The sequence below is a fragment of the Catenulispora sp. EB89 genome (assembly GCF_041261445.1).
Lineage (GTDB): Bacteria > Actinomycetota > Actinomycetes > Streptomycetales > Catenulisporaceae > Catenulispora.
Map to the genome: position 1 here is coordinate 1 of NZ_JBGCCU010000019.1, position 115,343 is coordinate 115,343.

The window sequence follows — 115,343 nt, forward strand, 5'->3', positions numbered from 1 at the left end:
CAACCCGTCGCTGTCTCGAAGAACAGGAACACGCGCTCAACCTGGTTCCGAAACAGCATCAGAGCCTTGATAGCCTTCTGGGGTTAAACGGCAAGTTCAGGAGCTGTTCGAGCAGGCGACGGCCGACGGCAAGGGCTTCGGGCACCGGCAGCACATCCACGTCACGTGGCTGGCGGTGCGTCAGCACGGCGTCGACGAGGCGATAGCCGTGGTGAGCGACGGGATTCAGGAGACGGCGCGGTACGCCGGGGTGCCGCAGAAGTACAACGCCACGGTCAGCCGTGCGTGGGTGCAGGCGGTCGGGTATCACGCCGCCGAGCATCCGGCGGACGACTTCGGGGCGTTCATCGAGGCCAACGATGCCTTGCTGGACAAGCGGCTGCTGATGCGGTTCTACTCCCCGACGGTGCTGGCCTCGGCTGCGGCTCGGAGCGGGTGGGTGGAACCGGATCGGGCGCCGTTTCCGTGGATGGCCGAGGCTTGAGTACGCGCTGGAACCGGTAGCTTTTGTTGCCGGAACACAGGGGTGGACGACACGGGGGAACACATGGGGGAACACATGCTGAAGGCTGACAACGCACGTCTTGCAAGCGCCGGATCAGCTGAGGTTGCCGCGCCCCTCGACGGCATCCTTTCCGATGCCCAGCTCGCGACCCTCGCCGCCGACCTGACCGCCGTCACCCTCGCCACCCCGCGCGCCTTCGGCCCGGCGCTGGCATTCCCGCCGCTGTCCGCGACCACGGCCGCCGCGACCGCCGTCGACTTCGCCGACCTGGCCGACTCCGCCGACTCCGCCGACTCGGCCGCCGCCCCAGCCAACCCCTACTGGCAGATCATCCGCAACCTCCCGACCGAAACCCGCGCCGCCATCACCGGCCCCACCACCATGTGGCTGTCCGCCCCGGCCGACGTCCGCGAGCGCGCCGTCGTCGCCGGCCTGGACCGCGGCGCCTTGAGCCGCCGCTACAGCTGGTCGATCCCCAGCCCCGGCGACATCGCGTGGATCCGCGCGACCGTCGGCGCGCGCGGCGTCGTCGAACCCGGCGCCGGCGGCGGCTACTGGGCCTGGCTGATGCGCGCCGCCGGCATCGACACCCTCGCCTACGACCCGTTCCCGGCCTCCACCGCCAACGGCTACGCCAAGCGCGCCTACACGGCCGTGGAGCCCGGCGACGACAGCGTCGCGGCCCTGCACGCCGACCGTGCGCTCTTCCTGTGCTGGCCCAACAACGACGACCCCTGGGCCGCCCGCGCCGTCACCGCCTACCGCGGCGACATGCTGATCTACGCCGGCCAGGAAGCCGGCGGCTCGACCGCCGACGAGCGCTTCTTCGAGCTCCTCGCCGATAAATGGCAGCACACCGGCACCAGCGCGGATCACGTCACCTACAGCGGAGTGCCTTGTCGGCTCGGCGTGTGGCGCCGGTGAACGCGGTCAATGCGGTGAACGCACTGAACGCGGCGAGGGCGGCCGCGTTCGCGCAAACCGCCGGCCGCCCCACAACCACCCAGATCTCCGAGACCTAGATGTACCCCAAGTTCTTCAGCGCCGTGTCGATCGCCGGACCCGAGTTCTGGATCCCGAACCCGCCGTTCAGCGTCAGCGCACCGAACGCGATGTCGTGCTTCTTGTCGAAGACGATCATCCAGCTGTCCGTCTTCCCGGTCTTGGGCGTGTCGTTCGACTCCGCCGAGCCGGTCTTGCCGGCCAGGCCGTCGCCGGCCGGGAAGTAGCCGTAGGCCGTGCCGGGCGAGTCGCTGATCACGTCCTGCATCAGCGTCGTGAGCTGGCTGTCGACGCCCGCCGGCAGCGGGGTGGCGCTGACCTGCGGGGTGCCCGGGACCAGGATCGGCTGCTTGAACTGCCCGTTGTTGCACACCGTGGCCGCGACCGAGGCCATGGTCAGCGGGGACATCTCGATGTCGCCCTGGCCGAAGGCGTCGCGGGCGTACGTGCCCAGGCCGTCGGCCGGCGGGACCTGCAGGTCGCCGGCGGTGCCGTAGGTGGCCGGGCCCATGCCCAGGTCCCACTTCTGGTTCATGCCGAAGTAGGTCTTGGCCTCGTTCGACAGCGCGTTGTAGTCGCTGCCGAGCTTGCCGTCCAGCGCCAGGTTGACGAACGCGGTGTTGCAGGACTGCTCGAAGGCGTCCTTGAGGTGGGCGTTCGCGATGCCGTTGGCCAGGCTCGGGTCGTTGGTGATCGGCTTGCCCTCGACCGTGGCGGAGGACGTGCACTTCACCGGCGTGCTCGCGGTCAGGCCCTGCTGGAGCGCCAGCGCGGTGGTGATCACCTTGAACGTGGAGCCCGGGGCGCGGGCTGCCTTGTAGGCCAGCGACGGGATGCCGGCGTCGTTGCTGGCCATGCCGAGGATGTCGCCGGTGGAGGGCTGGATGGCGACCATGCCGGCGTTCGCGTGCCCGTTCAGCGCGGCCTCTATCGCGGTCTGCACCTTCGGGTCGATCGTGGTCTTCACCGTGGTCGGCGCGCTGGTGGCCGCGCCGAGGTCCTTGATCGTCCCGGGCGCGACCGGGCTGCCGGTCTTGGGGTCCACGAACTCGACGGTGAGCTGGGTCGGCGTGAAGTTCGCCGGCACGTGCGTGGTCAGCGCGTTCACCGCCGCGGTCAGGCTCGGGTGCTTCGTCACGTCGACCGGGTTGCCGGTGGCGTCGACCACGCTCTGCTTCGGCGGCACGGCCTTGAGCAGCGCGGTCGGGCCGAGCTGGGGCTGGATGACCGCGGAGTTCCACTTCACGACCGGCGTGCCGGCCGGGCCCTGGACCAGGCTCAGCGCCGAGTCGTACGTCCAGACCAGGTTGTTGCCGAAGTCGGCGGAGACGTTGAAGGAGAACCGGGCCAGCGTGGCGGCCGAGGCCGAGGCCGAGGCCGACGACGATGACGCGGGCGCCGAGCCGGAGGCCGTCCCGGAAGCCGAGGTCGGCGGCGGGCTGGCGGTGTCCGCCCCGGCCGCGACGTTCTCCTGCGAACCGAGGGTCAGCGTCAGCTTCTGCGGGCTCAGCGAGCCCATGACGGCCTTCAGCCGGGCCGTGGCAGTGGTCGCGTCGTCGGTCAGCTTGCCGGCGCCGTCGAAATCGCCGCCGGACCACGCGGTCAGAAACGCCTGCGCCACGTTCTGTGGCGTGACCTGCGGTGAGGAGCTGGTACTGGCCGCCGCGCCGGAGTTCTTGGAATCGGACGAGGAGGACTTCGAGGAGCTGCCGAACAAGCCGCAGCCGCTGGTGGTCAGCAGGGCCGCGGCTACCATGCCGCAAGCCGTCATCCGTGCCGCCGTTATTCGCCGCCCCGTCATAGTCCCACTCCCCAGTTGCGTCATCACCTCCGCCGAAGGCGGTAGCGGCCAAATTACACTGTCGGGGCTTTCGCGGTGCCGTCAGGGCGTTTCTTTGTTCGATTTGTCAACATCCGAAGGGCCCGGCGGCGGCTGGGCCGTCCGCCGCCGGGCCGGTGAAGCTCAAGGCGTGCGGATGACGTCCATGAAGGCGCTCACCGAGAACTCGGCGTTCCCGGCGCCGGGACGGCCGTACCCGGGCGGGACCGGGAGGTTGTACTTCTCGAACGTCTCGCGCCAGGCCAGCAGCAGCTTCACGAAGTACTCCAGCGACGGGCCCTTCTGCCGGCCCAGGTTGCTGGTCGGCTCCGGGCACCAGGTGGTGAAGCGCGGCATCACGCCGTGGCTCATGAAGAAGTCCAGGCCCTCGGTCGTGGAGGCGATCGCCTTGTCGACGTCGGTGAAGCCGTGCGGCTCGGCCATCTCCACGCCGCCGACGAAGTTCGGGATGACGTTGGTCGCCCCGAAGATCTCGGCCGAGTCCAGGATCCGCTTGACCCACTGGTCACGGCCGACATAGCGGTCCTTGCCGGGGCAGATCCAGCTGAACATCTCGGCGTCCCACACCTCGTAGTTCGGGTGGTAGACGCGGTAGCCGGCGTCGAAGAGCATCTGGACCTCGTCCACCGGCAGCGCCTGCACCACGGCCTTGGGGATCCAGCGGCCGGCGTACCGGGACTCGATGGCCTCGGCGAAGCGCGCGTAGAACTCGCCCTCACGCATGCCGTCGAGCTTCTTGGTGATCGAGCCGCCGGTGACCGTGTAGGCCTTGGTGACGTCGTCGTACTTGTTGATCAGCGACATCGCCTCGACGATGTCCTCGATCTCCTTCACCGCCGTGTACTCCCGGCCGTTCGCCCGCTGCTGCCGGAAGTTCTCGTTGAGGTCGCAGAAACGGCACTCCTCGTCCCGGCCCCAGTACTGGCACAGCCGGTACACCGTGAGGTACACCAGGTAGCCCCACTCGATGGCCGGGGCGATCTCGCTGATCTTCTTGCCCGAGGACAGCGTGTGCTCGTAGTAGCCGGGGATCGGCGGGAACTCCAGGTCGCACAGGAACGCGCCCTCGCAGCTCAGTGTGAGCTTGCCGTCCCGCAGCTCCACCACGTACGGACTGTCCGGCGCGACCCGCGTGGAGACCACGGTCCGGCGCAGGTCATAGGGGCCGCCGGTCATCCGGATCTCCTCCGGGGCCCGGAACTGCGCGTGCTCGGCCATCTCCGCGACCGGCACCAGGTCGAAGGTGAAGATGAAGTAGTCCTTGGGTTTGTACCCGCTGGCCACCCGCAAGGCGTCGGGACTGAAGGCCAGGCCCTGCCGCAGTATGTCCTGCTTGATGACGGCCTCGACCGGCAGATCCGGGAACTCCGCCATCATGCGTTCCAGCTCGCGTGTCGTCGCCCCGTCCGCTGTGACAGCGACCATGTTGGACCTCGCTTCCGCCTATTCCGGATAAGGTCTTGAATATCTCATGGGTTACAAGTGGGCACTGAGAGTGGGGGTCTGGAGCTGGTTGGCGGCGCCGATGCGCGCAAAGGCCGCCCCGGATCGCGAAAGTCCTGGCGAGCCGGGGTTTCCAGGGATTGACGAGACATGAGCACCGTCGGCTTGCCCGCCACGGGGAACGACAGATGTGAGTATTCCGTGTCGATCGCAGACAGGGGCGTCTACCAGGCAGCCCGGATTTCCGGGCACGGCCGTTGGTTGAGCTAGCTCAACCACGATTGCGGGCGACGGCCTCGGCGACGGCGGCTCGTACCGAGCGCGGCGCCGTCCGCAGAAGCTGCGGCAGATCCGAGCGCGTGGCCTCGGCGCGACCGGCGATGACGTTCGAGTACAGCGACAGGGCATGCGTGATCTGATACGGCTCCAGGCTGCTCCCGGCCAGCGCCGCGCGGGTCTCGGTGAGCGATGCGGGACGGTACGCGATCGGGCGGCCGAGCTCCTCGGTGAGGATCTGCGCGATCTCCGCCCCGCCGAGCGCCGTATCGCCTTCGAGCTCGTATACCCGGTCGGCGTGCCGGCTCAGCTTTCCGGCGGCCAGATCCCGCTCCGACTCCGCGGCCACCCGGACTGCGACGTCGGCGAGGTCCTGCCGGACCACCACCGACAGCCGTCCCGCGCCGAACGGCGCCGCGAGTACGTCGTCCGCCGACGTCGCGGCCGTGGCCGTGGCCAGGGCGACCGGGAGGTCGGGGTAGAGCCCGTTGCGCAGAATGGTGGTCGTGAACGGCCCCGCCGCGAACCGTTCCTCGCTCCAGCGGTGCGGCAGCGCGATCGTCATCGACTCGCCGGAACTCGCCAGGCTCGTGTAGATCAGGTGCCTGACACCGGCCTGGGCCGCGGCGTCGGCCGCTGCCGCGTGCCGGGCGAACACGACGTCGTCCTCGGCGTATCCGGCGGACACCACCAGTAGGACGTCCACGTCCTCGAACGCCGCAGGCAGCGACCGCGGGTCGTCGAAGTCCACGCGCCGCGCGCTGACGCCGTCGCCGGTGCGCGTGCCGCCGGTGACCCGCACGTCGTCGAGCTCTGACAGCCCCTGGAACACCAGGCCGCCGAGGCCGCCGGAAATCCCCGTCACCAGAATCATCGCAACCTCCACAGAGAACCGATCGAGCCCGAAGCAGACGCTGTCGGGCGCTATCAAGACTCCGATGTACCGACGGACCTGCGTAAGGAGGCACATTCGAATCACCCGGGCACACCGAGGTAACCGTCCGGGTCGGGATGCCGCGCCCCGTCGCCGATGTGACCCAGGTCTCATCCGGAATAGCCCCGGGGTGCCGCGGCGTCGTCCCCGTCGTGACGCATGCGAACAGCTGGGCGCTGCCCGCGACCGACACCGACGAGCACGGCCCCTGCGACGACGACTGCGGGATCCGCGACGTCCAGGACCGCCTCGGCGACCGCTGGTCGGTCCTGGTGATCGTGGAGCTGGCCAAGGGCGTCCGCCGCTTCGGCGCCCTGAAGTCCGTGATCCCCGGCATCTCCCAGCGGATGCTGACCGTCACCACCAAGCGCCTCATCCGCGACGGCCTGGTCGAGCGCACGGTGTACCCCACGATCCCGCCGCAGACCGACTACCGGCTCACCCCGATGGGGGAGAGCTTCGCGCAGGCGGTCGCCGCGCTGGCCGACTGGTCGCGGCAGCACAAGGAGGCGGTCGCGGTGGCGCGGCTGCGCTTCGACCTGGACCATCCTGGCGAGCTGTAGCGGAGCCGTCGGCGCTGCCGGTGCTGCTGCGGGCGGCGTCGCCGGCGCTGGGGTGGGCGCTGCCGTCGGTGCTGCCGGAGGTGCTTCACCAGCGCACTCGCCGACAAGCCGGACACACGCATACCCGGCCATACTGGACCTGTGTCCACCAGCGACTGGGTGCTGCACGTCGACCTCGACCAGTTCATCGCCGCGGTCGAAGTCGCCCGGCGGCCGGAACTGCGCGGCCGGCCCGTCGTGGTCGGCGGCCAGGGCGATCCGACGCGCCGCGGCGTGGTGGCCACCGCCTCCTACGAGGCCCGCGAGTTCGGCGTCCACTCCGGGATGCCGATGCGCACCGCCGCGAAGAAGTGCCCCGACTGCGTCTTCCTGCCCGCCGACCGCGCCGCCTACGAGAAGGTCTCCGAGCGCGTGATGGCCACGCTGCGCGAGTTCCCGGTCGTGGTCGAGGTGATGGGCTGGGACGAGGCGTTCGTCGGCGCGCGCACCGACGACCCCGAGGCGCTGGCCGCCGACATCCGCGAGGCCGTGCTCGGCGAGACGGGCCTGTCCTGTTCCGTGGGCATCGGCGACAACAGGCTGCGCGCCAAGACCGCCACCGGCTTCGCCAAACCGGCCGGCGTCTACCGGCTGACTCGGGAGAACTGGGCCGCCGTCATGAGCGGACGCTCCACCGACGCGCTGTGGGGCATCGGCTCGCGCACCGCCAAGAAGCTCGCCGAGATGAGCCTGCACACCGTCGCCGACCTGGCCCGCGCCGACCGCGCCACGCTCGCCGACCACTTCGGGCCCAAGATGGGGCCCTACTTCTGGCTGCTGGCCCAGGGCGCCGGCGACACCGAAGTGACCGGCACGCCGCACGTCGCCAAGGGACGCAGCCGCGAGGTCACGTTCCAGCAGAACATCGCCGACGCCGGGGAGCTGGCCGCGCAGGTGCGGCAGCTGGCCCGGCACGTCGCCGAGGACGTCGTGGCCGAGGAGCGGCCGGCGGCGCGCGTCGGGCTGAAGATCCGGTACGCGCCGTTCGTCACCAAGACGCGGAGCATCACGCTGCCCGCGCCGACGGCTGACGCCGCGGAGATCGAGCGCGCCGCGCTGGAGGTGTTCGCGCTGCTGGAGCTGGACCGGCCGGTGCGGCTGCTCGGGGTGCGGGTGGAGTTCCCGGACGTCGAGCCGGAGTCAGAGCCCGAGTCAGAACCGGAGCTGATTCCGGAGTTAAGACCGGAGTTAAAGACAGAAGCTGAAACCGTTGATGGCGCTCAGATCTCTGAATCCTGAGGCGGTTATGGAGCGTCGGCGGGACCCGAATCCGGGCTCGAATCCGACTCTTACTCCGGTTCTGAATCCGGCTCTGCGTGCTTCGCCCGGCTCGGCGCGACTCTCGGCGGCTCGTTCGGCTGCTTCGGATAGACCGGCGGCCACGGCGCGTCCATCAGCCCGTTCGCCATGTCCTGCCGCGACATCTCCAGCAACGGCTCCAACGACTGCGGCCGCACGTTGTACTCGGCCCACGGATCGCCGCGCTCGGCGACCCGGGCCGGCACCGTGGCGATGGTCAGCTCGTCGGGGACGACCGTCATCAGCTCGTCCCAGAAGATCGGCGTCGACACCTGCGCACCGACGCGCGGCCGGACGCACCACGCGCCGAACACCGTCTTGTGCGGCGCGTTCTGATTGAAGTCCACAAACACCCGCGCACCCCGCTCCTCCTTCCACCACTGGGCCGTGATCTGCTCCGGATACCGGCGCTCCATCTCGCGGGCCAGGGCGACGGCGGCCGCGCGGACCTCGTAGCCGTCCCAGCGGTGCTGGAGGCTGACGTAGATGTGCAGGCCGCGCGAGCCGGAGGTCTTCACGTACGCCTCGATGCCCAGCTCGGCCAGCAGCTCCCGGGTCAGCACCGCGGCCTGCCGGACCTCCGGGTAGCCGACGCCGGGGGAGGGGTCCAGGTCGATGCGCAGCTCGTCGGTGACGTCGGGGTCCGAGGCGCGGATCGGCCAGACGTGGAAGCCCAGGCAGCCCAGGTTCACGCCCCAGACGATGTGCGCCATGTTCGCCGCGACCAGGGCGTCGCTGGTGGTGCCGTTGGGCGTGGAGACCTCCATGGTGGTCAGCCACGGCGGCGCCGTCTTCGGGACGCGCTTCTGGAACCACGACTTGCCGCCCGCGCCGTCCGGGTAGCGCTCCAGGAGCAGGGGGCGGTCCTTCAGGGTGTTCATGATCGGGCCGGCGACGGCGAGGTAGTACTGGACGAGGTCCATTTTGGTCTCGCCACGCTTGCTGAAGTAGAGCTTGTCCGGGTGCGAGACCGGGACCTCGGTGTCGTCGATGTCGAGGACGGTTTCCTTGGTCATGCCTTCGGGCCCTCTGTGTTCTTCTCGCTCTTCGCCGGGTTGCCGAACACTTCGGCCAGCTCGGCCGGCGCCACCTGTTCGAGCTGTGCGTACGTGCACGACTCCGGCGTGCGGTCCGGACGGAAGCGGACCAGGCGGCCGCCGTGCCGGAAGCGTCCGGACAGCAGGTGCTCGTAGCGGACCTCGGCGACCAGCTCCGGCCGCAGCGGCTCCCAGGCCAGGTCCTTGTCGGCGGACCAGCGGCTGCGGGCGCCGGGCATGCGGCTGCCGGACTGTTGCTCGGCCTCGGCCCAGCCGCGCCAGGGGTGGCCGTCCAGGGCGTGCTCCCGCAGCGGCGCCAGCTCGCCGACCAGCTCGCGGCGGCGGGCCGCGGTGAAGCTGCTGGCGACGCCGACGTGGTGCAGGACGCCTTCGTCGTCGAACAGGCCCAGGAGCAGCGAGCCGACGCCTTCGCCGTCCTTGTGCCAGCGGAAGCCCGCGACGACGCAGTCCGCGGTGCGCTCGTGCTTCACCTTGACCATGACGCGCTTGTTCTGCTCGTACGGCAGGTCCAGGGGCTTGACCATGACGCCGTCGAAACCGGCGCCTTCGAAGCGGGTGAACCAGTCCTGCGCGACGTCGGGGTCTTCGGTGAGCGGGGTCAGGATCACGCGACTGTTGCTCGGCTTTTCTCCTGTGCCCTTGTCTTCTGCGCTCGTGTAAGTCTCGAGCGCGTCGACCAACGCACGCCGGCGCTCGCTGAACGGCTCGCCGCTCAGATCACGGTCACCGATCGCCAGCAGATCGAACGCCACGAAGCTGGCCGGCGTCTCGGCCGCGAGCTTGCGGACCCGCGAGGCGGCGGGGTGCAGGCGGTTCTGCAGCGTGTCGAAGTCCAGGCCGTCATCAGTGACCACGACGATCTCGCCATCCACCACGCAACGCTCGGGCAACGCCGCGAGCAGCAGCTCGACCAGCTCCGGGAAGTACCTGGTCAGCGGCCGATCGTTGCGGGACCCCAGCTCCACCTCGGCACCGTCCCGGAACACGACGCACCGAAAGCCGTCCCACTTCGGCTCGTAAGCCAACCCCACCGCGCGCGGCACATCCCGCGCAGCGGTGGCGAGCATCGGCCGCACCGGCGGCATGACCGGGAGATCCACGTTCCGACCGTAAAGCGAAGATCCACCCCCGGCACCCCGACCGCGGCGAACGGGCGGCGCAGCTACGATCACCCGATGCACAGCGACGACCTGCGCGACTTCTACGCCGAAAGCGCCCACCGCTGGAAGGTCGCCAACCGCGAGTTCCAAAAACGCACCCACGGCTGGCACTTCACCCTCGCCCCCGCGGCCCACGAGTGGGCCCAAGCCCACGCCGCCAGCGACCGCTGGCACTCCAGCGGCACCACCCTGATCGAACTGGCCGACGCCGCAGGCATGATCCACAAACCGGAACCAGGCCGCATCGCCGCCGCCTACTCCCACCGCGACTCCAGAACCGAAATGACGACGGAGGAAGGCTTCGGCTTCTGGCCGACGGCCGCCGAGGCGCTGGTCGTCCACGCCGGCCACGCGATCCCCCTAGCCGCGCTCGAACCCCCAGCAACCCGAGGCGACGGCACGGCGCCCCTGGCGCTGCTGCGACTGGTGGTCGACTCGTTCGCGACGGTGAGCGTGTTCAGCGATCCGCCAGGCGCTCGGCGAGGATAACAGGCTCTATACTTCCGACGGCAGGACCGCGCTGATCTCGCTGCGCACCTGCCGGGCCTGCCACCTGCAGCGCCCCCGCGCCCCGGGCACGCTCCCTGCCGCCCGCGCCCCGCTCGCGGTGTGCTTGAGCGCCGGGCCTTAGCCGCCCACTCCATGCCGCACTGCTCGGCACTCGCACGCGTTGCCCGCCCCTGCCGCCCGCGCCCCGTTCGCGGCCGGCCCAGTTCACCGATTTCGCCCGTTGCCAGCGGCCAGGCTGCGTCGCCCGGGTAGCGCTCGCCTTGTGTTCGTTGCGCCACGCCGGCCCCGCGCCGTGCCTGCTCGCGCGCCCCGGCATCGCTGATCTAGCTCGCCGCGCACCTGCCTGGCCTCGCCACCGCACCGTTCTCGTCCCGTGCTCGCCGCACCACGCCAGCCCCGCGCCGGCCCGGGCCCTGGCGCCGCTGATCTCGCCGCTGCGCGCCGGCCCGCCTCCGTCACCTGCACCGCCCCGCGGCCGGCCCCCTCCCGCCCCACCCACCTCATTCGCTCGATTAGGCAAATGAGCAATGGTCCGATAACATTACTCCCGTCAAGAAGGCACCTCGTTAGGTGAGGCGTCTGCACCGGACACAAGCCACTGATCTCACGACGTCGAGAGACGCCCAAGGTCAGGACAGGTCTCCTCGGCTTAAGGGGTGACCCGAAGTGGCTACCGGCCAATGGTCGGGATACGCCGGGCAGTGCCAAAGCTCTTACGAGAGGGAGTGCCTCCGCCGCTTCGTTCGGGCACGTTTCGTGCCCGGAATCCGGTGTGCGCTCCCGCGGTGATCGCGGTCCGGGTGGATTCCTGGGACCCCGGCGGGTGGAGGTGAGTGGCGTGGATAGTCCGAGTAGTAGTAGCACCTACCGGCTGCCGGTTGTGGCTGGCCGACTGTGCTCCACGTTGCTCTTCGATCCGTCTGACGCGCAGCAGCTCTGACCTCTTCGTTACTTCACCGCCCACCCGCCGTGGGCTCCTGTCTGCTGCCGTCTCCTGCATGCCCGCCGAGCGGGCTGGGAGGGGTGAACCACATGACCACCGCACTGCTGGAGCGCTCGAACGCCGCAGCCGCCACCACCGCCGCCACCACCGCAGTCCTCGACGACGCCCACGTCGGCGACATCAAGGGTGCGTTCGGCACCATCAAGCTCGGCGACCACGGGGCCCGCCGCGGCCTGTCGACGAAGATGAAGACGCTGCTCGCGATCGTCGGTCCCGGCCTGATTGTGATGATCGGGGACAACGACGCCGGCGCCTTCGCCACGTACGGCCAGGCCGGTCACGACTACGGCACGAAGCTCCTGTGGACGCTGCTGCTCCTCGTCCCCGTTCTGTACGTCAACCAGGAGATGGTCCTGCGCCTCGGCGCCGTCACCGGCGTCGGCCACGCGCGCCTCATCTTCGAGCGCTTCGGCAAGTTCTGGGGCGCCTTCTCCGTCATCGACCTGTTCCTGCTCAATGCCCTGACTCTGGTCACCGAATTCATCGGCATCACCCTGGCCACCGGTTACCTCGGCCTGCCGAAGGTCCCGTCGGTGATCCTTGCCGCCCTGGTCATCGTCGCCGCCGCCTCCACCGGCTCCTTCCGCCGGTTCGAGCGCCTGGCGCTCGTCTTCTGCCTCGGTTCCCTGCTGCTGATCCCGATCTCGCTGATGGCGCACCCGGCTGTGGGCACCATGGCGCACGACTTCGTGCGGCCCTCCTTCCCCGGCGGTGCCGGCGGGGTGGCGCCGCTGATGCTGCTGATCATCGGCATCGTCGGGACGACGGTCGCGCCCTGGCAGCTCTTCTTCCAGCAGAGCTACGTCATCGACAAGCGCATCACCCCGCGCTTCATGAAGTACGAGAAGGCCGACCTGTGGATCGGCATCGTGGTCGTGGTGATCGGCGGGGCGGCGATCATGGGCCTGGGCGCCGTCGCCTTCGCAGCCAAGGGCTCGCCGGACTTCACCGACGCCGGCTCGCTGGCCACCGCGCTGCAGAACTACGGCGGCCGCGCGCTCGGTGACATGTTCGCCGTCGCGTTGCTGGACGCCTCCGTCATCGGCGCCTTCGCCGTCTCGCTGTCCACCGCCTACGCCATCGGCGACGTCTTCAAGATCAACCACTCGCTGCACCGCGGCGTGAAGCAGGCCAAGGGCTTCTACGCGGTCTACGCCGGCGTCATCGGTCTGGCCGCGACCATCGTCCTGACCGCCTCGGCGCACGTCCTCGGCGTGCTCACCACCGGCGTCCAGGCCCTGGCCGGCGTGCTGCTGCCCAGCGCGACCGTCTTCCTGCTTCTGCTGTGCGTCGACAAGGAAGTCCTCGGGCCCTGGGTCAACTCCAAGAAGACCACCCTGTTCACCTCGACCGTCATCGGCGTCCTGATCGCGCTGTCGATGGTCCTGACCGCCTCGGTCATCTGGCCGAACATCAGCGCCGGCCAGATCGACCAGATCCTCGTCGGCTGCGCGGCCGGCGGCCTGGCCGCCGCCACGTTCCTGGGCGTCAAGGCTCTGCGGGCTCGGCGCGCGCCGGACTTCGTCGCCGAGTTCGTCGACCGCTCCGGCCGCGACGAGTGGCGGACGCCGCCGCTGGACCAGCTCGGCCGGCTGACGTTCTCCAGGACCCGCCGCTACTCCATGGGCGCGCTGCGGCTGTACCTGCTGGTCTCGATGGTCATGTGCGTGTGGAAGCTCGTCGAGATGATGCTCGGCCACTGACCGGCCGACCGTTCCCAGCGCCACCATAAGGAGGCGAACATGCAGAACCTGACCACTTGGGAGTTCATCGCGCGGCTGGCGGTCGGGCTCGGATGCGGCGCCGCGATCGGCGTGGAGCGGCAACTGCGGGCCCGGATGGCCGGTCTGCGCACCAACGCGCTGGTGGCCGTGGGTGCGACCCTGTTCGTGCTGTACTCGGACATCAACGGCTCGGAGAACAGTACGCAGGTCGCCGCGTACGTGGTCTCCGGCATCGGCTTCCTCGGCGGCGGCGTGATCCTGCGCGACGGGTTCAACGTCCGCGGCCTGAACACCGCCGCGACACTGTGGTGCTCGGCCGCGGTCGGGGTCATGGCGGCCTCCGGCCACCTGGCCTTCGCGGCCATCGGCACGGCCACGGTCCTGCTGGTCCACCTGCTCGGCCGCCCGGCCGGCCGGCTGTTCGACCGGCACAACGCGGTCGAGGAGGACGAGGACCTGCAGCCCTTCCGCCTGCACCTGACCTGCAAGGCCAAGTCCGAGTCGCACATCAGGGCACTGCTGGTGGCGGACACCACCGGCGGCCACGTGATCCTGCGCGGCCTGGACACCACCCGGGACGACGGCGCCGACGCCACCCGGCTCACCGCGCACCTGCTGCTGGACGGCGACGCCGCCAGCCGGCTGGAGCAGCTGGTGGGGCGGCTGTCGCTGGAGCCGGGGATCCACGCGGTGCACTGGCACAAGGACGACGCCGACTTCGACGCGCTGACGCGGGGTCCGCGGCCGGATCCGGACGAGTGAGGACGTGTGAGGACGAGTGAGACCGCGTGAGGGGGCGGCGCCGACGCCGACCCACCGACGAGAAAGGCCCGCAGCACTGATCCACTGATCAGTGCTGCGGGCTTTCGTCTTCAGTGGAGCGATCAGCCCCCGAACCCGCCATCGGCCAGAATCGCGTCGATCCGAGCCCGATGCGCCCGCTCCCACTCGTCCAGCGTCTCGGCCTCGTCCTTGGCCAGCTTGGCCCGCGCCGCCGCGAACGCCTCGTCCCGCCGCCCGGCCGGCACTACGACCACGCCGTCCTCGTCGGCGACCACGATGTCCCCGGCGCCGACCGTCACACCCCCGCACCGCACCGCCACGTTGTGCTCCCCGACGACCGCTTTCGTCCCCGGGATCGGCACCACCCCGCGCCCGAACACCGGGAACGCCGCCTCGCGCGCCTCGCCGACATCGCGGATCACGCCGTCCACGACCAGCCCGGCCACCCCGTGGCGCTGCGCCACCGCCATCACGTTCCCGCCGGCCACCGCGTACTCCACGTCGCCGCCGGTGTCCACGACGATGACCGAGCCCGGCGCGGCGCGGTAGATGGCCGCGTGCACCATCAGGTTGTCCCCGGGCGGGCAGCGGACGGTGAAGGCCGGTCCGGCCAGGCGTCCGGACGTCCCGGTCAGCGACCGGATGCCGAGGTCCATGACGTGCTCGCGGCTCAGCACGTCGGCCAGGGTGGTGGTGGGTACGTCGGCGAAGGTGTCCATGATCCTGTGATCGTAAAGGATGCGACGGCGCAACGAGCCGCTCACCGCGGCGGCCGACGACGCCGGCTCCGGCCGCGCCGCCCGGCGACCACCGCGGAGCCGACGAGCGCGACAACGATCACCAGGTATATGACGGCGCCTACGGCAGGGTGCCCATCGGCGGTGTGGGGCAGTGCGGTGAACATCAGGGTCCTCTTCCTCGCTGGGCACGTACGCCGATAGCCGCTCCGGATCGGACTACGCGTCCGATCCGGACCGGCTGTGGTGCGGGATTCTCAACGGGCCGCGGCCCGTTTGGCCGCGGTCTTGGGAAGTGCCGGGCCCTCCAGCGCGGCCAGGACCGTGCTGTCCAGAACCGCGCTGTCCAGAACCGAGCGCGTCATCCGGCGCCGCATTCGCCCGATCTTGAAGAGCATCAGCACGTCAGCCCCCATGTCAGCCCCTGTGTCGGCCCCATATCAGCCCCCTCATGTCAGTTTCCCCCGTGGAACACCGCGTAGCACACGAGAACCACGGCGATCAGCAGATACGCGCGCAGCGTCAACAGCCCGGCCTTGCGCAGCGGCGAGAAGACCGGCCGTGCCAAGCTGTCCAGCTGCGGCGTCCGCCACTCGGCGCGATCGGCGTTCAGCAGCGCCTTGCGCTCGGTCCGCGACAGCGGCGTGTTGTCGATCGCGCTGACCTGCTCGGTGTCGATGCCGTCGAAGGCCTCGGCCGCCTGTGCCAGCGCCGCCTTGCGCGCGCTGCGCCTGGTCACCGCCGCGATGACCGCGCCGCCGACGACGCCGACCCCGGCGCCGACCGCGAACCCGGTCTCGTACTGCGCGGCCGTGATCGAGTGGAAGAACGTCGCGGCGGTCAGCGCCAGCGACAGCAGCACCAGCGACCAGACGATCGCCCCGGCCGCGATGTTCTGCCGGACCGTGTTCACCCACGGCCCGAGCACCGGCTTGTCGTTGCACAGCAGCACCAGGAACACCGTCGCCGAGGGCAGCAGCACGCCGGCCAGCGCCTGGACCCACTGCGTGATCAGGCCCTGGGTGTGCGCGTTCGAGGACAGCATGATGGTCGCCGAGATGCCGATCAGCACCGCGTAGCCGGCGTAGAACAACTTCGCCTCGGACACCTTCCAGTGCAGCGAGTGGCGCCGGTGGAAGGTGTCGCCGAGGGTGTAGGTGGTGGCCAGCGAGACCGCGTTCGCGCCGATCAGCGAGGCGTCCAGCAGGACGATGGCGAACAGTGCGCCCAGCGCGTGCGAGCCGTGCGTCTTCAGGCCCTCGGCCACGCCGCTGGCGTCGGAGAACTGGCCGGCCAGGTCCGTGTTCTTGAAGACGAACGCCGAGGTGGCCATGATCGCGACCGCGCCGATCATCACCACCGCGACGCCGATCCACAGGTCGGCCTTCTCGTACTTCATCCAGCGCGGCGTGATGCGCTTGTCGACGACGTTCGACTGCTGGAAGAACAGCTGCCACGGCGCGACCGTCGTCCCGACGATGGACACGATCAGCAACAGCAGCGTGGAGTCCAGGCCGCCGGGGAACTGCGGGATCAGGCCCTTGGCGGACTCCGCAGCGTTGGGGTGCGCCATCAGCGCCATCGGGACCATGACGATGTTGATCGCGATCAGCCCGAACAGGAAGCGTTCCCAGCGTCGGAAGGAGCCGCTGGCCACCACGGCGAACAGCAGCACGGCGGCCAGCGGGACCGACACCTTCTGCGGGACGCCGAAGTAGTTCAGCGCCAGCGCCACGCCGATGAACTCGGTGACGATGGTCAGGGAGTTCACCAGGAACAGGTCGCCGACGCTGAAGGCGCCCCAGAACCTGCCGAAGCGCTGGAAGATCAGGCGCGCGTGGCCGACGCCGGAGACCGCGCCGAGGCGGACGACCATCTCCTGGTTGACGTACAGGACCGGGATCAGCAGGGCCAGGGTCCAGACCAGCTTCATGCCGTAGTTCTGGCCGGCGTTGGAGTAGGTCGCCACGCCGCCGGCGTCGTTGTCGCCGACCATGACGATCAGGCCGGGGCCCATGATGACCAGGAGTGTGCGCAGCTTCTGCCACCAGGTTCTGCGGGCTTCGCAGTCGTCCTGGCGGATGCGGCCGAGGGCGCCGACGATGTCGCCGACGTGGGCGGAGTCCAGGGTGGCGCCGGAGTTGGTGTCGGAGTTGGTGCGAGAGTCGGTGTGGGAGTCAGTGCGGGAGTCGGCGCCCGAGTTGGCGCCGGGCGGACCCTCGGAGCGCGGGGTGTCGATGGACATGATTCCTCCAGTGCACGGGGTTACGAGGACGTGGTGGCATGGCGCCGGGGCGAGCCCCGGCGCCGGTCTCGGGGTGTGTCAGGGTGCGATGAAAGCCGAGTAGCGGCGTGCCGGATCGGGCTGCGGTGTGCGGTCGGCGGGGTGGCCGGCGGCGTGGTCCGGGATCACCGGCTTCGGCGTGCGCTTGCGCAGGTGTGCGGCGAGCCAGGCGGTGCTCTTCATGCCGCCGCCTCCTGCGTGCTCACGGCCTTCACCGCGATGGACACCAGCACCGGCACGACCGGCGCCAGGCCGGCCAGCTCGGCGGCGCCGATCAGCGCCGGGGCCAGCAGCGGACGCAGCGCGCGGGCCACGGCGGCCAGGTCGACGTCCGCGGCGACGGCCTCGGGGACGCCGGAGATGGTCAGGGTCAACGACATGGCGGTACCTCCGTCGGGGTGCCCGTATCAGGGCATGGATGACCGACCCGCGGAGGCGGCGGGGGGAGTGCTAGGCGCCGGTGCGCGGCGCGGCCGCCTCGGGGTGGGAGGGCGTGCGGGGACTGGGGTCGGGACTGTGACTGTGGCCATCGCCCATGCCACTCACCTCCCCGGGTCCGGCGCGACGCGGCGCATGTCGCACCCTCACCGACCGTGGGGTGCCGCTTCGAAGTAGACACCCGGGGCGCTCGAATAGTCAAGCGATTGCGCAAACGTTTGAGTGGATCTCCGGCCGTCGGGCACAATGGACGCTACCGATCCGGGCCCCGGCCCGGGATACAGCACAGATGCGAGGAGGTGACATGCGCCGCAGACAGGAGTCCCGCACCGAGGACGACGCCGTCCCCGACGACGGGGCGCCGAGTCCCAGGCTCCTTCAGGACGCGGCCGCCACCTTCGGCATGCTGGCCGCGACCACCCGGCTGCACATCGTGTGGCTGCTGGCCCGGGCCGAGCAGGACGTGACGGCGCTGGCCGAAGCGACCGGCAGCAACGTGGCCGCGGTGAGCCAGCACCTGGCCAAGCTGAAGCTGGCCGGCCTGGTCAGCGCGCGCCGCGAGGGCCGCCGCCAGGTCTACGTCGTGGACGACCCGCACGTCGTCGCGATCGTCCGGCAGATGCTGGACCACCACGCCGAACTGGCCGGCGAGTCGATCCCCGCCATCCGGAGGTCCGCCAGGCCGGCCTAGCCACCGCGCGCGGTTCCCCGCCGCACGACCGGAGAACGAACCGCCATGACGCTCCTGTCCCCGTTCCGCGGCCCCACCGCAGCCCCGGCGGCGGCCCTGACGGAACGCAGCGCCGAGCTGGCGGCATGCGGCGGACAGCCGGTCCTGCAAGTCCTGCGCGGCCTCGACAGCGGACTGCGCGGCCTGACAGAAGCCGAGGCCGCCGCACGCCTGGAACGCGACGGCGAGAACGACCTCAGCCGCCCCGAACGCACCACAGCACGGGGCCTGGCAGCAGCATTCCGCGCCCCGTTCCTCCTGGTCCTGACCGTCCTGGACGCGGTCTTCGCCCTCAGCGGCGACCTCGGCGGCGTCCTGGCCATCACGGCGATGATCGCCATAGCGGCACTGATGCGCTTCTGGCAGGAGCAACGCTCACGCCGCACAGTCGACGCACTGCGAGCGCTGGTCCTGACGACCGCCACCGTGGTCCGCCGCGCCGACGACACCAGCGAGCCGATCACGCGCGAGCTCCCCTTCGACCAACTGGTGGTCGGCGACGTGGTGCGCCTCAGCGCCGGCGACCTGATCCCGGCGGACCTGCGGCTGCTGCGCTCGAAGGACCTGTTCCTGGACCAGGGTCTGCTGTCCGGCGAGTCGATGCCGGTGGGGAAGCACGCGGAGTTGTCGGGGACGGCCGGCGCCGCGGGTGCGGCTGCCCGCGGTCATGCCTTCGGCCGCGCGACTCTGCGCCTGGTCGACGCCGCCGACTCGCCCGATGCCGCCCCGGCCGACTCCCGCGCCTCCGCCGGCAGCCCCGTTCGCGACCCGGTTGCCCCGTGCGAGCTTCCCGCGACCCCCGCCTCCGACCACCCCGCCCTCTGCCTCGCCGGCACACACGTCCTCTCCGGCACCGCCACGGCGGTCGTCATCGCCACCGGCGCCCGGACCTACCTCGCCGACCTCGGGCGCGAGTTGGAGCGCGAGCGGCCGGCCGGGGCCTTCGACCGGGGTGTCGCGTCGGTCAGCTGGATGCTGCTGCGCTTCATGCTCGTGCTGGCGCCGCTGGTCTTCGTGGTCAGCGGTGTGGCTTCCGGCAGCTGGCATCGGGCCTTCCTGTTCTCGGTCGCGGTCGCCGTCGGGATCACGCCCGAGATGCTGCCGGTCGTCGTGACCACCACGCTGGCGCGCGGCGCGGTCGCGATGGCGCGGCGCCGGGTCGTCGTCAAGCGGCTGCCGGCGATTCAGGACCTCGGCGCGATGGACGTGCTCTGCGTCGACAAGACCGGCACCCTCACCGAGGGCGCGCCCGCTCTCGACCGCTACACCGACGCCTGGGGCCGCGCCGATGTCGCCGTCCTCGACTACGCCGCCCTCAACAGCCTCTTCCAGGCCGGCTGGCGCAATCCCCTCGACGAGGCCGTCGTCGCGCACGCCGAAGCCCACCCCGAAGCCCTCGCGCTGCCCGACCCCGCCTGGGAAAAGGTCGACGAGATCCCCTTCGACTTCAGCCGCCGCCGCATGAGCGTGGTCGTCGCCGCGACGGACGGCGGCTTCGAACCCGACCACCTCATCGTCACCAAGGGCTCCGTCGAGGAAGTCGTCGACTGCTGTACCTCAGTCCTCGACGACGGCCGCGCCGTCCCCCTCGACCCCGACCTGCGCGCCCGCATCGACAAGGTCGCCGCCGCCGACCGCGACGCCGGCCTGCGGCTGCTCGCGGTCGCCGTCCGCACCGTCCCGACGAAAGGCGCGCGGCCGAGCCCCTACACCGTCGCCGACGAATCCGGCCTCACCCTCGTCGGCCTGCTCGGCTTCACCGACCCCGCCAAGGACTCGGCCGTCGCGGCCCTCAAAGAGCTCGCCGACCGCGGCGTCCAGGTCAAGGTCATCACCGGTGACGAGCCCTCTGCCGCGGCGCGCGTCTGCCGCGAGGTCGGCATAGCCCCCGGCGCCGTCGTCGACGGCCGCACGCTGGCCACCCTCGACGACGCCGCCCTGACCGCCCTCGCGGCCGGCACCACCGTCTTCGCCAAGACCGACCCTCTGGCCAAGGCCCGCATCGTCGAGGCCCTGCGCCGTGCCGGCCACACCGTCGGCTACCTCGGCGACGGCGTCAACGACGCCCCGGCCCTGCACGCCGCCGACGTCGGCCTCACCGCCCCGGACGCCACCGACCTGGCCCGCGAGACCGCCGACGTCATCCTCCTGGACAAGGACCTCACCGTCCTGGCCGCCGGCGTGGAGGAGGGCCGCCGCACCTTCGCCAACTCCCTGAAGTACATCCGCGCCGCTACCAGCTCCAACTTCGGCAACGTCCTGTCGGTGACGGCCGCCGCGGCCTTCCTGCCGTTCCTGCCGATGCTCCCGATCCAGCTCCTGGTCCAGAACCTGCTCTACGACCTGTCCCAGCTGGCGCTGCCCTGGGACGCCGTCGACGACGAGGAGATCACCGAGCCTCGCCGCTGGGACAGCAGGGCCCTGCGACGCTTCGTGGTCCGCGTCGGCCCGCTCAGCTCGCTGTTCGACCTCGCCACCTGGGCCGTCCTGTGGTGGGTGCTGGCCGCCGGCGACTCCCGCGTGTCCCTGTTCCAGACCGGCTGGTTCGTCGAGGGCCTGCTGTCCCAGGTGCTCGCGGTCCACATCATCAGGACCCGAAGACTCCCGTTCGTCTCCTCGCGCGCCAGCCGCCCGGTGCTCTACGCGACCGGCGCGGCGATGCTCGCCGGCCTCGTCCTGCCGTTCAGCATGCTGGCCGGCAGCATGGGGATGAGCACGCTGCCGGCCCTGTACTTCGCCTTCCTGACGCTGATCCTGCTCGGCTACTGCGCCCTGCTCCAGGCCGCGAAGCTCACGTTCAGCGGCGCTGAATAAGCCAATTGAACAGAAGTCCTAACTCTCAGCCTTTGACGGCTCCGCAGCCTTCGACGACTCCGAAGCCGCCAACGTCTCCGGCCCGACCGCCAACGGCCCGAACACCATCCGCAGATCAGTGTTCTGACCCTGCTCCCGACCGCTCAAATACGCCAGCGGCGCGTAGTGCCAAGCGGGCCCGTCCGGCGCCTCCAGCAACGGATTCCCCGTCGCGTCCGTCGGCCACAGCACGTCACCGGTCGCGATCCGCGCCGGCACCGTCCAGTAGTCCCCGGTCCGGTAGCTGCCGCCGGGCTGGAAGTACACCTGGACCCCGTTCTCCAGATCCAGCCACACCCCCTCCTTGATCTCGACCGCCCCGTGGACCAGCCGCGGCGCCCCGCGCCCGGCCGGCGCCGTCTGGTCCCAGCGCCGCAGGTACGGGTGCCGCGTCGGGTCGGAGCCGACGTTGTTCGCCGGCGCCCCCGACAGCAGCACCCGGCGCCCCGGGATGTCGATCTCGTCGACCTGCACCAACGGCAGCGGCTTGCCGTGCGCCAGGTAGGAGTCGTCGACGATCTCGACCCAGTCCCCGACGTCCAGCGCCAGCTTGTCGTCGCGCCCCAGCGAGTCCAGCGTCACCCACTGGTCGGCCAGCGCGGTGATGCCGAACACCACCGACCCGTTCTCCCGCGACCACACGAACGTCGGCGCCGACAACGCCGAGCGCATCGCCACGCTGCTGCCGGTGTTCGTCTCCGGCAGCTGCCCGCCGTCGTGGATCTCCACGCGGTACAGCTGGTTCTCCCGGCCCCGGTAGGCCGCGTCGGGGGAGGACAGGCACGGATCGTTCTCCACCCGCGCCGGCACCTTCGCCCGCGCCGCGAGCGCGTCCCCGGCAGTGGCCTGATTCTCCGCCCACGTGGTGAACGCCGCACGCACCGACTTCGCATCGGTCGCGTCCACGCCGACCTCCGCCGCCGAGGCCGCCAGCACCTGCCACGACACTTTCGCGCGCGCCGCGGTGTCCGGCATCGCGGCGCCCAGCGCGACCTCGCGCATCGACGGATCCTCCACCGCCGCGACCAGCCGCTCGTACATCTTCAGGTACACCACGAACGGGAAGTCCGGCAGCCGGTCGTCCGGGTTCTCCGGATCCCGGAAGGCATCCGGCTGGTCGTAGTAGCTCCACGTCGTAGGACCGCTGCCGGTCCGGACCGTGGTGTCGACCACGGCCGTGCCAGGGGCCGGCCGGTCCGCGTCGTTCCGGATCCCGTCGATGTAGTACTCCCCGGGCCCGATCGTCAGGTCCGGCAGGTGGTCGCTGTCGTCGATCTCGAACCCGATCTGGAACCCGAAGCGGTCCGTGGGTCCGCCGTTCTGGCCGATCAGCGCGGCGGCCAGCCGCCGCGCCGTGTCCAGGTCGATCTGCAGCTGCTCGTTGGCGTCCGAGTCCAGCTGGACCCGGCCCTGCTGGGCGTAGACCGCCGAGTAGTGCTTGTCCGCGTCGAACGTCAGACGCGAGAAATCTCCGTGCATGGTCACATCCCCCTGGAGGTCACGAAACGTAGATGATGCCGGCGTCGAAACCCGCCGGGGTCGACTCGGTGAGCCTCGCGGTCAGGTTGTCCTCGCGCTGGGGCTGGTAGAGGTCGTGGTACACGCCGAGCTCGGAGCCGTCCTCCGCGCCCCGGACGATCTCGCGCGCGCACCCGGACGACAGCTGCGCGTAGGCAGCCGTGCCATAACGCTGCGACGTGAACAGCGGACGCACCCGAAGCGGCTCGGTCCGCTGCAACCCCGCAGCCTGATCGGCGGTCAGCAGCCCGTCCGCCAACTGCTCGGCGACCGCCGCCAGCACCAGATCCGGCTGGCTGTCATAGCGGCGCGGCGTCCTCGAACCCGGAGGTGCGTAGCAGAACCGCACGCACCCCACGCCGCGCCGCGCGACGTTCACGTTCCCGCTCAGGATCGAGTTCTCAGCGATCTGAATCGCGTGCGTGTGCACCTCCCCGATCACCGTGGACCGGTACAGGTGCAGCTCCGCGAACGCGATACAGCAGTCCGGCCCGGACAGCGCCGGGAGGTCCCGCGCGGTCGCGTCGAGCACCGAGTCCGCGATGTGGATCGGCAGCGGATCGTGCCGGACCTCGTCGGTGATCACCAGGATCGAGCCGACGACGCTCTTGGAGATCTGCGTGCACGCCGACGTCGCCTCCAGCACCAGGCTCGGCTCCTCCGGGAACAGCGGCCCGCAGTGGTGCGCCAGCGTCCAGCCCGGGACCAGCGTGCTGTCGGTGATGGACAGCGTCCCGATGTCCCCGTTGACCTGCACGCCGCGTCCGGTGATCAGCAGCCCGTCCAGCACGACGTGCGGCGCGTCCGTGCCCCGGTTCGGGTCGGAGGCCTCCGGGGCGTCCAACCCCGGGCCCCGGATCACCAGCGCGTCGGGCCGGTTGCTGTACCAGTCCAGCAGCCGGATCACCGGCCGTGCGCCGTCGGCGGCCCGCAGGGTGAACCGCTCGCCGTATTCGAGCACGAACTCCAGCTGCTCCTGGAACGCGCTGCTCGCCGTCAGCTCGATGACGCCGTCCGATCCGGCGGTCCCGGCCGCCTGGTCGGCGCGCCACTGCTCGAAGGCGTCGGTGATGCGCTCGAAGCGCTCGCCGGGACCGACCCGGTACGGCGTCACGTCCTGCGGCGTCGTCACCTCCCGCGGATACTCCCCGCCGCCGAGCGCCTCGACGGCCGCGTAGTGGTACGTCACCCACACGCCCTGCCGCGGAGCGCTGCGCGCGTTGAACACCATGCGGCCGGTCTCCGGATCCACCACCACCTGCCCGCGCTTGGCCTTGTACGTCCACTGCGACAGGTCGGCGACCACGATGTTGGCCGGCGGGATCGGCTCGGTGTCGCCGTCGCGCCAGATGGCGAACGACTTGCCGGGCCCGTACAGGTCCGCCAGGCGCTCGGTGAGCAGCCGGCGGCTGATCCGGGTCGGTACGTTGTCGATCGCCGCGCTGTGCTCCGCCGACGGCTCGGCCACCGGGTTCACGACCAGCTGCGTGTCGTTGCCCAGGATCGAGAACGTGTACTCGTTGCGGGCCCGGTCGACGCAGTGCGCCGGGGCGTGCGTCAGGTGGAACGGCGCCAGGCGCCAGACGAACACACCGACCTCCGGCGGCGCGTACCGGCCCGCACCCGGCGCGCGCGAGGACGAATCCACGCGCCGCACCTCGCCCCGGTGCGCGATCGTGTCGAACGGCGAGTCCAGCAGATCCAGCGCCAAACCCTCGCGCAGGTCCACCAGCCGCCCCCGGCGTTCGCGCACCGCGACCGCCGACAACCCGCTCCCCGGCAACGCCGGCGCCGGTGTCGCAGGGTCCTCATACCAGCGGATCGGCGCCGTGGTCGCGGTGAGCCGTGCGAACTCCACGGCCTTGGCCGGCCAGTCCGCCACCGAGCCGGCCACCTCGGCCAGCAGCGCCAGCGTGCCCTTGCGCCGCCGGTCGTGCACGGTGTCGGCGACATCCCGGCGCGGCGCCAGCCGCCCGGCCAGCGCCTCGGCCACGCTCGCGCCGTCCCCGCCGGACAACGCCTCGGCGTACCCGGGCAGGATCTGGTAGCCGACCAGGTCGCCGAGGTACGGCACCACCCAGTCGTCGCAGGTCTCGATGAACCAGTTCGCGTACAGCTGCTCGATGTTCGTCCGGGTCAGGTCCACCTGCTCGGCGATCACCGCGAGCAGCGCCCGCAGCGGTTCGCCGACCTGCGCGTCGCGCAGCTTGTCCCAGCGCGGCAGCAGGTCGTACAGCTGGTCGGGGCTGCGGCTCATGACGTGATCTCCCTCAGGATCAGCGTGTCGGGCACGGAATCGGAGAGCACCACGAGCTGCGCCGGCCGGATGCCGCGGAACACCACGATCGAGTCGCCGACCGTGAGCACCACGTCGCGCAGGCCCGGGTTCAGCGCCAGCAGCGCGTCGACGGAGATCGCGTACGCGGCGGCGATCTGGCTCAGCGTCTCCACCACGCCGGTGTTCGGATCGGCGATCACCGTGTGCCGGGTCTCGTCGAAGGACGCCAGCGCCGAGGGCACCGACGTGGCCGGGTCGGCCAGGTTCGTGAACAGCGAGATCAGACCCAGCGGCGTCGTGCTGCCCGGAACCCCGGTGAACGCCTGCAGGTCCACGTAGTCCACGCCCGGCACCGCCTGCGCCGCCGCGATCACCTCCGAGGCGTACGCCGGCTGCCCCAGCTGCCGGTTCGACACCGACAACAGGTTCGTCAGGGTACTGCGCAACACCGGCTCGACCAGGTCCCACGCCGCGTCCGGGGTCAGCTTCACCGACAGCGCCACGATCAGCAGCACCAGCTCGCGCACCGCCACCTCCACCGGCAGCTGCGGGTCGCCGAACTCGCTCAGCGCCTCGTGCAGCGAGGCCAGCAGGCCGTTGTCCGGAAGCAGAGGACTGTCATCGACCCCTGCGACCGTCACGTGCACCACCTGCCGCGCTCCGTCCGACAGCCGCTGCGCGCTCGCCCGGCCGATGCCCGCGTAGGACCGCGCGAAGGCCTCGTAGTCCGGCACCGACACCAGCCGGTCCAACGCGGTCAGCGCCAACGGGATGTTGGACCGCGCCAGCTCCGGCGGATCCGGATCCGCGCCGCCGGTGCCGGCCACCGGGTTCGTCACCGCGCTGATCCCCAACGGCCGGGTCGTCAGCTGCGTCACCTGGCCGGCCGCCACATCGCCGGAACGGCCCAGGCCCACGCGATAGCGGGCCCTGACATTCTCGGTGCCGGTGGGCAGGCGCGCGCCGGTCACCCCGTCGCCGAAGGTCACGACCGTCTTGCCGTCACCGGCCGTGGAGGTGGTGTAGATCCGTTCGGCCGGGCCGTGTCCGGCGAAGCTGTCCACCTCCGTCCACAGCACCCCGTTCACCCGCACCTGGAGCGTGCTGGCCGCGCCGGAGGGCGTGGTGCCCGCCGGCAGCCAGGTCAGCGGCGCCTGCCAGAGCTTGAAGGTCTGGTTCGGGGTGCCGGCGTCGCCGCTGCCGATCGGGTCGTCGCGGCTGGCGCCCTGGGTCGCGGCGGCCACGTTGCCGTAGATCTGCACCGTGGCGCGCTTGTAGGTGAACGCCAGCGCGGAGGCCAGTGTCAGGGTCGTGCGAACGGTGTCGCCGGGCAGGCTCGGATCGACGGTCTGGTCGACGCCGGCCACCATGGCCAGCTCCGAGCCGGTGACGCCGGGGGTGTTGGGGATGTCGGTGCGCTCCCCGGAGACCGCGATCAGCCGGCCCGGCGTGATGCCGGTGTAGAGCTGCGCGAGCTCGATCTTGCCGCCCTGGACGTCGTCCGGCACCGGCTGGGTGGCCAGCGCCAGTGTCTCGCCCCGGGCGTAGATGGTGGTGTCACGGATCTGGGCCAGGCTGACGTCGGTGTCGTCCAGCCAGTCGTCGTCCAGGTCCAGTTGTGTCACCTTGCCGGCGATCCCGAAGTCGGCGCGGGCCTGCACCTGGACCGCCGTCACCCGGGTGATCACCCGGGCCAGCGAGGCGCCGGCCGGGTCCGGCCGCATCGCCGCCGCCGACAGCGCGGCCATCGCGCGGGACACCTGCCCGGTCGGGCCGGCCGCGCTCACCCGGCCGGCGGCCAGTGCCGCCGCGGTCTGCTTGCTCGGCCGGTCGATCACCACCCAGCTGCCGACCGCGATGCCGTCGTAGGTCGAGTCCAGCCAGATCCGGTTCTTCGACGGCGTCGAGGACGGCGTGGTCAGGGCGACGCTGACGGTCGGCGTGCTGGAACCGCTCGCGGCGCGCGAGACCGCGACCGAGATGCCGTCGAGCAGCGACGTGGCCGGCTTGTCGCCCTGCGCGAGCTGGAACTCCTTGGTGCCGCTGCTCTGGCCGCTGGAGACGAGGACGTGCACCTTGCCGTCGGCGGCCACGGTCGTGCCGTCGTCCTCGAGCGGCAGGCCGATGAACACCGTCCAGCCGTCGAACTGGTCCTGGTACGCGACCAGCAGGCCCGGCTCGTGCGCCGGCGCCGGCGCCGGGGCGGCGTCCGGGGTCTGGGCCGGGCCCTGGCCGGACGTCTGCGCGGCTGTGGTTTGCACGGTGGTCTGTGCGGGTGTGGGTGCCGGTGTGGGTGCTGGGGTCTGCGCCGGTGTCTGCTCCGCGGCAGCCTCGTGGTGTCCGGGCAGGTGCAAATGCCAGGCCCCTGATGGGTGCGCGGCCGCCGGTGTCGCGGGTGCTGCGGTTGCAGCCGGGGTCGCCGGGGTCGCCGGGGTCGGAATCGGTGTGGTTGGTGCGCTCGGTGCGCTTGGTGCGCTCGGCGTGTGCGGCGCCTGCGGCGGCGTCTGTCCCGGCGTCGGATAGCTGGTCACCGTGATCGACACCGGCCCCACCTGCCGGGTGGTGGTGGCGGTCGGCAGGTCGAGGGTGCCGGTGTTGGGCCCACCCTCCAGGTAGGTGAAGTCAGCCTGCTTCTGGACCGTGCCGGTGGCGGCGTCGTAGCTCAGCAGGAGACTGATCTCCTTGGTCCCGGCCAGCGGCCAGTCCGTGTAGCCGTTGACCTGCCCGGAGTGCGGGTCGATGTTCGCGACCAGCGGCGCGGTCGCCCCGAAGGGCGTCGCCACCACCCGCATCGCCTGCACCTGCTGCAACGCCGACGGCGCGCTCACCGACGTGTGCTGCCAGGCTTGGTAGAGCCCTGAGCTCACCTGCGGGTCCAGCGCGGCCAGCAGCTGCGGGCCGAGGTCGGAGCCGATCGCGTACAGCGACTTCGGGTCCAGCGGCAGGTCGCGGGCCGCTGGCGGCGGCGGGTTCGGCGTGGTGTGCAGCGCCGCGAAGATGTCGGCCAGACCCGCCAGCGCCGGGTCGCTGGAACCCGGCCCCGGAGTGCTGCTCGCGGGCTGCGGCGGCTCCAGCGCCAGACCCCGGTCGCGCAGACTGGCGAGTTCGTCGATCCATTTGCCGAGCCAGTCCGCGACCGTCTGGTACTGCTGGGCCAGGACCAGCGTCTCCACCGCACGCTGCCGGGCCTGCTCGCAGGCCGCCGCCAGCGCCGACGGCGAGGTGAAGCCGGCGGCCGGGTTCAACGTCGCCTGCAACACCTCGGTGTCGAAGCGGGCCGCCAGCGCGCTGTACTGCGGGACCGCCGGGACCGGAGCCTGACTCGTCGGGTCGCTCACCAACCCCAGGCAGTTCTGCAGCTCGTTTGTCAGATCATTGAGATTCGGCTGCGCCGGGCCGGGCAGCCCGACCACCGTGATCGCGTTCGCCTGGTCGATCGTGACGCCGGGTACCTGCAGCAGGATCCGTTGGTCCTGTGCGGCCTTGTCGGAGCTGAAGACGAACAGCAACTGGTCGCCGGCCTTGACGTTGTTGGCGGTGCCGGCCAGGTAGATCTGCGCGCGTGCCTTCGCCTCGGCGGCCGTGAGCTGGTACGGCAACCGGGTCAGGACGCTGAGTTGGTTCAGCGAGGACCGGGCCGTCAGATCGTCGCCGATCTCGAAGTACTGCGAGTCGTTCCCCGGGGTCGGCACGCTCTGCGCGCGCGTGCCGGACGGCAGCAAGGCAACCGTGTCGCCGCCCGGGGTCTGCGGCGGGTCGATGGTGAACGCCAGTGCCGTCCCGCCGGCCACCCCCGGCCGCGGCCGGTAGCCGACCAGCCCGCCGAGCATCTGGATCGAGGCGTCCTGTGTCGCGGTACGCAGATATCCCTCGTCCGCGATCCGCTCGGAGTAGAAGCTGAGCAGGTCCCCGAGCACGGCCCAGGAATCGAGCAGGGCGATGGCCGGGTCGTCGGTACTGCGGACGGTCAGCTTGGACAGCGCCGGATAAGCCGGACTGGACAGCCGGGCCCGCAGCGAGGACAGGAACTGCCCGTGCGTGCCGACCCGGTAGGTCAGCGCGCTCTGCCCCGGCGGGTTGAAGACCGCGGCCGGGGTTTCCAGTGCGGTTCCGGTGCGGCAGCCGGCGCAGCCGCAGTTCGTCGGACAACCGGACGACGACGTCATGGTGTCCCCCTCCTTCACTTTCCGCCGGTGAGCGTCAGCCGCAGCCGGCCGTTCTCGGGCCGGTCGGCGTCGTTGTCGCACTGCGCGATCTCCAGCGGCCCCATCGGCAGCACCCCCGTCGCCAGCGCGCCCTGATCGGGCTCGAACATCCGCTTGAGCAGCGTCACCTGCGCGCTGACCACTCCCGGCAGCCCGGCGACGACCGCCGTCAGACTGCTGACCCGCACCGGGTCGCCGAAGGCCAGCGCGGCGGAGCTGAAGAACGCCGGCGAGCCGTCGGGACGCGTGCCGGTGCCCAGTACCCGCCGGATCAGCGCCAGCAGGTGGCCCTTCTGGTAGCCCGTGGCCACGCAGACCGAGATCGCGAGGTCCAGCGGGACCAGGTCGGCGCCGCCGACGCTCAGGTCGTGGCCGATCCTGCGGTAGTCCCGCAACGTGCGCTCCACGGTGGCCAGCAGCCGCTGCGACGGCGTCTCGCCGACCGCCGGCTCGATCGCGACGTGCGCCTCCTGACCGGATCCGGTCCAGCGGATCTCGGCGGCGGCGCGCTCCACCCCCGGCACCGCGGCGGCCAGCTCGGCGTAGTCCGCGGCGGTGACCGCACGCAGGCGGACGTCGCGCGGGGCCAGCGGTGCCTGCTGGCGGACTTGGTCCAGCGGCTCGGGATCGGTGCCGCCGACCGCCGGCAGCGGGTTGCGCACCCCGAGCACGGCCGCCGGGTCCGGCTGGTTGCGCTTCGAGCGCGCCGAGCCGGTCTTGGCTGAATCAGGAGCCTGAGGCGGGCAGACGATCAGATGGTTGATCGCCTCGGCACCGACGTTGCCCTCGCGGCCGTTGCCCACGCGGTACGCGACGAGCAGCGTGTCTCCGGCCGGGGGCGGCGCGCCGTGCACACCGTCGCCGAAGCGCAGCGTGAGGCGTCCGTCGTCGCCGGTCTCGCCGACGTAGTCGCGGTCGGTGGGACCGGAGGAGAGCAGGTCCCGCTTGGGCAGCCACGGGGTGTCGCCGGCGGTCGCGGCGGTCGCCGAGGCCTCGGGGAGCGCGGCGCGCGGGTCCTGGACCGTGGCGGTCGAGGCCGGGCCGAACAGCCGCGGGTCGTGGACGTCGAGCCCTTCGGCGTAGACGCCGCCCCAGCTGTGGGTGATCTCGTATTCGACGTCCGGGCCCAGGACGGTTCCGCCGTCGGCGCGGTGCGTCAGGATCTCCAGGCGGCAGATCTTGTCGGCCAGCAGGTGCCGGCTGCGTGCGAGCAGTTCCTGCAGAGCCCGCGCGGGGTTGTGCTGGATGTGCAGCTTCTCGATCACCTCGGCGCCGAAGAGCACAATCAGCTCATTGATCTGGTCGCGGGTCGGGCCGTCTCCGGCGCGGGCGTTGAGCCACAGCTGCTGGATGGAGTCCTGGACCCGGCCCGGCAGCGCGGCCAGCAGCGCCGCCTGATTCTCGGCGATCGTGTCAGGGGTCGGATAGGCGACCGCTTGGGTCACCGGCGCGTACCGCAGCGTCGGGGTGAACTTCACCGCTATCGCCGGGTAGGTGACCTGCGCCAGCAGCGTCTCCAGTACGGCGGCCTGCGACGCCGCGTCCGGCGGCTCGACCTGCTCGGTCTTCAGGTCGGGAGCCAGGATGATGGTCAGCCCGGCGCGCAGGACCTCGTCCGGCCCGACCGCCACGCGCAGGTCGCGGACCTGGTCGGGGGAGAGCTGGACGCCCTTGCGCGCGGCGTCCAGCAGGTCGTGGATCGCCAGCACCGGCGCGTTGCCACCGCCTTCACAATCAACACAGCCCGGGTCCGCGCAGCCGAACGCAGGAGGCTGACATCCGGAGGCGACCGCCTGGTCCGGCGGGATCGCGAACTGCTCGGGGCCGCCGCCGCAGAACGTGATCGAGCGGCCGTGGTCGACCAGCATGACGTTGCCGCGCGCGACGCTGACGTCGGTCAGCAGCGCGCAGTCCGGGCCGCCGATCGCGGACAGGCACAGCGGGAAGGCCAGGGCGTCCTGGTCGTCCCAGGTCACTTCGACGACAGGCTGCTGATACAGCGGGTCGATCCCGGGCGTCACCGAGGTCAGCCGGACGGCCTGGCGGTGCGTCGGGTCGGCGTCGGCCGGGGACCCGGTCTGCGGGCCCAGCACCTCCTCCAGCAGCAGGATGTGGCCCGGCGTGAGGTTCAGCTCTCGCGGCCGGTTCTCCTCGCCGTCCTTGCCGCCGGCCCAGGTGTCGACCAGGGTCGCCGAGGTCGTACCGGTCGGCAGCGAGCACTGCTCCTCGCCCCAGGTCCAGAACGAGATGGTGTTGCGCGCCGGGTGCAGCGTCAAGTGGTGCGGCGCCAGCGGCTCGAAGACCTCGATGCCGACGTTCGGCGGCAGGGTATTGAGTTGGTCGTCGTCGAGCACCACCGGCAGATCGGGCCGGTCCTGGACCTGCAGGCGGCTGGTGTCGATCGCGGCGAAGCGGAACGTGCCCGGCGGCAGCTCGGTCGCGGCGGCGGCCTCGACCACGACGAAGGTGCGGGAGTTGCAGCCGTCGTGCATCGCGTAGTCGATGAGCCGGACGTGGCGCCGCACCGAGGTGCGCAGCCGGGCGGTGGCCAGGTAGGCCTCGGTGGCCACCGCGTCCTGCTCGTAGCTGAGCTGGTCGCCGACGTAGGCCAGCACCTCGACCAGGGTGACGCCGAGGTCCGGGGCGTGCCGCTCGATCCAGTCCGGGACGGTCAGCGACATCCGGTCCAGCAGCTGCTGCCGGATCGAGTTGTAGTCGCGGGTGGTGTAGTCGATGGCCGGCTGCGGGTGCACCGGCGGCGGGCAGGCGTCGGTCGCGGCGCAGTCGAAGTCGGTCGGGCAGGACTGCTGGAAGCTGAAGTCCGCGGAGTTGTAGCGCGGGTCGAAGCCCGGGTAGGGCGCGGTTCCGGGGTGGCCGTAGGGGTCGGGTTGGACGATCGACAGGGTGTAGGTCGAGCCGTCGCCGGGGCGGTCCACCTCGACCACGATCTCGTCGTCCACCTCCGGGTCGTCGGCGCGCTCGATCTGCACGTCCAGCACCCGGATGCCGGTGACGCGGCGGCCGCCGTCGATGCGGACGTTGGTCGCGTCCAGGTCGGCCGGCGCCTTGCCGAGCATCAGGACGCTGAGGACGCGGCCGGTATCGTCGACCTCGACCCCGTCCAGGCCCATCCGACGCTCCTGGCGGACCTTGGCCCGGCGGGTGTCGGTCAGGCACTGTTGGTCTGGCGCCCCGGCTCCGGTGCCGGTGCCGGTGCCGTTCATGACGGTCATGGCGTGCTCCCCGTGCTGCTGCCGGTCGGGCTGGCGACGAACACCTCCGTGGCCACCGTGCCGGTCGGGCGGATCAGATAGCTGAGATCGACCTGCACCGTGCTGTCGGAGCTGGTCACGGTCAGGGCGAAGATCTCGATGACGTCGCCGAGCCAGCGCTGGAGCGCGGCCTGGACCGACAGCGTCAGGGCCGAGGCCAGCTCCGGGCTGTTCGGCGAGAAGACCAGGTCCAGCAGGCCGCAGCCGTAGTCCGGGCGCATGACGCGCTCGCCGGGGGAGGTGAACAGCAGCTGCTCGATCATCTCCCGGACGTGGTCGTCGTAGCCGGACTCGGCGGTGCGGCCGCGGCGGTCCACCTGGAAGGGGAAGGCGATGTCCAGGCGGGGCGCGGTGGTCGGCGGCGAGGGCAGCGAGATCATCGGCGGGAGTGGCTGCGGCGGCGGCGGGGTCGCGGGCGTCGTCGGCGTCGCAGGCGTCCTCGGGGTCGCGGGCGTCGTGGCCATCACAGACCCCTCACTCGCTGCTGCACCGTGGAGACCAGCGGCGAGCCCTGTGGGATCTGCTCGACGCTCTGGCAGATGCCGACAGAGCCCTGATCCAGGGTCTGCGCGCCGCCGACCGCGACCCGGGACGACGGCGTGACCCAGCGGATCGTCACGCAGGGCTGCGGCTTGCCGTTGGGCAGCGTGAACGGGCAGCCGGTCACGGTGTAGACGTCTGAGAACCCGTCGAGCGGATCGCCGCCGAGCAGGACCCGGGACTGGGCCGGGACCGGGTTCGCGCGGCCGCCGTGCGGGCAGGTGATGGTCGCCTGGGTGTGGAGCAGATTTCCGGACACAAGCTGTTCCCCTCCGTGTTTCCTGCTGGTGGTTCCTGGCGTGAGGTCAGGTGACCTTGAACGCCTCCCCGTTGATCGTCACGCTGGGTCCGACCAGGTCGATGCTCGCGCCCTGGCCGTTGCTGATGTGGATGCCGGTGTCGTCGATGACGATCGAGGCGCCCGAGGGGGACTTCAGCGTGATGCCGGGCCCGCCGGGGGTGTCGGACATGACGAGCGTGTTCTTGCCCTGCGTCTGCAGCACCATCGGCGCCTGTCCGGGCACGGCGGCCTGCGCGTCGGCGGGCAGCTCGGTGGCGCCGCCGTACCAGCAGCCGGTCCACATCGGGTAGCTCGGGTCGCCCTGCTCGAACTCGACCCACACGCCGGCCCCGACCGGCGGGATGACGTGCATGCCCATGCCGTTGCCGGCCACCGGGAAGGACGGCAGGGCCCAGGAGGACATCTCGGCGCCCAGCACGTCCGGCACCTGCACCTGCAGGCGTGCCATGCTCATCGGGTCGATGTTGTTCACGACGCTGCCCCGGTATTTGCCGATGTACTTGGTCGGCTCGGTCACGGCTTTGGCTCCTTACGGCACGACGACCGGTGTCAGGGATATGAGTCCCTCGCGGACGAGGGTGAAGTTCTGCGTGTACTCGCCGGGCTTGAGGTTGTGGGTGACGCTTTTGACGTAGTAGAGGCCGTCGTAGGTGATGCCGGCGCCCCGGACGCCGACCAGCTCGCGGGGCCGCAGGACGTAGCCGTAGCGGGTGACGTCGAGCTGGCCGGAGCCGCTGACGGCGTCGGCGGACTGCGCGGCGGCGGCCAGCGTCTCGGCCAGGGTCTGGCTGGCGTCCTTCTTGGCGGTGTCGTCGATGACGGTCTTCTTCAGCGCCGGGGCGGGCCGCAGCGCCAGCGGCGGTCGCAGGATGCTGACCTCGGGCACCGGCAGCACCGTGGAGGTGCGGGTGAACGGGATCTGGATGCGGGCCTGCGGCTGCTCGCGGGCCGTGCCGTCGAAGGCGAAGGTGAGGGAGTCGACGTTGGACAGGTCGTCCATGTTGACGCTGATGGCGTGCTGCGGGACGCCCAGGCGCACCTCCGGGCCCCAGTACGCCTTGCTCTGGTTGGGGATCGGGCCCGGGTCGAGGTAGAAGACGAAGCCGTTGGCCTGCGCGAGCTGGTTGAGGTAGGCCAGGTCGGTGCCCTTCTGGAAGTCGATCCGCTGCGTCGGCGACGGCGTCTGCGGGAAGATCTCCGGGATGACCAGCGGGATGATGCCGTACTGCGCGTAGTTGCCGATGATCTCGGCACAGCGCGCGAAATGCGGCATGGCGGCGAAGGCGGTCGCGGGCTTCTCCTCCAGGTCCATCAGGACCGTGAGATCCTCCCCGGTGACGGTGAGCGTCGAGGCCCCGGCCTTGCCGCTGATGCCGACCTCCTGCCGGATGATGACGCCGTCCATGAGCACCGACATGGTGCCGTTGACCGTGACCGCGATGACCACCCGCGTCTTGGGATCGAAGAAGCCGGCCGGCAGCAGCACCTGGTTCAACGGCGAGTTCTTGGTCAGGTCGAAGGCCAGCTGGAACCCGCTGCGCTGGCCGGCGGTGACCGTCACCTGCGCGGTGAGCAGCGCGTCGGTCACCGGCTGCGGAACCGGCACCGCGATCTGCGGACCCATCAGCAGGTGCAGCCGGATCAGCGAGACTTCAGCCACTGACGAAACCCCCGGTCCCCGGCGTCGCACTGGGCATCCCGCCGGGCAGCGTGATCTCCAGCGTGGCCCCAGGCGTCGCGGTGAGCTCCTGCGGATCCAGCTCCGGATTGGCATCAGCGAGCTGCCACCACTGCGTCGGATCCCCGAGGTAGCGATACGCGATCTGATCGACCCGATCCCCGGCCTTGACCTGGTAGGAGTCCACCGCGGTGAGCGTCCCCGGATCCGGCAGAAACCGCCGGGTGAGGTAGGGAATCTGAGTCCCGTCCGCAGTCGTGTAGACAGCAGTCGGCACAGCGTAGTAGCGACTGGTCCGCGGATACGACGAAGGCGTCGCCGCCGCGGCCAAAGCCGCCTGAGTGTTGTCGATGGTCATCCGATCCCTCCGATCCCGAGCACCCCGAGCTGCACCCCCTGCGGCACCTTCCGCGCCAAAGCCTCCTTCTGCGCCAGATGCGCCAGATAGAGCTCCGAACCACGGTGATGCGTCGGCAGATCGCTGGTGGTGAGGATGTGCAACGTCAGGTTGAGCGTGGCCCGCACCGGATTGAGATCAACGTCGAACAACTGCTCGGTCACCGAGAACTCGGTGATCCGCACCGGCATGACCCGACTGGCACCCCAGGTGAAGAGGGTCAAAGGCGTCTCCACCGGCGTGATCTCAATGGTCCCGACATCAGCAAGAGCCTGATTCAACCGAATGGTGGCCGAGCTCGGCTGCACGAGCGTCTCCAGCAGCGCGAGCTGCGGCATGATGCCATCGGGCGCATCGATCTGAGGCTGATCGGTGGCATCGATCTCCACCTCGATCTTCCAGTCCTCCTTCGCCGGCCCCACCAACCGCAAAGCCTCCAGCCGATCGCCCTGCTGCCCATCGGTGGCGGCCTGCGGCATCAGCGTGCGCTGGAGGCTGTCGGGGTTGAACTGCATGACGATGGCCACGGTGGGCGTGCCGGTGACGGGGTTGACGACGACTATGCCGGAGCGGATGGGTTTGGGGAGGTCGGCGTAGGTGATGGTCATGGTTTCGCTTCCTCGGAGGGTTCGATCTGGTCCAAGACGCTGGCGGCATTGGCTCGGACGCCCTCGTCGGGATCGTCTTCCGCGATCGCCTGCACATGGGATCGGAGTTCGTGATAGCCCGCGTACAAGGCCGCGGACACACCGACTCCGCGAATAGCGGCATCGGGGTTCTCGAGCAGGGCCACGACCCGAGTGAAGATCTGCTCGTCGAACCCGTACCCCGCGGACAAGGCGAGGAGCACCGCGCTGGTCGTTCGTCTTTTGCTGTTCTCGGCTTCGTCGAAGGCTTCCACCAATTCACCGATGTCCCAGGGCTCAAGCGCTTCTTGTGCCCGATCGGCCAAGGCATCGACGATCCGAGGCTCCTGTCCCGTGAGGACGTAATACGCGGTATCGAAAATGACTTCTTCCATGTAGTGCAACTCGGCGATGTCGAGTGCTCGCCAGATCACCCAGCGACCGGTTCCCTTCTCCGGATCGGCGGGCCCTTCAGCCGTCTTCTCCCAGCCGAGCGATGTCGCAAAAGCCGAGACTTCGTCCAGCCCGGTGGGAGCACACAGGACGAACCTCCTGGTCCGATACCAATCGGCCTTCATCTCAAACCTCCTCAAAGCGTCGCATGATGCTACGCCTTTCCCTGGGCGTGGAGGTACAGCTCGCGAACCACCTGCTTGATTTCCTCGAACAGCTTCTGTTTGACCGCCTCGATCCTGGCGTCATCGCTGACCAGGTCCATCTTTCCGACGATTCCATTGACGCGGTCTTCTACGTTGTTCTCCTTGATCCAGGCCTCGACGGTGTCGACGTGGCGGTCACCCAAGGTCTCGGCATTGTCGAGGACCCGCTTCTCGGAGGCATACGCGGAATCGGATTTACTTCGCAGATCGTCCGCTGCTATGAGGTTTCCTTCGGTTCTGAGTCTCTTCTCGTCCACCAGGGCTTTGTCCCGGTCGTCCTGTCGGGTCTGCCAGCGCGACTCCAGTGAACGACCGGCTTCCGCCTCCTCGTTCAGCGCGCGGCCTCCGCCTTCTGATCCACTGAAGAAGGCGGGCATCGAATTCAGAATCGCCTTCGGATCGGCGCCGGGGTGTTTGGCGGCTTCCAGACGCAGGATGGTGAGTGCGTTCGTCGCCGCCGCCATGGGATTCCTGGTCGTCTCCTCGCGACTGACCAGCCAGCCGAGCAGCAGCAAGTTCGACTTCTCCGTGGCGGACATCCCCGTGAGATCCTGCTTCTTGCCGCCGAGGAGGCTCTTCATCGAACTCGCGTAGGTCGACCACAATCCGTTCCGGTCGATGAAGTCGCCGATCGTGTCCTCGCCCGGCGCCTTCGCCACGTACGATCCCGGCAGGCTGGACTTCGGAACAGTGGAGACGAACACCGAACCGCGTCCGGTCTTCCTGCGCTTGATGGTCCCCATGTCTCCGATGTCGAACTGCTCTTGCTGATTCCTCGTCATTTTGTTGGGATCTGTGGTGGGGATGGCAAGGAGCGGCGTGTCCCCGGTGACCTCGGCGTGCGCCGCGCGCTTCTTCGTCTTGGGTACCGCGGTCACGCCTTGCTGAGTCTTCCTGATCATTTCGGGGTCGCCGGCCAGATCGGTGGCGATCTTGTGCAGTGCCGCGAGCAACTCGGCTTGCGGTATCACCACCTTCAGGGCCTTGAGATCCAGGTCCTTGCGCGGGTTGATGGTCGCGGAGATCGTCCCGTCCGACCCGAGCTCAAGGCTCGAAAGGCGGTACCAGATCCGCATGCCGCGAAGCGCGGTGGTGAGCGCGCCGCGCGGGACGCCCCTGTCGAGCATCCACGTGACCTTCGGCTGGATCCGAGCGACCGCCGCGTCCAACCGCTCCTCAGGACTCTTCGGCGGATGCTTCTTCTTCAGCCAGTCCGAAGCCTTCTGCTTCCACGTGTGGTACGTCTGCTTGACCTTCTTCGCCCCGTTGAGCAGCGCCTTCCCCAGCTTTGTGTGCGCCAGGCGGTGGCCGAGGGCCTTGGTGCCGCGCTTGAAGGCGTTCCAGCTGCGTTTGGCGAGGGCGCCGACGCGCTTGAGGCCGTTTTTGGTGAGGGTGCCGAGTTTTGTGGCGCCGTGCTTCAGGGCTGCCATGGCTTTGCTGGCGCCCTTTTTGGCGGCGGTGAAGGCTTTGCCGGCTGCTTTGCGGAGGGTTTTTGCGCCGCGGCTGAGGGCGGCCATGATCTTTTGGGCGATGCCCTTGAGTTTGCTTGTGATGCCGCTGGCTGCGCCTTTCAGCTTGGACAGGAGCCAGTTGGCGATGAAGTCGATGAGGGCTACCGCGCCGGAGGCCACTGTCTGGGCGAAGAGGCAGGCTGCTTGGCCGTACTTCACTGCCTTCAGGAATTTGATGAAGGTGCTGATGGCGGCGATGATGCGGCTGATGGTGTTGTAGGCGGCGACCAGGCCTTGGATGATTTTGAGGACGGCGCCTGCGGCGGGGATCAGGGCTGCTATGACGTTCTCGATGACCAGTTGGATGATCATCTGGGGGAGGGCGGCTATCAGGGCCTTCCAGGCCATCTTGACGATCTGGCCGATGCTGATGCAGCCCTTGACCAGGATGTCGAAGATGGCCTTGCCGAGGCCGATGATGCTTTCGATCTTCTGCGTGAACCAGTTCTTGACGGCGCTGACGATTGCGCCGAACAGGTACAGGCGTACGCCGTCCTTCACGGCGGTGGCCAGGTTGCTGATCCAGCGGCCGGGGTTCTGGGCGATGTCGACGATGATGGAGGCGAACTCGCCGAAGATGGCCAGGGCCTGCTGGGCCCAGGTGATCAGGTTGTTGATCTGGGTGCGGACGTAGTTCACCGCCGCGATCAGACCGGCCTGCAGGACGTCCAGGATGCTCGACAGGATGCTGCCCAGGGCCGACAGCAGCTTGGTGACGGCGGCCTTCAGGCCGTCGGCGATCGAGTTGACCTTGGCGATCGCCTTGTCGCGCCAGCCCTCGATCAGCTTGCGGAACTTGTCGCGGATGCCGGGGAAGGCCGCCAGCAGCACGTCGCCGAGGGCGATCAGGCCGGCGGCGAAGGCCTTGATGAAGCCGACGATGGCCTTGGCCGCGAGGTCGATCAGGCCGGTCACGAACTTCGTGAAGGTGCTGATGATGCCCTGCACCAGCTTGCGGGCCGCGTCGAAGATGTCGTTGATGGCGCTGCAGATGGCGTTGAACGCGGCGCTGATCTTCGACTTCACCCAGCCGAAGAAGCCGCCTCCGCCGCTGCGCTTCTTGGCCTTCTCCTTGCGGGCGTTGTCCTCGGCCTTGGCGCGCTGGTCGTCGATGTTCTTGTTGTCGGAATCCTGACGTTCGGTGATCTGCTTGTCGGTGCTCTTCGCCTTGGTGTCGATGTCCGAGCGGGCCTTGCCGTGGCGCGTGTCAGCGTCCTTGTTCGCGTCCGCGATCTTCTGGTCCTGCTCGGCCCGCCACTGCTGGCGCCCCTGGTCCGCCTGCTGCTTGACGCTCCCGCGCTCGTCGGCCTGCTGGCTGCCGGCCTCCTTGACGGCGGCGTCGATCTGCTGCTGGTTCTGCTCGTGCGCCTGGCTGGTGTCGGTGTCCTTCTTCTGCTGCTGCGTGCCCATCTGCGTCGAGCCCTGCTCGAACGCTGCCGTGAACTGCGGCCCGCGCTCCTGCTGCGCGACGACTGACGTGGCCTGCGCCATGCTGTTCGCGGCGCCCGCAGCCGCGCCGCCGGCCCCGGCACCCGCGGCCGCGGCAGGCCCGCCCTGCGCCCCGGCCGGACCCGGCACCGCACCCTTGAGTGTCTCAGGACGCACATTCGGGTAGATCTGCGTCTCGCCCAAGGGCAACGCAGCATCCTGATTCCCGACGGCCGCGACCTGCCCCGACCGGTCGTGCAGCGTGTCCATCTGCTGGTCGGTCTGCGCCGGGTCCTTGTCCCCGGTCAGCTGGACCGCCGGTGCCGGGCCGACCGTGGTGTGCAGCGAGGGGTCGGTGGTCGGGATGTTGTTGATCGACCCCTGGACGCGGTCCGCCTCCTCCTGCGTGACCTTGCCCTCGGTGTCGCCGGCGACGCTCGGCGGCTGCACGTTCGCCGCCGGCGCCGGGCCCTTGGCGACCTGCTTCTCCTGCGGCTTCTGCTCCGGCCCCTTCTGCTGGGGCGGCGGCGCCTCCATCTTCGGGACCTGAGTCGCCACCGGCGGCGCGGACGTCGGCGGCCCGTTGAGCACCTGAGGCGCCCCGGACGGCCGCTGGGCCGACGGCGGCGCGGCCGCCAGCGCAGTCCGGTCCTTGCCCACGGAAGTCTGCACGGACTGGTCGACGCCGCCGATCGTGGCCTGCATCTGGTCCGGTGCCAGGGTGCTGACGGTCGCCAGCGCGGCCTGCGGCTCCTGCGTCGCGACCTGCGGCGGCGCCGGAGCCGGCGGAGCCGCGTCGGCACCCCCGCCGCCACCTCCGCCACCGCAGGCCTTGGCCGCGTCGTCGGTGTCCGGCGCCGTGGTCGCCGCGCCGCCGCAGCTGCCGCCGCCGGCCTCCAGCGAACCGTCGGCCGGGGGAGCGCCGTCGGCCTGCTGGTCCGGTTGCTGTGCGGAATCAGGGCTCGAAGCATCAGACTGCTGATCCGGCTCGGCCGCGCCCGACGCGCCGTTCTCCGGAACCCCGGACGCCTCGTCGACCTGCGGCCCGCCTTCGGGCTGGCCGTGCTCGGCGGCTTGCGAGAGCTCTCCGCCGTCGGGACCGGCGTGGGCTTCCGGACCGGACGGTGCGGACTGGTCGTCCAGTCCCGGCTCCTGCGGTCCGGCCTGCGCCGGCGTCGCGCTCTCGGCCGCGGGCACGGTCTCCGGCTCGGTCTCGATCGCGTCCGGGCCGACCTGCCCGGGATCGGTCTGCGCCTGCGTCCCCTCGTGCTGCTCCTGCGCCTGCTCCGCACGGTAGTCGGCGGTCCGCTCCCGAGCCTCCTGCTCCGGCGGCACGTCCGGGTTGACGGCGTCGTCCTTCGGCGGCGCCGGGAAGCTCGGCACGGCCGGTTCGACCACCGAACCGTCGGACGACAGCGTGATCTGGTCCGCCGTCGGGACCGCACTGACATCGAGGTCTGATGTGGGCAGGCCGTCGGACACCGGCCCGGCGACACCGGCCGCACCCGCAGCGCCAGTAGCCGTACCGCCACCAGCCTCGCCACCAGCCGCGCCGCCTCCGGCACCCGCCCCGCCGGCACCCCGGCCCCGGGCGCCGGACGAGGCCGCAGTTCCTGCGGCCGGCTCAGCCTCCGGCGTGACCTCAGGCGGCGCCGCCACCTCGGCGGTGGCGTCGGCGGGCAGCCCGATCGGCTCCTCGCCCTGCGGCACGGTCTCGTGCCTCTGCTGGCCCTTGCGCCGCAGCAACCCGTGGTGAAGCAGAGGGCTGTCAAGCGCGAACGCGGCGTCGTCGACGGCTCCGGCCGCGACGTTCCCGAACCCGCCGTCGCCGGCGGAACCGCTCACCACGGCACCGGCCCCGGCCGCGCCGATCGCCCCGGCAGCGGGCTCGGCTCCCGCCGCACCCGGTGCCTTCTTCTCGCCCGCTGCGGCCTTTTGGGCGTTCTCGGCGTTGTCCTTGCTCTGTTCAGCGTCCTTTGCAGCCTCGGCCTTGCTCTTGCCCTTGGCGTGCTGGTTCTTCTTGGTGTCCTTCTCGTGCGGTTCCTTGTCCTGCTTTTCGCCGTCCTTGTGGTTCTCGTCGTGATCGGCCTTTTCGCTGTCGGCCTTCTTCTCAGCCTTCGAATCCTTGGCCTCGTGCTTGGCCCGGTCCTTCTCAGCCTTCTCAGCCTTCTTATCCCGGCTCTCGACCTCGGCGACCTCGCCGTGCGACTGCTGCTCTGTCTCCCGGTCGTCCTGCTCGCCCTCCGGATCGGGCTCCGACACCGGCTCCGGCGTCTCGTGCGAGTCGATCGGCGGGTCGCTGGCCTGGTCGTCGAGCGTGCCGACCAGCGCCATGACCTTGGTGAAGTCCGAGGACGGGATGCGCTGCCGCAACGTGTCGAGCACGTTCTCGCGCAGTTCGGGCGCGAGCTTGGCCAGCTGCAACTGGACGCGTCCCGACCGGTCGTCCGGGTCGCCGCGCAGCGAGCGCAGCAGCCCGGCGACGAGCCGGTCCACGACGGTCGCCGGGTCGAGTTGCTCAGTACGCTGATTGTCGGCGCTGACCGTGGCGTAGCGGAGCAGCCCTGCCGCCGGCTCCAGGTGCTCGCGCACCTGCCGCGCCTGGTTCGTGGCCCGGCCGGCGGCCAGCCCGCGCGCCACGCGCTCGGCCTCCTGCTCGATCGGCTCGGAGGCGACGCTGACCCGGCCGAGCCCGCCGTCGCCGTCGCGCCGGCCGCCGTGCGATCCGCGCGGTTGCGGGCTCTGGACGGTGTGCAGGATCTCGTGAGCCAGAAGCCTGCGACCCTCTGCGGTCTCCGGCCGGTAGGCGCCGGCCGCGAAGAAGATCTCCGGTCCGACGGTGACGGCGTCGGCGCCGATCAGCTCGGCCAGCCCGGCGGCGTCGCGGTCGGTGTGCACGCGGACCCGCGACAGGTCGTGGCCGAGCTGAACCTCGAAGTCCCGGCGCAGGCCCCAGTCCAGCGGACGGCCCGCCGAGGCGAGGATCTTGCCCGGCTCGACCGGACGCGGCGCCGGCGGACGCGGCCGGGTCAGCGGCTGGCGCTGCTTGGGCTGACGCTCGCGATGCTTGGCGCCCTTGCTGCTGTCCTTGTTCGAGTTCTGCTTCGCCTGCGGCGCCATCGCCGCCGGGGCGCTCATGCCGCGCTCCTGGCCGGCTCGGGACCCGATGTCGCAGGGCGCTGTGGAGACGGCGCAATGGATATAGGAGAAGTCTGCGTCGCCGCGCCACCGGACAGCCCGGCGAACAGCGCGTTCGCCAACGCCAGCCCGAATCGCCGCGCCGAACCGGTCGCCGGCACCGGTGCCAGTGCCGCGACGGCCTCGGCCACACGCTCGGGCCGCAGCGCCTCCACCGGCAGCCCCTTCGCGCGCACCAACCGACCGAGTTCGTGTTCGAACACACTCGCCACGCCCGCGGCGTCCAGCGCCCCGAGCCCGGTGAACACCAGCTCGTCGATCTCCAGGTGCACCTCGCGGATCAGATCCATCCGGCCACCTCGCCCGGCGGCAGGGAGCGCTCCTGCTTCAGGTACTCCGTCCTGGCCGCGGCCAGCATGTGCCGCATCTGCAGCTCCTCGCCCTCGTCGGCGGCGAGGAACGCGGCGGCCAGCGCGATGTTGCGGATCGAGCCGCCGGCCACGGTCAGCCGGGCCAGCAGCGCCGGGTCCAGGCCGCGCGCGGGGGTCTGCTCCGGGATGACGCGGCGCCAGATCTCGGCGCGCTCCGGGATGTCCGGGAACGGGAAGTCGACGACGAACCGGATCCGCCGCATGAACGCGCTGTCGAGCGCCTTCTTCATGTTGGTGGTGAGGATCGCCAGCCCGCGGTACTCCTCCATGCGCATCAGCAGATAGCTGACTTCCAGGTTGGCGTAGCGGTCGTGGCTGTCCTTGACCTCACTGCGCTTGCCGAACAGCGCGTCGGCCTCGTCGAACAGCAGCAGCGCGCCGCCGCGCTCGGCGCCGTCGAAGACCTTGCGCAGGTTCTTCTCGGTCTCGCCGATGAACTTGCTGACCACCTGCGACAGGTCGATGACGAACAGGTCCAGGCCGAGCTCGCGGGCCACGACCTCGGCCGCGAGGGTCTTGCCGGTGCCCGAGCCGCCGGCGAACAGGGCGGTGACGCCCAGCCCGCGGCGCAGCACGGCGTCGAAGCCCCAGTCGCGGTAGACGGTCGCGCGCTGCCTGACGTGCGCGACGATCTCGCGCAGGATCGTGCGCTGGGCGGTCGGCAGGACCAGGTCGTCCCAGGACGCGCGCGGCTCGACCCGGCGGCCGAGGTCGGCCAGGCCCATGCGGGCCTCGGCGAGTCCGGCGCGCCACAGCAGTTCGCCAGGGTCCTGATCCGCAGCCGCGTCCTGGCCTTCGGCGGCGTGCCGGACGGCGACGCCGGCGGCGCGGATCACGTGCGCGGGCAACGAGAACTGCGAGACGAGCTCACGGAGCTTCGGCTCGGCGAGCGCCGCGGTGCCGTTGAGTGTGGACGCCCACAGCAGGTGCTGCTCTTCGGTCGTCGGCATGGACGCGCCGACGCGCTCGCGGTGGACACGCAGCGTCGGCAGCGGATCAGGGCTCGACAACGCAAAGGGCGTCGTGCCGGCGGCGAGCACGGCTTCGGCACGGGCCGAGTCCTCGGCGCCGTCGACGTCGACCAGCAGTGCGGCGGGAAGGAGGACGGCTTCGCGCTCCCACAAACGCGCCAGGGCGTCGCGGTCGGTCGGGTCGGCGGGGAGCTCGCCGGCGCGGACGGCGTACAGCCGCAGGCCGCAGCTCGCGGCGGCGTGGGCGGCGATCTCGATCCGGGTCTGCCGGTCGGCGCCGACGATCTCGACCCGCGGCTCGGTGTCAGGACGCTGCCAGACGGCCGCGATCCGCTGCGCCGCGACGTGCTGTGAGGTCGGAAGTGCGTCAGGGCGCGGCGTGGCCTCGATGAGGCCGTGCAGCCGCGGGTCGAGGTAGGGCGCACCGAGCAGGAAGTGCAGGACGCGCTCGTCGATGCGGATGCGCGCGCTGGTCAGCGCGTTGGACTCGTCGACGGACAGCAGCATCCAGCGGCGCAGGGGAGCGACCGGTGTCAGGGCACTCCAATGCGGGTCCCTCAGCGCGGCCAGGCCGAGCCCGAACGTGGGATAGGCGAGCTCCGGTCCCGAGGCGGCGGCGCACGCGGCCGGCGTGCGCGGGTCGATCTCGGCGGCCGCGGCCAGGACGAGCAGGTCGCGCTCGAAGGGGGTGAGGCCGAAGCAGGCGGTGACGGTGTCCAGGGCGCTGGTGCCGTCGGAGCTGACCGTCTCAGCGGAGGCGCGGTCGGCCTCAGTCTTCTTCTCAGGATCCTGAGCGCTCCCCGCATGCGCCTCCAGCCGCCCGAGCACGTCCGAGATCGCGGCGGCGAGCGCCTGCAGGTGCTCCTCACCCCGGCCGTCCGGGCGCGCCCCGCTCATCTCAGCTCCCCTGCTGCTTCGTCGACGGGGCCGGCGTGGTCTTGCGCGCCGCGGCCTTCTTCGCCGGCGCCGGTGTGGCCGCCGCCGCGCCGAGGTCCACCGACGGCGAGTCGAAGTGCCCTGATACTCCGATGGCGAGCGGGCTCTGCGCGCCGTCCACCTGCACGCGCACCAGGTACGACGTGGCCGCGACGTTCGTCGCCTGCACCGTCACCGTCTGCGGATTCGTGCGCGTGCCTAGCGGATACGGCGCGTCGAACTGGTAGCTGCGCGGCTGCGTCCCGGCGGCGGGGGTGATCTCGTCCAGCAGCATGCTGACTCGCTGGGTGTCGCCGACCGGCATGTCCAGCGTGACGCCCAGCTGCGCGGACACCGGGTCCGTGCCGGTCTTGCCGGTCACCGTCACCGCGCCGGTGATTGTCGGCTGGCGCACGATGGGCACACCGTTGGACTCGAACCCGCGGTGCGGTGTCGGCGGCACGCCGAGCAGCAGGTTGTGCACCACCGACACGGTGTACGTCCCGGGTTGCAGCGTGGCCGGCACCGCGATGGTCAGCTCGGTGTCCCGCACCTGGTTGGCGGGTACCGGCACCTCCAGCGCGTCGAAGCGCACCAGCACCTCGTCGGACTTCAGGCCGCTGCCGCGGACGACCAGCGTGTTGCCGGACGGGACCGGGCCGGGCTGCGGCACCGCGCCGGGGTCGGAGGTCGGCCGGGACAGGATCTCGCTGATCTGCGGGCCGGTGCTGGGCACGGCGGTCAGCGTGCGGCTCAGGACCGGCTTGCCGGCCGTGGGTGTCTGGCGGCCGTCCAGCAGCACCGCGGCGGCCTGATACGTCACCGACAGGGTGTAGCTGGTCTGGAGCAGGAACGACCAGAGCTTCGAGAGCTCCTCGGTGTCCATGTGCGTCGGCGTGAAGCGGATCCGCTGCGGCGCCGCCGGCAGGTCGGTGCCCGCCAGGAACGGCATCTGCGCGGCCTCGGCGATCAGGTCGTCGGTGAGCATCGGCAGCTCGTACAGGCTGCGCACGACGCAGCCGAGCATGCGCTGCGGGACCAGCTGGGTCTCGTCGCCGAAGAAGGTGATCAGGTAACTGAGATCCAGCGCCGCGACCGGCCGGCTGAGCAGCGTGCCGTCCGAGGCGCGCATCGGCTCGTCCAGGTTGCGCAGGTACGGGTCCGGCGTCACCTGGTACAGGAACACGGTGATGGTCGGCTCCGCCGGCGGTTCGGCCGGCGGCCGGCCGGAGATCACGTTGACGGCGAACGGGATGTCGGGCGTCAGCGCGCGGACGATGAACAGCCGCAGCGCCTCGGTGGCCGTGGCCACCGCCAGGAAGTTGCTCATCGCCGCCCCCCTTCACGGGCCAGGTACTCGTCGAGCTTGAGCGCGGGTTCGCGGGTCCGGCGGTCGGGCCGGGACGCGGGTCCTGCGGGCGCCGGCGTCGCAGCGCGGACCTCCAGCCGCCCGATCCGGACGGTGACCGACGGCGGTTGCGGTGCGGCGGCCGCGCGGTGGGCCGGCGGCGCGCCGCGTTCGGCGAGGCGGGCTCGCGGCGCCGGCGCCGGTTGGGCCGAGCTCTGGCGCGCGGCCGGCATCGCGGTGGCGGGAGCGCGGTCGGTCGGCGAGCCGAGGAACGAGGCGACGGCAGAGGAATCGGCCGATGCGGGAACCACGGCGGATCTGGAAGAACTCTGCGACGCGGCGACCGGCAGCGTCGGCGGATTCGACCGGGGGAGTGGCTGCTCGGCCGCGGCCGGTACGACAAGAAGAGGACCGAGGCCCTGGTCGGTCGAGGACCGGCGGTCCGGTCGGGACCGGGTCACGGCGCGGTCCTCGGAGCGTGGCAGCGCGGGCCCGGCGGCCCGGGTGCCGAACGTCGGCTCGCTCCGCTGCTCCATCGCGTTCCCCCGCCTCGAGTGTTCGGATTCTGATGACGGCTGCTCGGTCCATTCGAGGTCCCCGGCCGTGCCGGGACGTTCGAACGGATGCGGCAGCCGAGGCTGTGCGGCGGCGCTTCTGACGCCGTCGGTGTCCGCGGTTCGCGGAGCCGGCGCGGACGCGGACTTCGCGAGCAGCCGGTCGAAGAAGTCAGCCATCGACGCACCGTTCCACGTAGTAGCGGCGTCGCTGAGGACTCAGCGCCAGGATCTGGTCCTCGCTCCAGCCGTAGCAGGAGGCGAGGAGGTGGATGTCGGACAGGATCGCGCGGGCCCAGACGTCGAGCTCGCGCCACAGGTATTCGGAGATGTCGAGTTCCGCGCTGATCTTCTGGGAGCACTCAGGGCACTGCATCGCCAGCCGGACGTCGGCTGCCGGGTCGGCCTCGGCGGCGGCCGAGGCGATGGTCTGCTGGACCGACGCCGGGATCCGGGACGCGTCGAGCTTGCGGCCGGAACGTTCGGCCCGGATCACGATCCGGGCCAGCAGCGCCTTGCGGGCGGCCTCGGCGTCGCCGATGCCTGATACCGCTTCGAGGTCGGCCGCGGTCGGCGAGTGGAAGTCGACCGACCACGAACCTTCGTCGACGTGCAGTACCTGCGGATCAGAGGAACCGTCCCGCTCGACGGAGCCCGGCACATCAGGGACCTGACGCGCCCGATCCCCGAGCAGCGCCCGCACCCCGAGCTCGAACTCCAGCTTCTCCCCGCAGTCCGGACACCCGACCACGACCTCCATCCGGTCCCCGAACAGCGCGCCGCGCAGCGCGAACAGCTCCGCGTCCCGCCGCCCCACGGCCGTCGCCCGCAGGTCCGCGACGCCGGCCCGCGGCCGTGCGAGCGCGTGCAGCAGCAGCGTCCGCTCGGCCGCGCCGGCCGTCGTCCCGGCCTCCCAGGCCGCCAGCACCTCCACCGCCCCCGGCATCTCCGCCCCGTCCTGTGGAAAGGCTCAACCGGTCAGGACGGGAACGTGAACGAGGGCTCCTCGGGCTCGGCGACCTCCGGATCGCGCTCGATGCCCTCGCACTCCAGCTTGATGTGCTGGATCGCGACGGCGTTGGCGTTGCCGTCGAGCTCGGAGGTGATCTGGTACTCGCTCACCCACGCTCGGTACACCTTGAACGCCACCGCGACCTGGCCGGCCTCGTTGAGCAGTTCGATCACGATGTCCTTGCGGAAGTCGCGCAGCGAGGACTCCACCCCGCGGCCCGCGCCGACCATCCAGACCTTGTTGGCCCACTGGTCGAACTCCATGTCGTGGGTGATGCCGCGCTCCAGCGTGATCCCGTCGAACTCGGTGCGCCCGGCCGACTTGCGCGGCGTGGAGGGGTCGCCGCCGCTGCGGTGCTTGACCACCTCGGTGGTCCGCTTGATGGCGCTGACCTTGCTGACCCCGGCGACCGTGCGGCCGTCCCACACCACCAGGAACTTGAAGTTCTTGTAGGGATCGAAGCGCTGTGCGTTGACTGTGAATTCCGCCATTGGGTCCCCCCCTCACACCTGCAGCTGTCCGGCCATCTGCTGGATCTGCACGACCACGAACTCCGCCGGTTTCAGCGGTGCGAAGCCGACCACGATGTTCACCACGCCGCTGTCGATGTCGTTCTGCGTGGTGGTGTCCTTGTCGCACTTGACGAAGTACGCGTCCTTCGCCGACGTGCCCTGGAACGCGCCCTGCTGGAACAGGGTCCGCAGGAACGCGCCGACGTTGAGCCGGATCTGCGACCACAGCCGCTCGTCGTTGGGCTCGAAGACCACCCACTGCGTTCCCCGGTAGAGGCTCTCTTCCAGGAACAGCGCGGTCCGGCGCACCGGTACGTACTTCCACTGCGAGGCCAATATGTCGGCCCCGGCCAGCGTCCGGGCGCCCCAGACCACCGGGCCGACCACCGGGAAGTTTCGCAGACAGTTGACACCCAGCGGGTTGAGCAGCCCGTTCTCCGGGTCGGTCATCGTCACCGTGAGCGCCGAGGCGCCCATCAGCTGCGCGTCGGTGCCGGCCGGGGCCTTCCACACCCCGCGCTGGCTGTCGGTGCGCGCCATGATGCCGGCCACCACGCCGCACGGCGGGAACTCCGCCAGGCGCCCGGTCAGCGGGTCGACCGCCGCCAGCGCCGGGAAGTACAGCGCGGCGTGGTCGTTGCGCACCGGGTCGAAGTCCGACAGGTGCGCCCGCGCGGTGTCCAGCGTCGTCCAGGACGCCGGGGCGTCCACGATCAGGAACATCCGCTTGTCCTGGCACAGCGATTCGGCGGCCGAGATCACCGTGGTCGCGTCCACGGTGTTCGCGTACGCGGCCAGCTCCGGCAGGCACAGCAGGTTGACGTCGAGCACGTCGCGCAGCGCCTGGATCCCGGTCTTGGCCGCCTCGCTGCCGATCAGGTCGGTCGGCGACGGCTTGCCGGCGTCGGTGCCGCCGGCCAGCGCGAACGCCGGGGGGTGGACCGTGCCCTCCAGCCCGAGGTTGTTGGCCTCGGTGCCGGAGAAGCGGACGGTGTCCGCCGGGTCCGAGGAGCCGGCGACGACCTGGATCTTCTGGCCGACCGCGTAGACCCGCAGGCCCCCGAAGGCCCGCTTGCCCGGCGCGTCCGGCAGTGCGCGCAGCTTGCGTTCGAGCAGCGTCGCCAGTTCCGCGACGGTGGCCGGCGGCGAGGCCCCGTCCGCAGGGCTCTGATAGATGGTGACGTCGTGCTGCGTCGAGCTGATCGCCACCTGGAAGCTCTGGGTGAGGTCGGGCAGCGTGGCCGGGAAGTCCTTGGAGACCGTGCCGGACGGGTCCGGGCGGCCGCTGCCGGTCGCGACGGCCGAGAGCACCGCTGATCCGGCGTTCACCACCGAGGCCACGTACTGCGGGTCGGAGGAGCTCATCGACAGGTTGCTGTACGACTCGCTGATCGTGCCGCCGGTGTCGAAGACGGTGAGGTTGAAGGTACTGGTCGGCGCGGCGGTGCCGTAGTCGACGGTGACGCGCAGCGCGTCGCCCCAGGCGCCGGGCTCGGTCGCGGTCAGCGTCAACGCCGTCGCGGTGGACTGGTTGTCGGTGGAGGCCAGCGCCTCGCTCGCGGAGGCCCCGGTGCCGGCCGCGGCCGCGCGGACCACGATCGCGACGTTCCCGCCGTTGGCGAAGAACTGGGAGACCGCGTAGCTGACCGGGCTGTCGGCGCTGATCCCGCCGAACTGCCGCTCGAAGTCGGCGAAGCTGGTCAGCGTGACCGGCTGGTTGAGCGGGCCCCGGCGGGTCTGCCCGACAAAGGCGGTCACCGAGGTGGTGACCCCGATGATGGTCCGGACGCTACTCGGGAGTTCCTCGATGTAGACGCCGGGGTAAGTGGTTTGGACCGGCATTCCCCCTCCGTTCCGTCAACGCGGCAAGACGACCGGGTTCGAAGGAGGGCGCGCGCGAACGCACATCAGTGCGTTGCGACGGGCGGTGTGCAAACCGGACCCCCATGGCAGACAGGCGGCTGTGTCCTGTCTTCTTCCGGCACTCTTGTCCTCGCTTGGACTGCTACGTCTTCGAAGGTTTCATTCGCTGCGATGAGAAGTCAAGACATTTGACGAACCCTTTGGACTTGCCCGATAAGTAGATCTTGACAACTTTTCAGTGCCTTTATAAGGAGCCTGATTTCGGGCTTCCGGCTCCGCTGTCGGCGGCCGCGCAGATCGGCACCGTCGCGGACCCAATCGGGATCAGCACCATGACACCAGACGGACCGTCGCAAGGGATCGGTAAAGCGCTATTCGACGGTTAGGGGTTGTCACTTAAGGATTCATCCGAAAGTGTCTCATCAGCGGACATGGCATGCTCGGTGGCGAATGATTCGCCTGGCCCGCGCTGGTTCCGGCGGGTGGGGGCGGGGGTTACCTTGAGCGCGTAAGCGGCTGGAGTCGGCCAAGGCGGCCGAGCGCGCCGAGCCGGCCGAGCCGGGCCGAGCCCGCCGAGGCGGTGGTGCGGCGTCCCGGGGTCGATCTTCGGCGTGCCTCAAGCGTCGCTCAAGGCGCCTCTTACGGGGTTTCCAGGCGGCGCTGCGGTCGGCGAACGGCGCGGCGCCGCCAGCGCTGTCTCGCGTGCCGCGCGCACTTCGGCGTACGGCGTCCGGGCCCTGATGTAAGGGTTCGTCGTCGCCCGCGTCTTTCACCAGTGTAGTAAGCACCCTTATGCTCGGCCCTGTGACAATCGGGGATGATCTACTCCTACTCGCGATCAGCCCGCGCGACGGACGCGTGCAGGCCGCCGAGGCGATGGGTCCGGCGCTGCGGGGGGCCGAGGCGCTGGACCTGAGCCTGGCCGGGCGCGTGGCGGTGGCCGAGGGCCGGATCGCGGTCGCCGATCCGCGGCCGATCGGCCATCCGCTGGTGGACCGGTCGCTGGCCACGCTGCACGCCGAGGGCGGCGCGCCGCGGCTGCAGTCGTGGTTCAGCGAGCGGCCCACGGAGCCGGCGGCGCTGAACCAGTACGTGACCCTGCTCGCCGACCGGGGGGTGATCCGGATCGAGCGTCGGGGGGACGGCGGCCGGACCCGGTCCCGGCTGGTGCTCGTGGACCTGGAGCGGTGCGCCTACGTCCGGACGCGAGTCGAGAACGTCTCCTCGCCCGGGGACCGCGCGCTGGGCAGCATCGTGCATGCCTGCGGCCTGGACGAGGAGCTGTATCCGGGCCTGCGCGGCCGGTCGGCGCGGCGGCGGCTGGCGCGGCTGACCGAGGACGAGCAGCTGTCGCCCGGGGTGCGGGACTCGATCGAGGCGGTGGTCGACGCGGTGGCCGACGTGCTCGCGCGGGATCTGACCGGCGGGGGCGCGGGGCGGTAGGCGTCGCGGCGGTCGAGGCGGCAGCTGCGTGGGTGGATGGGTGGAGTCTCGGTGGCGTCTGGAGACGTCAGCGGGGTGGCGCGAGGCGGCGGGTCAGGGTTGAGCGCGGGCTGGTGCGGGCGGGCTAGTGCGGATCGGTGTCGCGCCGGTGTGCGCGCTCGCCCTCGTGGTCCAGGATCGACAGGACCTCCACGGCGGCGCCGTGCGCGGTGATCAGGTGCGGCGTCATCGTGCTGAACTCCGCGGCATCGCCTTCCTGGACCAGGATGACGCGCTCGCCGAGCCGCAGTTCGGCCGTCCCGGACAGGACCGTGAACCACTCGTACCCGGGGTGGATCCGCAACTGGTCCGGGCCGGTGGGGCGTTCGGCGGTGATCCGCACCTTGGTCACGCTGACGCCGTTCAGGAAGCGCTCGCGGGACAGCAGCCAGCTGGTCATGCCCGGGGTGCCGCAGACCGGTTCGGGCCGGATCACCACGCCGGCCTCGTCCGGCGGCTCGACCAGCTGGTCGATCGTCGTGCCCAGGGCGCGCGCGATCGGCACCAGCTGGTCCAGGGCGATGCGGCGCTGGCCGGTCTCGATGCGGCTGAGGTTGGACGGGCTCAGGCCGCAGCGCGCGGCCAGCGAGTCCAGCGTCCAGCCCCGGGCCAGGCGCAGGCTGCGGATGCGTTGGCGGACGATGGCGTCGACGTCGGGTTCTTGCGTCATAGGCAAGATGGTATGCTGCTCGCGCAGTTCGTGCTTACGCTGGATCCATGGAACACGATCACATCGGCCGCCAAGGGCACGGTCATCAGCAGGGCCACGGCCACCACCACGACGCGGACGCCGCCTCCGACGCCTCCATGGCGGACATCCTGGACCTCGATGCGGAGGTGGTCGGCCCTTACCTCGACGAGCTGACCTCCTGGGCCGCCTCCCACACCAAGGCCGAACCGCACACCGTCCTCGACATCGGCGCGGGCACCGGCACCGGGACCCTGGCGCTCGCCCGCCGCTTCGCGAACGCCGAGCTGGTCGTGATCGACCGCTCGCCGACCATGCTCGACCGCCTCCGGGCCGCGGCCGCCGCGCACGGCATCGCCGACCGGCTGCGCATGGCCCAGGCCGACCTCGACGCCGCCTGGCCCCCGGTCGGCACGGCCGATCTGGCCTGGGCCAGCGCCTCGCTGCACCACGTCGCCGACCCCGACCGGGTCCTCGCAGACATCCACGCGGCGCTGAACCCCGGCGGCCTGCTGGTGGTCGTCGAGATGGACGGGATGCCACGCTTCCTGCCCGACGGGGTCTATCCGGGCTTGGAAGCACGGTGCCGGAAAGCCTCGGCGGCCAACGGCTGGAACTCCTGGCCGGACTGGACCAGCCACCTGGAGCGGGTCGGTTTCACGGTCGCCGAGAAGCGCGTCTTCGAGCTCGACATCGATCCGGCCCCGCCGGCCGCCAACCGCCTGGCGCACAGCATCACGAGCCGCATGCGTGAGCGTCTGGCCGAGCAGCTGTCCGCCGAAGACCGCGCCGCCCTGGACCGCCTGCTCGATCCGGACGACGAGGAGTTCCTGTTGCGGCGCGGCGATCTGGTGGTGCGCGGCGCGCGCACGGCGTGGGCGGCGCACCGGGCCTGAGCACAGCACCCTGCCGCCTGAGGCTTCCGTTCAGGGGACCTCCCAGCTGTGGCGATCCGCCGAGCCCCGGCCGGGTTTCGGCCCGGGCCGGCCACCCGGACGGCCCTGCCGTACCGGGGCACCGGCCGGGAGCGGCGCCTACCGTGGGGTCCTGGGCTGATCTTGAGGAGGCCTTATGAGCTCGGAATCGCTGCACGCACCCCACGCCCCTGATGCGCCCCACGCTCCTAATGCACCCAGAGCGGGCGCATCAGTGCTCGACCAGGTCGAAGGCGGCTGGCGGGCGCTGATGGCGGAGTTCGTCGGGACCATGCTGCTGGTCGTGCTGGCGGTCGGGACGGCCATCTGACCTTCATATAACCCAGCGCCGGCAAGTTCGTCGGCGACATCGGCATCGCCCTGGCGTTCGGCTTCACGCTGCTGGCGCTGGTCTACATGATCGGACCGGTGTCCGGGTGCCATGTGAACCCGGCCGTCACCCTGGGCGTGGTGCTGGCGCGGCGGATGTCCCCGATCGCCGGCGTCCTGTACTGGGTGGCGCAGTTCGCCGGCGGGATCATCGGCGCGGTGCTGCTGCACTGGATCGCCAGCGCCGTGCGCGACCCGCTGGGCGGCGGCCCGTTCTCACGCAAGTCGTTCGGCTCGCCAGGCTGGGGCAAGAACTCCGACCTGTTCATCTCCGGCTCCGGCGCGTTCCTGGTCGAGATCATCCTCACCGCGGTGCTGGTCCTGGTGGTCCTGGGCGCCACCCGCGGCGCCGGCGACAAGCCGGTGGCCGGCATCGCGATCGGCGCCGCGCTGACCGCGATCCACCTGGTCGGCATCCCGCTGACCGGCACCTCGGTGAACCCGGCCCGAGCCCTGGGCCCGGCGCTGTTCGCGGACAACAACGCGCTGTCGCAGACCTGGCTGTTCATCGTCGCACCGCTGGTCGGCGCGATCGCCGCGGTGGCGATCCACTGGCTGGTGCACGGCGAGCCGGAGCTGCCGCCCGCCAAGCCCGGCCGCGCCGAGCCCGAACCGGTCGGCGCCCCGGCGGCGCCGTGATCGGGTCCCGCCGCGTCGTGATCCGGTCGCGCCGCGTCGTGGGCGCTCCCGCGACGCCGTAGGCGGTACCGTGCACGCATGCCCGACACCCAGTACGAAGACCTGCTCCAGCACGTGCTGACCACCGGTGCGGTCAAGTCCGACCGCACCGGTGTCGGCACGCGATCGCTGTTCGGACACCAGCTCCGCTACCGCCTGCAGGACGGCTTCCCGCTCATCACGACGAAGAAGGTCCACTTCAAATCCGTCGCCTACGAACTGCTGTGGTTCCTGCGCGGCGAGGGCAACGTCCGCTGGCTGCAGGAGCACGGCGTCACGATCTGGGACGAGTGGGCCGCCCCCGATGGCGGCCTCGGCCCGGTCTACGGCGTGCAGTGGCGCTCCTGGCCGACGCCGGACGGCCGCCACATCGACCAGATCACCGAGGTCCTGAACCAGCTGCGCACGAACCCTGACTCGCGCCGCATCATCGTCTCCGCCTGGAACGTCGCGGAGCTGGCGGACATGGCCCTGCCACCGTGCCACGCCTTCTTCCAGTTCTACGTCGCCGACGGCGAACTGTCCTGCCAGCTCTACCAGCGCAGCGCGGACATGTTCCTGGGCGTACCGTTCAACATCGCCTCCTACGCCCTGCTGACCCACATGATCGCGGCCCAGACCGGCCTCGCCGTCGGCGACCTGGTCTGGACCGGCGGCGACGTGCACGTCTACGACAACCACGTCGAGCAGGCCCGGCTGCAGCTTACGCGCGAGGCGCGGCCGTTCCCGACGCTGGAGCTGAAGCCGGCGGACTCGCTGTTCGAGTACGTATACGCGGACATCGCAGTTCTCGGATACGACCCGCATCCGGCGATCAAGGCGCCGGTGGCGGTGTGACCTGACCGAACCGGCTCGCGACGGCGTCGAACCCGGACCGAGCGGGCGGTTCAGAGAGTGGGAGCGGGCTGCGGCAGCGCGTGCGCGCCTTCGGGCCGCAGCCCGTCGAAGATGATCGCGAGGTAGCGGCGCCACAGGTCCGGCGGGGCGTCGGGGACGTAGCCGCTGACGTAGTTCGGGGCGCACATCAGGAGGAAGACGTCGGTGCCGGTGACGTCGGGGCGGACCGCGCCGGCTGTGCGGGCTCGGGCGACCAGGTCCTCGATGGCTTGGAACAGGGCGGCTTGGGCCTGCTTCACTTCGGGTTTCAGTTCTCCGGCGGCCATCAGGAATGACAGGTCGCGTTGTTGGCGCTGGTGGCCGGCGGCGATCAGGAACTCCAGCAGGGCCGCGCCCGGGTCGGCGGCTGCCAGCAGGCGCTCGCCGACGGTGCGCAGGTCTTCGACGCGGTCCAGGACGATCGCGGCGATCAGGTCGTCCTTGGTCGGGAAGTGGCGGAAGACCGTGCCCTTGCCGACGCCGGCGCGGCGTGCGATGTCCGCGACGGAGGCTTCCAGGCCGTGCTCGGCGAACTCGTCGGCGGCGGCCGTGAGCAGGAGCGCGCGGTTGCGGGCGGCGTCGGCGCGCAGGGGGCGGGAGGCTTCGGGCGTGGTAGCCGAGGCCGCAGCGGCCGCCGGGCTCGTGGTCGTTGCAGGCGTGGTCGGAGGGGTGCTCACGGCCGCAGCCTAACAAGTTGACCGGGCGGTCCGCTTATCGCTAGCCTCTTCGCGGGCGGAACCTGACCGCCCGGTCCGTTTCTGGAGGGGTAGTGGACAAGCAGGAATCGAACGTGATGAAGGCCGTCGTCGCCACCGACTACGGCCCGCCGGAGCAGTACACGGTCGCCGACGTCCCGGTACCGCGGCCCGGGCCGGGGCAGCTGCGGGTGCGGATCGCCGCCGCCTCCGTCAACCCGGCCGACGTGAAGCTGCCCGGCGGTGAGTTCCGTGGCGTGGTCGAGGCTCAGTTCCCTTACATCCCGGGCGTCGACTTCGCCGGAACCGTCACCGAGATCGGCGAGGGCGTGCAGACCTACGCCGTCGGCGACGAGGTGTTCGGCACGGCCGTCCCCAGGGTGCTGCGCGCCATGGCCGGCACGCGTCCCTCGCTCGGCACCGGCGCGATGGCCGAGTACGCCGTCGTCGAAGCGGACACGCCGCTCATCGCGCACCGCCCCGCCGCACTCGCCGCCCCGGACGCCGCGGCGCTCGCCACGGCCGGCCAGGCCGCGCTGGCGACTGCGCGAGCCGCGAACGTGCAGCCGGGGGAGCGGGTGCTGCTGGTCGGGGCGACCGGAGGCGTGGGAACGGCGCTGCTGCCGTTGCTCGCTGCCGCCAAGGCGCATGTGATCGCCACGGCGACCGACGCGGACGGTGACGCCGAGACGGTGCAGGCACTCGGCGCCAACGAGATCATCGGCTATCAGGAGTCTGACTATCCAGCCGACGTCGACGTGGCGATCAACGTGGTGCTGCCGGGCGACCGCCTGGCCGCCGTGGCCAAAGCCCTGCGCCCCGGTGGCAGAGTCCTGACGATCACCTTCCCGATCACCACGCCCGACATGCTCGGCCGCGACGACGTCGAGCTCCGCTTCATCCTCGACATGGACGCCGAACTCGCCTCCATGCACGACGTCGCCGAAGCCGGCGCACGCGGCGAACTCCGCGCCACGATCGCCCGCCGCTACAGCCTTGACGAAGGCCCGCAGGCGTGCGCCGACTTCGTGCGACGGCACACGCTGGGCAAGCGCGTCGTCGTCATCTAGGACGCCTGGGGCGTTTCTTTCGGATCGGTGGGGCGTCGGTCCGGCCTAGCTCGTCTGTGCGCTGAGCGCCGTGAGAGCTTTGTCGACTTCAGCCTGGCTGGCCACGTCCGAAGCGGCCGGCACGGACACCGTCACCGGCTGCCCCCACGTGAAGTGCACATCGCCGCTGACCGGCGGGTCGCCGTAGGAGGTGTTGCTGCTCGTCTCGCTGAACTTGAGCTCGGTCGGCAAGCCGCTCGGCGCGAGCCAGACCTCGATCTTCTCCGCCATGATGTTGCGGGTGGTCATGTCGTCTGTGATGCCCTGGAGCTGCGTGTTGGTGAACTTCGCGGTCTTCAGCGCCGGGTCGTCCAGCGTCCCGGTGTAGTGGAAGGTCCCGCCGGTCTGCGGTGCTGTGTCGGGGACCAGCACGCCCGAAGACAGCAGCGCGGCCAGGGCGTTGTAAAGATAGTCATCGGAAGCAGCGGCCAAGCCGCCCACGAGATACTTCTGCAGAATTGTCGCTGCCGGAATACTGTCCGGCACCGGGAATTGGGCCCAGTGCCTGCCGTTCAACGCTTTCACCAAGGCAGCGCCCACGGTAGGCGCCTTGTCCTGGTCGACCGGCTCGAAGCCTTGGTCGCCGTTCACGAGTGTGTCCGACTTGGCGGGAAAACCGCTTCCGGGAGTGGTCGGCGTGCCGCCGGTGACCGTCAGGCTCATCTGGCCCTTGAAGGTCCCGCTGTAGTCGAACTTGCCGGTGATGTGGGCCGTCTGGCCGTTGGACGTTCCGGTTTCGTCGAGCGTCATGGTCTTTGCCGCCTTCACGGCACCCGGCGCTGCGGCCAGTGCTGTCGCCGCGGTCGGTTTCCCACCGCCCTGAGACCCGGCCGACGAAGCCGATCCGGCCGAGGAATGCGACTCGGCCGAGGAATGCGGCTTACTGCCGGCCGAGCTCGAGCACCCCGTCGCCAGCACGGCCACACAGACCACCGCCGCCGATCTCGCCCCACGTATCAATCTATTGCCCCCACTTGAGTTTCAGACCCGGATCCTTTGCCCCGAGACGCTATCTACTTGCTCGGTTCGGCGTCATCTAGATAGGCGCGCGCCTGCAACGTATACAGCTGCGCGTAGTGCCCGTCGGCAGCCATCAGCTCCTCGTGGCTGCCGGTCTCCACGACCCGGCCGCCGTCCAGCACCACGATCAGATCCGCCGCGCGCACCGTGGAGAACCGGTGCGATACGAACAGCGTGATCGCCCCCTGCTCGCGGCGCTCGGCGGCGATTCGCACGTGCCGGTCGAACACCGCCGCCTCGGTGATCGCGTCCAGTGCGGCCGTGGGCTCGTCCAGGACCGTCAGCACCGGCTGTTCGCGCATCTGGCCGCGGGCCAGTGCCACGCGCTGCCACTGGCCGCCGGACAGTTCGCGGCCGCCGGGGAAGTAGCGGCCGAGTTGGGTGTCGAGGCCGTCCGGCATCTGCGCCAGCACTGTGCCGGCCTCCGCGCGCTCCACCGCCGAGGCCAGCGCGGCGTCGTCGTCCATCCGCGGCAGGTCGCCGACGCCGACGGCCTGGCGGGCCGGCGTCTGGTAGCGGACGAAGTCCTGGAACGTCGCGGTGAGCCGGCCGCGCCACGAGGCCAGGTCCAGCTCGGCCAGGTCGGTGCCGTCGATCAGGACCCTGCCTTCGCTCGGCGCGTACATGCCGGTCAGCAGTTTGACCAGGGTGGTCTTGCCGGCTCCGTTCTCGCCGACCAGCGCGACCGTGGAGCCGGCGGGCAGGTCCAGCAGGAGGTCGTGCAGTACCTGCTTGTCGGAGTTCGGGTAGGCGAACGCGGTGTGGTCCAGGCGGATGCCCTCGGCCAGGGTCCGCGGCGCCTCCAGCGTGCCGGTCGGGATCTGGGTCTTCGCGTAGTCCTGGAGCCACAGCATGCGCTTGGCGTTGCGGATGGAGTTCGCCAGGCTGCCGGCGGTGTCGGAGGCCGTGGACAGCTGGCTCTGCACCCTTCGCAGAAGGCTGACGACCATGACGATCTGCCCCGGCGAGACCTGGCCGTGGGTGGCCCGCAGGACCAGCACGACGATCGCCGCGATGAAGAACGCCGCGTAGAACAGCCACCCCGCGGCCTCCCACGCCGCACCGCGCAGCGCGGCGCCGACCGCGGACTTGCGCACCGCGTCGCCGAGCTGGTGGTGGCGGGCCGCCAGGTCGTCGGTGATGCCGTAGGTGCGCAGTTCCTTCGCGGTGTCGGCGGAGGTGGTGATCACGAACAGGTCGCCGAGCAGTCGCCGGTCGTCGGCCAGGTCGGTCTCGCTCTTCTTGGCGATCTTCGAGGCGCGGCGGCTGGCCAGCGCCGGGGCGATGGCGGCGATCGGGACCAGCAGGACCGGCAGGTAGACGGTGGCCAGCAGGACGGCGATGGTGCCGATCCGGATGGCGTTGGAGACCATGCCGGTGATCTGGCGGGGCGCGGCGGCCAGGCCGCGGCGGCCGTCGCGCAGCTGCTCCACCTCCCGCAGGACCTCGGGGTCCTCGAAGTGCTCCAGGCCCGGGATGTCGTTGACCATCCCGGCGAGGCGCTCGGCGTGGTAGACGTTCACGACGTCGGTCAGCGGCGAGCCCTGCGCGACGGCGAGGTTCTGCAGCAGCCAGCCGGCGCCGAACAGGACCGCCACGACCACCACGCCGGCCACGACGCGCGCGCCGTCGTGGTGCAGCGCGGCGTCGACCAGGATGCGGTAGCCGATCGGGTAGCTGACCGAGGCCGCGGTGCCCAGCAGGCTCATCAGCGTCGCGGCGGTCATCATGCCCGGGGCGGCGCGGAAGCCGGAGCCGACCAGGACGCCGAACAGGCGGCGGCGCTGGCGGCGGCGGGCCGGTTCGAAGCTGCGGGGTGGCTTTTCTTCGGGGGCGGCGGGGGTTGTGGTAGAAGCCGAATCCGGAGGTGCAGCGGGAGCCGTGTCCGAGGCCGCAGCGGGAGCCGCGTTCGGGCCGGCGCCGGGAGCCGTGGCCGGGGCAGCGCCACGAGCCGCGTTCGAGGAGGCGTCGCGAGCCGCGTCCGGAGCCGCGTTCGGGGCCGCGTTCGGGGCCGATTCGCGGGCCGCGCCGCGAGCTCCGTCCGGCCCCGCGCCGTTGCCGCTGTCTGGTGCCGCCGTACCGCTCATGCCCTCTTCCGTCCCCCGGTGAATGCCGCCGCCTGCTTGGTGAACAGGTCCGCGTAGGTCCCCGCGCGGGCCAGGAGCTCGGAATGGCTGCCGAGCTCGGTGATCCGGCCGCCGTCCAGCACCGCGATGCGGTCGGCCCGGCGGACCGTGGAGAACCGGTGCGAGATCACGATGCTGGTCACGCCCTGCGTGATCTCCAGGAACCGTTCGTAGAACGCTGCTTCGGCGCGCACGTCGAGTTGCGCCGTCGGCTCGTCCAGGATCAGGACCGTCGCGCCGCGGGAGATCGCGTACAGCGCGCGGGCCAAAGCGATGCGCTGCCACTGTCCGCCGGACAGGTCGGTCCCGCCTTCGTACTGCGGGGACAGGATCGTGTGTCGGCCGTTCGACAGCCCCTCGACCAGGTCTTTCGCGCCGGCACGCTCGACGGCCTGCGCGAACGCCGCTTCGTCGACCGGACCCCCTAGAAGGTTCAGCGTGATGTTGTCCTCGGCGGTGAGCGGGTAGCGCGTGTAGTCCTGGTAGACGACGGCGATCTGCTTCTGCCAGTCGCGGACTTTCAGGTCGTTCAGCGGTACGCCGTCCACCAGGATCCGGCCGTGGCCCGGATCGCGCAGCCGGGCCAGCAGCGTGACCAGCGTGGTCTTGCCGGCTCCGTTGATCCCCACCAATGCGGTCGATTCCCCGGCGTGCAGCGTCAGATTCAGGTCGCTGTAGACCTCTGATTCACTGCCGGGGTAGCGGAAGCCGACGTGCTCGAAGACCACGTCCCGGGCCGGCATGCCCGCCGGGTCGACGGTCCCGGCCGCGCTGTCCACCGGGTCGGCGCTCGGCTCCAGCGACTCGGTCAGCTCGTCGAGGTCGGGCAGCGCCGTGAGCATCATCTCCAGCTGGAAGTCGGTCATCGAGACCGTGCCCACCGACATCGACGACGGCAGCATCGTCAGCATCACCGCCAGCGTGCCCAGGCCGATCTCGCGGTGGTACGCGGCCCAGCCGAGCGTCCCGGCGCCGAGCGCGAAGACCGCGAAGACCCCGATCGCGACGGTTGCCACCCGCCGGCCCTGGCGTCGGATCTCGTGCCAGGTGGGAGTCAGGCCGCTGACGTAGTGGGTCCGGTGCTCGGCGGCGAGCCAGCCGCCGAGGCCGAAGACCCGCGCCTCCTTCGCCGCGCCCGGCCGGGTCGCCAGCGCGAACAGGTACCAGGCGCGCCGCAGCGGCACGCCGGCGGCCCGGAAGCTGCTGACCCGGGTGCGGATCAGCTGGCCCAGCGGGTGCCGGACGGCTATCCACGCCGCGAACATCGCCAGTCCCAGCCACCAGCGGAAGGTGGACAGCACGACGCAGGCCATCGTGCCGGACAGCCAGCCGCCGAGCTGCGAGGCGATGGTCATCGGGGCGTCGGCCGGGGCGGCGTTCATCAGCTGCCCCTGCGCGTTGGCCAGCCGGTCCAGGGTTTCGGCGTCCTCCAGGTGCGCGATGCCCGCCGGGGCGCTGACCGCCGTCACCAGCCGGCGCTGGAGCGCGACCACCATGCGGGCCCGCACGACGGAGGACAGCGCGTCCTGCGCCGGACCGCGCAGCAGCGACAAGCCGTAACAGACCCCTGCGATGGCCAGCGCGACCAGCAGCGAGTGGCCCGCCCCGGAGCTCAGGCCGTCGCGGGCGGCGGCCGGGATGCGGCCGGTGGCGCGGCCCATCGCGATCAGCGTGAGGTTCGGCAGCACCGCCTCGGCGACGACGAACGCGGCGACGGTCCAGGTCAGCGCCGGGCTGACCGAGGTCAGCAGGCGCACGGCCCGAACGCGCCGCGAGGCTTTGAGCGTGGACAGCGGATGCGACAAGCGTGACGCGGCTTGCCGGATCGGTGACGGTGGCTTCGGCACGGGGTCCACCGTGACGGAGTGGCCTACGGCGTGGCAACCGTGTTTTCCGACGGCGAACGGGAGGGCCGGTCGCCAGCTAGTCCGTCTGCGGAGGCATCGGCTGCGGTGTCAGCCGCCGTAGGCCCTTGCGGTCGTAGTACTGCGTCATCGCGAAGCCGAAGACCAGGGCCCCGGCGACGCCGACGATGATCATCAGCCAGGCGCGCATCAGGCCGGCGTCGCCCCGGGCGTCGAAGTACAGGATGGCGCGGACGCCGCCGGCGAGCTGGCGCATCGGCTCGAAGGAGCCGAGGAAGCGATAGATGGTCGGCGCCGCCTGGAGTGGGACGGTCGCCCCGGAGGAGGGCAGGGCCAGGGCGATGAAGACGAACATGGACACCAGCTGGCCGATGCCGCCGAAAGCCGCGTTGATGGCCTGCACACCCAGCCCGATCGCCAGGCACGCGCAGTAGGAGAAGATCCACAGCAGCGGGATGTGGCTGGCGTCCATGCCGAGGATGGCGATGCACGCCAACATCACCATGCTGGTGGTGAGCAGCGAGATGCCGGCGGTCATCACCATCTTCAGCACCAGGGTCTGGGTCCGGGTGATCGGGACGGTCGGGCGCCGGGTGTGCCAGGGACCCATCTCGCTGTCGGCGTAGCCCAGCGCGGTGTCCACGCCGGAGTGGATCAGGTTGCCGCTGATGAAGCCGGCCAGGACCAGCAGCAGCGCGTAGTAGAAGGCGGTCAGGCCCAGGCCGCTGTGCCGGCCGATGGCGTGGCCGACCTGGACGGTGACCGCGACCGGGTCGGCCAGCAGCAGCCGGGCGGTGCCGTCCAGACCGGAGGCCGCGGGGGCGGCGGCGAGCTGCTTGCCGATGGTCAGCGAGGACTGGTGGGCCGCGTTCTGGGTGACCTGGGAGGCCAGCGAGGAGCCCAGGCTGCCCAGGCCCGGGTTGGTGAGCACGGTGATCGTCGGGCGCACCGTGCCGCCGCCGGTGACGAGCGCGCCGAGCGAGGCGGTGAAGTCGGCGGGGATCTCCAGCGCGCCGTAGACCTTGCCCGAGGCCAGCATGTCCTGCGCCTCGGCCGGCCCGACCCGCTTCCAGTCGAACTGCCCCGACGGCGACCCGGCGACCACCGCCTGCGCCACCTGCGCGCCGATGTTCTGCTGCTGGCCCGGCGGCGGGGCGCCGGTGTCGGCGTCGACCAGCGCGATCGGGAGGTGGTGCAGGTTGCCGTTCGGGTCGAGGATGCCGCCCATGTAGAGCAGCGAGAGCAGGAGCGCCACCAGCGCCGCCAGGACGGCCGGGATCAGCCACAGCTTGGGGCGGCGGACCAGCATGCGCGCGGTGGCGCGGTGGTGCGGCGGCCCGGGCTGTGCCGGCTGCTCGGGCTTCTCAGACTGCTCGGGCTGCTTGGCCTGGTCGGCCTGCTCGGCTTGCGCGGGCTTCTCAGGCTGCTCGGGCTGCTCCGGCTGCGCTGTCGGCGAGGTCACGGTCGTCACCGTAGTACGGCGTCGCAGGTGGGACGGTGTGCGACACGCTCGCAGGCGGAGAGCCCGCCGGCCCGCGACCAGTTTTGCCCGGCGCGCGGGTCTGTATGGGAGACAGGCGACCGGCGCAGAACGTGCGCTGCGAGGGCTCTGAAACTCCCAGAGGAGACAGATCGGATATGAGTACCCATATCATCCAGTACGAAGTCAAGCCGGACCAGGCCGAGGAGAACCAGCGCCTCGTCGAGGCCGTCTTCGCGCAACTCAAAGCCGAGAAGCCCCAAGGCCTGCACTACGCGACCTTCCGGATGGAGGACGGCGTAAGCTTCGTCCACCTCGTCGCCTACGACGACGATGACGCCGATCCGTTGCGCCCGCTGGCCGCCTTCCAGGCCTTCCAGCAGAACGTCGCGGACCGCGTCGTCGCCCCGGCGCAGCGCGGTGCCGCGACATTGGTGGGCTCTTACGGATTCCTCGGGGAGTGAGAAACCCCACAGCTCACGCATGATTCCGGAGTCTGCAGGACACGAACCGGTCACGGTCTCGTACCGGATCTTGTCCTGCGGGTTCCCCAGTGGATAGACATCAGTCGCCGTTCCTGAAGATTTCATGAAGTTGCTGCTCCGGCGGCACTTCGGACAGGGCGGATGCCACCACAGGGGAAAGGGAATCCATCAATGCCCAACGCCGCTCAGCGGCGGCGTGCGCAGGCTGTGATGGCGGGGGTCTTCCCCGTCGCCATCGCGCTTGTCGCCGCGTCCGCGTCCGCCTCGCCCGCGCAGGCCGACACGCAGCACCACAACACCACCAACAAGATCCTGACCGACGCGCACCCGGCGTGGGCGACGGCGGACAAGGATCGGGGGGCCCTGCCGGCCGCACAGCAGATCAGCACCCGGGTGTACCTGACCGGGCAGGACCCGGCGGGGCTGGCCGCCGCGGCGCGCGCCGCGTCCGACCCGAACAGCCCGGACTTCCAGCACTACCTGACCCCGGCGCAGGTGCAGGCGCGCTTCGGGGCGACGCCGGCGCAGGTCGCCGCGGTGCAGAAGTGGCTGACCGGCGCCGGGCTGAAGGTCTCGGCGGTGCAGAGCGACTGGATCGACGCGGTCGGCGACTCCGCCGCCGTGCAGCGTGCCTTCGGCACGCAGATCAAGGACTACCAGGGCACCGACGGCTCGGTGAAGTACGCGGCCTCCGCCGCCGCGGTGATCCCGGCCGACGTCGCCGACTACGTCAACGGCATCTCGGGCCTGTCGCAGGCCTCGGTGCGGGTGCACGCGGACTCCGCGAAGGTCAACGCGAGCAACGCCGCGAACCAGAACTGCTCGCCCTCCTGGGGCGCGACCACCAGCACCGCGTGGCCGGCCGGCGCCAACCCGGGCCCGACGGCGCTGCTGCCGTGCTCGTACACGCCGCAGCAGTTGCGTGACGCCTACGGCGTGACGAAGTCCGGCATGACCGGCAAGGGCGCGACCATCGCGGTCGTCGACTGGTACGGCTCGGCGAACATGCGGGCCGACGCGAACCAGTTCGCGACCGCGCACGGTGACAAGCCCTTCGCCCAGGGCCAGTACACCGATATGTTCGACCCGTCGCAGTGGACGAACCAGCAGGCCTGCGGCGGGACCGCGGGCGTGGCCGGCGAGGAGGCGCTGGACGTCGAGATGACGCACGGTCTGGCCCCCGACGCCAACATCGTCTACGTCGGCGCGAACTCCTGCACCGACGCGGACCTGATGGCCGCCGAGGAGAAGATCGTCGACAACCACCTGGCCGATGTCGTCTCCAACTCCTGGGGCGAGATCATGCACACCAGCGACGGCCAGGACCTGGACCCGGCGCTGATAGCCGGCTACGACCGGATCTTCCAGAAGGGCGCCCTGGAGGGTGTCGGCTTCGACTTCTCCTCCGGCGACTGCGGCGACGACGACCCGGCCAACTTTGCCGGCGGCGGCGCGAACTGCGTCCCGGACTCGGCGCGCAAGCAGACCGAGTGGCCGACCAGCTCGCCGTGGGTCACCTCGGTCGGCGGCACCACGCTGGCCACCGACGCCAAGGGGAACTACGCCTGGGAAGCGGCGATGGGCGACCACACCGCCGTCGCCTCGCAGGGCGACAAGGCCTGGCAGCCGGGCCCGGGCAAGACCCAGACCGTGCCGTTCTCGTTCTACTTCGGGGGCGGCGGCGGTACCTCCGAGGACATCCCGCAGCCGTTCTACCAGGCCGGTGTCGTGCCGGCGGCGCTGGCGAACAACCCCTCCGGCGGCCACGGCACCACGCGCCCGATGCGGACCGTGCCGGACGTCGCGATGAACGGCGCGCTGGCCACCTCGGTGCTGGTCGGCATGACCGGCATGACCGCCGCCGGCCAGTACGGCGAGGGCGGCATGGGCGGCACCTCGGTCGCGGCTCCGGAGTTCTCGGCGCTGCAGGCCGACGCCAAGCAGGCCGCGGGCAACAAGCCGCTCGGCTTCGCCAACCCGGCGCTGTACGCGCTGAACGGCACCTCGGCGTTCCACGACGTGACCGCGCACCCGGCGGGCCAGCCGCAGGTGCTCGAGGGCATCCACCAGTCGGCCGTGACCCCGACGCACGGCACCATGTACCGGGCCGGACAGGACTCCTCGCTGCTCGCCGCCGCCGGCTACGACGACGCCACGGGCCTGGGCTCGCCGGCCGACGACTACCTGTCCAAGGTCGCCTCGGTGGCGCCGGTGCAGCCGACCGCGCCGAACGCCCCGGTCGTGAAGCGCGTGTCGGGCGCGGACCGCTACGGCACGGCGATCACCGTGTCGCAGTCCTCGTTCCCGAAGGCCGGCTCGGCCTCGGCCGTGGTCCTGGCCACCGGCGAGACCTTCCCCGACGCGCTGTCCGGCGTCCCGCTGGCCACCGAGAAGGGCGGCCCGCTGCTGCTGACCCCCTCGCACGCGGCCGACCCGGCCGTGGTCGCCGAGATCCACCGGGTCCTGGCGCCCGGCGGCAAGGTCTACGTCCTGGGCGGACAGAACGCGGTCTCCGACAAGGTCGTCTCGGCGCTGGGTCTGCCGGCCGCGCAGATCACCCGGCTCGGCGGCGCCGACCGGTACGCGACCTCGCTGCAGATCGCGAACCAGCTCGGCGACCCGTCCGGCAACGTCATCCTGGCCACCGGCCACGACTTCGCCGACGCCCTGACGGCCGGCCCGCTCTCGGCCACCTACGGCGGCGGCACCGGCACCCCGGCGGCGATCCTGCTGACCGACGACCGCACCCTGTCCCCGGCCGTCGCCGGCTTCGTGGCCGGCGCGCACTCGGTGGCGGCGGTCGGCGGCCAGGCCGTGGCCGCGGCCGCGCACCTGCCGAACCGCGACGCCTCGGCACAGTTCGCCGGCTGGGACCGGTACGCCACGGCCTCGATGGTGGCCGGCACGTTCTCGGCGCCGCAGACCGTGGGCGTCGCCACCGGCACGCAGTTCGCCGACGCCCTGACCGGCGCCGCGATGCTGGCCGCCGCGCACAGCCCGCTGCTGCTCACCGACCCGGTGAAGCTGCCCGACGGGACCGCCACCGCGCTGCACGGGTTCAGCCAGGCGCTGGCCGGGGGCTCGGTCGAGCTGTTCGGCGGCCCGGTGGCCGTGTCGGACGCGGTCGAGGCGCAGGTCGCGAAGGCGGTCGGCGGGCGCGTGGCTCGGTAGGCGTTTGTTGTGTGCTGATGTGAGTATGTGAATATGTGAGCACGTGGGCTCAGGGGTCGTCCGTTCTTCGGGCGGCCCCTGAGCTTTGTCTCGAAGTCCTCTGAGACGCACGCCGGACGTGCGATCGCGCTGTTGGGCGTGCTGATCGGCGTGTGCGGGGCGATGCTGGGGTACGAGCCGCTGTTCGGCAGTGCGCACGTCCCGGCGCACCTGGCGCTCTACGACTATCCGCTGTGCTTGGTGGCCGGGGCGGGTTCGCCTGGATCCGTATGCCGAATCTGGCCGGTGACATCCCTGACCAGACCGATGAAGACCACAATCCATGCCGCGGCGGCGATCCACACCATCGTGTGTCCCAGGCCGGTGAGGTGGCTCCAGCCGGTGGCTTTCGCTACCTCCGACGTCGCCGCTCCGATCATGCCGATCGGGAAGAGCGTGGCCCAGCGGCGGACGTCGTAGTGGAGCCGTGGCCATCGGATCTCGGCCGCGGCGAGGACGACGCACCAGGTCCAGGCCAGCGCGATCAGCACGAGGGCGGTCACCCGCAGCGTGCTGTGCAGCGCACCGGTCCAGTACTTGGCCTCGGTGAGCTTCGCGCACGCCAGCGCCGAGATGGCCAGCGCACCGCCGGCGACCCAGTGGTCGCCCGCACCGTCCCGGACGCCCGCGACATCGAAGTGGCCGAGCGCGTAGAGGTACAGGCCGAGCCCGAAAACGAACAACACCAGCGCGGGCCACAGCAGCCACCGCGCCGGCAGCGCGGCGGCGAGCGTGGCTCCCAGGGTCGCCATCCCCTGCGTCGCGACGCAGATCAGGAACACCGCCCCGGGCATGTTCGGCTTCAGATGACGCAACACCGCCCACAACAGCAGCGGCCACAGCACCGCCGCGAGGACCAGCAGCGCGACGGCCACCCCCTGCCACCCCGCCAGACTGACCCGCACGCCCAGCACGGTCGTCGCCGCGACCCCGGTCAGAGCGGCAGGCGTGTGCGACTCGGACGCCCACCGCCCCCGCTCCCACAGAAGCCGCCGCGCGAAGTCCTCCGCCAACGCGAGCCACAGCACCCCCGCCAGCGCCAACGCGACGTAGGACAGGACACTCGCCCCCACCTGCCGCAACCCGACGGAGATGATGCCCGTCGCCATGACGGCGGACCCCGCGGCGGGCGGCCGCTCGGCGAACCAGGCCAGGAGGCCGGCGGCGAGGCCGGTCGGGTGCGGGGGAGCGGCGGCGGGGGCGGGCGCGCTCGCCGGCGGCTGCCGAGTCGCGCCAGTTGCGGAGGTCGGGGCGGGCCGCTCGGTGGTGCTGGACACGGTGCTCGCGGCGGGAAGGCCGGTAGTGCTTGGCTGTGGCTGCCGGGTGGCGTCGGTTGCGGAGGTCGGGGCGGGCTGCTCGGTGGTGCTGGACACGGTGCTCGCACCAGGCAAGCTGGTGGCGCCGGGGTGGCTGGTAGTGCTGGCCGCAGTGTTCGTGCGGGGTGGGACGGCGGTGCTGGCCCCAGTGCTAGTACCGGGCGGGCTGGTGCTGGCGGAGGTGTTCGGCGGTGCGGACGCGGCGCTGGCCGGGGCGCTCGCGTCGGGCAGGACGTTGGTGGCGCGCGGACTGGTGCTGGCGGAGGTGTTCGGCTGCCCGCTGGTCGCGGTGCTCGCGCTAGGCGGGGCGGTGGTGCTGGCCGTAGTGCTGGTGCCGGGCGGGACGTTGGTGGTGCGCGGACTGGTGTCGGCGGAGGCGCTCGGCTGCGTGGTGGCCGCGCTGATCGCGCTGGTCGCGCTAGGTGGGGCGGTGGTGCTGGCCGTAGTGCTGGTGCCGGGCGGGATGGTGCTGCCGGAGGTGCTCGGCTGCGCGGTGGCGCTGGTCGGGGCACTTTTGCCGGGGAGGTCGGAGCTGCCGGGCGTGCTGGTGCTGGTGGTGGAGAGTGCAGTGTGCGGCGCGGCGGGCAGGTCGGCGGTGCCGGGCGGGCTGGTGCTGGCGGAGGTGTTCGGCGGCGCGGTGGCGTCGGCGGCGGTGTTCGCGCTCGTCGCGGTGCCGGAGCCTGGCTCGTGGTCCGAAGGTCGCGGGTTCATGGTCGGTCACCGCCCTTCTCGAGCACCGGCTGCTCTGCGGCCGCCGCCACTGCGGACGCTAGCGTCCGCCGCCGTGCGTGGCCCACCGTGGTGTGGCCGTTCGGGTGAGTCAGCCGCTGAGGGGCACGCGGCGGGCGCGCACGATTCGTTCGCTGATGCGCCATCCGTGCTCCAGTCGTACGACGGTGTCGTCGTACGTCACGCTTCCGCAGGTGCCGTTCTTCGCGATGCCGATGCCTTTGGACTTCGCGTGGACCAGGTTGGGGGAGTGCTCGGTGAGGATCACGTTCGTGACGTGGTGTCCGACCGGGTTCCGGTCGCCCAGCGCCAGTGCGGCGTCGCGGTTCGCGGCGAGGCCGTGCAGGATGCCGAAGCCGTAGTCGCTTACGTCGTAGGCGATGTCGGGGGTGAACACCTCGTCCAGGCGGTCGAGGTCGCCGTTGTCGCACAGGTGGCCGTGCAGGGCGATCAGTTCGTTGATCGCGACGTGGTCTTCCCAGGAGAGCGTCATGGTGCGTTAGGCTAAGTGGGGAGTTCCCCATTTAGCAACCGAGGACGTGACGATGGCCGATCGCAAGGCACCGGCAGCGGACCCGAAACCCGCAGCGCCGCGGCGTCCCCTGCGCGCCGACGCAGCGAAGAACGTCCAGGCCTTGGTCGCGGCTGCGAAGGAGCTGTTCGACGAGCAAGGTCTCGACGTCGCCCTCGACGAGGTCGCGCGCCGTGCCGGCGTCGGCAACGCCACGCTCTACCGCAACTTCCCCACCCGTGCCGACCTGATCGTGGCGGTCTACGTCGACGAGGTCGCGGATCTGTGCACCAGCGGCGCGATGCTCCTGGAGGCGGCAGCGCCGGAGGAGGCGCTGTTCATGTGGCTGGACCGGTTCGTGGTCCACGTCGCGACCAAGCGCGCGCTCGCCCTCGCCGGAACGGAGAACAGCGCCGAACGCCGCACCGAACTCTTCGACGCCTGGCACACAGTCATGCGCACGGTCGCAGGCGACCTGTACGAGCGCGCCCGCGAGGCCGGCGCGGTGAGCCCCGACGTCACCGTCGACGAACTGCTGGCCCTGACATACGCGGCCGCGATCGCCGGAACCGGCCCCGGACACGCGCGGCGATTGCTGCGGATGATGCGGTACGGGTTCGCGGGGACGGCGGCCAACTGACTCCCACCTGGCGGCTACTTGAGAGCCATCTGGCAACCGGTCGCCCTATCTCCAGTCCTACGACTAGAGCTAACAGCAAAGCCGAAAGCCCCGCAGCAGCCTGGGATTCCCGGCGCCACGGGGCTCCGACGCACCACGCAATACGTGCCGCGCGGGGTGCAGTGGGAGTGCTACCGCATCACGAATGCGAGCCCTGCTTCTTGGTGCGGCGGGTGTAAACCATCATCCCCCCGCCCGCCGCGACCAGCGCCAGCGCCCCGCCGGCCAGCGGCGCGGTGTTCCCGGCGCCGGTGTGGGCCAGGCCGCCGGTGGTCGGGGTGGTCGGGGTGGTGGGCGTGGAAGCTGACGCGCTCGGAGTGGTCGACGGGTGCGTACTTGGCGCGGACGTGGAGGGGTGCGAGCTCGGCGCTGTCGACGGCGAGCTGCTGGGAGTGGTCGTCGGCACGGTCGCCGGGACCCACTTGACGTCGGCGCTCGCGGACACCGGGACGCTCTGCGCCTGCGCGAGGATCAGGTTCTGCGACGGTGCACCGTCGGCGCTCAGGAACACCCGGCCCGCCTGGATGCCGCTGACGGTGCCCGTGGCGGTCAGGGAGACGTCGCCGCTGGTCGGCGTGTTCGGCAGCTGCACGTAGACGGTGTCGCCGGCCTTGAACGTCGCATGCGCGGCGATGGCCTTGCCGGTGGCGTCCACCAGCTTGGCGCCGGTCTTGTGCGCATCGTTCAGCGCGACCGAGATCGACCCGGCCGAGGTGTTGCTGACCAGGGTGAACGCGACCTTGGACCCCGCCTGCGGCGCGGCCTTCGACGCCGGGGCCAGGCTGAGCGAGGCCTGCGGCGGCGCATCGTGCAGATTGTTCGTGTTCGTCGCGGCGGAGACCAGGTAGTTGTAGAGGTCGATGACCGCCTGGTCCTTCTCAGCCGCCGTGTCCAGCGCGGTCTTGCCGTCCTCGGAGAGGTTCCAGATCGCCGCCTGCGTGCCCTCGGCGGCCTCCTTGTCCGTCAGACCGCTGACTCCCGAATTGCTGGCCAGGTGGCCCAGGTCGAGCTGCGGGTAGGAGTTGTTGAGGATCCACTTGATCCCCTCGAGGTGCTGCGTGGAGATACCGGTTCCGGCGTCGCTCCAGGCGTGCTCGTTGTACGTCTCGTCCTGGTTGAGCACAACCGTCTTCTGAATGCAGTAGGTCCACAGCTCGTTGCTGCTTCCCGGCACCGCCAGACCTATCAGCCGGGCGTTCGACGGGTGGTCCGGGGAGTCGTCGGTCATCGGCACGTAGCCGCCGGCCCCGGTGTTCTCGAACTTGGCGCCGGTGACGCCGTCCGCGTGAGCCGTACCCGCCACCATCGCGGTGGAGGCCGCGCCGAGGAACACCGCGGCGGCGATTCTCCGTCCGTTCGTGGACGTCGGTTTCTGCATGGATCCCCATCCCTGTGCGTGGTTTCGGCGCCGTGTGTGGCATCCACGGGCGCCCAGAACACGCATACGCTATTGGATGGACGGGCCTTGACGCTGCCTTACTCCTTGAGAGTTTTTCGAGCAGCAGCCTTTTGATTCATCGTTGGTCGTCAGACGTCCGACTGGCGCCCCGGGTGGCCCCCGCCGAAGCCACCACCACACACAACACCGCGATCCACTGCGACAGCCCCAGCGACTCCCCGAGCACCATCAGCCCGATCAGCGCCGCCACCGCCGGCTCCAGGCTCATCAGGATCCCGAACACGCGCGGCGGGATCTTGCGCAGCGCCTCCAGGTCCAGCGAGTACGGCAGCACCGACGACAGCAGCGCCACGCCGAGCCCGACCAGCAGCACCCACGGCCGCAGCAGCGCCGTGCCGCCGCTGACCACGCCGAACGGCACGGCCAGCAGGGCGGCGACGGCCATGCCGAGCGCCAGGCCGTCGCCTTCGCTGGTGTGCCGGCCGAGCGCGGCTCCCATCAGGATGTACAGGCCCCAGAACAGGCCGGCGCCGAGCGCGAACAGGACGCCGACCAGGTCGACCTTGCCGCCGCCCTCGGTCAGCAGTAGCACGCCGCCGCCGGCGAGCACCGCCCACAGCGCGTCCAGCCACCGCCGCGACCCGGCCAGCGCCACGGCCAGCGGACCCAGGAACTCGGTCGTCACCGCGATGCCCAGCGGAATCCGGGCCAGCGACTGGTAGAAGCACAGGTTCATCGAGCCCAGGACCACGCCGTAGCCGAGCACGGTCGTCCAGGCCCGGCGCTCCATGCGCAGCGTCGGACGCCAGAACCCCATCAGCACCGCCGCGGCGAAGAACAGCCGCAGCGCCACCGCCCCGAAGCCGCCGACCGCGCCGAACAGGTGCTTGGCCAGCGCCGCGCCCAACTGGGTGCTCAGGATGCCCAGCAGCACCAGCACCGTCGGCGGGACCGAGCCGAAGGCCCGGGCGGCCAGCGCGGTCGACGCGGACCGGGACGCCGGGGACGCGCTGTGCTCGGTCTCGTCGATGCTGAATGCGGCCACGTGTGGATTGTTGCCGATCAAGGTGGCGCGCGTCGCGTCCTTTAGTCGGTGGCGTAGTCGGTGGCGTGGTCGGTGGTGCCGGCCGTCACCGTCGCCCGAGGGCGTCCAGCGCGACCCGGAACGCCGGGTCCGTACCGTCGGCGAACTGCTCCGGCGTCAGCGTCGGCACCGTGACGTCCGGCGGGATCCCGGCGACGTCGTACGTACGCCCCGACGGCGTGAGGTACTCCTCGTCGGGCAGTCCGAACATCCAGCCGTTGGGCAGCTGCCGATCGAGGATGTCGGAGAACACACCTTGCGTGTTCTCGCCGACGACGACCGGCCGCGGGGAGCGGTTGAGCAGCGCCTGCGTGACCGTCTCGCCGGCGCTGAACGTCGAGCCGCCGGCCAGGATCGAGATCGGCCCGGTGTAGTGCGGCGCCGCCGACGGATGGACGACGAACGGCTGCGGCGTGGTGAAGCGCTCCGGGTCGGTCGGATCGTTGCGCGTCTGCTTGGCGTACGCGAAGAACGTGTGCCCGGTCAGCCGCGAAGCCAGCATCAGGCCCAACGGATCGTCGCCGCCGCCGTTGATGCGCACGTCGAGCACCAGGCCGCGCAAGCGGTTCGGGCCGGTGGTGCGGTCGGCGGTGAAGATGGCGTCGAGGGCGGAGCTGAACGCGGCGGCGTTGGCGGCGGACGTGTCGGCCGACGTGAAGCCGGTGAAGCCCGCGACGCGCAGGTAGCCGACGTTGCCGGGCAGCGTGGCGAACCCGACGCGGTCCTGGCACCAGGTCTGGAGCGGCGAGGTGGCGTCGGCCAGGTCGGCGTGCTTGATCAGGGCGACGGTCTGCGCGTCCAGGTCGTCGTTCGGGACCTGGGTGCCGGGGCGTGCGGAGAAGACCCGGACCCCGTCGGCGACCAGGCCGACGTGCGCATCGTGCAGCGGGGTGATCATGGCCGCGAAGATGTCGCGGAGTTGCGCGTCGGTGGTCGTCGCGGTGACCTGCGGCCGGTAGGTGTCGTAGACGTGCTTCCAGTCGATGCCGCGCTGCGCGAAGAAGGGGTAGTTCTCTGCGAAGGTCCGCCAGAAGACGTCGAACGTCTCGATCGGCGTCGCCGGGGTGGCTTGTGTGCAAGCCGCGGGCAGGGACGGCAGCCGAGTGAGATCGCGGTAGTTGACGTTCGCGTCGATGTGCCAGCGGGCGTGGTCGGGGCCCGGGCCGGCGGTGAAGGTCGAGACGCTGCCATCGCCGTCGGAGGTGGTGTCGCGGATGCAGCTGATCGCGGTCGTGTCGTAGAGCTCGTAGGTGCCGCCGGTGATGCGCACGATGGTGCTGTACCCGTCGGTGCGCCAGACCCCGTTGAGGTTGGTGCCGGCCGACGGCGATGTTGTTGCCGACGCCGGGACGGCGGTCGCGGCCACCACGGACGTCGCCAGCACCCCGGTCAAAACCGCCGCCAGTGTCGGACTCGTGTATTTCGTCACGGGTCCATGCTTGTCCTGCGCGGGGTGTGACAACACCGTGCTATCCCCCGTCTTGAGTAGCGGCCAGCACGGTGAGTTTCGGGATGGATAGCGATGTTGACCTAAGCTGAGCAGCGGATGGGTGTGTGCCGGGAGGCGAGGGGGACCAGGTGTTCGAGGTCGTCGCGGGACGCTATGTCCTGATCGACAGCATCGGCTCCGGCGGTTCCGGAGAGGTGTGGCGCGCCTTCGACCGCAAGCGCGGCGAGTACTGCGCGGCCAAGCTGATCCGGCGTCCGGAGGCTGCGACGCTGGTGCGGGCGGTGTTCGAGCAGGGCGTGCGGCTGGAGCACCCGCACGTCGTGACGCCCTACGCGTGGGCCGCCGACGACGAGCAGGTGCTGCTGGCGATGCCGCTGGTGCGCGGCGGGTCGCTGGCCGTGCTGCTGCGCGACCTCGGCCTGCTGCCCGCGCGGTACGGCGCCGAGGTGCTGCGGCAGCTGCTGGTGGCGCTGGAGCACGTGCACGCCGAGGGGATAGTGCACCGGGACGTGAAGCCGGCGAACGTGCTGCTGGAGCCGACCGGGACCGGGGCGCCGCAGGCGCGGCTGGCGGACTTCGGCCTGGTGCTGACCCCGGACCGGCCGCGGATCACCGGGATGTTCATGGTCGTCGGCACGCGCGATTACCTGGCGCCGGAGTCGCTGGAGAACGGGGACCAGGGCGTCGCACAGGACTTGTACGCGGCCGGGCTCGTTGGCGTGGAGATGGTCGGGCCGAAGCCGGCCGACGCGCGCGCCCAGGCCCTGGCGGCGCTGCTCACGGCGCTGACCGACCCGGAACCGGCGCGGCGTCCGGAGTCGGCGACGGCGGCGCTGGAGCGGCTGGCGGAGGTCCTGGACGGCTGGCCGCTGCTCACCCCCGCGCCGATGCCGGAGAGCGACGAGCCGGTGGAGGTGTTCGAGCAGATCGGGCCGCTGCCGGCCGGTTGGGGGCCGCACGGGCCGGTCGCGGAGGCGGACACGGTGGGCTTGGAGTGGCTGTGGTCGCCGGACCCGGCCGAGGGCGCGGCGGCCGGGGCGGGCTCGGTGGAGAGCATGGAGACCCAGACTCGGGTGCTCGGCAGCATGCCTGGTGCCGACCGGCGGACGATTCCGGTCGGTGATGGGAAGGCTGAAAGTTCGCTGTCCGGCGAAGGGCCTGGCGGTTGGCAAGGCCGGACGGTGCCGCTGGGCGGCGGGCCCGGTGGTGCGGGTCGCGATGGGCAGGCTCAGGGTTCGCCATCCGGCGGGTCGGCAAGCGGTGGGCGGGCTCAAGGTTCGCCATCCGGCGGGTCGGCAAGCGGTGGGCAGGCGCAGGGTTCGCCGTCGGGTGGGCCGGCGGCCAGCGGTGGGCAGGCGCAGGGCTCGCCGTCCGGCGGGTCGGCAGGCGGTGGACAGGCGCAGGGTTCGCCATCGGGTAGGCCGGCAGGCGGTGGGCAGGCGCAGGGCTCGCCGTCGGGTGGGCCGGCGGCCAGCGGCGGGCAGGCTCAGGGCTCGCCATCCGGCGGGGCGCCGGGTAGTTGGCATATGCAGACCGTGCAGCTTTCCGGCGGATCCGGCGCCGGGCCCCGCGGTGGGTCTGACGGTGGGGTGAGTGGCCGACAAGCACCCGGTTCGCCACCAGGTGAACGGCCCGGCGGTTGGAAATCTTCAGGTCCACCGTCCGGTGAAGCGCCTGGCGACTGGCAGGGCCGGACCGTGCCGCTGGCCGGCGGATCGAGCGGGGCGTCCGGCAGCTGGCAGAACCGCACCGTTCCCCTCGCCGGCGGTTCCGGCGGCGCGGTCGTCGGCCGGCAACCCCAGGGCTCGCCACCCGGCGGCCCGTCCGGCGACTGGCACAACCGTACGGTGCCACTCGCCGGCGGTTCCGGTGGCCGTCAGGCCTGGAACCCGGCGCCGCCCGAGTCGGACATCGACCGTGTCCGGCTCTTCCCTGTCCCCACCCCCGCCACCAACCCCGGTGCCGCTCCACCGACGCCCTCGGCCGCCCGCTGGCACTGGGTCGGGTTGGTGGCTGCCGCCGTCGTGTTGGCGGCCGTGGTCGGCGTGGTCGTGATGGCCCTGCTCTGATCGGCGATCCACAACCGGCGATTTGTGATCCGCCCGCCGTTTCCTCCGTGCCCCGCGGGATCCAGGATCGTCGTTGCCCTGGCCCGCGGCTGCCTCCGCGCCGGCCGGCGAGGCGTGGTGCCCGATACCCGCCCGCCGACCGGCCGCACCGCCACCAGCCCCCCACCACCGTCGCCACCGCCCCCCGAGCGGCACGACTGTCACGCCTCCGCGCCTCGGCCTCTCCCCGGTCCCGGCGCTGATGCGTTTGCAATCCGCGGTGTGCATGCGAGAATCGAGGGAGTGCAGTAACCTGCGAAACTCACGGCACAGCTGGGGTTGCAAGTGATTAGCAGCGATTGCACATGCAAATTATCGCGAGTGCGGGCCGGCCGTCAAGAGGTACCGCGGCCGGACGGGAGGAGACGCAGTGAGCGACGACGTGGTGATGCGCAACCGCGCTTTACAGACCGAGTGGTACGGGGAACCGCTGGGCGACCGCTTCCGCCGCCTCCTGGACCGCCTGACCCTGTCCCAGGCCCAGCTGGCCGACGTCCTCGGCCTGTCCGCGCCGATGATCTCCCAGCTGATGAGCGGGGTCCGGGCCAAGATCAGCAACCCCGCGGTGTTGGCCCGGCTGGCCGTCGTCGAGCAGATGGCCGCCGACCCGGCGTTCGTCGTCATGCCGCCGGCGGCGCGCGCCGAGGAACTGGCGCGCCTGGTGCACGAGACCCCCACCGGCAGCAGCAGCACCGTGGCCATCAACGCCCACGCCGGGTCGGGGTCGGCGCCGGCCGGCGGCGAGGGCGCGGGCGGCGATCCCGTCGCGGCCGTGCAGGGGGTGCTCCGCGCCGTGGCCTCCGCGGCTGAACTGGACGGCGCGGCGAAGGTGCTGGACGCCGACTACCCGGCGCTCGCCGAAGTACTGCGCGTCTATGGCACGTTCAAGACCGCCGACGCGCGGGCCCACTACGAGCGCACCGTGCGCTGACTGCGAGAACCCAACTTACTGAACGTCCGCACGCACCAGGACCAGCGACCCGTTCAAGAACGGCTGCGTCCGAAGATGCCCGAACCGGGCGTCCCAGGCTCCTGATTCCAGATCGCGCCGCAGCTGCTCGGTGTACTGCTCGCTCGTCGCCGCGTCGACGAAGCTCCACGCCGAGCACGACTGCCGCGCCGCCGGGTCCAGTAGGCGCTCCGGCCGGCCGTAGTAGGCCTCGTTGAACCCGTCGGTGCAGTCCACCGGGATCGGTACCGGCGTCACCGCGCTGCGCCCGCCCAGCGCCTCGGTGATGTCGCCGATCGCCGGGTAGCGCCGCGCCTCGGTGTCCAGGACCAGCGGCGCGTACTCGTACAGCCAGAAGTCGCGCACCAGATCCGGGTCGCACGTCAGGATCGCGACCGGCCCGCGCGCGACCCGGCGCATCTCGCGCAGCCCGGCCTTCAGATCGCTCCACTGGTGCACGCTGAACGTGGTCATCGCGCCGTCGAAAGCGTCGTCGGGGAACGGCAGGTTCTCCGCGACGGCGTCGATCGCCGCCGGCAGGTGCGCGGGCCGCTGCGCACGCATCGACGCCGAGGGCTCGACCGCGGTCACGTCGAACGCCGCCGACTCGTACGAGCCCGCCCCGGCCCCGACGTTCAGCACCGTCCGTGACCCGGCCAGAGCCTGCTCTATCAGGGCACCGATACGCGGTTCCGGCTGCCGGTAAGCGGAATAGCTGGTGCCGATCGTGCCGTAGTCCGCATCGCCGGCGCTGCCGTCAGTGGTTCGCTGTGTCATGCGAAAGACCCTATAGCCCCTTACAAGTCCAGCGCCCGGACTGTTTCGCCGGGATCCGGCCCGAGGATCGACGCCAGCCGCGGCCCGAGGTCGCGGCACGCGGCCAGCACCATCGGCACCAGCCGCGGGAAGTCGGCCTCCGAGAGCCGTTCGGCGGGCCCGGCGACCGTGATGGAACCAAGAGCCATGCCGGCAGAGTCCGCGTCCTCCCGATAAGCCAACAACGGCGCCGACACGCCGTTGACGCCGGGGTGGTTCTCGCCGAACGACGCCTCGTACCCACGATCGCGAATCGCGGCCAGCTGCCGGCGATCCAGCCCGCCGAGGTCCATCGCCGCCAACTCCGCCTCGGGCAGATACGCCAGGATGATCCGCCCGCTCGCCCCGACCGCCAACGGCGACCGCTCGCCGAGCAGCCCCGCCGGGTCCAGGACCGGCCCCGAAGGCGCCGGCACGCCGAGCACCAGCACGCGCGTCGCCCCCGAGCGCAGGTGCAGCACCACCGCCTCGCCGGTGAGCTGCGCCAGCCGCGTGATGACCGGCTGGATCGCCCGCAACAGCGCCGGACGCGGGCCGATCAGCGTGGCCAGCGCGACCGACCGGCCGGCCAGGCGGTAGCCGCTGCGTCCCAGGTGGTCGAGGTAGCCGCCGCGCTCCAGCTCGCGCAGGACGCGGAACGTCTGCGACTCCGACAGCCCCACGCGCTCGGCGACCGCGCGCAGCGACGCCGGCTGGCGCATCCCGGCCAGCGCCTCCAGCAGCTGAAGTCCGCGTAGCGCCGTGCTCACCCGGCCAATACTTGCATATTGTGCAAGTTGAGTAGTGCCGGTGCCGGCGGGCGTGCGGCAATGACGGCATGAGCGCACCGTCCAACCCCGAAGGCGTCACCGGCCGCCTCGTCACCTGGATCCACGACCTCACCTGGGACGACGTCCCCGCCGAGGTCCGCACCCGCGCCGCGCACCTGCTCCTGGACGGCCTCGGCTGCGCCCTGGTCGGCGCACAGCTGCCCTGGTCGCGCCTGGCGACCGAGGCGGTGCTCGGCATCGAGGGCGGCGGCGACGCGGTCGTCATCGGCACCGGCCGTACCAGCACGCCGGTCGGCGCCGCGCTGCTCAACAGCACCTACATCCAAGGCTTCGAGCTGGACGACTTCCATCCGCTCGCGCCGCTGCACAGCGCCTCGCTGCTGGTGCCCTCGCTGCTCGCGACGGCCAGCCACACCGGCCGGGACGTCACCGGCCGCGAGCTGCTGCTGGCCGCGCTGGTCGGGTTCGAGGTGGGCCCGCGGATCGGCTCCTCGATCGGCGGCACCGCGATGCTCTCGCGCGGCTGGCACTCGGGGCCGGTCTTCGGCGCCTCTTCGGCCGCCGCGGCGTGCGCGAAGCTGCGCGGCCTGGACCCGGCGCAGACCGAGGACGCGCTCGGCTTCGCCGCGACGCAGTCGGCGGGCCTGATGTCGGCGCAGTACGAGGCGATGGGCAAGCGGATGCAGCACGGCTTCGCGGCTCGCAACGGCTTCTACTCCGCGGCCCTGGCGGCCAGCGGCTACACCGGCATCGACCAGGTCTACGAACGCGAATACGGCGGCTACGTCGCGGTCTACGGCGAAGGCCACCCGACGGACCCCGAGGCGATCGTCAGGGGCCTGGGGGAGGGCTGGGAGACCACGATGGCGATGGTGAAGTCCTGGGCCGTCATGGGCGGTCTGCACGGCGCCGTCCAGGCCGCGCAGGCGCTGCGGGGCCGACTCGCCGGACACGGGGTCGAGAGCGTCGAGAGTGTCGAGCGCATCGATATCCGCGTCGGCGACGTGATCTATCACCACGGCTGGTGGCCGCCGCAGCGTCCGCTGGAGGCGATCGGCGGCCAGATGAACATCGGCTACGCCACCGCGGTCACCCTCCTCGACGGCACCGCATTGCCCGAGCAGTTCACCGCGGCCCGGCTCGACGCCGACGACGTCTGGGAGCTGCTGGAACGCACACACGTCACCCTCGACCGGTCGATCGACGAGCTGCCGCTGACCGAGCGCTTCCAGACCCACGTGACGCTGACGTTCGCCGACGGATCCACCGACACCGAGCGCGTGATCTCCCCGCACGGCAGCCCCGTCGACCCGATCACGAACGACGAGGTGGTCGCGAAGTTCCGGAGCCTGACCGACCGGGTCATGGCGCCCGAGCGGGCCGGCGCGATCGTCGAGGCCGTCCAGGGCCTCGCCGACGCGCCCTCGCTCGCGCCGCTCGTGGCGCTGCTGGCCCCGCCGGTCGGAAGGGCGCTGGACTGATGACGCTTGCCCCGCAGCCCGCAACGCTCGCCCCGGAGGACTCATGACCACACCAGCCCGCGCCCGCCTGCGCGAACTGCTCGACGCCCGGCAGCTCGTCGTCGCCCCGGGCGTCTACGACGGCATCAGTGCCCAGCTGGCCCGGCGCACCGGCCACGTCGCGGCCTACCTCACCGGCGCCGGTGTCGCAGCTTCCGGATTCGGGCTGCCCGACATCGGGCTCGTCACCCAGACCGAGATGGTCGAACGGGCCCGGATGGCGGTGCGGGCGCTCGGGGACGTGCCGCTGCTGGCCGACGCCGACACCGGCTATGGCGCGCCGATCAACGTCATCCGGACCGTGCGCGAGTACGAGGACGCCGGGGTCGCCGCGATCCAGCTGGAGGACCAGGCGTTCCCGAAGAAGTGCGGCCACCTGCCCGACAAGGAGCTGGTCGGCGCCGACGACTTCGCCCGCACCCTCGGCGCCGCCCTGGAGGCGCGCACCGATGACGCGATGCTGGTCATCGCCCGCACCGACGCCCGCGGGCCGCTGGGGCTCGACGAGGCGATCGCGCGGGCCAACAGGTACGCCGCCGAGGGCGCGGACATCCTGTTCGTCGAGGCGCCGCAGAGCACTGAGGAGATCGAGCGGATCGCCGCCGAGGTGCGCGCGCCGCTGCTGCTCAACCTGGTCATCGGCGGCCTCACGCCGGAACAGTCGGCCGAACGCCTTCAGCAGCTCGGCTTCGCCGTCGCGATCCACCCCTCCGCCGTCCTGGCACACAGCGCGCTCGGCGCGCTGACCGCGCTGTGCCAGCTGCGCGGCATCAAGCCCGACGAGTTCGTCCCGACCAGGCCCGAGGAGTTCTTCAACCTCGTCGGCATGGCCGAGTGGTTCGAGCTCGGTGAGAAGTACCGGCCCGCGCCGGTTGAGCAAGGAGCCTGATATGCCCGGTACCGGCATGACCATGATCGAGCGCATCCTCGCGCGCAAGGCCGGCCTGGCCTCGGTGGCCGTCGGCGACACCGTGACCGTGGACGTCGACATGACCGTCCTGATCGACCTGCAGTTCGCCACGATGTGGCTGCCGCCGCTGCGGATCGCCGACCCGGACAAGGTCGCGATCGTGATGGACCACGCCGTCCCGGCGCCGACGATCAAGGACGCGGCCGGCGGCCCGAACGCCCGCGGGTTCGCCGCCGACTTCGGCATCGAACGGTTCTACGACGTCGGCCGGCACGGCATCTGCCACCAGGTCATCGCCGAGAACGGCCTGGCCCGCCCCGGCGAGGTGCTGGCCTGCACCGACAGCCACACCTGTGCCGGCGGCGCGTACAACACCGCGGCGCGCGGGCTCGGGCCGGCGGAGGTCTACTCGATCCTGTGCACCGGACGCACGTGGTTCCAGGTCTCGCCGACGATCCGCTACGAGTTCGTGGGGGAGTTGCCGGCGGGGGTCAGTGGCAAGGACGTCTTCCTGCACATCGCCAACGAGTACGGCGACGCCACGAACCTCAACCTCGAGTACGGCGGCCCCGGCCTGGCGTCGATTCCGCTGCACGATCGGCGCACCATAGCTACACAGGGAGCCGAAATCTCTGCTGACTTCTCGACTTTCGCCTTCGACGACGTGCTCGCGGCGCACTTCGATGAGCTCGGTATCGCAGGCTTCGAACCCGCTGAGGCGGACGTTGACGCGACCTATGCCGACGTGCGCGAGATCGACCTGTCCGGCCTGGTGCCGTACGTCGCGCGCCCCGGGACCGTCTCGCGCAACGGCCTGCCGGTCACCGACATCGAGGCCCGCAGGATCGACCAGGCGTTCATCGGCTCGTGTGCCAACGGCCAGCTCGACGACCTGCGCATCGCCGCCGAGGTGCTGCGCGGCAAGCAGGTGGCGCCAGGTGTTCGGCTGATCGTCACGCCGGCCAGCCAGCAGGTCTACCGCGACGCGATGCGGCTGGGCTACCTGCAGGACATCGCGGATGCCGGCGGCGTGGTCACGAACGCCACGTGCGGGGCCTGCTTCGGCTACCACATGGGGGTCGTCGGGCCCGGCGAGGTGTGCCTGACCTCCTCGACTCGCAACTTCACCGGCCGGATGGGATCCCCGGACGCGGAGATCTACATGGCCTCCCCGGCCACGGTCGCGGCCTCGGCGGTCGCCGGCCACATCACGGACGCCCGGACGGAGGCCGCGCGATGAGCGACGAGAACCTCGAAGCCAGCGGCCAGGATCTCGAAGTCAGCGGCCAAGCGCTCCGGGTCAGCGGCCGGGTCTGGGTCTTCGGCCATGGCCTGACCACCGACGACATGTACCCGCCGGACGCGATGAAGCTCGATCTCCCCGAGGCGGCGAAGCAGGTCTTCTACGCGGTCCGGCCGGGTTGGACCAGCGAGGTGCGGCCCGGCGACGTCGTGGTGGCCGGCCGCAACTTCGGCCTCGGGTCGTCCCGGCCGGTCGCGGCGCTGTTCCGGCAGCTCGGCGTGGCGGCGTTGATCGCCGAGGAGTTCAACTCGTTGTTCTTCCGCAACGCCGTCAACGCGGGCCTGCCGGCCCTGACGGTGCCCGACGCGACGTCGGTGTTCCGCGACGGCGACATCGCCGAGATCGATCTCGCCACCGGGACGTGGGCGAATCAGAGCACGCAGACGTCCGGTGTGGTGCCGGTGTTGCCGGAGCTCGTCCTGGAGATCATCGCCAGCGGCGGGGTCCTCCCGCGCCTCGCGCGGCAGGGCTACCTGCCGGCCGAACTCGCCGAACTGCTCAGCTCGCCGTCGGTGGCGGCGGCCGGACAGGGGAGCGGCGCATGAGCGAGCTCGCTCCCGGGATCCTGCGGATTCCGACCCGCGGTGACGGCGAGAACTGTTTCCTCGTCGCCGACGAGGACGGTCTGACGCTCGTCGACGTGGGCTGGAAGAGCGCGCCGACGGCCATCCGGCAGGCGATCGAGTCGACCGGCCGCACACTCGCCGACGTCAGGCGGATCGTCATCACGCATGCGCACCCCGACCACGTCCGGGGCCTCGCCGAGGTGGCGGCGCGGAGCGATGCCGAGGTGCTGATCCACGAGCTGGAGGCATCGTGGCTGGCCGCCGGACGCGTGCCGCGCTCGGGCCGTTCCGGGGCGTTCGGACGGGCCGTCGACCGGCTGCCGTTGCTGCACTGGCAGCCGGTCGCGGCGACGCGGACCGTCGTGGACGGCGCGCGGATCGGAGCGCTGCGGGTGATTCACACGCCGGGCCACAGCCCCGGGCACATCGTGCTGCTTCACGAGCCCAGCAAGGCTTTGCTGGTCGGCGACGCGGTCTTCAACCGTGGCGGGCTCAGTAGCGGTCAGGACGCGCTCGCCGCTGATCCGGTGGTGCGCGACGCTTCCTACGCGTTCATGCCTCGCGACGTGACCGCGGTGGGGTTCGCGCATGGAGCGCCGCTCGTCGGCGATGCCGTGACCAGCCTGAACGCCTGGCTGGATCGCTAGGGACCGGTCGCGCGGCGGCGTGCGTATCGCAGGCATATCGAAAAGCCCATACATGCCGGCAACGCGGCGCCGCGTTGACTGGACCAATGACTTTGACCGTCGGGCCGATCAGCGCTGCCGAGCATCTGGCGTTCGTGCGGGCCCAGCGGTGGGTCAGCTTTCTGCAGACCCCGGCGTGGGCCCGGGTGAAGACCGAGTGGCGGAGCGAGTCGCTGGGCTGGTTCGACGGTCAGCAGTTGGTCGGGGCGGGGCTCGTGTTGCACCGTCCGGTGCCGCGTCTGCGGAACCGGACGCTGGCCTACCTGCCCGAGGGGCCGGTGATCGACTGGACCGGCGATATCCGGCGCTGGCTCGACCCGCTGGCCGCGCATCTGAAGGCGCACGGCGCGTTCGCCGTCCGGCTCGGCCCACCAGTGCGGACCGATACCTGGAGTGCTGCTCAGGTCAAGGAGGGCTTCGCCGATCCTGGTGTCAGGCGGCTCACCTCGCTGCCCGGCCAGCCTGACCTGGTCGGCATCCGGCTGGCGAACGTGCTCCGGGAGTCCGGCTGGCTGCCGCAGAACCCTGAGGACGGCTTCGGGGCCGGGCATCCGCAGTACAAGTTCGAGGTCCCGCTGAGCGGCCGGACCGAGGACGACGTGCTCGGAGGCATGAACCAGCTGTGGCGGCGGAACATCAGGAAGGCCGCGAAGGAAGGCGTCGAGGTCACGGTCGGCGACGATGTTCAGGCCTTCCACGCGCTCTACGTCCACACCGCCGAGCGCGACCACTTCACGCCCCGCCCGCCGCGCTACTTCGAGACGATGATCGCGGCGATGCGCGCCGAGGACCCGGAGCGTATCCGGCTCTACTTCGCGCACCACGAGGGCGACCTGGTGGCCGCGACGATGCTGGTACGCGTCGGCACGCACGCGTGCTACGCCTACGGCGCCTCCTCGACCGCCAAGCGCGAGGTGCGCGGCTCCAACGCGTGCCAGTGGGCGATGATCCGCGACGCGCTGGCCGCCGGCTGCGACGTCTACGACCTGCGCGGCATCACCCCGACGCTGGACCCGGACGACCCGCACGTCGGGCTGATCCAGTTCAAGGTCGGCACCGGCGGCCACGCCGTGCGGCACGTGGGGGAGTGGGATTTGCCGCTGCGGCCGGCGCTGTATCGGGCGTTCCAGCTGTACATGAGGCGGCGCGGGTGACGGTTCGCGGCGGCTGAGATCGGCTGGCCACAATGCTCCGCACGCACGCACGCACGCACGCACGCAGCCCCGCACCGCACCATGGCACGCACGCCCCGCATGCATGCCCCGCACGCACGCCCCGTGTCGCACGTGCGAAGCCCACCGCGCCAGCCGGCCGCCGCTACACCAGCGCCGCCGCCACCTGGTCCAGCCGGCCGCCGCGCGAAGCCTTGACGAGCACCACGTCTCCGGCGCCGATGTGTTCGCGCAGCCAGGCGACGGCTGCGGTTACACCAGGGCTGCCGCCACCTGGTCCAGCCGGCCGCCGCGCGAGGCCTTGACGAGCACTACGTCTCCGGCGCCGATGTGTTCGCGCAGCCAGGCGACGGCTGCGGCTACACCAGCGCTGCCGCCACCTCGTCCAGCCGGCCGCCGCGCGAAGCCTTGACCAGCACCACATCCCCGGCGCCGATGTGTTCGCGCAGCCAGGCGACGGCCGCCGCTACACCAGCGCTGCCGCCACCTCGTCCAGCCGGCCGCCGCGCGAGGCCTTGACCAGCACCACGTCTCCGGCGCCGAGGTGTTCGCGGAGCCAGGCGACGGCCGCCGCGTTGTCCGGTACCGGGACGGCGCGCTCGCCGGCGCCGTCGGCGATGGCGCGGGCTGCCGTGCCGACTGCGACCACCACGTCGGAGCGGGAGGAGGCGTATCGGCCGATCGCGCGGTGTTCGGCGGGGCTGGTGGCGCCGAGCTCCAGCATCTCGCCGAGGACGGCGATGCGGCGGCTGCCCTCGATCGCTGCGAGGGCGTCCAGTGCAGCGCGGGTCGAGTCGGGGTTCGCGTTGTAGGAGTCGTTGAGCAGGCGCGCGCCGACTGCCAGCTCGCGTAGCTCCATGCGCCATTTCGACAGGGACGCGGTCGCGAGTGCCTTCGCCGTCACGTCCAGCGGCACACCGGCCACCAGCGCCGCCGCTGCTGCGGCCGCCGCGTTGAGCGCCTGGTGTGCGCCCACCAGCGGTAGCGTGACGACTGCCGCCGCCTTGCCGCTCCGCAGTGTGAACGACGGCCGTCCGAGCTGGTCCAGCACCAGGTACCGCACCTGCACGCCGGCGTGCTCGGCGCGGCCGAAGGTCAGGACCGGGCCGTCGGTGTACGAGCGCATCGCGGACACGCGCCGGTCGTCGGCGTTGAGTACGGCCGTGCCGCCGGGCGCCAGGCCCCGCACCAGCTCGCTTTTGGCCTGCGTGATGGCGCCGCGCGAGCCGAACTCGCCGAGGTGCGCCAGCCCGACGTTCAGCACGACCGCGACGTCGGGCGCGACCAGGCCGGTCAGCGCCGCGATGTCGCCGACGTGCCGGGCTCCCATCTCCAGCACCAGGAAGCGGGTGTCGGCGTCGGCGCGCAGCATGGTCAGCGGCACGCCGAGCTCGTTGTTCAGCGAACCGAGCGTGGCGACCGTCGCCGCGGTGCTCGACAGGACCGCCGTGATCAGGTCCTTGGTGCCGGTCTTGCCCTGCGAGCCGGTCACCGCCACCACGGTCAGCCCGGCCCGCAGCCGCGCCACGACGTGCGTGGCGAGCGCCTGCAGCGCGGCCCGCACGTCCGGGACGACGACCGTCGGCAGCGGCGTGGCCCGCGTCCCGAGCACGGCCACCGCCCCCGCCGCCGCGGCTTGGCCGACGTAGTCGTGGCCGTCGGCGTGCTCGCCGGCGAAGGCCACGAACAGGCCGCCGGGCTCGGCCTGCCGGCCGTCGAGCACGGCCGGCGCGGTCACGGTCAGGGCCGCGTCCCCCTCGACCGTCCCGCCGACAACGGTGGCGATCTCGGCGAGGCTGAGCGGAATCATGCGGCTGGCTCGTCATCGGTCATGCGGTCCAGTCAAGGCGGCGCGGTATATCGCCGGCGTATCGAAAACCACATACATACCGGCAACCTCGCGTGGTCTTGAGTGGCTGCCATGACGGGAATCACCATCTACGGATGCGGCCAGGACGAGGCTGTCTTGTTCCGGGAGCTGACGCCGGGATTCGGTGTTGTTCCCACGATCACCGAGGCCGCGGTATCGGAATCCAACGCGGAACTGGTGGCCGGAAACCGGTGCATCAGCGTCGGTCATAAGACGCGCGTCACCAACGACACTCTGCTCGCGCTCAGCCGGGCCGGCGTGGCGTACGTCTCCACCAGAAGCATCGGCTACAACCACCTCGACGTCGACTACGCGAACAGTGTCGGAATCACCGTCGAGAACGTCAGCTATTCGCCGGACAGCGTCGCCGATTACACCCTGATGTTGATGCTGATGGCCGTGCGCCACGCGAAATCCATCGTGCGCCGCACCGACGTCCACGACTACCGGCTCCACGAGGTCCGCGGCCGTGAGCTGCGCGACCTGACCGTCGGCGTGGTCGGAACGGGCCGCATCGGCGCGGCCGTCGTGGATCGCCTGTGGGGTTTCGGCTGCCAGGTGATGGCCCATGACCGCGGCCCCGAACGCAAAAGCGGCGCCGAGTATGTACCGCTCGATGAGCTTCTACAGAGCAGCGACATCGTCACGCTGCACACACCTCTGAACGCAGATACGCATCATCTCCTTAGCCGCGAGCGTATAGAGAAACTCAGGCCCGGCGCGTTCATCATCAACACCGGACGCGGCTCTCTCCTCGACACTGAGGCTCTTTTCCAGGCGCTGGAAAGCGGTCGGCTGGGTGGTGCGGCGCTCGACGTCCTCGAAGGAGAAGAAGGGGTCTTCTATACGGACTGCCGAGAGCGCTCCATCGACAGCAAAGCACTACTGCGGTTGCAAGAGCTGCCGAATGTACTCGTCAGTCCGCACACCGCGTATTACACCGACCACGCACTGAGCGACACCGTCGAGAACTCCATCGTCAACTGTCTGAAGTTCGAGAGCAGGAATCACCATGGATAAGCTGAAGATCGGCATCATGTTCGGGGGCTGTTCCGAGGAGCACCCCGTCTCCGTCAAGTCCGTGCGAGAGGTGGCCAGGGCCCTCGACACGTCGAAATACGAGCCCTTCTATATCGGGATCACGCAGAGCGGCGCATGGCGGCTGTGCGACAGCCCCGACGGGGACTGGGAGAACGGCGACAGCCGTCCGGTCGTGCTCTCGACGGACCGGCGTGTGCGCGGGCTGCTGGTCCTCGACGAGGGCAAGTACGAGACGGTCAGCCTGGACCTGCTCCTGCCGGTGCTGCACGGCAAGTTCGGCGAGGACGGCGCGGTCCAGGGCCTCCTGGAGTTGGCTGGCATCCCGTACGTGGGCTGCGATATCCAGAGCTCCGTACTGTGCATCGACAAGACGCTGGCCTACCTCGTCGCGCAGAGCGTCGGCATCGCGACGCCGACCTTCCGGACGCTCATGCCGGGCCAGGCGATCGATCCCGGCGAGCTGACCTATCCCGTCTTCGTCAAGCCGGCGCGGTCGGGGTCGTCGTTCGGCGTCAGCAAGGTGGCCAGCCGCGATGAGCTGGCCGGTGCGGTGGAGGAGGCCCGGCTCTACGACTCGAAGGTGCTCATCGAGCAGGCCGTCGTCGGCAGCGAGATCGGCTGTGCCGTGCTGGGGAACGGCGCGGACCTGATCACCGGCGAGGTGGACCGGGTCGCGCTGACGCATGGCTTCTTCAAGATCCATCAGGAGAGCTCGCCGGAGACCGGCTCGGAGAACTCCTCGTTCATCGTCCCGGCTGACATTCCGGCCGAGTCGCGTGCCTTGGTTCAGGAGACTGCGAAGGCCGTGTACCGCGCGCTGGGATGCCGGGGGCTGTCCCGCGTGGACCTGTTCCTGAAGGTGGACGGGACCGTCGTCCTCAACGAGGTCAACACCCTGCCCGGCCTGACCTCCTACAGCCGCTACCCGAGGATGATGGCCGCCGCGGGCTTCTCGATGACCGAGGTGATCGACCGGCTGGTGGCTCTGGCTTTGACCGGGGAGCTCCGGTGACCGACGACTTCGTGTTCGTGGACCAGCTCGTGCCCGGCGTCCGCTGGGACGCCAAGTACGCGACCTGGGACAACTTCACCGGCAAGCCGGTGGACGGCTACCTGGTCAACCGCGTCGTCGGGACGACGGCGCTGTGCCTGGCGCTGGAACGTGCGCAGAAGGAGGCCGGCTCGCTCGGATTCGGGCTGGTGCTCTGGGACGGCTATCGTCCCCAGCGTGCTGTGGACTGCTTCCTGCGCTGGTCGCAGCAGCCTGAGGACGGCCGGACGAAGTCGCAGCACTATCCGAACATCGACCGTGCCGGGATGTTCGAGCAGGGGTACGTGGCCGCCAGGTCGGGCCACAGCCGGGGCAGCACGGTCGATCTGACGCTGTACGACCTGGCCACCGGCGAGCTCGCGGCCATGGGTGGCGGCCACGACCTGATGGACCCGGTCTCCCACCACGGCGCGAGCGGGATAACGCAGGCCGAGGCGGCGAACCGACAGGCCTTGCGGACCGTCATGGCGGTCAGCGGGTTCCGTGCCTACGACTACGAGTGGTGGCACTACAGGCTGGAGGACGAGCCGTACCCCGACACGTACTTCGACTTCCCTGTTACGTAGGTGAGCTGGGGTGACTGGGCCCGATACGTGCGAGCCGCAGTGCGGTCGGTACGTATCGGGTCTCGGAGGCGTCGGCGGTAGGCGTGCGGTACGGGGCCGGGAGCGGCAGCCGGACCGTGACGCGCAGGCCGCCGCCGGGGCGGGGGGTCAGCGTGAGGGCGCCGTCGTGGGCGCGGGTGATGCTGTCGACGATGGCCAGGCCGAGGCCGACGCCCGCGTGGTCGGTGTGGACGCGTTCGGTGCCGCGCTGGAAGGGTTCGGTGAGGGTCGCGACGAGCTCCGGGGCGAGTTTGTCGCCGGTGTTCTCGACGCTGAGCTCGACGTCGTCGCCGCGGATGCCGGTGCTGACCCAGATCATGCCTTGGCCGCTTGTGGTGCCTTCGCTTCCCTTGCCGGGCAGATTGTGGACGATCGCGTTGTGGACGAGGTTCGTGGCCAGCTGGAGCAGCAGCGCCAGCGAGCCGATAGCTGGCGCGACCGCGCACGAGGTCTCGATGAGCAGGTCATGCCTCTCGGCCAGGGGCAGGAGCGTTTCGGTGGCCTCCTCGGCCATCAGCGACAGGTCGGCCTCCTCGCGCGCGAAGGAGCGCTGGTTGGCACGGCTGAGCAGGAGCAGCGCCTCGGTGAGGTCGATGGCCCGGGTGTTGACGACGTGGAGGCGGTCGATGAGCCGGTCGGTGTCGCGCTCCGCGTCGTTGCGGGCCGCGTCCAGGAGCGACTGCGTGATGGCCAGCGGGGTGCGCAGCTCGTGAGAGGCGTTGGAGGCGAAGCGCTGCTGTTCGGCGACGTGTGCTTCCAGGCGCGCGAGCATCGTGTCGAAGGTGTCGGCGAGTTCGCGGAACTCGTCGGTGCGGCCCTCGAGCTCGATGCGGTGCGCCAGTGACCCGGTCGCGGCCAAGCGCGTGGCGTCGGTGATGCGGGTCAGCGGGGCGAGCATCCGGCCGGCCAGGAACCAGCCTCCGACCAGGCCGAGCAGGAGGAGGAAGGCGAGGGCGACCGCTGCGGCGGGCGCGAAGCCGCGCATCAGGTCCGAGCGGCTGGGGCCCAGGATGAGGATGGCGGGATTGGCGCCGCTTCCGGGGGCCGGCATGGCAGTCATCTGGCCGGGCGACGGCTTCGGCGGGTCGTGGTCCGGGAGCCAGCGCAGCGCGAAGATCCAGGCCACGGCGATCAGCAGGGATCCGGCGAGCATGACGATGCCGGCGTAGCTGAAGGTGAGTTTGAGGCGGGCGCTCATGCCCGGGGCTCTAGCCACGATGCACTCCCTCGGCCTCGGCGCCGGCCCCTACTACTCTGGCCACTTCGGCCTCAGCGCCGCTCTCGGCATCGATGCGGTAGCCCACGCCCGGGACCGTGGCGATGATCCACGGCTCGCCGAGGCGCTTGCGCAGCGCCGAGACGGTGATGCGCACGGCGTTGGTGAAGGGGTCGGCGTTCTCGTCCCAGGCGCGCTCCAGCAGCTGTTCGGCACTGACCACACCCCCTTCGGCGGCGATGAGCACCTCCAGGACGGCGAACTGCTTGCGCGTCAGGGCCACGTACCGGTCGTCGCGGTAGACCTCGCGCCGGAACGGATCCAGCCGCAACCCGGCGATCTCCCGTATCGGAGGCCGGCTGTGCGCCCGCCGCCGATCCAGCGCCCGCAGCCGCAGCACGAGCTCCCGCAGCGCGAAAGGCTTGGTGAGGTAGTCGTCGGCGCCCAACTCGAACCCGGAGGCTTTGTCATCGAGCCGGTCGGCGGCGGTGAGCATGAGGATCGGCATACCGCTGCCGGAGGCGACGATGCGCTTGGCGATCTCGTCGCCGGAGGGTCCAGGGATGTCGCGGTCCAGGACCGCGATGTCGTAGCTGTTGACGCTCAGCAGCTCCAGGGCGGTGTGCCCATCCCCGGCGATGTCCGCCGCTATCGCATCGAGGCGCAGACCATCACGGATGGCCTCCGCCATGTAGGGCTCGTCCTCCACGACCAACACACGCATGCACTTGATGGTAGGAGGCGCCGCATATCGTCCGCGTACCGAAAACGGCGCTGAGGGAGACGGAGTCCCAGCTCACGGTGGTGAGCTGGGACTCGGTTCGGCGACATCGGCGACATCGGCGGCTGCGGCACCGATGGCCCGCCGTTCAGCCGCTCAGCCGCCGCTGGGCACCAGCACCTGCTTGATCCCGCTCGACCCGTTCATCACCGCCTGGTAGGCCTCCGCGCCCTGCGCCAACGGCCAGGTCCGCACCGCCGGCGCCGCCAGGATGCCGCGCTCGAACAGCGGCTTGAGCTGGTCGAAGATGCCCGCGGCGTAGGCGCCGTCGAGGAACACGCTGGCCAGGCCGGTGACGCGCAGCTGACGGTTGTAGATCTCCGCCGGCGAGAAGGAGATCTTCGGCTCGGGCGCGCTGAAGATCCCGACCATGCGGCCGCCGAAGCGCAGGCTGCGCAGTGCCGGCTCGAACTGCGGGCCGCCGACCGTGTCCAGGACCAGGTCCGCGCCGCGTCCTCCGGTGCTGTCGAGGACGGCCTCGGCCAGGTCGACGGTGCCGTCCGCCGCGCTGGTGTCGATGAAGTGCTCCACGCCTTCCGGCCGGTGCCGGCCGGCGACGATCGTCTTGGCGCCGCGCCAGTGGGCGATCGCGGTCGCGGCGCGGCCGACCATGCCGGAGCCGCCGGTGATGAGGAGCGTCTCGCCGGCCTTCACCTCCATGAGGTTCACGACGGTCTCGAAGGCCGTGAGGTGCGCTCTGCCGATCGCGGCGGCCTCGGCCATCGTCAGGTTCGCCGGCTTGTCGGACAGCCAGCTCTCGGGCAGGGCGACGAAGCGTGCGTGCGTGCCCGCTCGCTTCATGCCCAGGTCCGGTCCGCTGCCCCACACTTCCCGACCCTCGCGCGCGCCGCCGGAGACGACCACGCCGGCGAAGTCGACGCCGGGGATCGTCGGGAGCGGCGTGCCGAGCCAGCCTGCGGCGTTGACGACGTCGAGCGGGTTCACGGCCGCCGCGTGCACCTCGACGAGCACTTCCCCCGGGCCCGGCACGGGGATCGGCTCGTCGCGGTGGACCAGCGCTTGGTCCGGCGATCCGGCGGCCTTGAGGACGATGGCTTCCATCTGCTTTGTCTCCATTTTCGTATCCATTGGTTTGGTTCTGTATCTATTTGTTCTGTATCTATTTGTTAGGACTGCGGCGCTTCGGCCGCGAGCCCGACCAGGGACTGGTATGCGGGGTAGCTCAGGAGGCTGGAGTCGTAGACCGTGGTCAGCCGGCTGATCTTGCCGCCGGCGTCCAGCTCGATGCCGGTGTGGCCGCGGTGCTGCGCCGCGAGTGCCGGGGACGCCGTCCACTCGTAGCCGCCGCCCTGCCGACTGCCCTCGACGTGCACGAGCGCGGCGCCGGGGCCGTACGGGAGCTGCGTGAGCGCGCGGGTGTAGTACCGCTGCACCTGGAACTGGCCACGGACGCGGGTGTGCGCGGCGAGGTCTTCATGGACGACGTCGGCGGACATCAGTGCGACGGCGGCAGCTGCGTCCCGTGCTACGAACGCGGCCTGAAGTCGTTGCGCCGCCTCGACTATGGCCGGGTCCGCGTTCTGCACCGAGTCGTGGAAGTCGGAGGGATAGGCGCTGCCGTCGGACGGCGGAAACAGGGAACTGCGACGGTCCCAGTAGTCGACCCAGCGGGTGATCTTGCGGTTGCGGTCGAAGGTGACCGACGACAGCGCCCGGACCTCCGCGCCGAAGAAGGGAGGAGTGTCGACGAACTCGATGGTGGCGCTGCGCGCGTCGCCGACGATGGTGAGCGGGTAGGACAGCGCTCCAGCCGGAGCGCCGCCGAGCAGTGACGTGAACTCGGTGTTGATCGCCTGCCAGCCGGACAGCACGATGCCCAGGCAGCCGTCGCTGTAGCTGGGGTTCGAGGTGGAGAAGTGCGCCATGAACGCGGCGGTGTCGTGCCGGCTCTTGGCGGCGAAGACGCGGCGGAAGATGTCGGCGACTTCGGGCGTGCAGTGCGAGGTGTCGACGGTGTGCGGCGGGTAGGGCGGATGCGACGCGTCGTTCGCGTCCGACGACGGCCTTCGCGCCGCGCCGCCCGACGGCGCGTTCGCCGTCATCGTCGTCGTCGCGCTGGCGGCTCGGGCGCCGAAGACGCCGGCGGCGCCGAGACCGGCCGCGCTCCCGGCGACCGCGCCGATGCGGAGCAGTGTCCGCCTGTCAGGGTTCTGCTGGTCGACGTGCGGCATCGGGACTTCCCTCTCGACGAGATGACTTAACGCTTGAAGTGAAGGTAGCCCTGATTGACTTCACAGTGCAAGTCATTTCGAAGTCGGATCACTTCACGTGTTAAGCTACGAGGCGTGGACGACGTGCCGGAACCCCGCTGGCTGGACGCCGACGAGCAGCAGGCCTGGCTCGCCCTGGCCGGAACCATGAACCGCCTCCCGGCCGCGCTCGACGCGCAGCTGCGCCGCGACGCCGGGATCACGCACTTCGAGTACCAGGTGCTGGCGCTGCTGTCGGCCGCGCCGGAGCGCACTCTGCGCATGAGCACGCTGGCAGCCCAGGCCGAGGGATCGCTGCCGCGGCTGTCCCAGGTGGTCGTGCGGATGGAACAGCGCGGGTGGGTACGGCGCGCGCCCGACCCGGCGGACGGCCGCTACACGCTGGCGACGCTGACCGAAACCGGCTGGGAGAAGGTGGTCCAGGCCGCACCGGGGCACGTCGCGGAAGTCCGCCGGCTCGTAGTGGACCAGCTCACGAAGGCGCAGTTACGGCAACTGCGCGACATCGGCCGACGGATCAGGCGCGGCATCGACCCGGACGGCCAGGGCGGCGAGTAGGCCGCTGTTGGCGAGGGCGCGATGCGGACGAGGGCGGTGTCACGAGCGCCGAGGGCGAAGACAGCAAAAAGGTCGGCAGCCACAGCGGGCTGCCGACCATAGCGAGCGTGTACGCGGCCGCCTGTCGCCAGACCGGCCGTCAGAGACCGGTCAGGAAGAAACCACGGCGTGCGCGCTGATCCCAGTCGGGTAAGCAGCATCGAACGCCGCCGCGACCAGAATCCGTTCCATCTCCCGCACGATCTCCTCCTGCTGCTCCACCGTCACCACCTCGGTGTCGACCCGCAGCATGATGTTGACCGTGTCCGGAACCGGGTTGACCTCCATGAACGTCTGCGCGTCCGGCACGTCCGTGTGCGGACCCCACGTCAGCGTGGTCAGCGGCAGCGCGGCCTCGATCTCCTCGGCCGTCGGCAGCGGCCCGGGCCGTGCCGCGGCCGTCGCGCGCCGCAGGTCGTTGAAGTAGCACAGCAGGTCCACCGGCTCGCCGGTCTCGGCCGCGATACGGTCGAACATCGCGAACAGGTCGCGCGGGTCGAAGTAGCTGAACTTGCCCGCCTTCAGCTGCGAGCGCCAGGCCCGCAGCGCGACGGTGTCGAAGTCGGTGTCGGCCACGTCGACCACGCACAGGCACGAGGCCACCAGCGGGGTCACCGAATGTTGCAGCCCCGGCCGGAATCGGTTGCTGACGAACGTCCGGATCGCGCTGGGGTTCTTCCCGCAGAGCTTGGCCAGGGCCACCGCGTACGCGCCGAGCAGGACCGAGCCGGTGTTGGCACCGGTGCGCGCGGCGATCGAGGTCGTGGCGAGGTACATGGCCTGGGAGTCGAAGACGAGCTCCCACCACTGCGGATCACGGGGCTCGTACTTGGTGTCGAAACGGTGGCGGGGCGCCGCCCGCACCATCTGCTCCCAGTTCTTGATGGAGGCTGCGCTCTGGCGCAGCGCGGCCGGGGTCTGCTGCTGCTCGGCGAGCTCGAACGGCTGCATGCCCTCGCGCGGCGCCAGCCGCTCGCCGGTGTCCTGGTTCAGGTTGGCCAGGTCCGCGACCAGCGCCTCGAAGCCGAGACCGTCGATGGCGACGTGCGGGTACATCGCGGCGAACCAGACCGGGACGCCCTCCTGCCGGATGACGGCCATGCAGACCGGCCAGTCCGCGGTGATGTCGAACGGCGCCTTCTCGTACCCGATCCGCACGGCCTCGGCCGTCTCGGCCGGGTCCTCGTCGGGCCCGATGTCGACGATGTCCAGCGCGACCTCGCCGGAGGAGTACAGCACCTGCACCGGCTCGCCGTCGTCCCGGAAGCGGAACCGGGTCCGCAGCGAGTGGTTGCGCTCGACGATGAACCCCAGAAGGTTGACGATGTTCTCCACCGTCGTCCCCTCGGCCAGCGGCATCGTGCCGCCGATCATCACGGCCTCGCCGGCGAGCTGCATCATCCGCAGGACGTTGCGCTGGCCCCAGGTCACTTCGGACTCGCCCGAACCGTCACCCGAGAACGGCACCAGAATCCGGTCTCCCACCACCCGCACCATCGATTCTCTCCAGCCCAGCCCGAACCCCCGTTGGAACGGGACTCATCGTCGAACAGGACGAGCCTGGCAGTCAATGCTCTGGGTTCGGCCCTAATCCACAAGGCTCTGCGTTCCCACCACGATCGCCAGCGCCAGCCGCTCGGCGTCTGCGGTGCCGGGTTCGGCGGTGTAGGCCATGATCCGCAGGTCGTCCCCGGCGACGATGAGCGTGTCGCAGTCCAGCGCGATGCGGCCGACCGAGGGATGCTCCACGACCTTCTGCTTCGCCAGGTCGGCCGGCGGCGGCGGGGTGTCCCCGGCGTCCCACAGGTCCGCGAAGCGGGGGCTGTCGTCGGCGAGGTCGCGGACGAGCCGGCGCAGGCTCTGGTCGGCCGGGTAGCGGGAGGCGGTCAGGCGCAGGTCGGCGACCAGGCGTGCTTCGTGGTCGGCCTGTTCTCGGGGGGTGTGCACGGTGCGGTTCAGGCCGTGCAGGTTGCGCCAGATCGCGTTGCGTTCCAGGCCGTGCAGGTGTGAGGTCTCGCCCATGAGCGCGTCGTAGGGGGCGTTGGCCGTCAGAAGCGTCCAGGTGGCGTCGTAGACCACCACCGGCGTGTGGGACAGCCGGTCCAGCAGCCGCTGCACGCTCGGCGTGAGCCGGGAAGGGACCAGGTCGGGACCGGGCATCGCGTGCCCGGCCAGCCGGTACAGCACCTCGCGCTCGGCGTCCGGCAGCCGCAGCGCCTGCGCGAGCGCCTCGACCACCTGGACCGACGGCGCGGTGGCCCGCCCCTGCTCCAGTCGGGTGAGGTAGTCCGCCGAGATCCCGGCGAGCGCGGCCAGCTCCTCGCGCCGCAGCCCGACGGCCCGGCGTCGGCGCCCGGCCGGCATGCCGACCGCCTCGGGCGCGACCCGGTCCCGCGAACGGCGCACCATCCGGCCGAACTCCGAGGACTCCATGCCTCCAGTCTCGGTGTGTGCGGCGTGATTGTCCTGGCCCTGGCAGTCCTAGGAAAACCGGACGGCTGGTTGGCCTGGGGGATCGGGCCGAGACTCGGGACGAGGCAAGACTCCCGAAGCAACCAGACCCCGAAGCGCCAAGAGGTAATCGACATGACCGCCACGGAACCCGGAACCGTCCTCATCACCGGCCCGACCCGGGGCCTGGGCCGCGCCACAACCCTGGCCCTGGCCTCCCGCCCCGACGGCGAACGCCCGGACCTGCTCCTGGTGGGTCGGCCCGGAAGCGCCCTTGAGGACGTCGCGCAGGCGGCGCGCGCTCGCGGCGCGACCGTGCAGACGATCGGCTGCGACCTGTCGCGGCTCGCTGACGTGCGGAAAGCGGCTGCGGCGGCGCGCGAGTCGCTGTCCAGCGGAGCAGTTCGGCCGCTGCGCGCGCTGATCGCCAACGCCGGCGCGATGTCGGCCGACACCCGGCAGGCCTCCGCCGACGGCTACGAGCTCACGTTCGCGGTCGGGTACCTCGCGCACGCGCAGCTCATCGCCGACCTGCGCGACGTCCTGAGCGCTCCGGCGCGCGTCGTGATGCTCGGCTCGAACACGTATCACGCCAACATCTATCGGCGCCTGATGGGAGTGCCCGCAGCGGACTGGCGCGATCCGGTGGAGATGGCGCGTCCCGCGACTGCCGAGACGAAGCCCGGTTTCAAGGCCGGCGGTGTGGCGTACTCCAACACCAAGCTCGCGATCCTTTACTACGCCCACGAACTTCAGCGTCAGGTGGCGCCGGGTGTGAACGTGGTCGTCTTCGAGCCCGGGTGGATGCCCGGCACCGATCTGGGCCGGGGGATGCCGGCGGCGGCGCGGGCGATGGGGCGTGGGCTCGGGCATCTGCCTGGCGTTGCCACGCCTAAGCGCTCTGGGCCGGCGTTGGCCTCGGTGGCGCTCGACGCGAAGTGGGGGCAGCTGCGTGACGGCGCGTTCGTCGTGCGGGACAAGGTGACCGAGGTGAAGCCGATCGCTCAGGATCGGGAGCGTGAGGGGCGGTTGTGGGAGGCGACTGAGCAGCTGCTGCTCGACAGCGCGCACGTTTGAGCGCTACTGGCCACAACTGAGTGGATTGCTACTGGCCTGCGATCCGGTCGACCATGGTCTTCGCCCCCATGAGCCCGGCCGCGATCTGGTCGGCGCCGGGCTGGCCCAGCACGACCCCGGTGATCGTCGTCTGCTTGCCACCGACTGTGCGGACGGCCTGGAACGAGAAGCAGCCCCCTGCCGCGGCGTCCGATCCGGTCTTCACACCGACGAACCCGTCGCGGCCGAGCAGCGTGTCGGTGTTGGCCACGGTCCCGGCGACCGGCAGTGTCGCGCTCGGCATGGCGACGATGCCCGCGAACACCGGCAGGCTCATCGCCTGCTGGACGATCCGGACCTGGTCGGCGGCGGTCGACACCGTGCTCTGCGCGAAGCCGCTCGGGTCGGTGTAGCGCGTGTCGTTCATGCCGAGCGACTGCGCGGCGGCGTTCATCTTTGCGACGAACTGGTCCGTCGAGCCGGAGTCCCATGTGGCCAGCACCGCCGCGATGTTGTTCGCCGACGGCAGCAACAGCGCTTGCAGGGCCTGCCGTTCGGTCAGCTGCTCGCCGGCGGCTATCGACACGACCGACTGCCCGAGCGCGCGCCGGTGTGCGGTGTCGGCGACGTCGGACGCGGAGAGCGTGAGCGTCGGGCCGTCCTGGCCGGACAGCAGGGGGTGGTCGCGCAGGACGAGGTAGGCCGTCATCACCTTGGTGACGCTGGCGATCGGCGCGGCGTGCTGGTTCGGGCCGACCCGGATCTGCGACTGGCCGGACTCGACGAACGCGGCTTGGCCGTGCGCGGGCCAGACCGTGCTGGGGAGCGCTTGGGCGTCGGCTTGGTCGGGGGCGCTTTGGTGCTCGGATGCCGTCGAAGAACCCGGAGCACCCGGAGCGCCCGAGGTGCCGGAGACATCCGAACCGCCGGAGCCGCCGGAGAAGAAGGAAGGCGGTGCGGAATGCGGCCTGCCTTGCGCGTCGTCGGCCGGGGCCGAACCGCAACCGGACATGCCGATCAGCGCCGCGCCGAGGACCCCGAGGGAGACAGCGATCGTGGATCGTTTGCGGGGCAACGCTTTTCGCGCTTGTTCGGAGGTAGCCACGCATTCAGTCAAGGAGACACGGCGTTACCAGCACGTATCCGGTTTTCGGTATGCCGGCGATATGCCCCGGGTTACAAGTTGTCTACACAACTTTTCACTGGCGTGTCACACCTGATCTGCCGGGCTGAGGGCGGCGCGTCACAGCTGCGGGCCACTGTCCCAGGCATGTCTTCCAAGCCCCAGGGCACCTTCCGCCGGACCCTCCGCTCCGGCGCGGTCGTCACCGCCGCCGTCGCCGCGCTCGGCGTGGGTGCCGACGCCGCCTTCTCCTTCTCCGCGCCCGCCGCCCCGGCCGGCGCCTCGACCACCGCCGACGCCTCGACGCTGACCCAGACCACCGCCGGCGCGGTCCAGCAGGGCGCCCCGGTCACCTTCGCCTACAGCGTGCCGGCGGCGAGTGTGAGCGCGAAGAACTGGATCGGGATCTACAAGCCGACCGACACGCCCGGGACGCAGAGCTCGACGAGCTGGCAGTACGTCACCACCGCCGCGGGCACGGCTACCTTCGACACCCACGCTCTGGCCGCCGGGGACTGGAAGGTCTACCTGTTCGCCAACGACGGCTACACCGTGCTGGCCGGGCCGCTCACCCTGGTCGTGACCCCGGCCGCGCCGCCGGTCGTGGTGCCGCCGCAGCCGGACACCGGCACCGGGCCGAACCTCATCCTCAACAGCGGTGCCGAGCAGGGCGAGGGCACGCTGGACGGCGTCGACACCAACACGGTTCCGGGCTGGAAGGTCCAGGGCCTGCTGAACTCCGTCGCCTACGGCGCCACCGGCGGCGAGAGCGTCTCCGGCTACCCGACCCTGACCTCGCCCGGCCCGGTCGATCGCGGCCAGAACTTCTTCGCCGGCGGTGGCGGCGGCGTCAGCACCGGCACGCAGTACGCCGACGTGAAGGCCGCGGCCCGGCAGATCGACACCGGCAAGGTCACCTACAACCTGACCGCGTGGCTCGGCGGCTCCGGCAGCGTCGCGGACACCGCCGGCGTGGTGAGCACCTTCCTCGACGCGCACGGCCGCACCCTCGGCAGCGCCGCGCTCGCGCCGGTCACCCCGGCCATGCGGAACAACGCCACCGGCCTGATCCCCGAGCAGTCGCTCGGCAGGATCCCGGCCGGGACGCGCTCGATCCGGACCGTGCTGACCGTCACCGGCAACCGCCCCACCGACCGCACCGGCCACGGCCTCGGCTTCGCCGACGACCTCTCGCTGCGCATCTCGGCGCCGATCGCGGCCCCGGCCGCGCCCAAGCCGCCGGTGGCGAACGTCCCTGGCTACGACCACGTGTTCGTGGTGATGCTGGAGAACCAGGACTACAAGGGGATCGTCGGCAACACGGCGCAGGCCCCGTACATCAACAGCCTGATCCCCAAGGGCGCGAACCTCACCGGCGCGGTCGCCGAGACGCACCCCTCGGACCCGAACTACGTCGCGCTGGCCGGCGGCAGCCTGTTCGGCGTCACCGACAACACGCCGTTCAGCAGCACCGTCAACGCCCAGCACATCGGCGACCTCGTCGACAACGACGGCGGCAGCTGGCGCGGCTACATGGAGAACGCGGCGCAGCCCTGCGACACCACGTCGCACGGCGCGTACGGCATCGACGACCTGCCGTTCTACTTCTTCAACGACGTCAAGAACAACCCGGTCAACTGCGCGGCGCACCTGCTGCCGCTGACGCAGATGGCCACCGACCTGAAGTCCACGGCCACCACCCCGACCTTCTCCTGGCTCAGCGCCGACGACTGCGACGACATGGAGGGCTGCGGCGTCAAGGCCGGCGACGACTGGCTCGGCAGGACCCTCCCGGCCATCTTCGACTCCCCGGCGTGGAAGACCCAGCGCTCGCTGCTGGTCATCACCTTCGACGAGGACGCCGCCGACGGCCAGCAGCAGCTGCAGAACATCCCCACTCTGGTGCTGGGCTCGCAGGGCGTGAAGCCCGGCTCCACGACTGGCGAGCGTTACACGCACTACAGCGTGCTGCGCACGATCGAGGCGGCGCTCGGGCTGCCGAGCCTGACGAAGAACGACCTGTACGCGCCGGCGATCGAGGGCATCTGGAGCCGCGAGGGGGAGTAGGCGCCCGCGCCACCGATCGGGTTCCGCTGCTCCCTCTCAGATGAGACACAACCCCGCAAGCGACACGTCAAGGGTTCGGCAAGCCGAACTGCAACCTCGCGTGGAAATCCATCACCGCAGGGGTACTCACGGGAGGAGCGGGCCATGAGCCCACAGTGTCAGGGTTGGATCAAGTCCAGCTTCAGCAACAGCACGGCCAACTGCGTCGAGGTGCAGTTCGTCGTCGGGGAGGATGGCGCGGCCGAGGCGCGAGTCCGGAACAGCCGGGTGTCCGGTGGGCCGGAGTTGGTGTTCGACCGGGCTGAGTGGGAGGCGTTCGAGCTCGGGGTGTTCAATCACGAGTTCGAGATGCCCTGCTAGGCAGGACGACTGGTCGTGAGTCGGCGCGGTCCGTCATCGGGGATATCCCGACGGGCCGCGTCCGGCCGAGATCGGCTCTGGCTAATCGTAGAACCCTGATTATCCTGCAAGAGGGGCCCGTCGCAGCTCGACGGGCGCAGGAGGGGGGATCCGTGGCGCACGGAGGACCGAGCAATCCGGGTGCCGACGGGGTGTCCTCCTGGCTTTCGGGCACGGCCCGGGACGTGGTGCAGGCGCGCGACATCACCGGCGGCATCCACATCCATCCCGCGCATGATCCGGCGCATCAGGCCGGCAGCGCCGTGCCGCGGCCGCGCCAACTGCCCGCGGCGGTATCAGTGTTCGTGGGTCGCGAGCGGGAGTTCGGGCTCCTGCGGGGCTGGGCGCTGGCCGAGTCCGGGGCGAAGGGCATGCTCCTCATCGCCGGTACCGCCGGGGTCGGGAAGACGTCGCTGGCGGTCGGCTTCGCGCACCACGTCCGCGAGGAGTTCCCCGACGGCCAGCTGTTCGTGAACCTGCGCGGCTACGACCCGGGAGCGCCGCTGGCGCCGGCCGCGGCGCTGGAGCGGTTCCTGCACGCGCTGGGCGTTCCGCCCGCGTCGATCCCGGCCGACCTGGAAGAGCGCGCCGAGCTCTACCGCACGCTGCTGGCCGACCGGCGCATCCTGATCGTCCTGGACAACGCCGTCACGGCCGGCCAGGTCCGTCCGCTGCTGCCCGGCGGCGCGGAGTGCCTGGTCCTGGTCACGACGCGAGGCAGGCTCTCCGGCCTGACCGCCCGCGAAGGCGCCCACCGCATGACCCTGGGCCTCCTGGACCGGGACGAGGCGGTCGCCCTGTTCGAAGCCACCACGACCACCTACCGCGAGCTTGACCCGCCGGAGCAGGTGGCCGAGCTGGTCGACCTGTGCGCGCGCCTCCCGCTGGCGCTGCGCATCGTCGCCGAGCGTGCCGCTGTCAGGCCCATGATGCCGCTGCGCGATCTGATCGCGGACCTGCGCAGCGAGTCGTCGCTGTGGAGCGCGCTGTCGGTGGAGGACAACGTTGACGCCGACGCGGTGCGATCGGTGTTCGCCTGGTCCTACCGCGCGCTGCCGGCGCCGGCGGCCAAGGCGTTTCGACGCCTGGGCCTGCATCCCGGTCCGGAGTTCGGGTCCGGAGTGGCGGCGGCGCTCGTCGGTGATGACGAGCGCCAGGCCCGAGGGCTCGTCGACTTGCTGGTGGGTGCGCACCTGCTGGAGCAGACCGGCCCCGACCGCTATCAGTTCCATGACTTGCTGCGTGCTTACGCCTTGAGCCAGGTTGCCAGCGACGAGAGCCCGGAGGACCGGGCCGCGGCGTTGAAGCGTGCGATCGAGTGGTACCTGCACACCGCGTACGCGGCCGTCGCCGCGACGCAGTCCTTGGTCCCGTCGGTCGTCTTGGAGCCGCCGGATCCGCATCTCCGGATACCCGCCTTCGAATCCCCGGCGGAGGCCATGAGCTGGTACGCCTCCGAGCGGGCCAACCTGGCCACCGCCGTACGAAGCGCCGCCGACGCGGGGCTCCACACGCTCGCCTGGCAGCTGCCGGCCGTCCTCTTTCCTTTGCACGACGCGTACGGCGTGCTGAACGACTGGACGCAGACGGCGCGTCAGGGGCTGGAAGCCGCCCGCGCCGACGGCGACGAGACCGGGCAGGCCGCGCTCCTGCACAGCCTCGGCGCGGCGTACCGGGCCGCGCGGGATCTGGAGCGGGCCGAAGCGAGCTACGGCGAGGCGCTTGCGCTGTATACGTCGGTCGGGGACTGGAGCGGCGTCCTGCGCACGGCGAACGCCCTGGGCCTGTGCCACTTGCGCCGCCGTGATCTGGAACCGGCCATCGCCATGTTCGAGAAGACCCTCGCCCTGGCCGAGCAACACGGCGACCTCGCTTGGTACGGGGTGGCCCACGACAACCTCGCCACCGTCTATGACGGGATGGGACTGCCTCAGCAGGCGATGGAGCATGCCGAGAAGGCGCTGGAGCACTACCGCGCGGCCGATGCCGACGCTTACACGCACATCGATCCGTATCTCGCGCTGGCGCGGACCAGCCGCGAGGCGGGCGACCTCGTCCAGGCCGGAGCACATCTGGCCGCCGCGAACGCGATCATGAAGTCCGGGATCGTCTTCCAGACGCTGACCTATGCCATCCTGCGTGAACACGCCGATCAGGAACTCGCGGCCGGCCGCTACGAACAGGCGCTGGAAGACAACTCACGATCGGCGGCCTTGGCGCGGGACCTCGGGGACCGTTTGCGCGAAGTGTTCGCCATCGACGCCGTGGGCGAGGCCCTGCTGGCGCTGGGGCGTCCCGAAGAAGCCATCGACTTCCATCGGACGGCGATCACCGCCGGCTCGCCTCACCTGCTCAACGGTTTCGAGCGAGCGGTGGTCCTGCGGCACCTCGCCGCCGCGTTGGAACGGACCGGACAGGTGGAGCAGGCGCGAAGTGCGCGTGAAGAGGCGGTGACGTTGCTGGAGGAGTTCACAGATCCCCGTGCCCGGGCGCTGCGTGATGCGTTGTAGTTGAGGTCACGCGATATCGTGTCCGGACATCGACCTGGGAACGATCATGGGAGGCAGGCCTGTGGGACAGCATCGGAAAGCGCCGGAGGACGTGGAGAAGGTGTTCCAGTTGTTCGATCTGGACGGCGACGGCATGATCACGGCCGAGGAGCTGAAGAACGCGCTCGCCGAGCTCGGTGAGGACGTCACCGTCGAGGACGCCGCCGAGCGGATCAGCACCGGTGACACCGACAACGACGGGACGCTCAGCCTGGCCGAGTTCCAGGCCATGATGGCGGGCTGAAGCGGCGTAGAAGCGCCGGGCCGGGGAATCGGCCGGGCTGGGAAGAAGCAGAAGACCTGTCGGTCGCGCGCAACGGGAGGCGCGCGCGGCCGACAGGACTGCAGCAAGCAGGACTGTAGTAAGACTGCGTCGATAGGGCCGAGTCAGCCGGGCAGGCGGTCCGTGAGCAGGAACGCGGTGAGCGGTCCGGTGACGCGCGGGTCGCTGAAGTCCACGCCGTGCCCGGACGCGTCGATCGTGACCATGGCGGCCCGGTGCCCGAAGGCGTGCAGGGTCTGGCGCGCGCCGGCGTACGCGGTGTCGGGGTCGTTCAGGTTCTGCAGCATCAGTACGTCGCGCGGGCCGTCCGGGTTGGGCCGGACCGGCGGCGCGGTCGGGCGGTAGTGCCAGAACGCGCACGGCCAGACGTTGCCCGACATGCCGTTGGTGAGTGGGTAGCGCTTGCGGTCGGTGGCTGTGCGGGCCGCGTAGTAGGACGGGTCGCTGGGCCAGACGGAGTCGCCGCAGATCACCGCGTCCTGGGCGGCGATGAAGTTGTCCGGGATCACCAACGGCAGGCCGGGGCCGGACTGGCTGGATTGGCCGGATTCGCTGGACAGGCTGGACAGGTCGGCCTGGTCGGCCTGGCTGGATTGGCTGGGTCGGCTGGACCGGCTGCCCGGGACGGCGGTCGGCCGGGTCGCGGCGACCTGCCAGGCGTGGGCCGCCAGCGGGTAGAAGCTCGGATTGGTCAGCGACGAGTACGTGAGGGCGCGTAGTGCGTTGCCGTCGAGGACCAGGCCGTCGGAGAGCGTCAGCGGGGACTTGTCGAGCTCGGCCGTCAGGCGGAAGTAGGTGGCGCGGACGGCGTCGGGCGTCGCGCCGAGGTGCAGGGTGGCGTCGCGGGCTGCGAGGTAGGCGGCCAGCGCCGGGAAGGTCTGGGCCGCGCCCTGGCTGAACAGGCTGATGCCCTCGCGGATGCCGCCGGGGGCGACGACGCTGTCCAGGACCACGTGGTCGGCGTGGGTGGGGAACAGGCTCGCGTAGACCTGGCCGAGGTACGTGCCGTAGGAGTTCCCGAGGTAGGAGATCTTGCGGTCGCCGAGTGCGGCGCGGATGCGGTCCAGGTCGCGTGCGGAGTTCGCGGTGCTGATGTCCGCCAGGTAGGGGCCGCCGGCCGCCGCGCAGTCGTCGGCGACGGTGTGCGCGAAGGCGAGGTTGGCGGTGATCGAGCCGTCCGGGGCCGGGAACGGGTAGTTGAGCTCGGCGGCGCGGTCGGCGGCGGGCAGGTCGCAGCTCACCGGCGTGCTGTGGCCGACGCCGCGCTCGTCGAAGCCGATCAGGTCGTAGGCGCCCAGGACGGCGGACGGGAGCTCCGTGGCCATCTGGCCCGGGTAGTCCAGGCCCGAGCCGCCGGGGCCGCCCGGGACGACGAACAAGTCGCCGCGGCGGTGCGCGGGGTCGGCGGTGCGGATCCGGGAGATCTCCAGGGTGATGGTGCCTTGTGCCGGGTGCCGGTAGTCGCGGGGGACTTGCAGGCTCGTGCACTGCTCGCGGGGGTCGCGGGGGAAGGGGACGCCGTTGGCGTTGGGGGTCGGGGTGGGGCAGGCGCCCCAGGTGAGTGCGGCCGGCGCGACGGTGTCGGCGTCGGTGCCGGCGTTGGCTTCGGCGGACGCGCTGGCTGGGGCGATGACCGGGCTGGTGGTGGCGGCCGCCGCGATCGCGGGCGGCGTCGCGGTGGCCAGCGCGAGGGCTGTCGACAGCAGCGCGGCGCAGGTCACGGCCGTACTGCGGGAGATTCGTGTCATGCCGCGACGGTAGGCGGGCCTGGGAACCGTCGTCCTCGGTGCGCGGGTGGAGCTCCGGGTGGAGAGGGGTGGAGACCGGCGGCTCACGGGCCCGCGCGGCGTCGGCACCAGGCATTATTGCCGTACCTTGGGTGTGAGGTGTTTCTGATTCTCAAAGGGGGATCCAGGTGCGTATCGGGCGGCGGATACTCGCGATCGCAGCGTTCGCTGCGCTGACCAGCCCGGCGGTGGCGCAGGCCCGCGGCGGGGGCGGCGGCCACGGGTTCGGCGGCGGCGGTGGCGGGGGCGGCGGCCACACCGGCGGCGGCATCCACGGGGTGGGGTTCATCGGGGTCGGCGGCGGGTCCCTCGGCGGGTTCGCGGTCATCATTCTGATCATCCTGATCCTGGTGATCGTCTCCCGGCTCCGGAAGGGGCGCGGGGGCAAGAGCGGCCTGAACACCGGGTCGGACCGTACGGCCCACCGCACGGACGACACGGCGCGGCAGCGGGCCACGCAGATCGAGGCGCGGGTCGCGGCCATCGCCGACACCGACCCGACGTTCGCCCCCGACGCGCTGAAGGCGCGCGCCGCCTGGCTGTACACGACCGCCCAGCGCGCGTGGACCGATCGCGATCGCATGGTGCTGAAGCAGATCCTGTCGCCGGTGCTGTACGTGAAGTGGAACGAGGAGCTGAGCGACTACGAGTCGCGCGGCGAGGTGAACGTCGTGCGGGTGATCTCCGGCCCGACGGTCGAGCTGGTCAACGTCGCGAACCGGGCCGGGGAGACCAGCGACACCGTGACGTTCCGCATCACCGCGACGATCGACGACAGCGTGCGCCGCGTGGACGGCACGCGCGCGGTGCGCAAGGACGGCTCGACGCGCCCCGTCGAGTACTGGACGCTGCGCAAGAACGACGCCGGCGAGTGGATCGTGTCCTCGGTGGAGCAGGCGGCCGAGGGCGCGCACCACCTGACCGACGCGATCGAGACGGACGCCTGGGACCAGAAGGCGGTCGCGCGCGACGCGGTGCTGGAAGTGGCCGAGAACGTCTCGGTCCAGGGCGCCGGCGACATCCTGGCGCTGACCAACATCTCCTGGAGCACCGACGCCGACGCCGCCGCGGGCGACCTGAGCGTGCTGGACGGCCGCTTCGACAAGGCGGTCCTGGAGGTCGCGGTCGAGCAGTTCCTCGAAGAGTGGGCCATGAACGACGGCAGCCTCGACTTCACGGCGGTCCGCACCCCCAACCGCACGGTCATGCGCAACGCCACGGTCTCCTCGGTCGAGGTCCGCTCGCTGCTCTCCCGCGAGCCGATCATCGTCCGCGTCATCGTCGCGGCGGAGGGCTTCTACTACGAGGTGGACCGCCGCACGGAGGAAGTGCTCCTCGGCGACGCGCACAAGCGGCGGCCGGTCACGTTCGCCTTCGACCTGCGGCTCGACGGCCCGTCGGCGAAGGGATGGACGGTCATCGCCGCCGACGCGACGCCGGGGTCGCGGTTGGCGGACCATCGGTCTTGAGGTGGTGGGGCGGGCCGTCGGCGGTGGGGCAGTAGGGGTTTTGCCGACAGCATGCCGCACCCGGCCTCGGCTCGTGGCCGGGTGCGGCATGCTGTCGGCATGGGCGATCCGGTGCTGGGCGTGGACGGATGTTCGCAGGGGTGGGTCGGCATCGCGTTGGTCGGCGATCGTGTGGCGGGATTGTTCGCGCCGACCATCAGCGAGCTGGAAGCCGACGCCCGGAAGCTCGGCGAGATCGCGGTGATCGCCGTCGACATGCCGATCGGGCTTCCGGACTCCGGAGCGCGGCAGGCTGACGCGCTGGCTCGGCGGTTCGTGGGTCCGAGGTCGTCATCGGTGTTCTCGACACCGGTGCGCGCCGCCGTCGACCTCGACGCGTACGAGTTGTCCGCGCAGGCCCACCGGGACCTGGCCGGCGTGGGCCTGACGAAACAGGCGTTCGCGCTGCGGATGAAGATCCGCGAAGTGGACGCCTGGCTGCCGACCGCCGCGTGCCGGGTCGTCGAGGTGCATCCCGAGGTCAGCTTCGCCGAACTGGCGCGAGAACCGTTGGCGTATGCCAAGTCGACGTGGGCCGGTGCGGAGCTGCGGCGGAACCTGCTGGCTGCAGCGGGCGTCGTGCTGCCCTCCGGCCTGGGGCCGGTCGGGGCCCGCGCCGGAGTCGACGACGTCCTGGACGCGGCGGTCGCGGCCTGGACCGCGACCCGCGTTCGGGACGGGCTCGCACGATCCCTCCCCGACCCGCCCGAGTCCTTCAGCGACGGCATCGCCGCCGCCATCTGGCGCTGATCGCCGAATCAGCTCACGAACTCGTCCGCTCCGTACCGCACCTCGGCCGTGTTCCAGTCGACGCCGAGGCTTTTTGCGAACTTCTGGGCCAGGGGGAGGTTCGCGAGTGGGGCGATGAGGATGAGGTGGCCGTCGAGGGTCACCGAGCCGCCTTCGAGGGTGGCGCGGGCTTCGGGGTCGGCCAGGAGGGCGTCGTGCAGGTGGGTGACGGTGACGCCGGGGGCCTGGATCTCGACCGCGTCGGTGTCCGGGGCGGTGGTGGGCAGGCAGCGGAAGGTCAGGACCGACTCCTGGTGGTACTGCTTGGCGATGAGGGCGGCGATGTGGTGCAGGCCCGCGGGGCCGACCCCGGTGACGTCGAACTCGCGGGAGCGTTCGTAGGTCGTCTGGTTCAGGTCGCTGGACCAGAACACGCCGTTCAGCAGCGTTGAGGCGCCTGGGCGCGCGCCGTTGGCGCGGATGGTGGCGCGGACTTCGTGCTCGAAGCGGCGCAGGCGGGTCTGGAGGCGGGGGTCGGTCGGGTCGGTGATGGTCGCCGTGTTGTTCGTGGCGAAGATCTCGTCGGTCGGGCAGGGGTGGTGCGCCGGGGCGGCGTGTGCCGTGGTGGCATTCGCGGCGGTGGCCGGCAGGAGTGCCAGAGCGCAGGTCGTGGCCAGGGCGAGCAGGCGGCGTCGAGGAGTGGCTTTGTCCATGCCCTGATCAACGATCGCCGGCGGAGTTCGTTGCGTTGCGGCGTTACGGAGGGGCCCGGCCGCGAAACGCGTAGTTCCACGGGTTCGCGCCGTACCGATCCTGCATAGCGTTGCGCTGCTGCCGCCGGGGGCAGCGGTCGGCGGATCGCAGCCTCCTGGCATCTGGCAGGCAGTCCGTCGTCGTTCATCTGTTCTAATCGGGGGCCGTAGTGGTCAGAATCGTGCGGGCCGGCTTGGCCGTGCTCGCGGCAGTGGCGTTGATGCTCGCGCCCGGCGTGGCGCACGCGGACCAGCAGCAGCCGCAGACCGGGCTGGGGCTCGACATTACGTCGAGTCAGGGCACGTACCGGCCCGGCGAGCAGGTCACGCTCACCTTCCACGTCACGAACCACGGCCCGGCGGCGTGCTCGGTCGGCACCATCGCCGACGGCGAAGCCCTGATCGCCTCGGTGACGCGCGACGGCGCCTCGCAGCAGTGGGGCGTCTCGCAGGAGGAGTACAACGTCGACTACGGCGCGATCCTGGCCGGCGGCCTCGTCACGGTCCAGCCCGGAGCCTCCGTGGACGTCGCCGTGCACGCCGCCACCGGACCCGGCGCCGCGACCCAGCCGTTGCAGACCATGAGCATGCTGCGCACCGGCGTCGGCCTGTCCTCGGTGTGGAGCCTGAACGCCGCCGGCCGCTACGTGGTGTCCGCCCGCTACAAGACTCCTGACATACCCGACAGCACGCAGCGGATCTGCGCCGGTGCCACGAACGTGGCCACGGTAGCCTTCACCATCGGCGCCGCGCACAAAGGCTTCCCGTGGTGGCTGCTCCTCATCGCCCTGGCCGTGCTGGTGCTGCTGATCCTGGTCATCCTGGCGCTGCGTCGCAGCCGTCGCCGTCGGCGCGAGCGCCGTGGAGCTCCGGCCGCCGCGGCCTTCGCGCTGCTGATCCTGTTCACCGCCACCGCCACCGCCACCGGCGTGCAGGCGGCGCGGCCGCTGCCGGCGCACGCCGACGGCGGCATCGACGCCATGGCCGACGCCTGCATGACCAGCTTTACGGGCCCCGGCGTCGAGCCCGGCCTCATGGACAAGATCAAGAAGATGCGCGCCTCGGGACAGCTCAAGATCGTTCCAGCGCCTGAATGGGGCGACAACACGGACTGGGCGCCCGGAACGATGACCGACGACAAGCCGCCGTACAACGTCGTCATCCACTGGGACCCGGTCACCAACAATCTCTTCAAGAACGATTCCGGCGCCCCGAACATGCCTTGTACCAGGCTGCTCCACGAAATGATCCACTCGGAGGGGTTCGCGGATGGTAGCGCCAATCTGAGCACCACGTGCTACCTGGGCGGCTTTCCGCACGCGACTGAGAAGAACTCGTTCAACAACATGGACGAAGTGCGGACGATCGAATGGGAGAACCAGTACCGGCTCTCCGAGCACCTCGGCCTCCGGACTCGCCACGATGCCCGGGACGACGGCCTCGCCGGGCCGCTGGACCCGAATCCGGGCATGGTCGGGCAGCCGGTCCCGCCGGTCCCGGACAGCGCCAAGAACGAGTCTCCCGCCGACCAGGTCGCCGCGGCCATGGGTCAGTGCAGCCCGACCCCGATCGACCCGCTCCCCAGCCTGTTCGACAAGTTCCTCGCCTGGGTCACCGGCGACCCGCACGTCGGCACCATGGACCACCTCTACTACGACTTCCAAGCCGTCGGCGAGTTCGAGCTGGCCAAGAGCCGTGACGACTTCGAGGTCCAGGTGCGCCAGGCCCCGCTGGACCCGGCCGACCGCACGATCTCGGTCGTCACTGCGGCCGCGGTGCGCGCCGGCTCCGACGTCGTCGGCTTTTCCGACGTCGGCGGTGACATCCAGGTCCACCGCGGCGGCACCGTCGTGACCCTGCAGAAGGGCTCCGTCAAGCTGCCCGGCGGCGGCACGCTCACCCGCCGCAGCGGCGTCTACGACTACGGCGGCGACGGCTACGACGTGCTGTGGCCCGACGGCTCGCGGGTCGCCGTCGACCCGGTCGGCTCCGAAGGGCTGATGGTCAACGTCACGCCCGCGGCCGCGCGCAAGGGCACCTTCACCGGGCTGCTCGGCGATTTCGACGGGAAGGCGGCCGGGGACCTGGTCAGCCGGGACGGCAAGACGATCCCGGACCAGCCCGGCTACGACGACCTCTACCACGTCTTCGGCGACAGCTGGCGCGTGAGCCAGAACGAGTCGCTGCTCGAATACGGACCCGGCCAGTCCACCGCGACGTTCACCGACCGCGCGTTCCCCGACAAGCCGGCGACCGTGGCGAGCCTGCCGCAGTCGGTCCGGGACCAGGCGACCGCGATGTGCAAGGCCGCGCACGTCACCGATCCGACGCTGCTCGACGCCTGCGTCCTGGACGTCGCGCGCACTGGCGACCCGGCGTTCGCGACCGCCTACGCGCAGGATCAGGCCAGGCTGGGTACCGCCGGAACTGGCGGATCCACGCCGACCGGCCCGGTCGGCGGTCCCACCCCCGACAAGGGCCCCAAGCCCGGCGCCATCCTCCAGGACGGCGACGTCGTCACCGGCAGCATCGACCAGGCCGGCGGCACCGTCGACTACGGCCTGAACCTGGCCGCGAACGAGCAGTTCGAGCTGGTCGACGTCAGCGAGGGCATGAGCGCCGTCGTGCCGGACACCCCGTCGGCGACTCCGATGCTGCCCGGTCCGTTCCAGTTCGCGGTCGCCGCCAACGGCCAGGCCAAGCTGCGCGTCTCGATACCGAACGGCACGGGGAAGTACTCCTTCCGCTACGTGACTATCAAGCCTCGCACCATCCCGATCGAGGTCGGCGCACCGGCGTTGTCCGCCGACCTCGATGTGCCGGGCCGGGTCGACGTCTACCGGTTCACCCCGGGCTCTGATGTCACGGCGGTGCAGGTCGACAGCACGACGGCCTGCGCCGGCGGCCCGACTTACGGATATGCCGACGATGGTCCGCAGCCGAGTGTGCTGTCTCCGGGGCAGCTGTGCTTCGGGTACGCGCATCCGGTTTCGCCCGGGGCCGCGGAGCAGATCCTGGTGTGGTCCGACGGTGCGAAGACGATGCCCTATTCGATCAGCTTGCAGAGGTCGTGAGAACCGCGCCGACCGAGCCGAGCCGCGCCCCGGCTTGGCTCGGTCGGCGAAGCGGGAAGCGGGAAGCGGGAAGCGAAGGTCAGAGCCGTGCCCCGTCCACAAGCTCGACCTTGCCGCTGGAATCCACTGTGTACAGCGCGATCCCCAGCCTGCTCCGCACCTCAGCCGGGACCCGCTGCGCGAACCGGACGATCGACTTGGCCACCACCAGCGCATACGCGGTGTCCGGTGCCCCGTCCATCCGCCGCAGGATCTGTCCGTAGCCGGTGTCGAGGTCGGTTCCCGAATCGCGGGTGAAGCCCTTCGCCTCGACGATGAGCCGGCGGCCGTCGGGGTGCCGGGCGTCGATGTCCGGGTAGTTGCCGTGCGGCGGGAGATCCTTGCACTCCCAGCCCTGCTCGACGAGCCACGCCGAGAAGGCCTCGACGACGGCGGCCTCGGAGCTGGGCCCGTTGTTGGGGCTCCACATATTCGCGTCTGACACCTCCGAAGAATATGTCGGCCCCGCTCCGGAAGGTCATCCGGGCGGGGCCGACGGGTCAGCGCGGGGCGGCTACTTGTAGCTGACCACCAGCCGCTGGTTCACCGACTGCGCCGGGGCGCGGACGGTGAGGGTGTTCGAGGTGCTGTCCCACGTCCACGCGGCGGCCGCGACCTTGGCGCCGTTGATCGACACCGAGGCCGGCGCGTGGGCCGCGTTCTGGAACGTGACCGTCCACGACCGCTGCCGTACCTGGCCGGGGAACGTGCCCTTCGCGGGGGCGATCGTCACCTTGTGGTCGGCGTAGCTGATCGCGGTCGTCGCGCTCTGCGCGGTGTTCGTGGTCGTGCCGTTGTCCTCGTACAGCGAGAACGAGCCCGGCGCGCCCTCGGCGACCGTCACGGTGGCGGCGGTGAGCGGGTTCTGGTCGTCGTTGGTGACGTCGCCGGAGCGGGTCGCCATGATCCCGCCGGACTTGATGAACACCGGCATGGTGTCCAGGGTGGTCGCGACGCTCTGCACGGTGCCGCCCTGGTACGTCTTGCCGGTGAAGTAGTCCGTCCAGGAGCTGCCGGCCGGGAACCACACCTGCGTCGTCGCCGAGTCGCCCGACGTTGTCACCGGCGCCACCAGCACGTCCGGACCGTAGAAGTACTCGCTGCCGTCGAAGGCGTACGCGTCCTGCTGGTCCGGGTACTGCAGGTAGGTCGGCCGGGTCACCGGCACGCCGGTGGTGGCGGCCTGGTGGGCCAGCGTGTAGGTGTACGGAACCAGGTTCTCGCGCAGGTTGAGGAACTTCTCCGCGGAGTCCTTGGCCGCCGTCCCGTACTGCCACGGGAGCCGGTCGCTGTGGTTGCCGTGCAGCCGGTCGACGGGCTGGAAGGCGCCCAGCTGCACCCAGCGTGCGTACAGGTCGTCCGGCAGCTTGGTGCTGCCCGGCTCGGCACCGGCGGTCTGGTCGCCGGCGTTGTTGAAGCCGCCGATGTCGTGGCTCACCGCGGACAGGCCGGTCGCGGCCGACTCCCCGGGCGTGTACCCGACCTCCATGGCCAGGGTGGCCCAGGTCGAGGTGGTGTCGCCGGTGAAGTGCACCGTGGTGCGCTTGTCGGCCCACGGCCCGGTGGCCAGTCCGACCGAACCGCTGTAGCCGCCGGCGTCGAGGGAGGAGTAGGCCCGGGAGAACGCGAAGCCCCGGCCGACCGTGGAGTCGGTGTCCCAGGCGTAGTTCTGGTTGATCCACGAGTCCGGAGTGACTCCGGCCAGCGACGAGTTGGAGCTGTCACAGCACCAGTCCAGCCACCAGAAGTCGTTGCCCTGGTTCTGGATCTGCTGGTGCAGCCCGAAGTACGCCGACAGCTGCGCCGGGGTGCCCCAGTCGAAGCAGTACTGCCCGGAGCCGCACGACGGCAGCGTGCCGCCGGCCGCCGCGAGCGCCGCGGGGTACTGCGGGTCGCTCTGCTGGACGCTCGGGTGGATGTTGAGCGTGGTGTGCAGTCCCTGCGCGTGCGCCCACGCGAAGTAGGCACTCGGGTCGGGGAACTTGGACGGGTCCATCTCCCAGCCGTCCCAGGTGCTGACGGCCTTGAAGTCGGTGTCGGTGACCAGGACGTCCAGCGGCGTGTTCTGCGACCGGAAGGTCGGCAGGATGGTGTTCTCGTAGTCGGCGGCGGTGTGGTTGTAGTACTCGGAGTACCAGACGCCGTAGGCCCAGCGCGGGAGCAGTTCCGACGGGCCGGTCAGGGTCGCGAGGTCCTTGAGTCCCTGCTGGTAGTCCTGGCCGTAGCCGAAGACGTATCCGTCCTGATACGGCTGGCCGCCGGCGGACGGACGCGGCGTCACCTGGTGCGTCGCGGAGTTGAAGACCGCCGAGGCGGTGTCGTTCAGCAGCGACCAGCCGTCCTGGTAGAGCAGGCCGGGCGTGCTCAGGACCTCGCCGTTCTGGCCGTCCAGGCCGCGGCGGTAGCCGCCGAGCGGGGCGTGCGGGGCCAGCAGCGGCGTGCCGTTCTTGACGACCGCGACGGTGTCGAGGTTGACGTGGCAGGCGTCCGCGGTGGGGCAGCCGAGCGTCACCGTGTTGTCCCCGGCGGCGAGCGTGACCGGGATCGAGATCGTGCGCCAGCTGTCCCAGCTGCTGGTCGGCGCGAGCGTGGTGGTGACCGCGGCGCCGGAGCCGACGGCGGCGGAGATCGTGCGCGGGGCGGCGGCTCCGGTCTGGCTGAAGTCGGTCTGCCAGTTCGCGTAGCGCAGCTGGAGTTGGTAGCCGCCCGCGCGCGGCACGCCGGTCACGGCGACGGCGTCGGCCGCCGTGGTCGTGCTGAGGCCGCCGACGAAGCCCGCGCCGGAGTAGTCGTTGTGGTCGTCCTGGAGG

General features: G+C 70.9%; 92 protein-coding genes and 1 riboswitch (1 of these 93 running past the window's edge). Of the genes, 38 read left to right on the plus strand and 54 right to left on the minus strand.

The window, feature by feature from the left end; genetic code table 11:
- Positions 1–175: 175 nt before the first annotated feature.
- Together ABH920_RS32705 and ABH920_RS32710 are read left to right on the plus strand one after the other, a co-directional pair.
- Positions 176–484: a hypothetical protein gene (locus ABH920_RS32705; RefSeq protein WP_370353088.1), complete on the plus strand. Its 309-nt coding sequence runs from the start codon at positions 176–178 to the stop codon at positions 482–484.
- Positions 485–559: 75 nt separating this feature from the next.
- Positions 560–1,429 (plus strand): hypothetical protein, encoded by an 870-nt coding sequence (locus ABH920_RS32710; protein ID WP_370353089.1) that lies wholly within the window; start codon positions 560–562, stop codon positions 1,427–1,429.
- A gap of 94 nt (positions 1,430–1,523) precedes the next feature.
- Here ABH920_RS32710 and ABH920_RS32715 read toward each other — a convergent pair whose 3' ends face one another.
- The 3 genes from ABH920_RS32715 to ABH920_RS32725 all read right to left on the minus strand — a co-directional run bounded on the left by ABH920_RS32715 (position 1,524) and on the right by ABH920_RS32725 (position 5,940).
- Positions 1,524–3,263: a penicillin-binding transpeptidase domain-containing protein gene (locus ABH920_RS32715; protein WP_370353090.1), complete on the minus strand. Its 1,740-nt coding sequence runs from the start codon at positions 3,261–3,263 to the stop codon at positions 1,524–1,526.
- Positions 3,264–3,470: 207 nt separating this feature from the next.
- Positions 3,471–4,772, minus strand: a complete 1,302-nt coding sequence (locus ABH920_RS32720) for a radical SAM protein (protein WP_370353091.1) — start codon at positions 4,770–4,772, stop codon at positions 3,471–3,473.
- A 289-nt stretch (positions 4,773–5,061) separates the two neighbouring features.
- Entirely contained in the window at positions 5,062–5,940 is an 879-nt protein-coding gene (locus ABH920_RS32725; protein ID WP_370353092.1) for an NmrA family NAD(P)-binding protein, read from the minus strand.
- A gap of 212 nt (positions 5,941–6,152) precedes the next feature.
- Here ABH920_RS32725 and ABH920_RS32730 point away from each other — a divergent pair, with 212 nt between their 5' ends.
- Both ABH920_RS32730 and ABH920_RS32735 read left to right on the plus strand, forming a co-directional pair.
- On the plus strand, positions 6,153–6,563 hold the full coding sequence (locus ABH920_RS32730; RefSeq protein ID WP_370353093.1) for a winged helix-turn-helix transcriptional regulator: 411 nt from the start codon (positions 6,153–6,155) through the stop codon (positions 6,561–6,563).
- A gap of 141 nt (positions 6,564–6,704) precedes the next feature.
- On the plus strand, positions 6,705–7,841 hold the full coding sequence (locus ABH920_RS32735) for a DNA polymerase IV (RefSeq protein ID WP_370353094.1): 1,137 nt from the start codon (positions 6,705–6,707) through the stop codon (positions 7,839–7,841).
- A gap of 50 nt (positions 7,842–7,891) precedes the next feature.
- On the opposite strand, the gene ligD is transcribed toward ABH920_RS32735, so the two are convergent.
- Both ligD and ABH920_RS32745 read right to left on the minus strand, forming a co-directional pair.
- Positions 7,892–8,917, minus strand: a complete 1,026-nt coding sequence (gene ligD / locus ABH920_RS32740; protein ID WP_370353095.1) for a non-homologous end-joining DNA ligase — start codon at positions 8,915–8,917, stop codon at positions 7,892–7,894.
- The gene (locus ABH920_RS32745; RefSeq protein WP_370353096.1) at positions 8,914–10,059 is read right to left on the minus strand and encodes an ATP-dependent DNA ligase; all 1,146 of its coding nucleotides are present in this window, start codon (positions 10,057–10,059) and stop codon (positions 8,914–8,916) included. Before ABH920_RS32745 ends, ligD begins: the two co-directional genes overlap by 4 nt.
- 75 nt (positions 10,060–10,134) lie before the next feature.
- On the opposite strand from ABH920_RS32745, the gene ABH920_RS32750 reads away from it, so the two are divergent.
- The 3 genes from ABH920_RS32750 to ABH920_RS32760 all read left to right on the plus strand — a co-directional run bounded on the left by ABH920_RS32750 (position 10,135) and on the right by ABH920_RS32760 (position 14,118).
- Positions 10,135–10,608, plus strand: a complete 474-nt coding sequence (locus tag ABH920_RS32750) for a hypothetical protein (protein WP_370353097.1) — start codon at positions 10,135–10,137, stop codon at positions 10,606–10,608.
- 576 nt (positions 10,609–11,184) lie between these two features.
- Positions 11,185–11,361, plus strand: a riboswitch (M-box (ykoK) riboswitch).
- 300 nt (positions 11,362–11,661) lie between these two features.
- Positions 11,662–13,335, plus strand: coding sequence for an NRAMP family divalent metal transporter (locus ABH920_RS32755; RefSeq protein ID WP_370353098.1), 1,674 nt, complete (start codon positions 11,662–11,664; stop codon positions 13,333–13,335).
- A gap of 39 nt (positions 13,336–13,374) precedes the next feature.
- Positions 13,375–14,118, plus strand: a complete 744-nt coding sequence (locus ABH920_RS32760) for an MgtC/SapB family protein (RefSeq protein WP_370353099.1) — start codon at positions 13,375–13,377, stop codon at positions 14,116–14,118.
- Between the two features lie 122 nt (positions 14,119–14,240).
- On the opposite strand, the gene ABH920_RS32765 is transcribed toward ABH920_RS32760, so the two are convergent.
- From ABH920_RS32765 to ABH920_RS32785, 5 genes are all read right to left on the minus strand, one after another.
- Entirely contained in the window at positions 14,241–14,858 is a 618-nt protein-coding gene (locus ABH920_RS32765) for an RraA family protein (RefSeq protein WP_370353100.1), read from the minus strand.
- Between the two features lie 275 nt (positions 14,859–15,133).
- Positions 15,134–15,292 (minus strand): hypothetical protein, encoded by a 159-nt coding sequence (locus ABH920_RS32770; RefSeq protein ID WP_370353101.1) that lies wholly within the window; start codon positions 15,290–15,292, stop codon positions 15,134–15,136.
- Positions 15,293–15,330: 38 nt separating this feature from the next.
- A complete protein-coding gene (locus ABH920_RS32775) occupies positions 15,331–17,121 on the minus strand; it encodes an NRAMP family divalent metal transporter (protein ID WP_370353102.1) in 1,791 nt (596 codons plus the stop codon).
- Between the two features lie 78 nt (positions 17,122–17,199).
- Positions 17,200–17,343, minus strand: coding sequence for a hypothetical protein (locus ABH920_RS32780; protein WP_370353103.1), 144 nt, complete (start codon positions 17,341–17,343; stop codon positions 17,200–17,202).
- Positions 17,340–17,540 (minus strand): hypothetical protein, encoded by a 201-nt coding sequence (locus ABH920_RS32785; RefSeq protein WP_370353104.1) that lies wholly within the window; start codon positions 17,538–17,540, stop codon positions 17,340–17,342. Before ABH920_RS32785 ends, ABH920_RS32780 begins: the two co-directional genes overlap by 4 nt.
- Positions 17,541–17,902: 362 nt before the next feature.
- Between ABH920_RS32785 and ABH920_RS32790 the strand changes: the two genes are divergently transcribed.
- A complete protein-coding gene (locus ABH920_RS32790) occupies positions 17,903–18,289 on the plus strand; it encodes an ArsR/SmtB family transcription factor (protein WP_370353105.1) in 387 nt (128 codons plus the stop codon).
- A gap of 45 nt (positions 18,290–18,334) precedes the next feature.
- Positions 18,335–21,142, plus strand: coding sequence for a magnesium-translocating P-type ATPase (mgtA, locus tag ABH920_RS32795; protein ID WP_370353106.1), 2,808 nt, complete (start codon positions 18,335–18,337; stop codon positions 21,140–21,142).
- 18 nt (positions 21,143–21,160) lie between these two features.
- Here the strand turns inward: mgtA and ABH920_RS32800 are convergent, their stop codons facing one another.
- From ABH920_RS32800 to ABH920_RS32890, 19 genes are all read right to left on the minus strand, one after another.
- The gene (locus ABH920_RS32800) at positions 21,161–22,660 is read right to left on the minus strand and encodes a DUF6519 domain-containing protein (protein ID WP_370353107.1); all 1,500 of its coding nucleotides are present in this window, start codon (positions 22,658–22,660) and stop codon (positions 21,161–21,163) included.
- A 19-nt stretch (positions 22,661–22,679) separates the two neighbouring features.
- Positions 22,680–24,956, minus strand: coding sequence for a hypothetical protein (locus ABH920_RS32805; protein WP_370353108.1), 2,277 nt, complete (start codon positions 24,954–24,956; stop codon positions 22,680–22,682).
- Positions 24,953–29,143 (minus strand): putative baseplate assembly protein, encoded by a 4,191-nt coding sequence (locus ABH920_RS32810; RefSeq protein ID WP_370353109.1) that lies wholly within the window; start codon positions 29,141–29,143, stop codon positions 24,953–24,955. The genes ABH920_RS32805 and ABH920_RS32810 overlap by 4 nt, the downstream gene beginning before the upstream one ends.
- A gap of 14 nt (positions 29,144–29,157) precedes the next feature.
- Positions 29,158–32,415 carry a putative baseplate assembly protein gene (locus ABH920_RS32815; RefSeq protein ID WP_370353110.1) on the minus strand — a complete coding sequence of 1,086 codons (3,258 nt, stop codon included), beginning with the start codon at positions 32,413–32,415 and terminating at the stop codon, positions 29,158–29,160.
- Complete coding sequence (locus tag ABH920_RS32820; RefSeq protein ID WP_370353277.1) at positions 32,412–32,834, minus strand: GPW/gp25 family protein; 423 nt, start codon at positions 32,832–32,834, stop codon at positions 32,412–32,414. Before ABH920_RS32820 ends, ABH920_RS32815 begins: the two co-directional genes overlap by 4 nt.
- 83 nt (positions 32,835–32,917) lie before the next feature.
- The gene (locus ABH920_RS32825; RefSeq protein ID WP_370353111.1) at positions 32,918–33,253 is read right to left on the minus strand and encodes a hypothetical protein; all 336 of its coding nucleotides are present in this window, start codon (positions 33,251–33,253) and stop codon (positions 32,918–32,920) included.
- A 46-nt stretch (positions 33,254–33,299) separates the two neighbouring features.
- Positions 33,300–33,812: a phage baseplate assembly protein V gene (locus tag ABH920_RS32830; protein ID WP_370353112.1), complete on the minus strand. Its 513-nt coding sequence runs from the start codon at positions 33,810–33,812 to the stop codon at positions 33,300–33,302.
- 12 nt (positions 33,813–33,824) lie between these two features.
- Positions 33,825–34,955, minus strand: coding sequence for a hypothetical protein (locus tag ABH920_RS32835; protein ID WP_370353113.1), 1,131 nt, complete (start codon positions 34,953–34,955; stop codon positions 33,825–33,827).
- Positions 34,948–35,331: a LysM peptidoglycan-binding domain-containing protein gene (locus tag ABH920_RS32840; RefSeq protein WP_370353114.1), complete on the minus strand. Its 384-nt coding sequence runs from the start codon at positions 35,329–35,331 to the stop codon at positions 34,948–34,950. The genes ABH920_RS32835 and ABH920_RS32840 overlap by 8 nt, the downstream gene beginning before the upstream one ends.
- Entirely contained in the window at positions 35,328–35,978 is a 651-nt protein-coding gene (locus tag ABH920_RS32845; protein ID WP_370353115.1) for a hypothetical protein, read from the minus strand. Before ABH920_RS32845 ends, ABH920_RS32840 begins: the two co-directional genes overlap by 4 nt.
- Positions 35,975–36,574, minus strand: coding sequence for a hypothetical protein (locus ABH920_RS32850; RefSeq protein WP_370353116.1), 600 nt, complete (start codon positions 36,572–36,574; stop codon positions 35,975–35,977). The genes ABH920_RS32845 and ABH920_RS32850 overlap by 4 nt, the downstream gene beginning before the upstream one ends.
- A 29-nt stretch (positions 36,575–36,603) precedes the next feature.
- Positions 36,604–42,732, minus strand: coding sequence for a DUF4157 domain-containing protein (locus ABH920_RS32855; RefSeq protein WP_370353117.1), 6,129 nt, complete (start codon positions 42,730–42,732; stop codon positions 36,604–36,606).
- Positions 42,729–43,082, minus strand: coding sequence for a hypothetical protein (locus ABH920_RS32860; RefSeq protein WP_370353118.1), 354 nt, complete (start codon positions 43,080–43,082; stop codon positions 42,729–42,731). Before ABH920_RS32860 ends, ABH920_RS32855 begins: the two co-directional genes overlap by 4 nt.
- Positions 43,073–45,031 (minus strand): ATP-binding protein, encoded by a 1,959-nt coding sequence (locus tag ABH920_RS32865; protein WP_370353119.1) that lies wholly within the window; start codon positions 45,029–45,031, stop codon positions 43,073–43,075. Before ABH920_RS32865 ends, ABH920_RS32860 begins: the two co-directional genes overlap by 10 nt.
- Before the next feature lies 1 nt (position 45,032).
- Positions 45,033–46,379, minus strand: a complete 1,347-nt coding sequence (locus tag ABH920_RS32870; protein ID WP_370353120.1) for a Pvc16 family protein — start codon at positions 46,377–46,379, stop codon at positions 45,033–45,035.
- Positions 46,376–47,131, minus strand: a complete 756-nt coding sequence (locus tag ABH920_RS32875; RefSeq protein WP_370353121.1) for a hypothetical protein — start codon at positions 47,129–47,131, stop codon at positions 46,376–46,378. The genes ABH920_RS32870 and ABH920_RS32875 overlap by 4 nt, the downstream gene beginning before the upstream one ends.
- Positions 47,124–47,897: a hypothetical protein gene (locus ABH920_RS32880; RefSeq protein WP_370353122.1), complete on the minus strand. Its 774-nt coding sequence runs from the start codon at positions 47,895–47,897 to the stop codon at positions 47,124–47,126. The genes ABH920_RS32875 and ABH920_RS32880 overlap by 8 nt, the downstream gene beginning before the upstream one ends.
- 32 nt (positions 47,898–47,929) lie before the next feature.
- Positions 47,930–48,454 (minus strand): phage tail protein, encoded by a 525-nt coding sequence (locus ABH920_RS32885; RefSeq protein ID WP_370353123.1) that lies wholly within the window; start codon positions 48,452–48,454, stop codon positions 47,930–47,932.
- A 12-nt stretch (positions 48,455–48,466) separates the two neighbouring features.
- Complete coding sequence (locus tag ABH920_RS32890; protein ID WP_370353124.1) at positions 48,467–50,317, minus strand: phage tail sheath family protein; 1,851 nt, start codon at positions 50,315–50,317, stop codon at positions 48,467–48,469.
- A gap of 825 nt (positions 50,318–51,142) precedes the next feature.
- On the opposite strand from ABH920_RS32890, the gene ABH920_RS32895 reads away from it, so the two are divergent.
- Positions 51,143–51,781: a GPP34 family phosphoprotein gene (locus ABH920_RS32895; RefSeq protein ID WP_370353125.1), complete on the plus strand. Its 639-nt coding sequence runs from the start codon at positions 51,143–51,145 to the stop codon at positions 51,779–51,781.
- 124 nt (positions 51,782–51,905) lie between these two features.
- Here ABH920_RS32895 and ABH920_RS32900 read toward each other — a convergent pair whose 3' ends face one another.
- Positions 51,906–52,490: a helix-turn-helix domain-containing protein gene (locus ABH920_RS32900; RefSeq protein ID WP_370353126.1), complete on the minus strand. Its 585-nt coding sequence runs from the start codon at positions 52,488–52,490 to the stop codon at positions 51,906–51,908.
- A gap of 47 nt (positions 52,491–52,537) precedes the next feature.
- On the opposite strand from ABH920_RS32900, the gene ABH920_RS32905 reads away from it, so the two are divergent.
- From ABH920_RS32905 to ABH920_RS32920, 4 genes are all read left to right on the plus strand, one after another.
- The gene (locus ABH920_RS32905; RefSeq protein ID WP_370353127.1) at positions 52,538–53,404 is read left to right on the plus strand and encodes a trans-aconitate 2-methyltransferase; all 867 of its coding nucleotides are present in this window, start codon (positions 52,538–52,540) and stop codon (positions 53,402–53,404) included.
- A 175-nt stretch (positions 53,405–53,579) separates the two neighbouring features.
- Entirely contained in the window at positions 53,580–53,753 is a 174-nt protein-coding gene (locus ABH920_RS32910) for a hypothetical protein (RefSeq protein WP_370353128.1), read from the plus strand.
- Between the two features lie 98 nt (positions 53,754–53,851).
- Positions 53,852–54,451, plus strand: a complete 600-nt coding sequence (locus tag ABH920_RS32915; protein ID WP_370353129.1) for an aquaporin — start codon at positions 53,852–53,854, stop codon at positions 54,449–54,451.
- 78 nt (positions 54,452–54,529) lie between these two features.
- Positions 54,530–55,327 carry a thymidylate synthase gene (locus tag ABH920_RS32920; protein WP_370353130.1) on the plus strand — a complete coding sequence of 266 codons (798 nt, stop codon included), beginning with the start codon at positions 54,530–54,532 and terminating at the stop codon, positions 55,325–55,327.
- 50 nt (positions 55,328–55,377) lie between these two features.
- Here ABH920_RS32920 and ABH920_RS32925 read toward each other — a convergent pair whose 3' ends face one another.
- Positions 55,378–55,956 (minus strand): TetR/AcrR family transcriptional regulator, encoded by a 579-nt coding sequence (locus tag ABH920_RS32925; protein WP_370353278.1) that lies wholly within the window; start codon positions 55,954–55,956, stop codon positions 55,378–55,380.
- A gap of 179 nt (positions 55,957–56,135) precedes the next feature.
- Here ABH920_RS32925 and ABH920_RS32930 point away from each other — a divergent pair, with 179 nt between their 5' ends.
- Positions 56,136–57,131 (plus strand): NADP-dependent oxidoreductase, encoded by a 996-nt coding sequence (locus tag ABH920_RS32930; RefSeq protein ID WP_370353131.1) that lies wholly within the window; start codon positions 56,136–56,138, stop codon positions 57,129–57,131.
- A gap of 45 nt (positions 57,132–57,176) precedes the next feature.
- Here ABH920_RS32930 and ABH920_RS32935 read toward each other — a convergent pair whose 3' ends face one another.
- The 4 genes from ABH920_RS32935 to ABH920_RS32950 form a co-directional block, all read right to left on the minus strand.
- Positions 57,177–58,094 (minus strand): hypothetical protein, encoded by a 918-nt coding sequence (locus tag ABH920_RS32935; RefSeq protein ID WP_370353132.1) that lies wholly within the window; start codon positions 58,092–58,094, stop codon positions 57,177–57,179.
- A gap of 89 nt (positions 58,095–58,183) precedes the next feature.
- Complete coding sequence (locus ABH920_RS32940) at positions 58,184–60,277, minus strand: ABC transporter ATP-binding protein (protein ID WP_370353133.1); 2,094 nt, start codon at positions 60,275–60,277, stop codon at positions 58,184–58,186.
- Entirely contained in the window at positions 60,274–62,163 is a 1,890-nt protein-coding gene (locus ABH920_RS32945) for an ABC transporter ATP-binding protein (protein WP_370353134.1), read from the minus strand. The genes ABH920_RS32940 and ABH920_RS32945 overlap by 4 nt, the downstream gene beginning before the upstream one ends.
- 76 nt (positions 62,164–62,239) lie before the next feature.
- Complete coding sequence (locus ABH920_RS32950; protein ID WP_370353279.1) at positions 62,240–63,490, minus strand: DUF3533 domain-containing protein; 1,251 nt, start codon at positions 63,488–63,490, stop codon at positions 62,240–62,242.
- Between the two features lie 329 nt (positions 63,491–63,819).
- Between ABH920_RS32950 and ABH920_RS32955 the strand changes: the two genes are divergently transcribed.
- On the plus strand, positions 63,820–64,125 hold the full coding sequence (locus tag ABH920_RS32955) for a hypothetical protein (protein WP_370353135.1): 306 nt from the start codon (positions 63,820–63,822) through the stop codon (positions 64,123–64,125).
- A 192-nt stretch (positions 64,126–64,317) separates the two neighbouring features.
- Positions 64,318–67,317, plus strand: a complete 3,000-nt coding sequence (locus tag ABH920_RS32960) for a cell wall-binding repeat-containing protein (RefSeq protein ID WP_370353136.1) — start codon at positions 64,318–64,320, stop codon at positions 67,315–67,317.
- Between the two features lie 224 nt (positions 67,318–67,541).
- On the opposite strand, the gene ABH920_RS32965 is transcribed toward ABH920_RS32960, so the two are convergent.
- On the minus strand, positions 67,542–69,383 hold the full coding sequence (locus tag ABH920_RS32965; RefSeq protein ID WP_370353137.1) for a hypothetical protein: 1,842 nt from the start codon (positions 69,381–69,383) through the stop codon (positions 67,542–67,544).
- A gap of 109 nt (positions 69,384–69,492) precedes the next feature.
- On the minus strand, positions 69,493–69,894 hold the full coding sequence (locus ABH920_RS32970) for a nuclear transport factor 2 family protein (protein ID WP_370353138.1): 402 nt from the start codon (positions 69,892–69,894) through the stop codon (positions 69,493–69,495).
- A gap of 52 nt (positions 69,895–69,946) precedes the next feature.
- Here ABH920_RS32970 and ABH920_RS32975 point away from each other — a divergent pair, with 52 nt between their 5' ends.
- Complete coding sequence (locus ABH920_RS32975; protein ID WP_370353139.1) at positions 69,947–70,552, plus strand: TetR/AcrR family transcriptional regulator; 606 nt, start codon at positions 69,947–69,949, stop codon at positions 70,550–70,552.
- 178 nt (positions 70,553–70,730) lie between these two features.
- Here ABH920_RS32975 and ABH920_RS32980 read toward each other — a convergent pair whose 3' ends face one another.
- From ABH920_RS32980 to ABH920_RS32990, 3 genes are all read right to left on the minus strand, one after another.
- On the minus strand, positions 70,731–71,969 hold the full coding sequence (locus ABH920_RS32980; protein WP_370353140.1) for a Cys-Gln thioester bond-forming surface protein: 1,239 nt from the start codon (positions 71,967–71,969) through the stop codon (positions 70,731–70,733).
- Between the two features lie 136 nt (positions 71,970–72,105).
- Complete coding sequence (locus tag ABH920_RS32985) at positions 72,106–73,035, minus strand: DMT family transporter (RefSeq protein ID WP_370353141.1); 930 nt, start codon at positions 73,033–73,035, stop codon at positions 72,106–72,108.
- 85 nt (positions 73,036–73,120) lie between these two features.
- Complete coding sequence (locus ABH920_RS32990) at positions 73,121–74,503, minus strand: S41 family peptidase (protein ID WP_370353142.1); 1,383 nt, start codon at positions 74,501–74,503, stop codon at positions 73,121–73,123.
- 125 nt (positions 74,504–74,628) lie between these two features.
- Here ABH920_RS32990 and ABH920_RS32995 point away from each other — a divergent pair, with 125 nt between their 5' ends.
- Together ABH920_RS32995 and ABH920_RS33000 are read left to right on the plus strand one after the other, a co-directional pair.
- On the plus strand, positions 74,629–76,593 hold the full coding sequence (locus ABH920_RS32995) for a protein kinase (protein ID WP_370353143.1): 1,965 nt from the start codon (positions 74,629–74,631) through the stop codon (positions 76,591–76,593).
- Positions 76,594–77,002: 409 nt separating this feature from the next.
- A complete protein-coding gene (locus ABH920_RS33000) occupies positions 77,003–77,563 on the plus strand; it encodes a helix-turn-helix domain-containing protein (protein WP_370353144.1) in 561 nt (186 codons plus the stop codon).
- 15 nt (positions 77,564–77,578) lie between these two features.
- Here ABH920_RS33000 and ABH920_RS33005 read toward each other — a convergent pair whose 3' ends face one another.
- Together ABH920_RS33005 and ABH920_RS33010 are read right to left on the minus strand one after the other, a co-directional pair.
- Positions 77,579–78,358, minus strand: a complete 780-nt coding sequence (locus tag ABH920_RS33005; protein WP_370353145.1) for a class I SAM-dependent methyltransferase — start codon at positions 78,356–78,358, stop codon at positions 77,579–77,581.
- 20 nt (positions 78,359–78,378) lie between these two features.
- The gene (locus ABH920_RS33010) at positions 78,379–79,146 is read right to left on the minus strand and encodes an IclR family transcriptional regulator (protein ID WP_370353146.1); all 768 of its coding nucleotides are present in this window, start codon (positions 79,144–79,146) and stop codon (positions 78,379–78,381) included.
- Positions 79,147–79,214: 68 nt separating this feature from the next.
- On the opposite strand from ABH920_RS33010, the gene ABH920_RS33015 reads away from it, so the two are divergent.
- The 6 genes from ABH920_RS33015 to ABH920_RS33040 all read left to right on the plus strand — a co-directional run bounded on the left by ABH920_RS33015 (position 79,215) and on the right by ABH920_RS33040 (position 85,306).
- On the plus strand, positions 79,215–80,648 hold the full coding sequence (locus tag ABH920_RS33015) for an MmgE/PrpD family protein (RefSeq protein ID WP_370353147.1): 1,434 nt from the start codon (positions 79,215–79,217) through the stop codon (positions 80,646–80,648).
- Between the two features lie 43 nt (positions 80,649–80,691).
- Complete coding sequence (locus ABH920_RS33020) at positions 80,692–81,576, plus strand: oxaloacetate decarboxylase (protein WP_370353148.1); 885 nt, start codon at positions 80,692–80,694, stop codon at positions 81,574–81,576.
- 1 nt (position 81,577) lies between these two features.
- Positions 81,578–82,837, plus strand: coding sequence for an aconitase/3-isopropylmalate dehydratase large subunit family protein (locus tag ABH920_RS33025; protein ID WP_370353149.1), 1,260 nt, complete (start codon positions 81,578–81,580; stop codon positions 82,835–82,837).
- Positions 82,838–82,944: 107 nt separating this feature from the next.
- Positions 82,945–83,445 carry a 3-isopropylmalate dehydratase gene (locus tag ABH920_RS33030; RefSeq protein ID WP_370353280.1) on the plus strand — a complete coding sequence of 167 codons (501 nt, stop codon included), beginning with the start codon at positions 82,945–82,947 and terminating at the stop codon, positions 83,443–83,445.
- A complete protein-coding gene (locus tag ABH920_RS33035) occupies positions 83,442–84,113 on the plus strand; it encodes an MBL fold metallo-hydrolase (RefSeq protein WP_370353150.1) in 672 nt (223 codons plus the stop codon). Before ABH920_RS33030 ends, ABH920_RS33035 begins: the two co-directional genes overlap by 4 nt.
- Positions 84,114–84,199: 86 nt before the next feature.
- Positions 84,200–85,306, plus strand: a complete 1,107-nt coding sequence (locus ABH920_RS33040) for a lipid II:glycine glycyltransferase FemX (RefSeq protein WP_370353151.1) — start codon at positions 84,200–84,202, stop codon at positions 85,304–85,306.
- Positions 85,307–85,790: 484 nt separating this feature from the next.
- Here ABH920_RS33040 and murF read toward each other — a convergent pair whose 3' ends face one another.
- Positions 85,791–87,134, minus strand: coding sequence for a UDP-N-acetylmuramoyl-tripeptide--D-alanyl-D-alanine ligase (murF, locus tag ABH920_RS33045; protein WP_370353152.1), 1,344 nt, complete (start codon positions 87,132–87,134; stop codon positions 85,791–85,793).
- Positions 87,135–87,245: 111 nt separating this feature from the next.
- On the opposite strand from murF, the gene vanH reads away from it, so the two are divergent.
- Genes vanH through vanX form a run of 3 tightly spaced genes read left to right on the plus strand, consistent with a single transcriptional unit; the run spans position 87,246 to position 89,852 of the window.
- On the plus strand, positions 87,246–88,214 hold the full coding sequence (gene vanH / locus ABH920_RS33050; RefSeq protein WP_370353153.1) for a D-lactate dehydrogenase VanH: 969 nt from the start codon (positions 87,246–87,248) through the stop codon (positions 88,212–88,214).
- Positions 88,207–89,247: a D-alanine--(R)-lactate ligase gene (vanA, locus tag ABH920_RS33055; protein WP_370353154.1), complete on the plus strand. Its 1,041-nt coding sequence runs from the start codon at positions 88,207–88,209 to the stop codon at positions 89,245–89,247. Before vanH ends, vanA begins: the two co-directional genes overlap by 8 nt.
- A complete protein-coding gene (gene vanX / locus ABH920_RS33060) occupies positions 89,244–89,852 on the plus strand; it encodes a D-Ala-D-Ala dipeptidase VanX (protein ID WP_370353155.1) in 609 nt (202 codons plus the stop codon). The genes vanA and vanX overlap by 4 nt, the downstream gene beginning before the upstream one ends.
- Here vanX and ABH920_RS33065 read toward each other — a convergent pair.
- The 4 genes from ABH920_RS33065 to ABH920_RS33080 all read right to left on the minus strand — a co-directional run bounded on the left by ABH920_RS33065 (position 89,845) and on the right by ABH920_RS33080 (position 94,080).
- Positions 89,845–91,107 (minus strand): sensor histidine kinase, encoded by a 1,263-nt coding sequence (locus ABH920_RS33065; RefSeq protein WP_370353156.1) that lies wholly within the window; start codon positions 91,105–91,107, stop codon positions 89,845–89,847. The genes vanX and ABH920_RS33065 overlap by 8 nt on opposite strands.
- Positions 91,100–91,831: a response regulator transcription factor gene (locus ABH920_RS33070; protein WP_370353157.1), complete on the minus strand. Its 732-nt coding sequence runs from the start codon at positions 91,829–91,831 to the stop codon at positions 91,100–91,102. The genes ABH920_RS33065 and ABH920_RS33070 overlap by 8 nt, the downstream gene beginning before the upstream one ends.
- Positions 91,832–91,984: 153 nt before the next feature.
- Positions 91,985–92,965 (minus strand): zinc-binding alcohol dehydrogenase family protein, encoded by a 981-nt coding sequence (locus ABH920_RS33075; RefSeq protein WP_370353158.1) that lies wholly within the window; start codon positions 92,963–92,965, stop codon positions 91,985–91,987.
- A gap of 50 nt (positions 92,966–93,015) precedes the next feature.
- Entirely contained in the window at positions 93,016–94,080 is a 1,065-nt protein-coding gene (locus ABH920_RS33080) for a hypothetical protein (protein WP_370353159.1), read from the minus strand.
- A 114-nt stretch (positions 94,081–94,194) separates the two neighbouring features.
- Between ABH920_RS33080 and ABH920_RS33085 the strand changes: the two genes are divergently transcribed.
- A complete protein-coding gene (locus ABH920_RS33085) occupies positions 94,195–94,677 on the plus strand; it encodes a MarR family winged helix-turn-helix transcriptional regulator (RefSeq protein WP_370353160.1) in 483 nt (160 codons plus the stop codon).
- Between the two features lie 150 nt (positions 94,678–94,827).
- On the opposite strand, the gene ABH920_RS33090 is transcribed toward ABH920_RS33085, so the two are convergent.
- Together ABH920_RS33090 and ABH920_RS33095 are read right to left on the minus strand one after the other, a co-directional pair.
- Positions 94,828–96,213, minus strand: a complete 1,386-nt coding sequence (locus tag ABH920_RS33090) for a condensation domain-containing protein (protein ID WP_370353161.1) — start codon at positions 96,211–96,213, stop codon at positions 94,828–94,830.
- A gap of 90 nt (positions 96,214–96,303) precedes the next feature.
- Entirely contained in the window at positions 96,304–97,149 is an 846-nt protein-coding gene (locus ABH920_RS33095; protein ID WP_370353162.1) for a helix-turn-helix transcriptional regulator, read from the minus strand.
- A gap of 153 nt (positions 97,150–97,302) precedes the next feature.
- Here ABH920_RS33095 and ABH920_RS33100 point away from each other — a divergent pair, with 153 nt between their 5' ends.
- On the plus strand, positions 97,303–98,244 hold the full coding sequence (locus tag ABH920_RS33100) for an SDR family NAD(P)-dependent oxidoreductase (protein ID WP_370353163.1): 942 nt from the start codon (positions 97,303–97,305) through the stop codon (positions 98,242–98,244).
- Positions 98,245–98,272: 28 nt separating this feature from the next.
- On the opposite strand, the gene ABH920_RS33105 is transcribed toward ABH920_RS33100, so the two are convergent.
- Positions 98,273–99,328: a D-alanyl-D-alanine carboxypeptidase family protein gene (locus ABH920_RS33105; protein ID WP_370353164.1), complete on the minus strand. Its 1,056-nt coding sequence runs from the start codon at positions 99,326–99,328 to the stop codon at positions 98,273–98,275.
- 165 nt (positions 99,329–99,493) lie between these two features.
- On the opposite strand from ABH920_RS33105, the gene ABH920_RS33110 reads away from it, so the two are divergent.
- The 4 genes from ABH920_RS33110 to ABH920_RS33125 all read left to right on the plus strand — a co-directional run bounded on the left by ABH920_RS33110 (position 99,494) and on the right by ABH920_RS33125 (position 104,605).
- Positions 99,494–101,413 (plus strand): alkaline phosphatase family protein, encoded by a 1,920-nt coding sequence (locus tag ABH920_RS33110; protein ID WP_370353165.1) that lies wholly within the window; start codon positions 99,494–99,496, stop codon positions 101,411–101,413.
- Positions 101,414–101,557: 144 nt separating this feature from the next.
- The gene (locus ABH920_RS33115) at positions 101,558–101,773 is read left to right on the plus strand and encodes a DUF397 domain-containing protein (protein WP_370353166.1); all 216 of its coding nucleotides are present in this window, start codon (positions 101,558–101,560) and stop codon (positions 101,771–101,773) included.
- Between the two features lie 152 nt (positions 101,774–101,925).
- Positions 101,926–104,322, plus strand: coding sequence for a tetratricopeptide repeat protein (locus tag ABH920_RS33120; protein WP_370353167.1), 2,397 nt, complete (start codon positions 101,926–101,928; stop codon positions 104,320–104,322).
- Between the two features lie 61 nt (positions 104,323–104,383).
- Positions 104,384–104,605: an EF-hand domain-containing protein gene (locus tag ABH920_RS33125; RefSeq protein ID WP_370353168.1), complete on the plus strand. Its 222-nt coding sequence runs from the start codon at positions 104,384–104,386 to the stop codon at positions 104,603–104,605.
- 143 nt (positions 104,606–104,748) lie between these two features.
- Here ABH920_RS33125 and ABH920_RS33130 read toward each other — a convergent pair whose 3' ends face one another.
- A complete protein-coding gene (locus tag ABH920_RS33130; RefSeq protein WP_370353169.1) occupies positions 104,749–106,392 on the minus strand; it encodes an alpha/beta fold hydrolase in 1,644 nt (547 codons plus the stop codon).
- 167 nt (positions 106,393–106,559) lie between these two features.
- Between ABH920_RS33130 and ABH920_RS33135 the strand changes: the two genes are divergently transcribed.
- Together ABH920_RS33135 and ABH920_RS33140 are read left to right on the plus strand one after the other, a co-directional pair.
- Entirely contained in the window at positions 106,560–107,900 is a 1,341-nt protein-coding gene (locus ABH920_RS33135; protein WP_370353170.1) for a TIM44-like domain-containing protein, read from the plus strand.
- A gap of 99 nt (positions 107,901–107,999) precedes the next feature.
- The gene (locus tag ABH920_RS33140) at positions 108,000–108,689 is read left to right on the plus strand and encodes a DUF429 domain-containing protein (protein WP_370353171.1); all 690 of its coding nucleotides are present in this window, start codon (positions 108,000–108,002) and stop codon (positions 108,687–108,689) included.
- Positions 108,690–108,697: 8 nt separating this feature from the next.
- Here the strand turns inward: ABH920_RS33140 and ABH920_RS33145 are convergent, their stop codons facing one another.
- Positions 108,698–109,381, minus strand: a complete 684-nt coding sequence (locus tag ABH920_RS33145; protein ID WP_370353172.1) for a hypothetical protein — start codon at positions 109,379–109,381, stop codon at positions 108,698–108,700.
- A gap of 221 nt (positions 109,382–109,602) precedes the next feature.
- Here ABH920_RS33145 and ABH920_RS33150 point away from each other — a divergent pair, with 221 nt between their 5' ends.
- Entirely contained in the window at positions 109,603–112,494 is a 2,892-nt protein-coding gene (locus tag ABH920_RS33150; RefSeq protein ID WP_370353173.1) for a VWD domain-containing protein, read from the plus strand.
- Positions 112,495–112,573: 79 nt separating this feature from the next.
- Here the strand turns inward: ABH920_RS33150 and ABH920_RS33155 are convergent, their stop codons facing one another.
- Both ABH920_RS33155 and ABH920_RS33160 read right to left on the minus strand, forming a co-directional pair.
- The gene (locus ABH920_RS33155) at positions 112,574–112,978 is read right to left on the minus strand and encodes a hypothetical protein (protein WP_370353174.1); all 405 of its coding nucleotides are present in this window, start codon (positions 112,976–112,978) and stop codon (positions 112,574–112,576) included.
- A 69-nt stretch (positions 112,979–113,047) separates the two neighbouring features.
- Positions 113,048–115,343, minus strand: partial view of a TIM-barrel domain-containing protein gene (locus tag ABH920_RS33160; RefSeq protein ID WP_370353175.1) — the 3' portion only. It continues 959 nt past the right edge of the window; the window shows 2,296 of its 3,255 coding nt (coding positions 960–3,255); its start codon lies beyond the right edge, outside the window — the gene reads right to left on this strand; it ends in the stop codon at positions 113,048–113,050.

Excerpts from the sequence above, each read along its gene's own strand:
- murF (WP_370353152.1), bottom strand. The coding sequence starts at position 87,134 with ATGATTCCGCTCAGCCTCGCCGAGATCGCCACCGTTGTCGGCGGGACG.
- ABH920_RS33035 (WP_370353150.1), top strand. The coding sequence starts at position 83,442 with ATGAGCGAGCTCGCTCCCGGGATCCTGCGGATTCCGACCCGCGGTGAC.
- ABH920_RS32980 (WP_370353140.1), bottom strand. The coding sequence starts at position 71,969 with ATGCAGAAACCGACGTCCACGAACGGACGGAGAATCGCCGCCGCGGTG.
- ABH920_RS32785 (WP_370353104.1), bottom strand. The coding sequence starts at position 17,540 with ATGTCGTTGACCCTGACCATCTCCGGCGTCCCCGAGGCCGTCGCCGCG.
- ABH920_RS32890 (WP_370353124.1), bottom strand. The coding sequence starts at position 50,317 with ATGCCGGTCCAAACCACTTACCCCGGCGTCTACATCGAGGAACTCCCG.
- ABH920_RS32815 (WP_370353110.1), bottom strand. The coding sequence starts at position 32,415 with ATGACCGTCATGAACGGCACCGGCACCGGCACCGGAGCCGGGGCGCCA.
- ABH920_RS33070 (WP_370353157.1), bottom strand. The coding sequence starts at position 91,831 with ATGCGTGTGTTGGTCGTGGAGGACGAGCCCTACATGGCGGAGGCCATC.
- ABH920_RS32770 (WP_370353101.1), bottom strand. The coding sequence starts at position 15,292 with ATGGGGGCTGACGTGCTGATGCTCTTCAAGATCGGGCGAATGCGGCGC.
- ABH920_RS33130 (WP_370353169.1), bottom strand. The coding sequence starts at position 106,392 with ATGACACGAATCTCCCGCAGTACGGCCGTGACCTGCGCCGCGCTGCTG.
- ABH920_RS33030 (WP_370353280.1), top strand. The coding sequence starts at position 82,945 with ATGTACCCGCCGGACGCGATGAAGCTCGATCTCCCCGAGGCGGCGAAG.
- ABH920_RS32940 (WP_370353133.1), bottom strand. The coding sequence starts at position 60,277 with ATGAGCGGTACGGCGGCACCAGACAGCGGCAACGGCGCGGGGCCGGAC.
- ABH920_RS33020 (WP_370353148.1), top strand. The coding sequence starts at position 80,692 with ATGACCACACCAGCCCGCGCCCGCCTGCGCGAACTGCTCGACGCCCGG.
- ABH920_RS32880 (WP_370353122.1), bottom strand. The coding sequence starts at position 47,897 with ATGCCGGGGGCGGTGGAGGTGCTGGCGGCCTGGGAGGCCGGGACGACG.
- ABH920_RS33005 (WP_370353145.1), bottom strand. The coding sequence starts at position 78,358 with ATGACACAGCGAACCACTGACGGCAGCGCCGGCGATGCGGACTACGGC.
- ABH920_RS32975 (WP_370353139.1), top strand. The coding sequence starts at position 69,947 with ATGGCCGATCGCAAGGCACCGGCAGCGGACCCGAAACCCGCAGCGCCG.
- ABH920_RS32875 (WP_370353121.1), bottom strand. The coding sequence starts at position 47,131 with ATGGCTGACTTCTTCGACCGGCTGCTCGCGAAGTCCGCGTCCGCGCCG.
- ABH920_RS32965 (WP_370353137.1), bottom strand. The coding sequence starts at position 69,383 with ATGAACCCGCGACCTTCGGACCACGAGCCAGGCTCCGGCACCGCGACG.
- ligD (WP_370353095.1), bottom strand. The coding sequence starts at position 8,917 with ATGACCAAGGAAACCGTCCTCGACATCGACGACACCGAGGTCCCGGTC.
- ABH920_RS32970 (WP_370353138.1), bottom strand. The coding sequence starts at position 69,894 with ATGACGCTCTCCTGGGAAGACCACGTCGCGATCAACGAACTGATCGCC.
- mgtA (WP_370353106.1), top strand. The coding sequence starts at position 18,335 with ATGACGCTCCTGTCCCCGTTCCGCGGCCCCACCGCAGCCCCGGCGGCG.
- ABH920_RS32725 (WP_370353092.1), bottom strand. The coding sequence starts at position 5,940 with ATGATTCTGGTGACGGGGATTTCCGGCGGCCTCGGCGGCCTGGTGTTC.
- ABH920_RS32860 (WP_370353118.1), bottom strand. The coding sequence starts at position 43,082 with ATGGATCTGATCCGCGAGGTGCACCTGGAGATCGACGAGCTGGTGTTC.
- ABH920_RS32855 (WP_370353117.1), bottom strand. The coding sequence starts at position 42,732 with ATGAGCGCCCCGGCGGCGATGGCGCCGCAGGCGAAGCAGAACTCGAAC.
- ABH920_RS32950 (WP_370353279.1), bottom strand. The coding sequence starts at position 63,490 with ATGCTGGTCCGCCGCCCCAAGCTGTGGCTGATCCCGGCCGTCCTGGCG.
- ABH920_RS32775 (WP_370353102.1), bottom strand. The coding sequence starts at position 17,121 with ATGTCCATCGACACCCCGCGCTCCGAGGGTCCGCCCGGCGCCAACTCG.
- ABH920_RS32780 (WP_370353103.1), bottom strand. The coding sequence starts at position 17,343 with ATGAAGAGCACCGCCTGGCTCGCCGCACACCTGCGCAAGCGCACGCCG.
- ABH920_RS32845 (WP_370353115.1), bottom strand. The coding sequence starts at position 35,978 with ATGACCATCACCTACGCCGACCTCCCCAAACCCATCCGCTCCGGCATA.
- ABH920_RS32905 (WP_370353127.1), top strand. The coding sequence starts at position 52,538 with ATGGAACACGATCACATCGGCCGCCAAGGGCACGGTCATCAGCAGGGC.
- ABH920_RS33080 (WP_370353159.1), bottom strand. The coding sequence starts at position 94,080 with ATGCCGCACGTCGACCAGCAGAACCCTGACAGGCGGACACTGCTCCGC.
- ABH920_RS33140 (WP_370353171.1), top strand. The coding sequence starts at position 108,000 with ATGGGCGATCCGGTGCTGGGCGTGGACGGATGTTCGCAGGGGTGGGTC.
- ABH920_RS32850 (WP_370353116.1), bottom strand. The coding sequence starts at position 36,574 with ATGAAGGCCGATTGGTATCGGACCAGGAGGTTCGTCCTGTGTGCTCCC.
- ABH920_RS32755 (WP_370353098.1), top strand. The coding sequence starts at position 11,662 with ATGACCACCGCACTGCTGGAGCGCTCGAACGCCGCAGCCGCCACCACC.
- ABH920_RS33115 (WP_370353166.1), top strand. The coding sequence starts at position 101,558 with ATGAGCCCACAGTGTCAGGGTTGGATCAAGTCCAGCTTCAGCAACAGC.
- ABH920_RS32885 (WP_370353123.1), bottom strand. The coding sequence starts at position 48,454 with ATGGCGGAATTCACAGTCAACGCACAGCGCTTCGATCCCTACAAGAAC.
- ABH920_RS32870 (WP_370353120.1), bottom strand. The coding sequence starts at position 46,379 with ATGAGCAACTTCCTGGCGGTGGCCACGGCCACCGAGGCGCTGCGGCTG.
- ABH920_RS32900 (WP_370353126.1), bottom strand. The coding sequence starts at position 52,490 with ATGACGCAAGAACCCGACGTCGACGCCATCGTCCGCCAACGCATCCGC.
- ABH920_RS32955 (WP_370353135.1), top strand. The coding sequence starts at position 63,820 with ATGAGTACCCATATCATCCAGTACGAAGTCAAGCCGGACCAGGCCGAG.
- ABH920_RS32720 (WP_370353091.1), bottom strand. The coding sequence starts at position 4,772 with ATGGTCGCTGTCACAGCGGACGGGGCGACGACACGCGAGCTGGAACGC.
- ABH920_RS32760 (WP_370353099.1), top strand. The coding sequence starts at position 13,375 with ATGCAGAACCTGACCACTTGGGAGTTCATCGCGCGGCTGGCGGTCGGG.
- ABH920_RS32765 (WP_370353100.1), bottom strand. The coding sequence starts at position 14,858 with ATGGACACCTTCGCCGACGTACCCACCACCACCCTGGCCGACGTGCTG.
- vanH (WP_370353153.1), top strand. The coding sequence starts at position 87,246 with ATGACGGGAATCACCATCTACGGATGCGGCCAGGACGAGGCTGTCTTG.
- ABH920_RS32865 (WP_370353119.1), bottom strand. The coding sequence starts at position 45,031 with ATGAGCGGGGCGCGCCCGGACGGCCGGGGTGAGGAGCACCTGCAGGCG.
- ABH920_RS32920 (WP_370353130.1), top strand. The coding sequence starts at position 54,530 with ATGCCCGACACCCAGTACGAAGACCTGCTCCAGCACGTGCTGACCACC.
- ABH920_RS33100 (WP_370353163.1), top strand. The coding sequence starts at position 97,303 with ATGACCGCCACGGAACCCGGAACCGTCCTCATCACCGGCCCGACCCGG.
- ABH920_RS32710 (WP_370353089.1), top strand. The coding sequence starts at position 560 with ATGCTGAAGGCTGACAACGCACGTCTTGCAAGCGCCGGATCAGCTGAG.
- ABH920_RS32715 (WP_370353090.1), bottom strand. The coding sequence starts at position 3,263 with ATGGTAGCCGCGGCCCTGCTGACCACCAGCGGCTGCGGCTTGTTCGGC.
- ABH920_RS32960 (WP_370353136.1), top strand. The coding sequence starts at position 64,318 with ATGCCCAACGCCGCTCAGCGGCGGCGTGCGCAGGCTGTGATGGCGGGG.
- ABH920_RS33110 (WP_370353165.1), top strand. The coding sequence starts at position 99,494 with ATGTCTTCCAAGCCCCAGGGCACCTTCCGCCGGACCCTCCGCTCCGGC.
- ABH920_RS33095 (WP_370353162.1), bottom strand. The coding sequence starts at position 97,149 with ATGGAGTCCTCGGAGTTCGGCCGGATGGTGCGCCGTTCGCGGGACCGG.
- ABH920_RS32800 (WP_370353107.1), bottom strand. The coding sequence starts at position 22,660 with ATGCACGGAGATTTCTCGCGTCTGACGTTCGACGCGGACAAGCACTAC.
- ABH920_RS33025 (WP_370353149.1), top strand. The coding sequence starts at position 81,578 with ATGCCCGGTACCGGCATGACCATGATCGAGCGCATCCTCGCGCGCAAG.
- ABH920_RS32910 (WP_370353128.1), top strand. The coding sequence starts at position 53,580 with ATGAGCTCGGAATCGCTGCACGCACCCCACGCCCCTGATGCGCCCCAC.
- ABH920_RS32750 (WP_370353097.1), top strand. The coding sequence starts at position 10,135 with ATGCACAGCGACGACCTGCGCGACTTCTACGCCGAAAGCGCCCACCGC.
- ABH920_RS32820 (WP_370353277.1), bottom strand. The coding sequence starts at position 32,834 with ATGATCTCGCTGCCCTCGCCGCCGACCACCGCGCCCCGCCTGGACATC.
- vanA (WP_370353154.1), top strand. The coding sequence starts at position 88,207 with ATGGATAAGCTGAAGATCGGCATCATGTTCGGGGGCTGTTCCGAGGAG.
- ABH920_RS33015 (WP_370353147.1), top strand. The coding sequence starts at position 79,215 with ATGAGCGCACCGTCCAACCCCGAAGGCGTCACCGGCCGCCTCGTCACC.
- ABH920_RS32790 (WP_370353105.1), top strand. The coding sequence starts at position 17,903 with ATGCGCCGCAGACAGGAGTCCCGCACCGAGGACGACGCCGTCCCCGAC.
- ABH920_RS32840 (WP_370353114.1), bottom strand. The coding sequence starts at position 35,331 with ATGACCATCGACAACACTCAGGCGGCTTTGGCCGCGGCGGCGACGCCT.
- ABH920_RS33075 (WP_370353158.1), bottom strand. The coding sequence starts at position 92,965 with ATGGAGACAAAGCAGATGGAAGCCATCGTCCTCAAGGCCGCCGGATCG.
- ABH920_RS32810 (WP_370353109.1), bottom strand. The coding sequence starts at position 29,143 with ATGACGTCGTCGTCCGGTTGTCCGACGAACTGCGGCTGCGCCGGCTGC.
- ABH920_RS33145 (WP_370353172.1), bottom strand. The coding sequence starts at position 109,381 with ATGGACAAAGCCACTCCTCGACGCCGCCTGCTCGCCCTGGCCACGACC.
- ABH920_RS33090 (WP_370353161.1), bottom strand. The coding sequence starts at position 96,213 with ATGGTGCGGGTGGTGGGAGACCGGATTCTGGTGCCGTTCTCGGGTGAC.
- ABH920_RS33040 (WP_370353151.1), top strand. The coding sequence starts at position 84,200 with ATGACTTTGACCGTCGGGCCGATCAGCGCTGCCGAGCATCTGGCGTTC.
- ABH920_RS32805 (WP_370353108.1), bottom strand. The coding sequence starts at position 24,956 with ATGAGCCGCAGCCCCGACCAGCTGTACGACCTGCTGCCGCGCTGGGAC.